The organism is Streptomyces sp. NPDC111656 (assembly GCF_055656965.1).
In genome coordinates, this window is the sequence record NZ_JBVKCA010000007.1 from 400,309 (window position 1) to 495,801 (window position 95,493).

General features: G+C 70.7%; 67 protein-coding genes, 1 other RNA gene and 1 pseudogene (1 of these 69 only partly in view). 34 read left to right on the forward strand and 35 right to left on the reverse strand.

Annotated features, from left to right (window positions below):
* The 4 genes from ACZ7M3_RS23360 to ACZ7M3_RS23375 form a co-directional block, all read right to left on the reverse strand.
* A protein-coding gene (locus ACZ7M3_RS23360) for an acyltransferase family protein (protein WP_472065605.1) crosses the window boundary here: on the reverse strand, positions 1–140 show its start. The gene continues 1,153 nt to the left of window position 1, outside the view; 140 of the gene's 1,293 nt are visible here — the first part of the coding sequence; it begins with the start codon at positions 138–140; its stop codon lies beyond the left edge, outside the window.
* A gap of 14 nt (positions 141–154) precedes the next feature.
* Positions 155–2,365, reverse strand: a complete 2,211-nt coding sequence (locus tag ACZ7M3_RS23365; RefSeq protein WP_472065544.1) for a glycosyltransferase — start codon at positions 2,363–2,365, stop codon at positions 155–157.
* Positions 2,365–3,192 (reverse strand): hypothetical protein, encoded by an 828-nt coding sequence (locus ACZ7M3_RS23370; protein WP_472065545.1) that lies wholly within the window; start codon positions 3,190–3,192, stop codon positions 2,365–2,367. The genes ACZ7M3_RS23365 and ACZ7M3_RS23370 overlap by 1 nt, the downstream gene beginning before the upstream one ends.
* Before the next feature lie 1,500 nt (positions 3,193–4,692).
* The gene (locus ACZ7M3_RS23375; RefSeq protein ID WP_472065546.1) at positions 4,693–5,721 is read right to left on the reverse strand and encodes a LysR family transcriptional regulator; all 1,029 of its coding nucleotides are present in this window, start codon (positions 5,719–5,721) and stop codon (positions 4,693–4,695) included.
* An 83-nt stretch (positions 5,722–5,804) separates the two neighbouring features.
* Here ACZ7M3_RS23375 and ACZ7M3_RS23380 point away from each other — a divergent pair, with 83 nt between their 5' ends.
* From ACZ7M3_RS23380 to ACZ7M3_RS23410, 7 genes are all read left to right on the forward strand, one after another.
* Positions 5,805–7,160: an MFS transporter gene (locus ACZ7M3_RS23380; protein WP_472065547.1), complete on the forward strand. Its 1,356-nt coding sequence runs from the start codon at positions 5,805–5,807 to the stop codon at positions 7,158–7,160.
* Between the two features lie 120 nt (positions 7,161–7,280).
* On the forward strand, positions 7,281–8,576 hold the full coding sequence (locus ACZ7M3_RS23385; protein WP_472065548.1) for an ABC transporter substrate-binding protein: 1,296 nt from the start codon (positions 7,281–7,283) through the stop codon (positions 8,574–8,576).
* Positions 8,573–9,541, forward strand: coding sequence for a carbohydrate ABC transporter permease (locus tag ACZ7M3_RS23390; protein WP_472065549.1), 969 nt, complete (start codon positions 8,573–8,575; stop codon positions 9,539–9,541). Before ACZ7M3_RS23385 ends, ACZ7M3_RS23390 begins: the two co-directional genes overlap by 4 nt.
* On the forward strand, positions 9,538–10,359 hold the full coding sequence (locus ACZ7M3_RS23395) for a carbohydrate ABC transporter permease (RefSeq protein WP_472065550.1): 822 nt from the start codon (positions 9,538–9,540) through the stop codon (positions 10,357–10,359). The genes ACZ7M3_RS23390 and ACZ7M3_RS23395 overlap by 4 nt, the downstream gene beginning before the upstream one ends.
* An 11-nt stretch (positions 10,360–10,370) precedes the next feature.
* Entirely contained in the window at positions 10,371–12,653 is a 2,283-nt protein-coding gene (yicI, locus tag ACZ7M3_RS23400) for an alpha-xylosidase (RefSeq protein ID WP_472065551.1), read from the forward strand.
* Positions 12,653–13,666, forward strand: a complete 1,014-nt coding sequence (locus tag ACZ7M3_RS23405) for a LacI family DNA-binding transcriptional regulator (protein WP_099941650.1) — start codon at positions 12,653–12,655, stop codon at positions 13,664–13,666. The genes yicI and ACZ7M3_RS23405 overlap by 1 nt, the downstream gene beginning before the upstream one ends.
* A gap of 11 nt (positions 13,667–13,677) precedes the next feature.
* Entirely contained in the window at positions 13,678–16,620 is a 2,943-nt protein-coding gene (locus ACZ7M3_RS23410) for a glycoside hydrolase family 3 protein (protein WP_472065552.1), read from the forward strand.
* 6 nt (positions 16,621–16,626) lie between these two features.
* Here the strand turns inward: ACZ7M3_RS23410 and ACZ7M3_RS23415 are convergent, their stop codons facing one another.
* The 7 genes from ACZ7M3_RS23415 to ftsE all read right to left on the reverse strand — a co-directional run bounded on the left by ACZ7M3_RS23415 (position 16,627) and on the right by ftsE (position 23,003).
* Positions 16,627–18,027 (reverse strand): hypothetical protein, encoded by a 1,401-nt coding sequence (locus tag ACZ7M3_RS23415; protein ID WP_472065553.1) that lies wholly within the window; start codon positions 18,025–18,027, stop codon positions 16,627–16,629.
* A 72-nt stretch (positions 18,028–18,099) separates the two neighbouring features.
* Positions 18,100–18,870 carry a hypothetical protein gene (locus ACZ7M3_RS23420; protein WP_472065554.1) on the reverse strand — a complete coding sequence of 257 codons (771 nt, stop codon included), beginning with the start codon at positions 18,868–18,870 and terminating at the stop codon, positions 18,100–18,102.
* 155 nt (positions 18,871–19,025) lie between these two features.
* Positions 19,026–19,413: a transfer-messenger RNA gene (ssrA, locus tag ACZ7M3_RS23425) on the reverse strand.
* 105 nt (positions 19,414–19,518) lie between these two features.
* On the reverse strand, positions 19,519–20,061 hold the full coding sequence (gene smpB, locus ACZ7M3_RS23430; protein WP_054229635.1) for an SsrA-binding protein SmpB: 543 nt from the start codon (positions 20,059–20,061) through the stop codon (positions 19,519–19,521).
* A 69-nt stretch (positions 20,062–20,130) separates the two neighbouring features.
* Entirely contained in the window at positions 20,131–21,297 is a 1,167-nt protein-coding gene (locus tag ACZ7M3_RS23435; RefSeq protein ID WP_472065555.1) for a S41 family peptidase, read from the reverse strand.
* A 67-nt stretch (positions 21,298–21,364) separates the two neighbouring features.
* Positions 21,365–22,282 (reverse strand): permease-like cell division protein FtsX, encoded by a 918-nt coding sequence (gene ftsX, locus ACZ7M3_RS23440; RefSeq protein WP_472065556.1) that lies wholly within the window; start codon positions 22,280–22,282, stop codon positions 21,365–21,367.
* Positions 22,283–22,313: 31 nt separating this feature from the next.
* Entirely contained in the window at positions 22,314–23,003 is a 690-nt protein-coding gene (ftsE, locus tag ACZ7M3_RS23445; RefSeq protein WP_075029043.1) for a cell division ATP-binding protein FtsE, read from the reverse strand.
* Positions 23,004–23,380: 377 nt separating this feature from the next.
* On the opposite strand from ftsE, the gene ACZ7M3_RS23450 reads away from it, so the two are divergent.
* Complete coding sequence (locus ACZ7M3_RS23450) at positions 23,381–23,572, forward strand: hypothetical protein (protein ID WP_095854342.1); 192 nt, start codon at positions 23,381–23,383, stop codon at positions 23,570–23,572.
* Positions 23,573–23,785: 213 nt separating this feature from the next.
* On the opposite strand, the gene ACZ7M3_RS23455 is transcribed toward ACZ7M3_RS23450, so the two are convergent.
* From ACZ7M3_RS23455 to ACZ7M3_RS23470, 4 genes are all read right to left on the reverse strand, one after another.
* A complete protein-coding gene (locus tag ACZ7M3_RS23455; RefSeq protein ID WP_472065557.1) occupies positions 23,786–24,400 on the reverse strand; it encodes a hypothetical protein in 615 nt (204 codons plus the stop codon).
* Positions 24,401–24,713: 313 nt separating this feature from the next.
* Positions 24,714–25,820, reverse strand: coding sequence for a peptide chain release factor 2 (gene prfB / locus ACZ7M3_RS23460; RefSeq protein ID WP_054229629.1), 1,107 nt, complete (start codon positions 25,818–25,820; stop codon positions 24,714–24,716).
* Between the two features lie 432 nt (positions 25,821–26,252).
* Entirely contained in the window at positions 26,253–27,494 is a 1,242-nt protein-coding gene (locus ACZ7M3_RS23465) for a serine/threonine-protein kinase (protein WP_472065558.1), read from the reverse strand.
* Positions 27,495–27,629: 135 nt separating this feature from the next.
* Positions 27,630–29,396: a serine/threonine-protein kinase gene (locus tag ACZ7M3_RS23470; protein WP_472065559.1), complete on the reverse strand. Its 1,767-nt coding sequence runs from the start codon at positions 29,394–29,396 to the stop codon at positions 27,630–27,632.
* A 477-nt stretch (positions 29,397–29,873) separates the two neighbouring features.
* On the opposite strand from ACZ7M3_RS23470, the gene ACZ7M3_RS23475 reads away from it, so the two are divergent.
* The 9 genes from ACZ7M3_RS23475 (at position 29,874) to ACZ7M3_RS23515 (ending at position 47,272) form a co-directional block, all read left to right on the forward strand.
* Positions 29,874–33,305 carry an FHA domain-containing protein gene (locus ACZ7M3_RS23475; RefSeq protein ID WP_472065560.1) on the forward strand — a complete coding sequence of 1,144 codons (3,432 nt, stop codon included), beginning with the start codon at positions 29,874–29,876 and terminating at the stop codon, positions 33,303–33,305.
* Between the two features lie 214 nt (positions 33,306–33,519).
* Positions 33,520–34,953 (forward strand): ABC transporter substrate-binding protein, encoded by a 1,434-nt coding sequence (locus ACZ7M3_RS23480; RefSeq protein ID WP_472065561.1) that lies wholly within the window; start codon positions 33,520–33,522, stop codon positions 34,951–34,953.
* 7 nt (positions 34,954–34,960) lie between these two features.
* On the forward strand, positions 34,961–36,301 hold the full coding sequence (locus tag ACZ7M3_RS23485; RefSeq protein ID WP_472065562.1) for a carbohydrate ABC transporter permease: 1,341 nt from the start codon (positions 34,961–34,963) through the stop codon (positions 36,299–36,301).
* On the forward strand, positions 36,298–37,206 hold the full coding sequence (locus tag ACZ7M3_RS23490; protein ID WP_355305341.1) for a carbohydrate ABC transporter permease: 909 nt from the start codon (positions 36,298–36,300) through the stop codon (positions 37,204–37,206). The genes ACZ7M3_RS23485 and ACZ7M3_RS23490 overlap by 4 nt, the downstream gene beginning before the upstream one ends.
* Positions 37,207–37,355: 149 nt before the next feature.
* On the forward strand, positions 37,356–39,623 hold the full coding sequence (locus ACZ7M3_RS23495; protein ID WP_472065563.1) for a bifunctional glycosyltransferase/CDP-glycerol:glycerophosphate glycerophosphotransferase: 2,268 nt from the start codon (positions 37,356–37,358) through the stop codon (positions 39,621–39,623).
* Positions 39,624–39,786: 163 nt separating this feature from the next.
* Positions 39,787–42,024, forward strand: a complete 2,238-nt coding sequence (locus ACZ7M3_RS23500; protein ID WP_472065564.1) for a bifunctional glycosyltransferase/CDP-glycerol:glycerophosphate glycerophosphotransferase — start codon at positions 39,787–39,789, stop codon at positions 42,022–42,024.
* Position 42,025: 1 nt separating this feature from the next.
* Complete coding sequence (locus tag ACZ7M3_RS23505; protein WP_472065565.1) at positions 42,026–44,236, forward strand: bifunctional glycosyltransferase/CDP-glycerol:glycerophosphate glycerophosphotransferase; 2,211 nt, start codon at positions 42,026–42,028, stop codon at positions 44,234–44,236.
* An 8-nt stretch (positions 44,237–44,244) separates the two neighbouring features.
* A complete protein-coding gene (locus ACZ7M3_RS23510) occupies positions 44,245–45,615 on the forward strand; it encodes a hypothetical protein (RefSeq protein ID WP_472065606.1) in 1,371 nt (456 codons plus the stop codon).
* A 46-nt stretch (positions 45,616–45,661) separates the two neighbouring features.
* Positions 45,662–47,272, forward strand: a complete 1,611-nt coding sequence (locus ACZ7M3_RS23515) for a hypothetical protein (protein WP_472065566.1) — start codon at positions 45,662–45,664, stop codon at positions 47,270–47,272.
* A 15-nt stretch (positions 47,273–47,287) separates the two neighbouring features.
* On the opposite strand, the gene ACZ7M3_RS23520 is transcribed toward ACZ7M3_RS23515, so the two are convergent.
* A complete protein-coding gene (locus ACZ7M3_RS23520) occupies positions 47,288–47,701 on the reverse strand; it encodes an organic hydroperoxide resistance protein (RefSeq protein WP_472065567.1) in 414 nt (137 codons plus the stop codon).
* A 124-nt stretch (positions 47,702–47,825) separates the two neighbouring features.
* Here ACZ7M3_RS23520 and ACZ7M3_RS23525 point away from each other — a divergent pair, with 124 nt between their 5' ends.
* A complete protein-coding gene (locus ACZ7M3_RS23525) occupies positions 47,826–48,341 on the forward strand; it encodes a MarR family winged helix-turn-helix transcriptional regulator (RefSeq protein ID WP_472065568.1) in 516 nt (171 codons plus the stop codon).
* Positions 48,342–48,425: 84 nt separating this feature from the next.
* Here the strand turns inward: ACZ7M3_RS23525 and ACZ7M3_RS23530 are convergent, their stop codons facing one another.
* Positions 48,426–49,955, reverse strand: a complete 1,530-nt coding sequence (locus ACZ7M3_RS23530; protein WP_472065569.1) for a glycosyltransferase family 39 protein — start codon at positions 49,953–49,955, stop codon at positions 48,426–48,428.
* Between the two features lie 108 nt (positions 49,956–50,063).
* Here ACZ7M3_RS23530 and ACZ7M3_RS23535 point away from each other — a divergent pair, with 108 nt between their 5' ends.
* The 3 genes from ACZ7M3_RS23535 to galE all read left to right on the forward strand — a co-directional run bounded on the left by ACZ7M3_RS23535 (position 50,064) and on the right by galE (position 54,043).
* Positions 50,064–51,344, forward strand: coding sequence for a glycosyltransferase 87 family protein (locus ACZ7M3_RS23535; RefSeq protein ID WP_472065570.1), 1,281 nt, complete (start codon positions 50,064–50,066; stop codon positions 51,342–51,344).
* Positions 51,345–51,399: 55 nt separating this feature from the next.
* A complete protein-coding gene (locus ACZ7M3_RS23540; RefSeq protein WP_472065571.1) occupies positions 51,400–52,995 on the forward strand; it encodes a glycosyltransferase family 2 protein in 1,596 nt (531 codons plus the stop codon).
* 67 nt (positions 52,996–53,062) lie between these two features.
* Entirely contained in the window at positions 53,063–54,043 is a 981-nt protein-coding gene (gene galE / locus ACZ7M3_RS23545) for a UDP-glucose 4-epimerase GalE (RefSeq protein WP_472065572.1), read from the forward strand.
* A gap of 81 nt (positions 54,044–54,124) precedes the next feature.
* On the opposite strand, the gene ACZ7M3_RS23550 is transcribed toward galE, so the two are convergent.
* The gene (locus ACZ7M3_RS23550; protein WP_472065573.1) at positions 54,125–55,081 is read right to left on the reverse strand and encodes an oxidoreductase; all 957 of its coding nucleotides are present in this window, start codon (positions 55,079–55,081) and stop codon (positions 54,125–54,127) included.
* Between the two features lie 117 nt (positions 55,082–55,198).
* On the opposite strand from ACZ7M3_RS23550, the gene ACZ7M3_RS23555 reads away from it, so the two are divergent.
* Positions 55,199–55,813 (forward strand): TetR/AcrR family transcriptional regulator, encoded by a 615-nt coding sequence (locus tag ACZ7M3_RS23555; protein ID WP_472065574.1) that lies wholly within the window; start codon positions 55,199–55,201, stop codon positions 55,811–55,813.
* Between the two features lie 4 nt (positions 55,814–55,817).
* Positions 55,818–56,750 (forward strand): ADP-ribosylglycohydrolase family protein, encoded by a 933-nt coding sequence (locus ACZ7M3_RS23560; protein ID WP_472065575.1) that lies wholly within the window; start codon positions 55,818–55,820, stop codon positions 56,748–56,750.
* A 49-nt stretch (positions 56,751–56,799) separates the two neighbouring features.
* On the opposite strand, the gene ACZ7M3_RS23565 is transcribed toward ACZ7M3_RS23560, so the two are convergent.
* The 3 genes from ACZ7M3_RS23565 to ACZ7M3_RS23575 form a co-directional block, all read right to left on the reverse strand.
* Entirely contained in the window at positions 56,800–57,447 is a 648-nt protein-coding gene (locus ACZ7M3_RS23565; protein ID WP_095854324.1) for a response regulator transcription factor, read from the reverse strand.
* A 25-nt stretch (positions 57,448–57,472) separates the two neighbouring features.
* Positions 57,473–58,666: a sensor histidine kinase gene (locus ACZ7M3_RS23570; RefSeq protein ID WP_472065576.1), complete on the reverse strand. Its 1,194-nt coding sequence runs from the start codon at positions 58,664–58,666 to the stop codon at positions 57,473–57,475.
* A 181-nt stretch (positions 58,667–58,847) separates the two neighbouring features.
* The gene (locus tag ACZ7M3_RS23575) at positions 58,848–59,504 is read right to left on the reverse strand and encodes a TetR/AcrR family transcriptional regulator (RefSeq protein WP_388398972.1); all 657 of its coding nucleotides are present in this window, start codon (positions 59,502–59,504) and stop codon (positions 58,848–58,850) included.
* Positions 59,505–59,674: 170 nt separating this feature from the next.
* Here ACZ7M3_RS23575 and ACZ7M3_RS23580 point away from each other — a divergent pair, with 170 nt between their 5' ends.
* Entirely contained in the window at positions 59,675–60,586 is a 912-nt protein-coding gene (locus ACZ7M3_RS23580; protein ID WP_095854321.1) for an ABC transporter permease, read from the forward strand.
* 1 nt (position 60,587) lies between these two features.
* Positions 60,588–61,412 carry an ABC transporter ATP-binding protein gene (locus ACZ7M3_RS23585; protein ID WP_472065607.1) on the forward strand — a complete coding sequence of 275 codons (825 nt, stop codon included), beginning with the start codon at positions 60,588–60,590 and terminating at the stop codon, positions 61,410–61,412.
* Between the two features lie 97 nt (positions 61,413–61,509).
* Here ACZ7M3_RS23585 and ACZ7M3_RS23590 read toward each other — a convergent pair whose 3' ends face one another.
* The 4 genes from ACZ7M3_RS23590 to ACZ7M3_RS23605 form a co-directional block, all read right to left on the reverse strand.
* Positions 61,510–62,661 carry a glycosyltransferase gene (locus ACZ7M3_RS23590; protein WP_472065577.1) on the reverse strand — a complete coding sequence of 384 codons (1,152 nt, stop codon included), beginning with the start codon at positions 62,659–62,661 and terminating at the stop codon, positions 61,510–61,512.
* Entirely contained in the window at positions 62,658–65,576 is a 2,919-nt protein-coding gene (locus ACZ7M3_RS23595) for a bifunctional glycosyltransferase/CDP-glycerol:glycerophosphate glycerophosphotransferase (RefSeq protein WP_472065578.1), read from the reverse strand. The genes ACZ7M3_RS23590 and ACZ7M3_RS23595 overlap by 4 nt, the downstream gene beginning before the upstream one ends.
* Positions 65,577–65,681: 105 nt before the next feature.
* Positions 65,682–66,071: a GtrA family protein gene (locus ACZ7M3_RS23600; protein WP_472065579.1), complete on the reverse strand. Its 390-nt coding sequence runs from the start codon at positions 66,069–66,071 to the stop codon at positions 65,682–65,684.
* A gap of 398 nt (positions 66,072–66,469) precedes the next feature.
* Entirely contained in the window at positions 66,470–71,410 is a 4,941-nt protein-coding gene (locus ACZ7M3_RS23605) for an NAD-glutamate dehydrogenase (RefSeq protein ID WP_472065580.1), read from the reverse strand.
* A 611-nt stretch (positions 71,411–72,021) separates the two neighbouring features.
* Here ACZ7M3_RS23605 and ACZ7M3_RS23610 point away from each other — a divergent pair.
* Complete coding sequence (locus ACZ7M3_RS23610; RefSeq protein ID WP_075029015.1) at positions 72,022–72,588, forward strand: DJ-1/PfpI family protein; 567 nt, start codon at positions 72,022–72,024, stop codon at positions 72,586–72,588.
* Positions 72,589–72,744: 156 nt separating this feature from the next.
* Here the strand turns inward: ACZ7M3_RS23610 and ACZ7M3_RS23615 are convergent, their stop codons facing one another.
* Both ACZ7M3_RS23615 and ACZ7M3_RS23620 read right to left on the reverse strand, forming a co-directional pair.
* Positions 72,745–73,416, reverse strand: a complete 672-nt coding sequence (locus ACZ7M3_RS23615) for an HAD family hydrolase (RefSeq protein ID WP_472065581.1) — start codon at positions 73,414–73,416, stop codon at positions 72,745–72,747.
* A 48-nt stretch (positions 73,417–73,464) separates the two neighbouring features.
* Positions 73,465–73,980 carry a DUF6912 family protein gene (locus ACZ7M3_RS23620; RefSeq protein WP_054229599.1) on the reverse strand — a complete coding sequence of 172 codons (516 nt, stop codon included), beginning with the start codon at positions 73,978–73,980 and terminating at the stop codon, positions 73,465–73,467.
* Between the two features lie 369 nt (positions 73,981–74,349).
* Between ACZ7M3_RS23620 and ACZ7M3_RS23625 the strand changes: the two are divergent.
* Positions 74,350–74,941, forward strand: a pseudogene (locus tag ACZ7M3_RS23625) (Rv3235 family protein).
* A gap of 134 nt (positions 74,942–75,075) precedes the next feature.
* Here ACZ7M3_RS23625 and secA read toward each other — a convergent pair.
* Complete coding sequence (gene secA / locus ACZ7M3_RS23630; protein ID WP_355305381.1) at positions 75,076–77,892, reverse strand: preprotein translocase subunit SecA; 2,817 nt, start codon at positions 77,890–77,892, stop codon at positions 75,076–75,078.
* Between the two features lie 244 nt (positions 77,893–78,136).
* On the opposite strand from secA, the gene ACZ7M3_RS23635 reads away from it, so the two are divergent.
* Together ACZ7M3_RS23635 and ACZ7M3_RS23640 are read left to right on the forward strand one after the other, a co-directional pair.
* A complete protein-coding gene (locus tag ACZ7M3_RS23635) occupies positions 78,137–78,715 on the forward strand; it encodes a GNAT family N-acetyltransferase (RefSeq protein WP_472065582.1) in 579 nt (192 codons plus the stop codon).
* 750 nt (positions 78,716–79,465) lie between these two features.
* A complete protein-coding gene (locus ACZ7M3_RS23640) occupies positions 79,466–80,641 on the forward strand; it encodes a winged helix-turn-helix domain-containing protein (RefSeq protein WP_472065583.1) in 1,176 nt (391 codons plus the stop codon).
* A 45-nt stretch (positions 80,642–80,686) separates the two neighbouring features.
* Here ACZ7M3_RS23640 and ACZ7M3_RS23645 read toward each other — a convergent pair whose 3' ends face one another.
* From ACZ7M3_RS23645 to mtnA, 7 genes are all read right to left on the reverse strand, one after another.
* Entirely contained in the window at positions 80,687–81,433 is a 747-nt protein-coding gene (locus tag ACZ7M3_RS23645) for a response regulator (protein WP_095854312.1), read from the reverse strand.
* A gap of 206 nt (positions 81,434–81,639) precedes the next feature.
* Positions 81,640–82,332, reverse strand: a complete 693-nt coding sequence (gene hpf / locus ACZ7M3_RS23650) for a ribosome hibernation-promoting factor, HPF/YfiA family (RefSeq protein ID WP_373306561.1) — start codon at positions 82,330–82,332, stop codon at positions 81,640–81,642.
* A 313-nt stretch (positions 82,333–82,645) separates the two neighbouring features.
* On the reverse strand, positions 82,646–83,596 hold the full coding sequence (locus ACZ7M3_RS23655) for a ComF family protein (RefSeq protein WP_472065584.1): 951 nt from the start codon (positions 83,594–83,596) through the stop codon (positions 82,646–82,648).
* Between the two features lie 231 nt (positions 83,597–83,827).
* Positions 83,828–85,663: an LpqB family beta-propeller domain-containing protein gene (locus ACZ7M3_RS23660; RefSeq protein WP_472065585.1), complete on the reverse strand. Its 1,836-nt coding sequence runs from the start codon at positions 85,661–85,663 to the stop codon at positions 83,828–83,830.
* Positions 85,653–87,761: an MtrAB system histidine kinase MtrB gene (gene mtrB / locus ACZ7M3_RS23665; protein ID WP_472065586.1), complete on the reverse strand. Its 2,109-nt coding sequence runs from the start codon at positions 87,759–87,761 to the stop codon at positions 85,653–85,655. Before mtrB ends, ACZ7M3_RS23660 begins: the two co-directional genes overlap by 11 nt.
* 1 nt (position 87,762) lies before the next feature.
* Positions 87,763–88,452, reverse strand: coding sequence for a two-component system response regulator MtrA (gene mtrA / locus ACZ7M3_RS23670; RefSeq protein WP_015659998.1), 690 nt, complete (start codon positions 88,450–88,452; stop codon positions 87,763–87,765).
* 8 nt (positions 88,453–88,460) lie between these two features.
* A complete protein-coding gene (mtnA, locus tag ACZ7M3_RS23675) occupies positions 88,461–89,606 on the reverse strand; it encodes an S-methyl-5-thioribose-1-phosphate isomerase (protein ID WP_097225685.1) in 1,146 nt (381 codons plus the stop codon).
* Positions 89,607–89,746: 140 nt separating this feature from the next.
* On the opposite strand from mtnA, the gene ACZ7M3_RS23680 reads away from it, so the two are divergent.
* From ACZ7M3_RS23680 to ACZ7M3_RS23700, 5 genes are read left to right on the forward strand one after another with little or no spacing between them, the layout of a single operon-like run.
* A complete protein-coding gene (locus tag ACZ7M3_RS23680) occupies positions 89,747–91,108 on the forward strand; it encodes a DUF7847 domain-containing protein (protein WP_472065587.1) in 1,362 nt (453 codons plus the stop codon).
* 4 nt (positions 91,109–91,112) lie between these two features.
* On the forward strand, positions 91,113–91,859 hold the full coding sequence (locus ACZ7M3_RS23685; protein WP_472065588.1) for a DUF4129 domain-containing protein: 747 nt from the start codon (positions 91,113–91,115) through the stop codon (positions 91,857–91,859).
* Positions 91,856–93,046: a DUF4350 domain-containing protein gene (locus tag ACZ7M3_RS23690; RefSeq protein WP_472065589.1), complete on the forward strand. Its 1,191-nt coding sequence runs from the start codon at positions 91,856–91,858 to the stop codon at positions 93,044–93,046. The genes ACZ7M3_RS23685 and ACZ7M3_RS23690 overlap by 4 nt, the downstream gene beginning before the upstream one ends.
* A complete protein-coding gene (locus tag ACZ7M3_RS23695) occupies positions 93,046–94,035 on the forward strand; it encodes an AAA family ATPase (protein ID WP_096240259.1) in 990 nt (329 codons plus the stop codon). The genes ACZ7M3_RS23690 and ACZ7M3_RS23695 overlap by 1 nt, the downstream gene beginning before the upstream one ends.
* The gene (locus ACZ7M3_RS23700; protein WP_472065590.1) at positions 94,035–95,345 is read left to right on the forward strand and encodes a DUF58 domain-containing protein; all 1,311 of its coding nucleotides are present in this window, start codon (positions 94,035–94,037) and stop codon (positions 95,343–95,345) included. Before ACZ7M3_RS23695 ends, ACZ7M3_RS23700 begins: the two co-directional genes overlap by 1 nt.
* Positions 95,346–95,493: the final 148 nt, after the last annotated feature.

The window sequence follows — 95,493 nt, forward strand, 5'->3', positions numbered from 1 at the left end:
TAGCGGTCACGGCCTGGCTTCTTGGGCGCGGGAGCGGACTGCGCGGTGGGTGTCGGGGAGGGGGTCGGCGCGGATGTCGGCGATGGTGCCGGTTCGGGGTGGACCCGGGCCGATCCCAGCGGCGGCGTCGCACCCGCCATGTACTCGTGCGTGGTCACGCGACCGGCCTCCGATCGTTCCCGCTCTGTGCCGTCCGCTGCCGCGGGATCGCTCCCGGAGCCTCCACGACGCCCGTGCGCCGCAGCTTCTGCCAGCGCAGCCGGCCTCCGGTGAGCGCGGTGATCCAGGACTGGAGGAGGACCATGTACATCAACTGCCTGTAGAGGATCTGCTGGAGCGGGAGCGAGATGAGGTACCTCATACGCTCACGGTCCAAGCGGAAGGCGTACGCCGCGCAGGCCGCCTGGACGGCGAGGACGCCCAGCCACGCGAGGACCGTCTTCTGCGTCGGGCCGAAGACGAGCCCGTACAGCAGGAAGACGTCGATCAGCGGGGCCAGCAGCGGGGCCAGGACCATGAACAGCGAGACCAGCGGCAGGCCCACCCGGCCGAAGCGGCCCGACGGGCCCCGTTCGACGAGCGCTCTGCGGTGCTTCCAGATCGCCTGCATCGTGCCGTACGACCAGCGGTAGCGCTGGGACCAGAGCTGCTGGACGGACTCCGGCGCCTCCGTCCACGCGCGTGCCTTCTCCGCGTAGACGACCCGCCAGCCGTCGCGGTGCAGGGCCATCGTGATGTCGGTGTCCTCGGCGAGCGTGTCGTCGCTCATGCCGCCGACCCGCTCCAGCGCGGAGCGGCGGAAGGCGCCGACCGCGCCGGGGATGGTCGGCATGCAGCCGAGGATGTCGTACATCCGGCGGTCGAGGTTGAAGCCCATCACGTACTCGATGTGCTGCCAGGCCCCGATGAGGGAGTCGCGGTTGCCGACCTTCGCGTTGCCCGCGACCGCGCCGACGCTCGGGTCGGCGAACGGCTGGACGAGTTCACGGACGGTGGACGGTTCGAAGACCGTGTCGCCGTCCATCATCACGACGATGTCGTGACGGGCGTTGGCCAGGCCCCGGTTGAGGGCCGCGGGCTTGCCCGCGTTGTGCTGGCGCACGACGCGGACGTTCGGCAGCAGCAGGTCCTCGACGATCCGCGCCGTGCCGTCGCTCGAACCGTCGTCGACGACGAGCACTTCGACGGGGTGTTCGCTCGCCATCAGGGAACGGACCGTGTTCTCTATGCACTTGGCCTCGTTGTACGCCGGCACGAGCACCGACACCGGTTCGGTGACCGGCGCCGGACCCCAGCGGAAGTCCTTGCGCCGCACCCGGCGGGCGTGCAGGGCGGAGAGCAGGAGCATCATGCCGAAGCGGGTGAAGACGAGTACGCCGATGATCGCGATGCCGACGACCAGGACGTCGGTGACGTTGTCGGAGGCGCGCACCAGGTAGACCCAGGACTTGCCCTTCCACAGTTCGAGGCCGGTGACCTGGGTGTGCGCGCTGGGTGCGTCGAGGGCCTCGGTGAGGTTCTGGAACCGGTACCCGCGCTCCTGGAGCTCCGGCACGAACCTGTCCAGCGCCTGCACGGTCTGGTGGCGGTCGCCGCCGGAGTCGTGCATCAGGACGATCGCGCCCTTGCCGCCCTTGGGCGTGGCGTTGCGGATGATCCGGTCGACGCCGGGCTTCTGCCAGTCCTCGCTGTCGGTGTTGTTGACGACGGTGATGTAACCGCGCGTACCGATGTACTGCGTCACCGGCCAGGACTTGTTGTCCATGGCGTCCGCGAAGGACGAGTACGGGGGCCGGAAGAGCGAGGTGCGGATGCCCGCCGCGCCGGCCAGCGCCAGCTGGTTCTGGGAGAGCTCCCAGTCGATGCGCTTCGTGGACTGGAAGGAGAGGTCGGGGTGGTTGAAGGTGTGCAGGCCGACCTCGTGGCCCTCCTCGACCATGCGCTTCACCAGCTCCGGATAGCGCGAGGTCATGGTGCCGGTGACGAAGAAGACGGCGTGGGCGTGGTGCTTCTTCAGGACGTCGAGGACCTTGGGTGTCCAGGTGGGGTCCGGGCCGTCGTCGAAGGTGAGGACGAGCCGGTGGTCGGGGACGGTCAGGCTGTTCGTGCGGCCGCCGCGGGTGTCGATGACCGGGCCGCCGTCGAGGATCTTGTCCGGCACCTTGTCGGTGGCGGCCTCGGGCTGGATGCGGTGGTCGGCGAGGATCTCGCTGTGCACATAGCCGCGCAGCATCAGCATCGCCAGCATGGCGACGAGGAGCAGCGAGGGCAGCAGCCAGCGCATGGGCAGCCGTCGGCGCCGGACATCGGGTGCCGGACGCCGCGCACGGGGAGCGGGCCCGTGCGCGTTGGTACGGGATGCCATCAGAGGATGTTCTCCAGGTTCTGCGGGGTCGCCGGGCTCACCGGGTTCTCCGGGGACGAGGAGCTGGTGATGCCGGGCTCGGAGGCGATGGGGCCCGGTTCTACGGGGCTGTCGGCGACCGTGCCGGTGCCGCCGGCGCCGACCGTGCTCTCCGAGGGGCTCGGCGAGGCGGCGCCGTCCTCGGAGGGGCTGGGGTCGGGCGAGCCGGACACCGGGAGGGACGGTGGGGTGACGGGGTCCTTGGTGGCGCTGGTGCTCGGTTTCGGCCTGGTGGTGGCGGACGTCGAGGGCTTCGGGTCCGCGGACGTGCCCGGGGCGGTGGCGCTCGCGGAGGCGCCCGGTGTCGGGCTGACGCCCGGTGCGGGGGCCGTACCGTCGCTCGCCGAGGCGCTCGCGCCGGGCGCGGCGCTGCTCGAACCGGACGGCGACACCGAGTCGGTGGGCAGCGGCGAGGTGTCGACCTTCCCGGCCGGCATGTCGTCCTGCTGGCCGGGCACCGGCAGCCAGGGCGCGTTGGAGTTGCCGGACAGGAGGGTGGCGACGATGACGACGGCGTACACCGCGCAGGCGATGCCGACGAGGATGCCGAGTCGGCGGAACCTGCGGCTGCGGCGGCCGGACTCGTCGACGAACACCGGGCCGTCCGAGCCGTCCTGGACGCCCGGGGCGTCCTTGGCCTGCTGAACCAGCCAGTCCTCCGTCTTCCGCCGTCCGACTCCGTCGAGTTGAACCGTCACCTCGTGCGGATCGTGGGTGTGTCCCGGCTCACCGGACTGCTCCCAGGACGCGGCAGCGGACCCGCCGGGCGCGTCGGCCCCACGACCCACGGTCGGCCGACCGTCCACATGGCCCCGACCGAGCGTGTCCGCCCTACGATCCACAACCGGCCAGCCTCCCCTCTCGGGCCGACTGGGCGTGTCGGATCGACCGACCGTGTCGGATCGGCTGGGGGTGTCGGGTCGACCGAGGGTGTCGGGTCGACCGGGGGTATCAGGTCGACCGAAGGTCTCGGGTCGACCGAAGGTCTCGGGTCGACCGAAGGTGTCGGATCGGCCGAGGGTGTCGGGACGCCTGCGCGCGTCCGGCCAGCCACCCGTGGCCGGCCGATCGTCCTTGCCGACGCGTCGATCGGCTCCGGCACGGTCGCGAGGCCCGGCGGGCTGGTCGGGCACCCCGGCGAGTTGATCCGGTGCGACGCGGTCCCGCGGACCCGCAGGCTCGTCGGGCGCCTCGGCGCGCCGATCCACCCCGGCCCGATCGTGGGGCCCGGCGGGCTTGTCGGGCACCCCGGCGCGCAGATCCGTTCCGGCACGGTCACGCGGTCCGGCGGGCTGGTTGGGCACCCCGGCGAGTTGATCCGGTGCAATGCGGTCACGCGGACCCGCAGGCTCGTCGGGCGCCTCAGCGCGCCGATCCACCCCGGCCCGATCGTGGGGCCCGGCGGGCTTGTCGGGCACCCCGGCGCGCAGATCCGTTCCGGCACGGTCACGCGGCCCGGCGGGCTGATCGGGCACACCTGCAAGGTCGTCCGGCCCGGCGGTCCGGTCGGGCACCCCGGCAACACCGTCCGACCCGACCGCCACATCGGTAACCCCGGCACGACGGTCCGACCCAGCACGGCGAACCGCCCCGGCCCGGCCGGCCAGCCCGGCCCCCAGGGCAACCTCTTCTCCATGGTTTGCCTCGTCATGGCGCTCCGCGCCGGGGCGGTCGGCGGGCGCGTCGTCGTCCGCGCTCACCCGACGGTCCACATCGAACCGTCGCGCAACGCCGGCCCGACCACCGACACCGGACGACCGGCCCGCACCCGGCAACCGGCCCGCGCCGAACGCACCCTCTGCGCCCGATCCACGTTCCGCACCCGATCCACGTTCCGCGCCGGTTCTCGTATCGGCGCCCGGTCGGTCTTCGCCGCCAGCTCCAGGCTCTCTTTCGACACCGCGTTCGACATCGGTGTCGGATTCCGCTTCCGCGGCGAGCCCCACGGCGGCGGCGCCCACGATCTGGGGCCACGTCGACGTCGCACGGGCGGCCTCGGGCCACACCACCGACTCTCCGGACCCCGCCGGGGCGGTCGGCGCGGCCGACTCCCCGGTTCCACGCCCGTCCACCTGATCGTCATCTCGATGATCAGGTTGGGCGTCTTTTCGCCACTTCTCCACGTGCACGCACATCCCCCCAGGGACAGGTTTCGGGTGCGCGCACGACTCCGGGCATTACGTATATGTCGTTCGGAACGAGCCCCCACCCGCCCCGAGCGCCCCCCTTTACCACACTGCACCCGGACCATGAATGTAGCGCATGTGGAAGACCCGTGTGTTTATGCGTCAATCCTGCCCCGCCATCACCAGCTCATCACTGGCCGGAATCCAACCGTCCACAGGGCGCCGCAGCCACCCCTCCTCAGCAGCCAGCTCCCCGGCGGCTCGCCGAAGGGCATCGATCCCGGGGTGCACCAGCCCCTTTCGCCACACCAGCGACACGGGTGACAACGGAACAGGTCCAACAAGCGGTTTCCGCACGGTTTCAGACATGGCCGGAAAATCCACCACAGCGAGGACAGGATTCCGCTTCTTGGCCATGACCCGCCGGAACTCATCGGCTCCGACAGCCACCGGCGCAGGGGGCGCCAGCGCGATACCGCGTCCCTCGAAAAGGTGAAGCGCCAAGTCGGTCCACTCCCGCGTCCGCGGATTCCCCGCCCCGGCGTACACCGTCTCGCCCGCGAGCGCGTCGAGCGGCACCGCGTCCAGGCCGGCGAGGTGATGGTCCTCGGGCAGCACGACGGCCATCGGCTCGTACCGTACGGGCTGCTGTTCGAGTCGCGCCCGGACCGCCGGATCGAGCCCCGCGAACCGTCCGAACGACACGTCCAGGCGCCCCGCGAGGATCTCCCCCGCCGCGCCGGTGAGCCCGCTCTCGAAGCGGGCCATCAGCTCGCACTCGGGCGCGAGCGCACGGGCCCGGTCCAGGACACGGCCGGAGACGAGGCCCGGGGAGTTGACGTCGACGAGCAGCGGCCGCTCCGGTCCGTCCCCCGCGAACGCGGCCAGCAGCGCGTCCTGCGCCTCCAGCACCCGCCGCGCGTACGGCACCAGTCGCTCACCGTCGGCGGTCGGCGTCACCTGCCGGGTCGTGCGCACGAACAGCTCCGCCCCGAGTTCGCGCTCAAGTCGCCGGATGTCACGGCTGAGGGCCTGTTGGGCGACGTACAGCCGGGCGGCGGCCCGCGTGAAGTGCAACTCCTCGGCGACGACGAGGAACCCGCGCAGGAGCCGGGGGTCGAGATGGCGGTGAGGGAGACCGGAAGAGAAGCCGGGAGAGCGGTCGGGAAAGCGGTCGACAGGGGCAGGCATCACGCGAACTTACAACGCAGGTGCGTCAATGGCCACGGAGTAGGTGTTGGACCGTCCACCCCACACCCGGCGACGGTTGCCCCATGCCGCAACAGCCCTCCGAGCACGCGTTCCCGCTCCTGCTCACCGCCACCGGCGACAGCCTGGTGATCGCCGACTTCCACCCCCGTCGCCGGCAGGCCCCACGCCGCCCGAAGGCCCCGCACCGCCGGACCACCCCGTACCACCGCCTCTTCACCATCCCCGGCACCCGCGCCTTCACCGTCGGGAACCTGCTCGCCCGGCTCCCCATGGGGATGTTCAGCGTCAGCGCGGTGATCATGATCGCCGGCTCGCGCGGCTCGTACGCCCTCGCCGGTGCCGTGACGGCGACCGGCCTCGCGGCGACCGCGCTGGTCGCACCCTGGACCGCACGGCTCGTCGACCGCCACGGTCAGGCCCGGATCGCGGTGCCGGCCACGGCCTTCGCCCTGCTGGGAAGCGTCGCGCTGCTGCTGTGCGTGCGCTTCGGGGCGCCGGACTGGACCCTGTTCGCCGCGTACGCCGCCACGGCCACCACCCCCAACACGGGCGGCATGTCACGCGCCCGCTGGGCCCACCTCCTGCGGGACGACCCGGCCGCCGCGCACACCGCGAACTCCTTCGAACAGGCCGCGGACGAGCTGTGTTTCATGCTGGGCCCGGTGTGCGCGGCCTTCCTGTGCGGGACGTTCTTCCCGGAGGCGGGCACGCTGGTGGGCGGCGTGCTGATGATGACCGGCGTGCTGATCTTCGCCGCCCAGCGTTCGACGGAGCCGCCGCCCCAGCCCCGTACGCCCTCCAAGTCCCCTCTCCTGGCCGCCGGAATGCCGCCCCTGCTCCTCTGTTTCCTCGCCACCGGTGCCGTCTTCGGTTCGATGGAGGTCGTCACGATCGCCTTCGCGGACGCGCAGGGCCATCGGTCGGCGGCGGGCGCGGTGCTCGCCTTCCAGGCGGCCGGGTCGTGCGTGGCGGGGCTGCTGTACGGGGCGCGGAAGCCTGCCGGTCCGGCCGAGCGGCGCCATCCGTCGTGCCTCGCCGTCATGACGGCCCTCATGACCCTCCCCCTGCTCGCGGCCTCCCTGACCGGCTCGCTCCCGGCCCTCGCGGGCGCACTGCTGCTCGCCGGGGCCGCGACCGCGCCGACCATGGTCACCGGCATGGCCCTCGTCCAGCGGCGCACTCCCGAAGGCCGGTTGAACGAGGGCATGACCCTCGCGGTGACGGGCCTGCTCGGCGGGATCGCCTGCGGCTCGGCGACCGGCGGCTGGCTGGTCGAACACCTCTCGGCGACGGCGGGGTACGGGGTGCCGGTCGCGGCGGCGGGAAGCGCGCTCGCGATCTCCCTCACGATCCCACCGGCGTCCGACCCGCCGAACCGCCGCCAATCCCTCGGCCCCAATTCCGACGCACCCCATTGACGCACCCGGGACCCCCACATACCTTCCCCCGTCGAAGCGCTTCGACGTCACGCATCGAAACGATTCGACGAACGCTGCGTGACGGTCCCGAAACCCATCCAACTCCCCCGGAGGCAATGGATGTCGACGACACGAAGGCGTGCGGTGGCGACGGCGGCGGTGGCCCTGGCGGGCTCCCTGCTGCTGGCGTCCTGCGGCGGCTCGGACAGCGGTTCCTCGGACGGCAGGACGCTGAAGCTGTGGCACTACGAAGGGCCGGACAGCGCGATGGCCGTGGCCTGGAACGAGGCCATCAAGGAGTTCGAGGCGAAGCATCCCGGCGTCAAGGTGAAGTTCGAGGAGAAGGGCTTCGAGCAGATCCAGAAGACGGCCCCGATGGTCCTCAACTCGAACGACGCGCCCGACATCATGGAGTACAACAAGGGCAACGCGACGGCCGGGCTGCTCTCCAAGCAGGGGCTGCTCACCGATCTGACCGCCGAGGCGACCCAGCGCGGCTGGGACAAGAAGCTCAGCGCGGGCGTGCGCACCACCAGCCAGTACGACGCAGGCGGGGTCATGGGCTCCGGCAAGTGGTACGGCGTGCCCAACTACGCCGAGTACACGATGGTGTTCTACAACAAGGACCTCTTCAAGCAGTACGGCATCGCGGAGCCCACCACCCTCGACCAGCTCACCGCCGCCATGGACACGTTCGTGTCGAAGGGCATCACCCCGCTGGCGAACGCGGGCGCCGAGTACATGGCCCAGCAGTACCTGTACCAGCTCGCGCTCTCCAAGGCCGACCGCTCGTGGGTCGACAAGTACGAGCTCTACAAGGGCAAGACGGACTTCCACGACGCCGCCTGGACCTACGCCGCCACGACCTTCGCCGACTGGGTGAAGAAGGGCTACATCAGCAAGAAGTCCACCTCGCTCAAGGCCGAGGACGCGGGCGTCTCCTTCATCCAGGGCAAGAGCCCGATCCTGTTCAGCGGCAGCTGGTGGTACGGGCGCTTCCAGACGGAGAACAAGTTCGGCTGGGGCACCTTCCTCTGGCCCGGCAGCAACCTCACCCTCGGCTCCGGCGGCAACCTCTGGGTCGTCCCCAAGGGCGCCAAGAACAAGGACCTCGCCTACGACTTCATCGACATCACCATGTCGCAGAAGATCCAGAACCTGCTGGGCAACAACGGCGGGGTCCCGGTGGGCGCCGACACCGCCGCCATCACCGACCCGAAGGCCAAGACCCTGATCGCCGACTTCAACACGCTCTCCGGCAAGGACGGTCTGGCCTTCTACCCGGACTGGCCGGTCGCCGGCTTCTACGACGTCCTCGTCTCCGAGACCCAGAAGCTGATCACGGGCAGCGAGAAGCCGGACGCCTACCTGAGCGCGCTGCAGGCGGCGTACGACAAGGGCGCGCCGAAGACATGACGGCCACCGTCGAACGGGGCGGCGAGGTGGTCCGGCGGCAGCACAGCCGCACGGACCGCCCGCGCCGCCCCCACTCCTCCTACGCCCTCTTCCTGCTCCCCGGCGTCCTCGCCTTCCTCGCCGTGATCGTCGTGCCGTTCCTGATGAACACCGGCGTGAGCTTCACCGACTGGCAGGGCGTCGGCTCGCCGAAGTGGTCGGGGCTCGCCAACTACCGCGAGCTGATGGACGACTCCGAGTTCTGGGCGTCCTTCCGGCACAGCCTGTTCATGGTCGTCGCCATGGCCGCCGTACCGACCGTCCTCGGGCTCGTGCTGGCCGCCGCCCTCTTCGACTTCGTCGGCAAGCACTTCGGCACGAAGATCGCCGCCGTCCTGCGCGCCTGTTTCTACCTCCCCCAGGTCCTGCCCATCGCCGTCGCCGGCATCGTATGGAGCTGGATCCTCGCCCCCGACAACGGCTCCCTGAACGCACTCCTGAAGGCGGTGGGCCTCGGCTCGCTCCAGCGGGACTGGCTCGGCGACCCCGACCTCGCCCTCTACAGCGTCATGGGCGTGATGGTGTGGGTGCAGATCGGCTTCCCGCTGGTCGTCTTCATGGCGGGGCTGCAACGCGTCGACCCGCAGCTGTACGAGGCGGCGGAGCTGGACGGCGCGGGCTGGTGGCGCCGCTTCTGGCACATCACGCTGCCGCAGATCCGCCCGGAGATCCACGTCGTCCTCCTCTGGTGCACGATCGCCGCGCTCAAGGTGTTCGGCGCGGTGTACGTCCTGACCAAGGGCGGTCCCGGCGGCGCGACCGACGTGCCGTCCTACTTCTCCTTCACCACCTTCTTCGAGAAGACCCAGGTCGGCTACGGCGCCGCGATCTCCACCGTGCTGACCGTGATCATCCTCGTACTCGCCCTGATCGGCCTGAAGCTCCAGACCCGTGCCGAGGACGCCGAGGAAGGACTCCGCGCATGACCGCCGTACGCCGCTTTCCCGTCCTCGTGGCCCTGATCATCGCGGCCCTGTTCATGGTGCTGCCCTTCGGCATCGTCGCCATCAACGCGGTCAAGTCCCCCACCGAGTACGCGTCGAACGGACCCCTCGGCCTTCCCCACGGCCTCTACCTCGACGGCATCGAGGACTTCTGGCAGCGCGTCGACTACGGCCAGAAGCTCGTCAACTCGATCCTGATCTCGGGCTCGGTGGCGATCGGCGCCGCCGTGCTGTCCGTCCTGAACGCGTACGCGATCGGTATCGGCCGCATCAAGGGCCGCACCTGGGTCCTCGCCTTCTTCGTGCTGGCGAACATGCTGCCGCAGGAGGCGCTGGTCTACCCGATCTACTACCTGAGCAAGCAGGCGGGCCTCTACGACACCCGGCTCAGCGTGATCATCGTGTTCACCGTCGTCCAGGCGGCCTTCGGCACGTACCTCCTGTCCTCCGTCCTCGGGCAGTTCCCGCGCGAGATCATCGAGGCCGCCCGGATCGACGGGGCGAACAAGTGGCAGGTGCTGTGGCGGATCGTGGTCCCCGTCAGCCGCCCCACCATCGGCGTCCTCCTGGTCTTCTTCTTCATCTGGACCTGGAACGAGTTCCTGCTGCCGCTGGTCATGCTGATCTCCAACGACAACCAGACGGTGTCGGTGGCGCTCGGCGTCCTCCAGGGCCAGCGCCTGATGGACGCGACCATGACCAACGCGGCGGCCCTCCTGGGCGTGCTCCCCGCGATCGTCTTCTTCCTCGTCTTCCAGCGGACCCTGACCCGCGGCATCGCCGTGGGCGCGGTCAAGTAAGGGGTGTGGGCGTGAAGTTCACCGACGGCTACTGGCTGCTGCGCGAGGGCGTCACCGCGGCCCACCCGGTCGAGGTCCTCGACGTCAGCGCGTCCGACGGAACCCTCGACATCCACGCGCCGACCCAGCCCATCCGCCACCGCGGCGACCTGCTGAAGGGACCCGTCGTGACGATCAGCGCGCACGCGCCGATGCCGGACGTCATCGGCGTCACGTTCACGCACTTCCAGGGCGAGGAACCGCGCGGCCCCCGCTTCGAGCTGCACAGGGGCGTCCGGGGGTCCGGTGGATGTCGCCCGGGAAAGCACGGCACCCCCACCGTGGAGCACGACGCCGAGCACGCGACCCTCACCGCGGGCGCCCTGTCCGTCCGGGTCGCCCGCACCACCCCCTGGCACGTCGACTTCCTCGCCCACGGCCGCGTCCTCACCACCAGCGGCCCCAAGGGCATGGGCATCATGCGGGACACGGCCGGCGCCCATTATCTGCGCGAGCAGCTGAACCTCGGGGTCGGCACCCAGGTCTACGGCCTCGGCGAGCGCTTCGGCCCGCTCGTCAAGAACGGCCAGGTCGTGGACATGTGGAACGCCGACGGCGGTACGGCGACGGAACAGGCGTACAAGAACGTCCCCTTCTATCTGACGGACGCGGGCTACGGGGTCTTCGTCGACCACCCGGGCCGTGTCTCCTTCGAGGTCGCCTCGGAAGCGGTCTCCCGGGTCCAGTTCAGCGCCGAGACACAGCAGTTGACGTACTACGTGATCTACGGGCCGACCCCGAAGGACATCCTGCGCAAGTACACGCGGCTCACCGGCCGCCCGGCCCTCCCGCCCGCCTGGTCCTTCGGCCTGTGGCTGTCGACGTCCTTCACCACGTCCTACGACGAGGCCACCGTCACCTCCTTCATCGACGGGATGCGGGAGCGCGAACTCCCCCTCTCCGTCTTCCACTTCGACTGCTTCTGGATGCGCGAGTTCAACTGGTGCGACTTCCAGTGGGACCCGCGTGTGTTCCCCGACCCGGAAGGCATGCTGACCCGGCTGAAGGACAAGGGCCTGCACATCTGCGTGTGGATCAACCCGTACATCGCACAGCGCTCCCCGCTCTTCGCGGAGGGCAAGGCCCTGGGCCATCTGCTCAGGAAGCCCGACGGCAGTGTGTGGCAGTGGGACCTGTGGCAGCCGGGCATGGCGCTGGTCGACTTCACCAGCCCGGCCGCCCGCGACTGGTACGCCTCGAAACTGGAGGCGCTGCTCGACCAGGGCGTCGACTGCTTCAAGACCGACTTCGGCGAGCGGGTCCCCGTCGACGTGGCGTACGCCGACGGCGCCGACCCGGAACGCATGCACAACTACTACACCTACCTCTACAACCGCACCGTCTTCGAAGTGCTGCGCAAGCACCGGGGCGAGGCGGAGGCCGTCGTCTTCGCGCGCTCGGCGACCGCCGGCAGCCAGCAGTTCCCGGTGCACTGGGGTGGCGACTGCGAGGCGACGTACGCGTCGATGGCCGAGTCGCTGCGCGGCGGGCTGAGCCTCGGCATGTCGGGGTTCGGGTTCTGGAGCCACGACATCGGCGGCTTCGAGGGAACACCGACACCCGCCCTCTTCAAACGGTGGATCGCCTTCGGGCTCCTCTCCTCCCACAGCCGGCTGCACGGCTCGTCCTCCTACCGGGTGCCGTGGCTGTTCGACGAGGAGGCCGTGGACGTGCTGCGGCTGTTCACCCGGCTGAAGCTCGGCCTCATGCCCTATCTGTACGAGGCCGCCCGCGCCGCCCACACGGAGGGCGTGCCGATGATGCGGGCGATGGTCCTCGAGTTCCCCGACGACCCGGGGTGCGCGCACCTGGAACGGCAGTACATGCTCGGCCCGGACCTGCTGGTCGCGCCCGTCTTCAGCGACGAGGGAGACGTCTCCTACTACGTCCCGGACGGCACCTGGACCCATTTCCTCACGGGGCGCACGGTGACCGGTCCGCGCTGGGTGCGCGAGCGGCACGGCTTCAGAAGCGTGCCGCTGCTGGTGCGGCCGGGCGCGGTGATCCCGGTGGGCGCGGTGGACGACCGGCCCGACTACGTCCACGCCGACGGGGTCACGCTCAGGGCGTACGGTCTGGAGCGGGGCGCCCAGGTGACCGTGCCGGTCGGCGACGTGACCTTCACCGTCGTACGGGAAGGAGACACGCTCCGGGCGTCCTGCAGTGATCCCTCGGCACCCTGGGGGCTGGCCTCCGGGGAGCGGACCGCGCGGGCACAGGCGGGGACCGGGTTCCTCACGGTGGAGCCGGCCTGATGGTGAAGATCACCGATGTGGCGCGGCACGCCGGGGTCTCCCCCAGTACCGTCTCCTACGCCCTCAGCGGCAAGCGGCCCATCTCCGAGGAGACCCGGCAGCGCATCGAGGCCAGCATCCGCGAACTGGGCTACCGCCCGCACGCCGGGGCGCGCGCCCTCGCGAGCAGCCGGTCCAACGTCCTGGCGCTGGTGGTGCCGCTGCGGGCGGGCATCCATGTGCCGGTGGTGATGCAGTTCGCGGTGTCGGTGGTGACGGCGGCGCGGCAACACGATCACGACGTCCTGCTGCTGACGCAGGAGGAGGGCGAGGAGGGGCTGCGGCGGGTCGCGGACACCGCGCTGGTGGACGCGCTGATCGTGATGGACGTCCAGTTGCACGACCCCAGGCTGCCGCTGCTGCGCGCCCTGGACCGCCCCTCGGTCCTCATCGGGTTCCCGGCCGGGCCCGCCGGGCTGACCTGCATCGACCTGGACTTCAAGGCGGCGGGCGAGCTGTGCGTCGAGCGGCTGGCGGGGTTCGGGCACCGGGTCGTGGCGCTCGTCGGGTCGCCGCCCGAGGTGTACGTACGGGGGACGGCGTTCGCCCAGCGCGTGGTGGAGGGCTTCACCGCCGCCGCCGACCGGAACGGACTGGCGTCCTCCGTCCACCCCTGCGAGGCCTCGCCGGCCGCCGCCCGCCGGGTCGCCGAACAGCTCCTGCGCGAACAGCCGGCGCTCACCGGCGTCGTCGTGCACAACGAACCCGTCCTGGAACCGCTGATCGACGCCTTCGAGCAGCTCGGTCTGCGCGTCCCCGTCGACCTCTCCGTCACCGCGATCTGCCCGGACGAGCTCGCCGAGAACGTCCGCGTCCCCGTCACCTCCGTCGCCATCCCGTCCACCGAGGTGGGCGCGCGGGCGGTGGAGCTGCTGATGAAGAAGCTGGGCGGCACCGACGTACCCGAGGCCACGCTCCTCGCACCCCGGCTGACGGAACGCGCGAGTACCGCACCGCGCACGCTCACCCCTTGAGGAGCCGTGACATGAGGAAAGGCAAGAGAAGCAAGAGAAGCCGAGGAAGCAGGAGAAGACAGCGGGCCTCCCTCGTCCTGGCGCTGGCGCTGACCGCCGGTCTGACAGCCATCGCTCCCGCGGGGGCGGTCGACCCCGCGTACGCCTTCCGCAACCCCCGCCTCCCCGTCGCCGAACGCGTGAACGACCTGCTCGGGAGGCTGACGCTCGACGAGAAGATCTCCCTCCTCCACCAGTACGAGCCCGCGATCCCCCGCCTCGGTATCCAGTCCTTCCGCACCGGCACCGAGGCCCTGCACGGCGTCGCCTGGCTCGGCAGGGCGACCGTCTTCCCGCAGGCGATCGGTCTCGCCTCCACCTGGGACCCGGCGCTGATCCAGCAGGTCGGCTCGGCGGTCGGCGACGAGGCGCGCGGCTTCCAGCAGGAACGCCCCGACGGCTGGGGCCTCAACCTGTGGGCGCCCGTGGTCAACCTGCTGCGCGACCCGCGCTGGGGACGCAACGAGGAGGGCTACTCCGAGGACCCGTACCTGACCGGTTCGATCTCCACGGCGTACGGCGAGGGCCTGACCGGCGGCGACCCCGACCATCTCAAGACGGCCCCCACCCTCAAGCACTACCTCGCCAACAACAACGAGGTGAACCGTACGACCACGTCCTCGGACCTGCGCCCGCGTGTCCAGCACGAGTACGACGAGGCGGCGTTCAGACCGGCGGTGGAAGCGGACGCGACGACGGGCGTGATGGCGTCGTACAACCTGGTCAACGGCCGCCCCGACACGGTGAACCCGGACCTGGACGACGTCGTACGGACGTGGACCTCCCGAGATCTCCTGAACGTCACCGACGCCTTCGCCCCGGGCAATCTCACCGGAGACCAGCACTACTACCCCACCCTCGCCGAGGGTGACGCGGCGGCGCTCAAGGCGGGCATCGACAGCTTCACGGACAACAACGGCGACTCGGCCCCGACGACCACGGCCGTCAAGTCCGCCTTGGCCACGGGCCTGTTGAAGGAGTCGGACGTCGACACGGCCGTCTCCCACCTCCTCGCCGTCCGCGTCCGGCTCGGCGAGTTCGACCCGAACGGCGGCACGTACGGCTCGATCGACCAGTCGGTCATCAACAGCCCGGCCCACCAGCAGCTGGCCCGCGAGGCGGCGGCGGAGAGCGCGGTCCTGCTCAAGAACAAGGACGGCGTACTGCCCCTGAAGACCTCGGCGAAGAACGTGGCCGTGGTCGGCCCGCTCGCCGACACCCTCTACACGGACTGGTACTCCGGCACACTGCCGTACGCGGTCACACCTGCCGACGGCATCGCCTCGAAGCTGGGCACCCCGGTGGGAAGCAGCGAGGGCGTCGACCGCATCGCGCTGAAGGACACGGCGACGGGGAAGTACGTGACGGCGGGCGCGTCTCAGGCCGGTGGGGCCCTGAAGGAGAGCACCGAGACAGGGGTGGCGGCCCAGTTCGACGCGTTCGACTGGGGCTCCGGCATCGTGACCCTGCGCTCGGCCGCCAACGGCAAGTACGTCGGCTACAACTGGTCGAACTTCGTCAACGACCAGGTCCAGCCCAACGGTTGGTACGTGCAGCAGCAGTTCGAGCTGGAGCAGCAGGACGACGGGACGTACCTGCTCCGGTACGCCGGATACGAGACCACCGAGTCCTGGTGGTCGAACCCGGTCTACCTCGGCCCGACGGGCCCCGACGGCACCCTGGGCCTGGTCGAGAAGTCGGGGGCGGCCCACTACGCCAAGGACGTCGTCCGCAGCGGCGTGGACGAGGCGGTGGCCGCGGTGCGGGGCAAGGACACGGCGGTGGTCGTGGTCGGCTCGATGCCCGCGATCAACGGCCGCGAGGCCCACGACCGTACGGACATGGGCCTGGCCCCGTCACAGGAGGCCCTGGTCAAAGCAGTGCGCGCGGCGAACCCGAAGACGGTCGTGATCGTGGAGAACAGCTACCCGACCACCCTCGGCACCCTCCAGAAGGAGGTCCCGGCCCTCCTGTGGACCACCCACGCGGGCCAGGAGACGGGCAACGCGCTCGCCGACGTCCTCTACGGCGACACGAACCCGGCGGGCCGCCTCACCCAGACCTGGTACCGGTCGGCATCGGACCTCCCCTCGATCCTCGACTACGACATCATCAAGTCCGACCGCACCTACCAGTACTTCAAGGGGCGGCCGCTCTATCCCTTCGGCTACGGCCTGTCGTACACGACGTTCCGCTACGGCGCGCCGAAGAGGGTGGACGGCGGCTACGAGGTGGCGGTCACGAACACGGGCGAGCGGGCGGGCGACGAGGTCGTCCAGCTCTACACCCACCAGCGGGCATCGAGGGACAAGCAGCCCCTGAAGCAGCTGAAGGCGTACGCGAGGGTGTCCTTGAAGCCGGGCGAGACGAAGACGGTCCGGCTGAAGGTACGGCCGTCGGACCTCGCGCACTGGGACGTCACCCGTTCGAAGTGGGTGGTGGAGAGCGGCACGTACGACGTCCTGGTCGGTGCCTCGTCCTCGGACATCCGCTCCCGGACGTCATGGGCGGTACGGGGCGAGACGATCCCGGCCCGGGATCTCACGAAGGTGACCCGGGCGGAGAACTTCGACGACTACTCACCCGGTTCCGTCCGTCTGGTCGACGAGTCGAAGGCGCGCGGGACGGCGGTGGGCGCGACGGCCGACGGGGCCTGGCTGAAGTTCGCGGACACCCGACTGGGTTCTGGTGCCTCCGAGTTCAGCGCGCGCGTCGCCGGTTCGTCCGGCACGGTCGAGGTCCGGCTGGGCTCGCCGACCGGCCCGCTCGTCGGCACCGCTCGTACGGGCGGCACGGCGTCCCCGTACGACTACACGACGGTGACCGCCGCCCTCACCGGCGCGGCGAAGGGCCGTACGGGCGTGTACCTGGTGCTGAGCGGGGGTGTGCGGCTGTCCACGTTCACCCTGCGCTGAGACGGGTCAGCCGGCCTCGATCAGGAAATCCACGTCGGAGACGTGATACTCGCCGTACCCGAAGCGCTCGCCGATCGCCTTGTAGCGGTCGTACCGCTCCTGTGTGAGGGGCACGGTCAGCGTGATCAGGACGCGGAGGAACAAGCGGAACCCGAGATCGGGATCGATCCGGGTGACCACGTGTTCCAGCGCGTCCATGACGTCCGCGGCGGGAACAGGATGCCAGTGGGGGCTGACGACCTTGTCCGCCACCGCGAGCGCCGTCTCCCGGACTTCCCGCAGCACCGTGTCGGCGAGTTCGGTGCGGGCGGGCGCCACCACGGGTGTGTACGCGGGGGCGGCCTCCCTCAGCCGCTCCCGGCACACGTCCGCGATCAGCCGAAGCCAGTCCCGGCCGTCGGTACTCCCCGGCCTGTCCGAGGTGGCCCCGGCCCACAGGGCGGTGACCGCGGCGTCGGACAGTGCGGACCGCAGCAGCCGGAGCGTGTCCTCCAGGAGGACGGCCGCCGCGGAGCCCGGGGTCTGCCCGATGTCGTCGCCCTCGGCTGTCTTCCGGATCTCCTCCCGGCTTTCACGCCAGTCCTGATGGGCCTGCCCGGCGAGGTGGGAGAACCCGAAGTCCCAGGTGGCATCGCGGCGGGCGGTGTCGATGGGCGGCCACGCGATGTCGAGACCGACGTCGATGAGCGCAGCGGGGTGGCCGAACCTCTCACCGAGCGCTTGGAGCCGGTCGTACCGCGCCTTTTCGATCCGCACGGAGTGCACCTTCAGTGCGCGAAGGAAGAGCCGGAAGCCGAGATCGGGATCCACGCGGGCGGCCACCTCTTCGAGGGCCGACAGGGTGTCGGGGGAAGGGAGGGGACCGGCCGACCGCTCGCGACAGGACCGTATCTCCGCGATCTCCGCGACGACGTCGTCACGCACCTCGTCGGCCGCCGGCCGCCAGGCGCCCCACCACGAGGAAGGTACCGGGCGCCGTCCGGGGATCTTCCGGGGCGGGCGTGCGGCGCAGGTCTCGTCGATGCGCCGCAGCCAGTCACGGGCGCTCATGCCGTGCGCCGCGGGATCCCACCCGCCCCCGGCGGCCGCTCGCCACACGGCCTGGATCGCCTCGTCCGCCAGCGGGGACTCGACGAGCCCGCGCACGTCCTCGCGCAGCTCCTCGGCGTACCCCCAGTCGTCGTGGCTGGTGTCATAGCCGAGGATGCTCCGCTCATCCGCGCTGAGATGGTCGACGCTGCCCGCGGGACACTCACGGTCATACGCGTCGAGCTTCGCCGTGACGAGCCCGAGTGCCGCGCCGGTGTCCTCCGGAGCGGGCGAGAGCGTGAACCCCTCGGTCAGCCCACTGAGTCCGAAGTCCGCGTCGTAGTCCACGTAGTACGGCTCCTGCCGTCCCGTCACCATCGTCCCCTCCAGCCCTTCAGGTCTCTCACGGCGCACACGAACCGCACTTCACCGGTCGTGTTCAGCGGACTTTCACACGGCCCGGTCCCCCTGCCAGGTGACCGACGTCATGGCGGCCGGACCGCCGTTCGCCAGGCCTTTGTAGGTCACCTTCCGGGCAGGGCCGAGCTCGTGCGCGACGCGTCTCGCCAGCTCCGTCCCTGCGTGGAACAGCCGCTCCCACTCGTCGTCGTACCTACCGTCCTCCCGGTCCCGCAGGTCCAGGTTCACCGTGGTGTCGATGCTCTTCGCCCACGCGTACAGATCGGCCACCAGTTCCTCGGACAGATGGAGACTGCCGACGGGACCGTCCGGCGCGAAGTCCCCGAACCCCTCCGCGCGGAGCGGGTACCACTTGAACTCGCCTTCGACCACGATGTGGAGCGGGTGCGGGGGCTCGCCGTGGTCCTCAAGGGCCCAGTCCAGGCGTCCGCATCCCCAGCACACGAACTTCGCCCTGTCCTGCCGCTCGTCCCAGTACCGCACCACCCATGCGGACCCCAGATGCCTCGCCACCACCTGGGCAAGCTCCAGTCCCCGTTCGACGTGCTTGCGCATGGGCCGACCGGACGGGAAACCGTCCGCCGGGCGGGACGACGACCAGGAACGCAGCGCATCCGCCAAGTCCGCCGGGAGGACCGGCCCGTCATCGTTCAGTGGGGTGTTACGGGTAAAGGCGCCGAGGTCCTCGTAGTCCCTGGGATCCTCCGGCTCGTACAAAGGAGACGGCTCGCCTCCGACGCGGACGAGTAGGTGCTGGGGTTCGTCGTGGATCAAAAAGCGTGCTTCCCGTTGTTCCGCCATGAGTTCCTCCCGAGGTGTTCGGGCGGATGAGACTTGCCCACGTACTTCAGCTGGATGATCGCGCATGGATGATCACGCATGACAAAGGCCCCGCCGCTCGAAAGCGACGAGGCCTTTGCCCACATGGGATGTGGAGGTCCGGCAGGACCTCCTGATCGTGGAGATGGCGGGAATCGAACCCGCGTCCACCGGTGCAGAATCAGGGCTTCTCCGTGTGCAGTTCGCTGCGATTTTCTCGGCCCCGGTGATCACGCGAACAAGTCGCCGACGGGCCCAGCCACTGTTTGATTTCCCATCGAACCCCGTGACCGGGCTCGATGGTTTAGTTCCCTAGATTATGCCAGGATCCGGGTCGGGAACACCCCCGGGCTGACACCCTTTTAGGGTCCTTCAGTCGCTGTTATTAGGCAGCGAGGGCGAAGGACTGGGAATCGCTCTTGGAATTGGCGATTATTGGTTGCGACATATGGTTAACGAGATCATTGTCGCTTCCTCGACACGCTTCCCCTGCTTCGACAGCCGCTGTCGAAACCGATCATCCCCATGTTGTGTTTTCAAGCCCCTCCGAAGAGGGTTGCGCACCCGCTGTGAGGTGCAGATCCCATCGTACGTGACCAACGCACGTCGATGCCACCGTATTCCCCGTGGCTACTCGCCCCGCTGCTTCCGCTTCGCCGCCGCGATCGCGCGGTCCGACTCCCGGCGGTCCTGCTTCTCACGCAGGGTCTGCCGCTTGTCGTACTCCTTCTTGCCGCGGGCGAGCGCGATCTCGGCCTTGGCGCGGCCGTCCTTGAAGTACAGGGCGAGGGGCACGATCGTGTGACCCGTCTCCTCCGACTTCGACGCCAGCTTGTCGATCTCCTCGCGGTGCAGGAGCAGCTTGCGCTTGCGGCGCACCGTGTGGTTGGTCCAGGTGCCCTGGCTGTACTCGGGAATGTGGGCGTTGTGCAGCCACGCCTCGTTCCCGTCGATCTGGACGAAGCCGTCGGTCAGCGAGGCGCGTCCCTGGCGCAGCGACTTCACCTCGGTGCCGGTCAGGACGAGCCCGGCCTCGTAGGTGTCGATGATCGCGTAGTCGTGCCGTGCCTTCTTGTTCTGCGCGACGATCTTGCGCTTGCCGTCCTTGGCCTTCGCGGCCCCTCCGCCCTGCTTGGGCTGGGACTCCTTCGGTACGTACATTCCCTTACTCATAGTGCTGACCATTTTCGCACTACAGGGGGGTCCGGGGGAAAGCCGATTACAAGAGCACCGAGCCGGTGACTACGAAGGGTCGCCGAGACCGCCGAGTACGGTCTCCGCCCGCTCCAGGGCCTCCGCGTCCACCTCCAGGTCGGGGGTGATGCCCCGCCCGTCGACGGCGTGCCCGGCGGGGGTGCGGTAGTGGCCGACGGTCAGCTCGGCGACGGAGCCGTCGGGCAGCCGACTCGGCATCTGGATCGAGCCCTTGCCGAAGGTCCTGGAGCCCACGACGACCGCACGGCCGCGGTCCTGGAGGGCCCCGGTGAGCAGTTCGGCCGCGCTCATCGTGCCGTCGTCGACGAGCGCGACCAGGGGTCTGGTGGTGTCGCCGCCGGGATCGGCGTGCAGGGAGCGCTGCGCGCCGTTGACGTCGTAGGTGGCGACGAGGCCGCCGTCGAGGAAGGCGGAGGCGGCGGTGACCGCCTCGGTGACCAGTCCGCCGGAGTTGCCGCGCAGGTCGAGGACGATCCCGGCATGCTCGGGAGTCTGCTCGACGGCGGTCCGTACGGCGTCACCGACGCCCTTGGTGAAGGCGGCGACCTTGATCACGGTGACGCCGCCGGGGAGCCTTCGGACGGTCACGGAGTCCGTGGACAGCCTCGCCCGGCGCACCGTCTCGCTCCACGCGCGTGTGCCGCGCTCCAGACCGAGGGAGACCTTCGTACCGGCCGCGGCGTCGTCCGCGTCCCCGCGCAGTAACGCGACGACCTCGGTGACCGGCCGGCCGTCCACCTTCTCGCCGTCGACGCTGCGCAGCCGGTCGCCCGTGCGGATCCCGGCGGCGGCCGCGGGCGAGCCGCTCTGCACCCGGGTCACCTCGATCCGGCCGTCACGCTCGCGCCGGGCCCACAGCCCCACGCCCGTGTACTGGCCGTCGAGGGCCTCCTCGAACTCCTCGTACTCGCCCTGGGAGTAGACGGCGCCCCAGCGGTCCCCGCTGCGGCTGACGGCCCGCTCGGCGGCCTCCATGGGGGACTTGCCGTCGGCCATCGCCTCGGCGGCGGCGTCGGTGACCGTCTCGCGGTCGGCCGCCGGCGTCGAACGCGCCGAGGGAGACGGGGATTTCCGGTCGGGATCACCGAAGGACCCGGTCGCGGCCCCCGCGACGAGGACACTCGCGAAAAGCAATGTCAGGGCGGCCCCGCGGCCTGCGCGGCGGGGCTGACAAAACAGGTCTCGGCCTGACATGGCGGTGAGTCTAGGACAACGCAAGGGGCCGTACCGCCGGTTGGCAGTACGGCCCCCTTGGCATGCGTCACACCTTCAGGTACTTGCGCAACGCGAAAAACGCCGCAAGCGCGGGCATCAGCAGACTCGTCGCGAGGATGAGCGGCAGCTTGGTGAGCACGGCGTCCCAGCCGATGAAGTTGATCAGATTCAGCTTCTGGGACAGCGCGAGGCCGTGATCGATGATGAAATACCGCGCGACCAAGAGGAATCCGCAGGCGACGCCTCCGCCGATCAGTCCGGCGACCGCGGCCTCCATGATGAACGGCGCCTGGATGTAGAACCCGGAGGCGCCCACGAGCCGCATGATGCCGGTTTCCCTGCGCCGGCTGAACGCCGAGACACGCACCGTGTTGACGATCAGCATCAGGGCGACGACGAGCATCATCGCCATCACCGCGCGCGCCGCCCAGTTCATGCCGTTGAGCAGCCCGAAGAGGTTGTCCAGGATGCCCTTCTGGTCCTGCACGGACTGCACGCCGGCACGGCCGTCGAAGGCGGTCGCGATGACCTGGTACTTCTGCGGGTCCTTCAGCTTGATGCGGTACGACTCCTGCATCTGGTCCGGCGTGAGGGAGCTGGCCAGCGGGGAGTCGCCGAACTGCTCCTTGTAGTGCTTGTACGCCTGGTCCGACGACTCGTACGAGACCTTCTCGACGACGTTCATCTTCTTGAGGTCGCCGAGGATCTGGTCCCTCTGCTCGGCGGTCACGGCCCCCTTGGCGCAGTGGGGGTCGGACTCCGCGTCACTCTTGTTGCAGAGGAAGATCGAGACGTTGACCTTGTCGTACCAGTAGCCCTTCATGGTGCTCACCTGGTCGCTCATCAGCAGCGAACCGCCGAACAGCGCGAGGGAGAGGGCGACCGAGACGACGACCGCGAAGGTCATCGTCAGATTGCGACGGAGACCGACACCGATCTCCGACAGAACGAACTGGGCGCGCATGGCGTCTGCTAAGCCTTTCCGTGGACCGTCGTCAGTGCTGGTAGCCGTAGACGCCGCGCGCCTGGTCGCGGACGAGGCGGCCCTGCTCCAGCTCGATGACGCGCTTGCGCATCTGGTCCACGATGTTCTGGTCGTGCGTCGCCATCAGCACAGTGGTGCCCGTCCGGTTGATGCGGTCGAGCAGCTTCATGATGCCGACGGAGGTCTGCGGGTCGAGGTTGCCGGTCGGCTCGTCCGCGATGAGGAGCTTGGGCCGGTTCACGAAGGCTCTCGCGATGGCCACGCGCTGCTGCTCACCACCGGACAGCTCGCCGGGCATCCGGTCCTCCTTGCCACCGAGCCCGACGAGGTCGAGCACCTGGGGCACGGACTTGCGGATCTCGCCGCGGGACTTGCCGATGACCTCCTGCGCGAAGGCGACGTTCTCGGAGACCGTCTTGTTCGGCAGCAGGCGGAAGTCCTGGAACACGGTCCCCAGCTGGCGGCGCATCTGCGGCACCTTCCAGTTGGAGAGGCGCGCGAGGTCCTTGCCCAGGACGTGCACCTGGCCGTGGCTGGTCCGCTCCTCGCGGAGGATCAGCCGCAGGAAGGTGGACTTTCCGGAGCCGGAGGACCCCACGAGGAACACGAACTCACCACGCTCGACCTCCAGGGAGACATCCCTGAGAGCGGGGCGGGTCTGCTTGGGGTAGACCTTGGAGACACTGTCGAATCGGATCACGGATGCACCACGGGTCGCCGGGGGTAGGTGAGCGTGACCATACGCGAACCGGGTGCACGAGCGCAGTCGCCGGTCAGGGTTGCGCGGGGGTTGTGCGGGGCTTGTGCGTTTTTGTACAGGTCTTTGGCGGGGCCCTTTTGTACGGGCCTTTGTACGGACCTTGTACGGGCCCGTACGGCCCCCACCGGCCGGCAGCCGCGAACCCGACGCCGTCCCCCCTCCGGAAGCGCCCGTTTCCCCGCCTAACCCGCGGAGCACAGGGCAGGATAAGGCGAGCCGCGCCGTTTCCCGCGGAACCTGGCACAGTGGAAGGGGAACGGTTGCGTTCCCCGCAGCGTTATGTGAATGGCGGAGGACGGCGCAAGGAGGGCAAGCGCATGACGTACGACCGATTGGTGTGCGCGAACTGCGCGGCGCCCGTCAGCGAGGGTCGCTGCCCGGTCTGCCGCGCGAACCGGGAGCGACTGCAGCAGGAGAGCCCCTTCGCGGGACTGAACCCGATGGCGCTGATCGCGCTGCTCGCCGTGCTGATCGCGGCGGTGGCGCTGCTGGCGCACCAGACGGTGTGAGTCTCGCGAGAGCGGCGGCGTGACCTCGGTCACCATGTCAGGTGGTCATCGTGGCGTTCATCATGACGTTCGTCATGATGGTCCACCATCCGAGATGGTCGGTCACCTTGTGAACCACCCCGCGCATCGCTGATGTGCTTGACGCGAGAGGGGCCCGGAGCAAGCTGCTCCGGGCCCCTCTCGTGCTGTGCTCCTGTACTGTGCGCAGCTGCGTCAGGCAGCGGCGCCGCGGCCGCTCGCGAGGCGCGGCAGCAGACGGAAGCCGATACCGCCCGCGATCATCGTGGCGGCACCGACCAGCAGGAACGTGGTCTCGGCGGCACCCGTCTCGGCCAGCTGCCCCTTCTTGCCCTGGGCGGAGGTGTCGGACGAGGTGTTCGCGCCGGTGTCGGTCAGGCCGGAAGAACCCTTGCCCTGCTCGACGGGCTTGGAGCCGCCGTCGGGGTTGCTGTCATTACCACCGGTGCCGGTGCCGGTGCCGGAACCGTCCGTCGGGGTGTCCGTCGGGTCGGTGGGCTCGGTGGGGTCCTCGGTGGGGTCGGTGGGCTCGTCCGTCGGCGGCGTGGTGGTGGGCGTGGCCGGGCCGGTCGGCGTGGCCGGGATGGTGGGCGTCTCCGGCGGCGTGGGCGTGCCCGGTGTCGTCGTCGGGGTGGCCGTGCCGGTGGGAATGCCCGTGACGGTCGGAGTGGCGCTCGGGTCTCCGTCGACCGTGACACCCACGTTGATGTCGAGAGCCGAGGCGGCACCCGCGGCAGTCAGCGAAGCACCGGCGGCGATCACCACACCGGCTGCTATGCGTGCCACGCGGATCCGCGTCTTCTTGGTCATTTGTTTGCTACCCCCAGTAGCTGATCGTCAATGGAGCAGCGCCCGGGGCCACGGCGTCACAGGTGGCTCGCTCAGCCCCCCGGTTCACATGCGCCCCGGAGATACGCATGCCACGCGTCACCATTCCCAGTTTTCACAGCAACGTCAAGGTCGTTGCGTACGCGATGTCCGGATCAGTGGCGTTTGCCTGCCGTGCGGACATGTGACTGTGACGTAAAACCCAGAAATCCCCCACACAAAAGGCAACTGCCGCCCGATGGGCGGCAGTTGCCTTGTCGACAAAGAGGCATCGAGGTGATGTTGATACCTCGAACTACTTCTCCTGCTGCTTGCGCCAGCGAATTCCGGCCTCGATGAATCCGTCGATCTCCCCGCCGAAAACGGCCTCGGGGTTACCGACTTCGAACTCGGTCCGCAGGTCCTTGACCATCTGGTACGGGTGCAGGACGTACGAACGCATCTGGTTTCCCCAGGAGTTGCCGCCGTCGCCCTTGAGCGCGTTCATCTTGGCCTGCTCCTCCTGGCGGCGCCGCTCGAGCAGCTTGGCCTGGAGCACGTTCATCGCGCTCGCCTTGTTCTGGATCTGCGACCGCTCGTTCTGGCAGGAGACGACGATGCCGGTGGGCAGGTGGGTGAGGCGCACCGCGGAGTCGGTGGTGTTCACGCCCTGGCCGCCGGGGCCGGACGACCGGTACACGTCGACGCGCAGCTCGGACTCGTCGATCTCGATGTGATCGGTCTGCTCGACGACGGGCAGGATCTCGACACCCGCGAAGGACGTCTGACGGCGCCCCTGGTTGTCGAACGGCGAGATGCGCACGAGGCGGTGGGTGCCCTGCTCCACGGAGAGCGTTCCGTACGCGTACGGGACGTGGACGGCGAAGGTGGTGGACTTGATGCCCGCCTCTTCCGCGTACGAGGTCTCGTAGAGCTCGGTCTTGTACCCGTGGCGCTCGGCCCAGCGCAGGTACATGCGCTGGAGCTTCTCGGCGAAGTCGGAGGCGTCGACGCCGCCGGCCTCGGCACGGATGGTGACGACGGCCTCACGGGAGTCGTACTCCCCGGAGAGCAGCGTCCGCACTTCCATCTCGTCCAGCGCCTTCTTGACGGCGACGAGCTCGGACTCGGCCTCGGCACGGGTGTCCGGGTCGTCCTCCTCCTCGGCCATCTCGAAGAGCACGCTCAGATCGTCGATACGCCCGCGCAGCGCCTCGGCCTTCCTGACCTCCGCCTGGAGGTGGCTCAGCTTGCTGGTGATCTTCTGCGCCTCGTCCGGGTCGTCCCACAGGGACGGCGCGGCCGCCTGCTCCTCGAGCACGGCGACATCTGCCCTCAGCTTGTCGAGGTCCAGGACGGCCTCGATCGACTCCATGGTCGAGGAGAGGGACTTGAGCTCTTCGGATACATCGACGACTGCCACGCCTCCAGCGTAACGGCTGCCGCAAGCGAGGCTTGCCCCTCGTCCGACGGGGGCGACGCAGGTCCCTCCGGGGGCCAGGAACGCGAGGAACTGCGCGACCGGCCCCCACCGGCCCGCAGCCGAAGACCCACCAGCCAGCGGGCCAGGGGCGAAGCCCCAGCCCCCAGGGGCGCGAGGAACTGCGCGCTCAACCCCCACCGGCCCGCAGCCGAACAACCACCGGCCCGGGGGCCAGGGGCGAAGCCCCAGCCCCCAGGGGCGCGAGGAACAGCGCGACCAGCCCCCACCGGCCCGCAGCCGAAGACCCACCAGCCAGCGGGCCAGGGGCGAAGCCCCGGCCCTTCAGGGGCGCGGGGAACTGCGCGCTCAACCCCCACCGGCCCGCAGCCGAGCACCCCGGGGTCCGGGGCGGAGCCCCGGGTCGGAGCGGGGTCAGGGGGACGCGGGGGCCGAGTTCTTCGTGTCGTGCGGCGTCGCCCCCGCGTCGTCACCCGACGTGGCCAGCCACGTACCGACCCCCACCGCGGCGACAAGAACCGCCCCCGCCACCCCCAACGTGATCCGACGCCGCCGCGCCGACGCCCGGTGCCGGGCCGACCCCGGCCGAGGCGCCCCCGCCGCCCGCGGCACCCGAGCCGTCCCGCGCGCCCCACCCGCCAGCTCGTCCGGCCCCGGCACCCTCATCGAGGTGTGCGTATCCCGGTTGGAGTCCGGCGCAGCCCCCGGTACCAACGGCACCGCCCCCCGCCGCACCCGCGAGGCCTGCGCCGTCGGCTCCGCCGTCTCGCCCCCTTCGGGGACGTCCTCCGCCGACTCCCCGTCCGGTTCGTCGACGTCCAGCGGCGGCATCCCCGCCAGCAGCGGCAGCTGCTCCCGCAACCGCGCTCCGAGCTCGGAGGCCCGCAACCGCGACGCCGGTGCCTTGGCCAGGCACTGCACGATCAGCTGCCACAGCTCCTCGGGGATACCGGGAAGGGGTACGACGGTCTCCGTCACGTGCCGCCGCAGCACCGCCCCGGGATGCCCGCCCCCGAAGGGCGTGAACCCGGCAAGGAGCTCATACAGGACCGTCGCCAGGGCGTAGATGTCGACGGCGGCCCGCGGCGGCAGCCCTTCGATGATCTCGGGCGCGAGATAGTCCGGCGTCCCGATGATCTTCGTGGCCCGCGTCCGCCGCGGCGAGTCGATGAGTTTGGCCACACCGAAGTCCGTGAGCAGCGCGGGGTGCGAGCCACCCGGGCCCAGCGGACCCTGCATGTCCAGCAGCACGTTCTCCGGCTTCACGTCCCGGTGCACGACCCCGGCCGCGTGCGCCGCCGCCAGCCCGTCCGCGACGTCGGCCACGATCGCGACCGCGGCCTCGGGCGCCAGCCGCCGTTCCCGGTCGAGCCGGGTGCGCAGATCCGTGCCCCGTACGAGGTCCATGACGAGCGCGAGGTCATTGCCGTCCACGACGAGGTCCCGTACCGCCACGACATGCGGGTGATCGAGCCCGAGCAGAGCCGTGCGCTCCTGTACGAAGCGGCCCACCAGCTCCTGGTCGGACGCGAGGTCCTCGCGCAGCAGCTTGATGGCGACGGGCCCCTCAGGTCCCTCGCCGAGCCACACCGTGCCGGCGCTGCCCCGCCCCAGAATCTGGTGGGCGGTGTACCGGCTGCCGATCTTCCGTGCCAAGGCTGCTCCTACTGACGCGTGTTGCCGCTAAAAGTACGCGTCCGAAGAGCCAACCTTCACTCCGGAGACGGAAATCACCCGTCAGATGTCGACAAATCCCCAGAGTCGCATGGGAGCTAACGGGAACTATGGGAACTAGTTGGTGGAAGAGTCGCCGGAAGAGCCTCCGCCGAGATCCCCGATCCAGTTCGTCACGGACTTGAACCCGTCGTGCAGCTCGTCCCAGAAGCTCTGGGTGGTCCCGATCCAGCCCTGCAGGGGACTGAACTCCCAGATCAGCCACGCGGCCACGAACAGGATGACGATCGTGAACAGGCAGCCCTTGAGGCAGCCGAGTCCCGGGATCTTCATCGGGTTGGCACTGCGCTGCCGCGGTTCGCGCGACTGCCGGGGCGCCGGTGCCTCGGGCTGCTGCGGCGGGGGCGCGTACCGCTGCGGCTGCTGCTGGGGCGCGGGGGCGTACCCCTGCGGCTGCTGCTGCCGCTGACGGCGCTGCGGCTGCTGCTGGGGCTGCTGCTGAGGCGCGTACTGCTGCGGCTGTTGCTGCTGCTGATACCCGTATCCGGGCGGCGGCTGCTGTCCCTGCGGCGGGCGCTGCTGTTGCTGGGGCCGCGCGACCTGCCGCTGCGGACGGCGGCGCAGCGGATCCTGGTCGGGGTCGAGGTACTGGACCTGGGTCTGCTCGTTGCGGTCCCGGGCCGCGCGCAGCTGGTTCTGCCAGGGGTGCGGGTCCTCGCCCTGTCCCGGCTGCCCGGGCTGTCCCGGCTGCCCGCCCGGCTGGTGCGGGGGCACCGGCGGCATGACGGCGGTCGGGTCGGCGGCGCCGCGGTGCGGCAGTACGGCGGTGGGGTCGGCGGCGCCGGGCATGCCGGGGACGCCGGTGTGCGGCAGGACGCTGGTCGCGCCGTTCGGGTCGTAGGCCCCCGGGGCGCTGTGACGCAGCACCTGCGTGGGGTCGGCCGCGCCGGGCACGCCCGGCACCGCGGCCGGCGCCGGGTCGGGGGCGAGCAGCGCGCCCACGCCCTCCGCGGCGGCGATCTGCGCGGAGTTGGCGTGCACACCGATGCCCTGGGCGACGGTGCGCAGCCCGCGGGCGAGGTTCTCGGCGCTGGGCCGCTCGTCCGGGTTCTTGCGCAGGCATCGCTCTATGACGGTCCACAGGGGGTCCGGGACCGTGGAGGGGCGGCGCGGCTCGGCGCTCAGGTGCTGGTGCAGCACTTCGAGGGCGGACTCGCCGGCGAACGGGGGACGCCCGGTGACCAGCTCGTACAGCAGGATGCCCGCGCCGTAGATGTCGACGGCGGACGTCTGCGGGCGTCCTTCGGCGGACTCCGGCGCGACATACGCGGGTGTACCGACGAACTCGTGGGTCCGGGTGAGGCCCGGGGAGTCGGCGAGCCGGGCGATGCCGAAGTCGGTGAGCATCGGGTGCATCTGGCCGCCGTCCTGCTTGAGCAGGACGTTCGCGGGCTTCAGGTCGCGGTGCACGACGCCGTCGGCGTGGCTGGCGGCGAGCGCGTCGGCGACCTGGGCGGTGAGGAGGGCGGCGGCGACGGGCGAGAACGGGCCGTTCTCGCGCAGATAGCGGTGCAGGTCGGGGCCGTCGACCAGGTCCATGACCAGGGCGAGCAGGTCGCCCTCGACGACGAGGTCCCTTACCCGCACGATGTTCGGGTGGGTCAGGCGCAGCAGGACGGAGCGCTCCCGGAGGAACCGCATCACGATGTCCGCGTCGTTGGCGAGCTCTTCCTTGAGGACCTTGATCGCCACGGTCTCGCCGGGCTGCCCGGCGACGGCCGCCTCGGCGCCCGCGGTCTCCCGCTGGCGGGCTCGCCAGACAGTGCCTGTGGCGCCGCGCCCAAGCGGCTCCTCAAGGAGGTACTTGCTCCCTACCGGCCGCACGTCATGCGCTCCCTGTTGCTTGCTTGCCCGGTCCGTCCGCCGTCGTCAACATGCTGAGGCGGTTTCCGCACCACTGTAGTGCCGAGACAGATGGCACCGGACTGTCGTCTTCCTGTGCTTCCCACTGCTTCCCATGAGCGCCTGTGCTTCGCATAAGCGCTTACGTACGCGTTCCTGCACATGTTCGATGGAAAGACGCTCGCATTCGGCGGTTGGTTGCCGATCGGCGCCCGCGGGGGCGACGTGACCGATCTCAAGCGGGCACCGGTCGGGCACTGGTCAGGCACTTTTGCGGGCAGAGCCGACCAATCAAGATCACTTGCCGGTGGGTGGCGGGCGTGTTGTCAGTGACAGGTGCGAGGATGCCTTCAGTACTGGCCGACGTGCCCGTGTGCGGTGGGGGAATCTGCGGTGGGGGACCGCGGCACAGCCTCGCCCTCCTCGCGGGCGCCTGCGCGGAAGGGACCGCTGGCGGCGATGCAGATCCGGCTGACCGTCGTAGACCCGCTGGGCTCGCCCTCGGAGCCGCGGGGGCGAGCCGCGGCCTGCGATGTGCTGGTCACCGCTCCCGCCGGGACGGCGTTGGCAGCGGTGGCGGCGGGTCTGGCCTCGGCGGTAGGCGGTGAGGGCGCGGGCCAGCACGACCGCGGCCGAGAGCTCGGCGGGGGTCCCGTCGTGCTGTATGCGGGCGCCGAGCGCCTCGACGGCCAGCGCTGCACGCTGGGCGAGCCGCCCCTGACGGACGGCGCCGTGCTGTCCCTGGGATGCCCCGCCGAGCCCGGTCCTGACGTGGACGGGGTCGCGGCCCGGCTCCATGTCGTCGCGGGCCCCGACGCGGGCGGCGTGCACCTGCTGCACGGTGGCCGGATCGACATCGGCCGCTCCGCCGACGCGGACGTCCCGCTGGACGATCCCGACGTCTCCCGCCTGCACTGCGCGGTCACCGTCACCCCCGAGGGCCGCGTCTCGGTCGCCGACCTGGGCTCGACGAACGGCACGACGCTGGACGGCACCCAGGTCGGCACCCGTCCGGTCCGCTTCGGGCAGGGCGCGCTGCTGCGCGTCGGCGAGTCCGCCCTGCGACTGGCTCCGCCCGGTGGCGCGGATCCGGTGAGCACGACGCCCGACGGGGAGGGCCACGTCAGGGTCACCACCCTCACCGGTACGGCCACCCGCCCGGAGCCGCCCACCGGCCCCGGCCCCTCGTCGTCCTCCGCCGCCCCCACCGGTCCCGCTGCCCCCGCCGGTCCTTCCGCTCCTGTCGTGCCCCACGCGCGCGTGGGGGGCGCCTCCGGTGCCGGCGCGCTGCCCGTGCCGCCCGTCGGTGACACACATCACGGCTTCGGATCGGCGGAGTGGGGAGCCGCGGGCGGCGTCCCCGGAGCACAGGAGCACGGCCCGGTCGTGCCCGAGCAGGGCCGGGCCCCCCGGATCGAGAGCAGGCCCGCGCGGCCGTCCGGCCCCGACGCGTCGGGGGGCGGAGCCACGTCCCGGGCCGCGGCCGGTCCGGAGCCGGGCACCCGCAAGGGCACGCCCACGCGGGGCACGGACGTACCCCCGGGGGTGCGCAAGCGGAGCGGGCTCGGCGCGTGGGCGCGTCGGCTGACCGGCGGCCGGGGCGAGCTGCCGGGCACCGGACCGGGAGATCCGTACGACACGGACGGGGATCACGAGGCGGCGGAGTTCCTGACGGCGGCCTCCCTGCCCACGCAGGCCCCGGAGAGCTGGCCCGATCCCGCGACACTGCTGCTCACCGCGCTGGGTCCGGGACCGCGACTGTGGGAGCGCGGCCCGGGCCACTCGGAGACGCTGACGGTGCGGCTGGGCACGGCGGACCGGGCGGCCCCCGACGGTTCGGGACTGGTGCCCGCGGTGCCGGTGACCGCGGGCCTGCGGGAGGTCGGCTCGCTGGGCCTGGCGGGACCGCGGGCGCGGCTGGCCGGGCTGGCCCGCTCGGTGGTCGCCCAGCTCGCCGCGCTGCACTCCCCCGACGCCCTCGACATCGTCCTGATCAGCGCGGACCGCTCCCGCCCTGTGGAGGTGCGCACCGCCGAGTGGTCCTGGCTCGGCTGGCTCCCGCATCTGCGCCCCACCCACGGCCAGGACTGCCGTCTCCTCCTCGCCTACGACCGTGAACAGGCGACGGCCCGCACGGACGAGCTCCTGCGCCGCCTGGAGGACCAGCTGACGGAAACGGGCGGCGCCCGGGGCGCGTACGACAAGGCCGATCGCGTCCCCGTGGACGCGCGGGGCGGCGCACGACGCCCGTCCTGGGCCCGCGACGAGGACCCGACGGGCGCCGACCGGGACTTCGAGGGGCCGTTCACCGTGCTCGTCGTGGACGGGGACCCCGGAGGCGCCGACGTACGGGAGGCGGTGCTGCGGCTGACGCACGAGGGCGCGCGGGCGGGCATACACGTGGTGTGTCTGGCCGAGACCGTGTCGGCGTCGCCCGCGTCCCCGGTGACGGAGACGTACGAGGCGGCCTGCGAGGCGTCACCGGCGTTCCGGGAGTGCGGGGCGGTCGCGCTGCTCAGCGGGGATGTGGCGACGGCGCTGCGGCTGATGCGGGTGGGATCCGACGGGCCCGTGGGGCACGGCACGGTCGCCGCGGTGGACGCGGTGTCACTGGCCTGGGCGGAGCGTTTCGCACGCGCACTCGCCCCCCTCCGTACGGACGGGGCGCACGCCGACCGCCACGCGCGCGTCTCCGCGCCGCTCCCGCAAGCGGCTCGCCTGCTGGACGAGTTGGGACTGGCCCGAGCCACCCCGGCGTCACTCATGGCGCGTTGGGCGGACGCGGCGGACGACACGGAGGCGCTCGGCGGCCGCGGCCGGGCCGTCCTCGGCGCCGGCCCGCGCGGCCCGGTCGCCGTGGACCTCCCCGCCGAGGGCCCGCACCTGCTGATCGAGGGCCCGCCCGGCAGCGGTCGTACGGAGCTGCTGCGCGCGATCGCCGCGTCCCTGGCCGCCGCGGAGCGCCCCGACCGGCTCGGGATCGTGCTGATGGACGGGCGGGACAGCACCGGGGGCCACGGCGCCGGCCAAGGAGCGGAGGGGCTGCGGGTCTGTACGGACCTGCCCCACGTCACCACCCACCTCACCGCCAACGACCCCGTACGGATGCGGGAGTTCGCCCAGGCACTCAGCGCCGAGCTGAAGCGGCGGGCCGAGCTCCTGGGCCGGCTCGGCTTCGCGGAGTGGCACACGCGCGGCGAGGTGTCGGGCCGGATGGTCGCCCAGCGCACCCCCAAACCCGCCCCGGGAGCGAAGCCCGGCTCCACCTCCCCCTCCGCCTCCCCCTCCACCTCCGGTGCCGCGGATCTCGACGCGCCCCCCAGTTCCACCCTGCGGCTGCGCCCGGCGGCTGCCCGCGAACGGACGGCTCCGGGCCCCCCGTTGGCCCGTCTCTTCGTCATCATCGACGATCTGGACGCGCTGCTCTCCCCCGCGCTGGGCTCCCCGGGACGACCGGCGGCCGGTTCGGTCGTACGGGCTCTGGAGGCCGTCGCCCGCGAGGGTGACCGCCTCGGTGTGCACCTTGTGGCGGCCGCCGCGGACGACGGCCGCACGGCGACCACCGAACTGGGTCGCGCCGCCTCGCTCCGTATCTCCCTCGACCCGGTGTCCCCCGGCGCGGACGAACCCGCCCCCGGCCGGGGCCGCCTGTCCACTCCCGACGGTCGCCTCACGCCCTTCCAGGCCGGCCGGGTCACGGGCCGCATCCCCCGCACGGCCACTCTCCGCCCCACGGTCGTCCCGCTCGAATGGCACCGCATGGGCGACCCCCCGGCCCGCCGCCCGGTCCGCGAACTCGGCAACGGCCCCACGGACCTGGCCCTGCTGGCCAGCGCGCTGGAGCGGGCGGCGAGGTCGGTGGCGGCGGTGGAGATACCGTCGTTGCTGTAGGTCTTCGGCTGTAGGTCTTCGACGGCCGTACGCGACACTCGGCCCTCATGCACACAGAGTCCGCACCGCCTTCGCACAGCCGCCGACGTCACGACCCAATCACGATCACCCACTTGACAGCGCAGGCGCTCTTGCCGCCCTCGATGCCCCGGGCGTAGACCAGAGCGCACGGGACAGCGCCGGACGTTCGACGAAGAACGAGAACGGGGCAGTGATGCACAGAGCTCTTCGTACACACAAGTCGCCCAACCACTCGACGCACAGGTCACGCAGAGCCGCACACCACCGCAGATCGCCCAGGGCCGCACAGGCCGCCGCAGCCGCCGTCGCCGTCGCGCTCGCCCTCACCGCGTGTGGCGGTGGCAGCAAGGACAAGAAGGAAAACGGCGGTACGAGCAGTGCCAGCGCGAGCGGCGACACCGTCACCCTCCCCAAGCTCGACGGCGAGAGCCTCGAAGTCGCCGCCGTCTGGACCGGCGAGGAGCAGAAGAACTTCAAGACGGTCCTCGCGGAGTTCGAGAAGCGCACCGGCGCGAAGGTGACCTTCGTGGCGGCCCAGGACCCGATCATCAACTTCCTCGGTTCGAAGATCGCGGGCGGCCAGCCGCCGGACGTCGCGCTGCTCCCGCAGCCCGGCGCCATCAAACAGGCCGTCGACAAGAAGTGGGCCAAGCCCCTCGGCCCCGAGGCCCTGGCCGAACTCGCCAAGAACTACTCACAGGGCTGGCAGGACATCGGCAAGGTGGGCGGCAAGCAGTACGGCGTGTATTACAAGGCCGCCAACAAGTCGCTGATCTGGTACAACGCCAAGGTCTTCGAGAACGCGGGCGCGAAGGAGCCGCAGACCTGGCAGGACCTGCTGACGACCGCGCAGACGGTCTACGACTCCGGTGTCACCCCGTTCTCCGTCGGCGGCGCCGACGGCTGGACCCTCACCGACTGGTTCGAGAACGTGTATCTCTCCCAGGCGGGCCCGGAGAAGTACGACCAGCTGAGCCAGCACAAGATCAAGTGGACGGATCCGTCCGTCAAGCAGGCCCTCACCACCCTCGCCGGGATCTGGGGCAAGAAGAACTACATCGCGGGCGGCGCGAACGGCGCCCTGCAGACGGAGTTCCCGAACTCCGTCACCCAGACCTTCACCGGCGGCGACCAGCCCAAGGCGGGCATGGTCTTCGAGGGCGACTTCGCACAGGTCAACATCGGCGAGACCAAGGCCAAGGTGGGCACGGACGCGAAGGTGTTCCCGTTCCCGGCCGTGGGCAGCGCGGCGCCCGTGGTCTCCGGCGGCGACGCGGCCGTCATCCTGAAGGACTCCAAGGCGGCGCAGGCGCTGGCCACCTTCCTGGCCTCCCCGGACGCGGCGACGATCCAGGCCAAGCTGGGCGGCTACCTCTCCCCCAACAAGAACGTGCCGAACGCGGCGTACCCGAACGCGGTGCAGCAGAAGATCGCCAAGTCCCTGATCGCGTCGGGCGACGACTTCCGCTTCGACATGTCCGACCAGGCCCCGCAGGCCTTCGGCGGCACCCCCGGCAAGGGTGAGTGGAAGGACCTCCAGGACTTCCTGAAGAACCCGACCGACGTCGCGGGCACCCAGGCGACGCTGGAGAAGGACGCGGCGGCGGCGTACGGCAGCGGAAGCTGATCCGGCGATGACGTCGGCAACGACCGGAGGAACCGCACCGGTTCCTCCGGTCCGCACACGCAAGAGCGTGACCGGCACCCGCAGGACCGTGGCGGTGCTGTTCCTGCTGCCCGCTCTCGTGCTGCTCGGCGCGCTCGTGGTCTACCCGATCGGGTACTCGCTGATCCGCAGCTTCCTCAACCAGTCCGGCGACGGTTTCGCCGGGGTCGACAACTACAAGGCGCTGTTCACCGACGACGGCATCCGTACCGCCCTCAAGAACAACGTCATCTGGGTCGTGTTCGCGCCCACCGTCGCGACCGCGCTCGGTCTCGTCTTCGCGGTCCTCACCGAACGGGTCCGCTGGGGCACGGCGTTCAAACTGGTCGTCTTCATGCCGATGGCGATCTCGATGCTCGCCGCGGGGATCATCTTCCGGCTGGTGTACGACCAGGACCCGCACAAGGGGGTCGCGAACGCGGTCTGGGTGGGGGTGCACGACACCTTCGCCGAGTCGTCGGCGTTCCCGAACGCCCACCCGGGACGGCAGTCGGCGCTCCGGCCGGAGAAGGGCGGCTTCCTCACCCAACAGGCCGTGCACGCCGGTCAGTCCGTCTCCCTTCCCCTCGTCGGCGTCGCCCCCGACAAGATGCCGGGCGGCGCGAAGAAGGCCGTGCAGGCACCGTCCGAGCCCGGCAAGGTCACCGGCACCGCCTGGCAGGACTTCACCCGGGGCAAGGGCGTCGGCAGGCTCGGCCAGGTCGACCCGGGCGAACTCGGCTACCCGGGCATGAAGATCGAGGCGGTGAAGGACGGCAAGGTCGTCGATTCGGCGAAGGTGCAGGGCGACGGCACCTTCACGCTCTCCGACAAGGCCGACGGGGCTCGACTCCGGCTCCCGGCGAGCAACTTCCGTGAGCCGTACAACGGCGTCGACTGGCTCGGCCCGTCGCTCGTCACCCCGGCCGTGATCGGGGCGTACGTCTGGATGTGGGCCGGCTTCGCCATGGTGCTCATCGCGGCGGGGCTCGCGGGCGTGCCGCGTGAACTCCTCGAAGCGGCACGGGTGGACGGGGCGAACGAGTGGCAGGTGTTCCGAAGAGTCACCGTGCCGCTGCTCGCGCCCGTCCTCGCCGTCGTCCTGGTCACGCTGATGATCAATGTGCTGAAGGTCTTCGACCTGGTCTTCATCATCCCGCCGGGCTCCTCCCAGGACGACGCGAACGTGCTGGCCCTGGAGCTGTACCGGAAGGGCTTCTCCGAGGACCAGCCGGGCATCGCGAGCGCGATCGCCGTGTTCCTGCTGCTGCTCGTGATCCCGGTGGTCTGGTTCAACGTGCGTCGTCTGCGGCGGGAGGTACGGCGATGACCACCCAAGCCGGCGGTCTCACGAAGACCGCGCCCGTCACCGGCGTCAAGGCCGGGCAGTCGCTCGGCTCACGGCTCGCGAGCGGTGTCAGCGGCGGGATCGTCCGGGTCTTCCTCCTCCTCGTCGGCCTGTTCTGGCTGGTACCGACGATCGGGCTGCTGCTGTCCTCGCTGCGCACACCGGAGGACATGAGCGCGTCCGGCTGGTGGAAGGTCTTCAGCGAGCCCTCCCAGCTCACCGTGGACAGTTACCAAAAGCTCCTGGAGAACGGTGACATCACCGGTTCACTGGGGAACACGGTGCTGATCACCGTCCCGGCGACCGTCCTCGTCGTCGTCATCGGCGCGCTCGCGGGCTATGCCTTCGCCTGGATGGAGTTCCCGGGCCGCGACTGGTGGTTCCTGGCGGTCGTCGGTCTGCTGGTCGTCCCCGTGCAGGTGGCGCTGATCCCGATCGCCGAACTCTTCGGCAAGATCGGCATCTTCGGCACGATCTTCGGGGTGATCCTCTTCCACGTGGGCTTCGGTCTGCCCTTCGCGGTGTTCCTGCTGCGGAACTTCTTCGCGGAGATCCCCCGGGAGCTGCTGGAGGCGGCCCGGCTCGACGGCGCGGGTGAACTGCGCCTGTTCCTCAGGGTCGTGATGCCGCTCGGCGGTCCCGCGATCGCCTCGCTCGGCATCTTCCAGTTCCTGTGGGTGTGGAACGACATGCTGGTCGCGCTGGTGTTCTCCGACGCGGGCAGCCAGCCGATCACGGTCGCCCTCCAGACCCAGGTACGCCAGTTCGGCAACAACATCGACGTGCTGGCGCCCGGCGCCTTCATCTCGATGGTCATCCCGCTGGCCGTGTTCTTCGCGTTCCAACGGCAGTTCGTGTCCGGAGTGATGGCGGGCGCGGTGAAGTAGGCGGACAAACAACCACATCAGGGGCGAGCCGGACACCGGCTCGCCCCTCGGCGTTCACCCAGAATCCCCCGTATGCCACATCTGGCGTAACCAAGTCACCCCTTCGGCCGTTGCCGGGCAGTATGCCCGCGCCGACCCATGGATGTCCCTTGCCCAGGTTCAGTGTCATCGTCCCCGCGTACAAGGTTCAGGCGTACCTGCACGAATGCCTCGAATCCGTGCTGGAGCAGTCCTATCCGGACCTCGAACTGATCGCCGTCGACGACTGCTCGCCCGACGCCTGCGGCGCGATCATCGACGAGTTCGCCGCCCGCGACTCCCGGGTCCGTCCCGTCCGCCTGCCGGGGAACGTGGGCCTCGGCCGCGCCCGCAACGCGGGTCTCGAACACGCCACCGGCGACTACCTGCTCTTCCTGGACGGCGACGACACCCTCACCCCGGACGCCCTGCACGCGATCGCCGACCGGCTGAAGGAGACCTCCGAACCGGATGTCCTGGTCTACGACTACGCGCGCACCTACTGGAACGGGGACATCGTCCGCAACCGCTTCGCGGAGCAGCTCAGCGAGCGGGGACCCGCGCCCTTCCGGCTCGACGACCGGCCGGAACTGCTCAGGGTCCTGATGGTGGTCTGGAACAAGGCGTACCGAAGGGAGTTCGTGCAGCGCGCGGGTCTCTCCTTCCCGCCCGGCTACTACGAGGACACCCCCTGGACCTACCCGGCGCTGATCTCCGCCGAGACGATCGCCACCCTCGACCGGGTCTGTGTGCACTACCGCCAGCGCCGGCAGGGCAACATCCTCGGCACCAGCAGCCGCAAGCACTTCGACATCTTCGAGCAGTACGACCGCGTCTTCGCGCATCTCGACGCGCACCCGGAGCTGGCACGCTGGCGTCCGGTCCTGTTCCGCCGCATGGTCGACCACCTCTCGACGGTGTTCTCCAAGCGGGGCCGGCTGCCGCGCGGCACCCGCGCCGAGTTCCTGCGCAAGGCCCGCACCCACTACCGCCGTTACCGCGCCCCGGGCGCCCCCGTCCGCCCCCGCACCCGTCTCCGGCACGCCCTGGTCCGGCTCGGCAACCACCGCACGTACCGCCTGCTCGGCCTGGCCACGAGTACCCACAAGAAGGCGCTGCGTGGCGTCAAGGGACTGCTGCGCAAGGTCCGCGGCGGCGCCCTCCAGTTCCACTACCGCGTCCAGCTCCGCCTGCCGCTGCGCGCCGACCGCGCCGTCTTCTCCAGCTACTGGGGGCGCGGCCACGGCTGCAACCCGGGCGCCCTGGAGTCCGCGTTCCGCGAACTCGCCCCGCACATCCGTACGGCGTGGATCGCGCACCCCGAGCACCACCACACGATCCCGGCCTCGACGCGCCGCCTGCGGCCCGGTACGACGGCGTACTGGACGGCGCTCGCCCGCTCCAAGTACCTCGTCAACAACGTCAACTTCGACCGCCGGCTGGTCAAGCGCCCCGGCCAGATCATGATCCAGACCCAGCACGGCACCCCGCTCAAGTACATGGGCCTCGACCTCCAGGACCGCCCGGCGGCCTCCCGTGACACCGACTTCGCCGAGCTGCTGCGCAACGCCGACAAGTGGGACTACTGCCTGTCGGGCAACCGCCACTCCACCCTGGTCTGGGAGCGCGTCTTCCCCGCCGCGTACACGACGCTGGAGTACGGCCTCCCCCGCAACGACGTGTTCCAGCGGGCGACCTCGACGGACGTCACCCGGCTGCGGCAGTCCCTCGGCATCCCCGAGGGCACGGTCGCCGTCCTGTACGCGCCGACCTACCGCGACTACCGCCGCACCCAGCGGCTCGCCCTCGACCTGGAGCGCGTCCTGCGCCGGCTCGGCCCCCGGTTCGTCGTCCTGACCCGCGCCCACCACTCGTACGCCGCCGCGCTGAGCAACCGCTCCGGAGCCCGGCTCATCGACGTCTCCGACCACCCGAGCATCGAGAAACTCTGCCTGGCCTCGGACGCGCTGGTCACCGACTACTCCTCCCTGATGTTCGACTACACGGTCCTGGACCGGCCGATCGTGATCCACGCGGACGACTGGGAGGCGTACCAGGCCTCCCGGGGCACCTACTTCGACCTGCGCGACTTCCCGCCGGGCGCGGTCGCGCGCAGCGAGGACGAGCTGATCGACATCTTCGCGACCGGCCACTGGCGCGGCTCCCGCTCGACCCAGCTGCGGACCGCGTTCCGCGAGCGGTTCTGCCCGTACGAGGACGGGCGCGCCGCCGAGCGGGTCGTACGCCATGTCGTGCTGGGCGAGAGCGCCGGGCGGCCGCGGGTGCTGCCGCCCGCGCAGCGCCACCCGGTCCCGTCGGCCGCCGCCGCCCGTCCCCGGACCCCCCTGGCCACCGTGCCCGCGCCCGGCGCCCCCGTCCCCGTCGCCGAGACCCTCTGAACCGGAGCAGGCATGCCCTCCAGCCCCTCCCGGCCCACACCGACGCGACCCGTCACCTGGCGCCCCGCCGGGCGGCCCGGACGCTGACGCCCAACGGCACCCCAGCAGTAGCCCGAGAAGCAACCAGAGAAGTAACCAGAGAAGTAAGCAGAGAAAGAGCAGAATGCCCCGCTTCAGCATCATCGTCCCCACCCATGGAGTCGCCGGGCGACTGGCCCTCGCACTGGACTCGGTCCTCGACCAGTCCTTCGGCGACTTCGAGCTGATCCCGGTCTGCGACGGGCCGGACTCCCCGGCGGGCGAGGTCGCCGCCGGGTACGCCGCGCGGGACTCCCGGGTCACCCCGGTCCACTCACCGCCCGCGGAGGGACTGAGCGGGGCGCGCAACACCGGGACCGGGGCGGCGAGCGGCACATATCTGCTCTTCCTCGACGGCGACGACGTCCTGGTGCCGGGCGCGCTGGCCGCCCTGGACCACGAACTCCGGAGGGAGCCCGAGGAGGCGGACGTCCTCTACTTCGGACACGAACGCGTCCACTGGTGGGACGTCGAGACCAGCACACCGCCCCTCCCGAAGGCCCCGGAGGGGGTGTTCACCCCGGACCGGGCGCCGCGGCTGACCGGGGCGGGCCTTCCGGCGTGGAGCGCGGCCTACCGCCGGGCGTTCCTGCGTGAGCGGCGCCTCGCCTTCCCCCCGGGGCACTTCACGGATCTCGGCTGGGGCGGCCTGGTGACGGTCGCCGCCGGGCGGCTGGCGGTGCTGCGGCAGGTCGTCGTACGGCATCGGCTGCGGCGGCAGGGCAGCCGCCTGAACACGCCGGGCGAGCACCAGTTCCAGCTCCTCGACCAGGTCGAGCTGGTGCTCACCCGGGCGGCCGAGGAGAAGCTGTCCGTGGAGCGGTCGCGGGCGCTGTTCGGTGACCTCTTCACGGCGGTGCTGAAGTCCGCCGCCCATCCGCAGCGGCTTCCGCTGCACCGGCGCCGGGCCTTCTTCCGGCGCGCGGGCCGGCTCTACCGGCGCCACCAACCCGCCGGGTTCCGGCCGCCGCCGGGCCGGATCGGGGTGCAGTACCGGCTCCTGGCGGCCGGGGCGTACAGCGCCTTCCGCGCGCTGCGCGGCGTCAGCCGGCGGATGGCGAGGGCGGGAATGGGGGTCCCCCCCGGTCGAGCGAAGTCGAGAGCTTGGGGGACGTTGCCGCGCCCCCGTCGGCTGAGCGCCCGCGGGCAGTACGCCGCGCAACTGCGCCTCCCCCTCGACGAGAACCTCGTCGTGTACTGCGCCTACTGGGGCCGCGGCTACGCCTGCAGCCCGGCCGCGATCCACGCCAAGGCCCTCGAACTCGCCCCGCATCTGCGCTCGGTGTTCCTGGTCGAGGCCGACGCGGCGGACCAGGTACCGGACGGTGTCGACCACGCGGTGATCGGCAGCCCGCGCGCCTGGGAAGTGCTGGCCCGCGCCAAGTACCTGGTCAACAACGCCAATTTCGCGGACGGTGTCGTCAAGCGGCCCGGCAGCGTGCATCTGCAGACCCAGCACGGCACGCCGCTGAAGACGATGGGCGTCGACCAGTCGACGTATCCGATCGTGGCCGCCGCAACCGGCAGCTTCGCCAAACTGCTGGCCCGGATGGACCGCTGGGACTACAACCTCTCCTCCAACCGGCACTCCACCCAGATGTGGGAGCGGGCCTTCCCGGGCACGTACGAGGTCCTGGAGTACGGCTATCCGCGCAACGACGTCTACTACACGGCGACCGCCGAGGACGTGGCCCGCGTCCGCGCCCGCCTGGGCGTCCCCGAGGGCAGGACCGCCCTCCTCTACGCGCCCACGCACCGCGACTACAGCACCGGCTTCGAGTCCCGGCTCGACCTGGAGGCCTTCTGCGAGGAGATCGGCGACGAGTTCGTCGTGCTGCTGCGCGCCCACTACTTCTACGACGAGGGCAGGGGCAGAAGCAGCGGCCGGATCATCGACGTGACCCGGCACCGGTCCTCGGAGGACGTCTGTCTGGCCGCCGACGCGCTGATCACGGACTACTCGTCGATCATGTTCGACTACGCCAACCTCGACCGCCCGATCGTCGTGTACGCGGACGACTGGGAGGTCTACCGGGAGACGCGGGGCGTCTACTTCGACCTGATGGAGGCACCGCCGGGCCCGGTGGTGCGCACCCCGGCGGAACTCGCGGGGGCCTTCCGTGACCGCTCCTACGCGGACGATTCCTCGCGAGCCCTGCGGACCGCGTTCCGTGAGCGCTTCTGCCAGTTCGACGACGGGCAGGCCGCCGAGCGGGTCGTGCGCAGAGTGCTGCTGGGCCGGCCGCCCGAGGCGATCCCCCCGGTGATCCCCCTCGCCGAGCGCCTTCCGGCCCCCGCCGCGTCCACCCTCGTAAGGAGCTGACGTGCCCCGCTTCAGCATCATCGTGCCCGTCTTCAAGGTGCAGGGCTTTCTGCGCGAGTGCCTCGACTCGGTCCTGGATCAGTCGTACACCGACATCGAGGTGATCGCGGTCGACGACTGCTCGCCGGACGGCTGCGGCGCGATCCTCGACGAGTACGCGGCCCGCGAACCGCGCCTGCGGGTGCTGCACCTGCCGCGGAACGTGGGCCTCGGCCGCGCCCGCAACGCGGGAATGCCGTACACGACGGGGGACTACCTCCTCTTCCTCGACAGCGACGACACCCTCACGCCGGGCGCCCTGCGCGCCATGGCCGACCGCCTCGACGAGACGGCCGACCCCGATGTGCTGGTCTTCGACTACGCGCGCACCTACTGGTGGGGCGGTACGCGCCGCAACGTCCTCGCGCAGGTGCTGGCCGAGGGCGGCGACGGCTGCTTCACGGCCGCCGAACACCCGGAGATCCTCGACCTGTTGATGGTCGTGTGGAACAAGGTCCACCGCCGCGCGTTCGTCGAGCGGGAGGGCTTCACCTTCCCGCCCGGCTACTACGAGGACACCCCCTGGACCTTCCCGGTCCTGCTCAGCGCGGAGCGGATCGCCACCCTGGACCGGATCTGCCTGAACTACCGGCAGCGCCGCCAGGGCAACATCCTGTCCACCACCAGCCGCAAGCACTTCGACATCCACGACCAGTACGAGCGGGTCTTCGCCTTCGTCGACTCCCGCCCGCGGCTGTCGAGCTGGCGCCCGTTCCTGCACCGCAAGATGGGCGAACACTGTCTGGACATCCTCGCCAAGCCGGACCGGCTGCCCGCGTCCGACAAGGGCGAGTTCTTCCGGCGTACGGCCGCCCTCTTCCGCAAGCACAAGGGCGGCGGCCCGGTGCCACGCGAACTGCGCGTCCTCCAGGGCGGTTACGTGACCTACCTCGCCCGGCGCCAGTCCGGCCGGCTCGGCGCGGAACTCGGCCGACGCGGGCTCCAGGTGCGCAAGGTGGCGGCCACCCGGGTCAAGAGCGGCTGGTCCGCGGCGCACGAGCACCGGCCGCTGGACCCGGACCTCGCGGTGTACTCGGCGTTCTCGCACCGCGGGGTGCTCGGCGACCCGGGCGCGATCTACCACGCGGCGCGCGAACTCGCCCCGCACGTCCGGGGGGTGTGGGTGGTGCGCGAGGACCAGGCGCCGCTGCTGCCGCCCGGCGTCGAGTACGTCCTGCCGGACTCGCTCGGCTACCGCCGGGTCACCGCCCGCGCCACGTACCTGGTCAACAACGTCAACTGGCCCGGCGCCCTGGTCAAGCGCGCGGGCAGCGTCCATGTGCACACCCACCAGGGCACCCCGCTGAAGTACATGGGAGCCGACCTGCGCGACAAGCCCGGCGCCCGGCACGGCTTCGACGTGCCGCAGATGCTGCGCCGCGCCGACCGCTGGGACTACAGCCTGGTCGCCAACCGCCACTCCGAACTGGTCTGGGACCGCGCCTACCCCTGCCACTTCACCTCGCTGCGCACCGGCAGCCCCCGCAACGACGTCCTCGTACGGGCCCGGCCCGAGGACGGTGCGGCGGTCCGCGCCCGCCTCGGCATCCCGGCCGGCCACCGGGTGGTGCTGTACGCGCCGACACGCCGCGACTACGTCCGCGGCGGACTCGTCGACCGGATCGACCTCGCCCGGTTCGCCGACGACCTCGGCGAGGGCCACACCCTCCTCGTACGGCTGCACCCCTCGCTCACGGACGGCCCCTCGCGCGGGATGGGCCTGTCCGAGCTGCACCGGCGCGGGGTCGTGCTCGACGCGACCGACGAGCCGCACGTCGAGGACCTGATGCTCGCCTCCGACGTGCTGGTCACGGACTACTCGGCCCTGATGTTCGACTACGCCAACCTGGACCGGCCGATCGTGATCCACGCGGACGACTGGGGCGCGTACGCCGCGAGCCGGGGCGCGTACTTCGACATCACGGCCGACGCGCCGGGCCATGTGACCCGCTCCTACCGGGAGCTGGCGTGGCTGTTCGCGTCCGGGGCCTGGCGGGACGAGGAGTCGGCACGGCTGCGGTCCGGGTTCCGGACGAGGTTCTGCGCGTTCGACGACGGGCGGGCGGCCGAGCGGGTGGTACGGACGCTGATGCTCGGCGAGCGCGTCGAGCACCCGGTGTCGGTGGCGGTGGTGCCCGCGCAGGCGGGACACGACGTCCTCACGTCGTCGTGAGCGCCCTCATGACCGTCGTGGGCCCGTTCGTGAAGCCGCGCCCGCCTCGGTTCTGGGTGGTCGTCCTGGCCGCCGTCTTCGCCGTGCTCCAGCTCGCGAACGTCACCGGCCGCGACACTCCCGACACCAAGAACTACCTCTCGTACGCCCTGAGTCTGCGTGGCGCGAGCAAGCACGAGGCGGCCGCTGCCACCATCGACTACGCCTGCTCCGGCCGGGCGTCCCTCGCACGCCGCGACCAGAGCGTCAACGTCGTCCACTTCCGCGAGCCGAGCCCCGCCGGGCGGGTCGTCGAGGAGTGCCGGCGCGACCAGTGGGGGTGGGTGTCGAAGCGGCTGAGCGCCGGGCAGACGGTGGGCCACACCGTGCCGTTCATGCCGCCGCGCTTCATACGGATCTTCGAGGCGCGCCCCGGCTACCCGGTCTTCCTGGTCCCCTTCATCACCGTCCTCGGCGTGAAGTGGGGCCTGTGGACGTCGAGTGTCCTCATCACGGTCACCGGGGGCGTACTCGCCTTCCTGGTACTGCGGACCCTGCGCGCCCCCACCGTCGCCGCGCTGACCGGACAGGCCCTCTTCTACGTCCTGCCGTGCGGCACGACCGCCATGCGGCCCATGACCGAGGGCCTGCTGCTGGCCCTGACACTGGCCGCGCTGTGGGGCTGCGCACTCGCTCTGGAGGGCCGGACGCGGGCCGCGACCGCGCTGGTCGGCGGATCCCTGGCCGCGCTCTTCGCCGTCAAGCACTCGCAGGCCCTCTTCCTCGGGCTGTGCTTGGCGGGCGCCTGCGCGGTGCTCGGCGTCCGGCGCGGCGGACTACGGCAACCGCTGCGGAGGCTGGCACGGCCGTTGCGGGAGGTGGGAATGGTGGCGGCCTGCGGGGTCGCCGTCACCCTGCTCGCGGCGAAGGTGCTGGGCTACCCGTCCGAGGCGGAGTCCCTCCAGGACCTGCTGACGGCCCACTTCTCCCGGCCCGACCGCAGCCGCCCGTGGCCGGAGTTCCTGGACCTGGAGGTCAACTTCTGGGTGGAGTGGCTGCGTCGCGAGCTCTGGCAGCCGTTCTTCCCGACGGCCCTGCTGGCCGGGGCCTGGGGTGCGCTGCGGCAGCGTCCGGCCTTCGGGGTGTTCCTGGTCGCGGGCGCGCTCACCGGCGTCCTCAACCAGGCCGGACACCCCGACATCAACATCTACGGCGACCGGCTGATCGTGCTGGCGTGGGTGCTGCCGGTGGTGGGACTTCCGCTGCTGCTGGAACAGGTCGTACGGCCGCGGGTGCGGGGGCTCGACACGGTGCCGGGCCCGCTTCGGACGGACGCGGGGCCGAACACCGCCATGGACGCCGGGGCGGGCGCCGGGCTGGACGCCGGAGTCGCTCGATGAGGTGAAGTTCGGCAAAGCCGTTGGCTTCGGTGGGCATATACGACAAATGACCCGAACAGCTCAGGCCGAGGTCGGCCTCCCCGTCCGGCGGACCGCCCGCGGCGCGACCGCGCTGCACGACGGCACCCCCTGGCGTCCCACGCCCTATCAGGTCTTCGGCGGACTGTTCTGGCTGGTGCTGTGCCTCGCCTCCTGGCGGGTGCCGATGTGCTGCGACTTCGGCCAGCACGCGGCGGTCGTCGAGCGCCTCAAGGCGAACCTCCTGCATCCGGCCCATCCGACGGCGGACCTGCCGGGCGAGGGCAGCCTCTTCTACTCGCCGTACACCGTGGCCCAGGGCGCCTTCGCCCGACTGACGGGCCTCGCGGGCTGGGAGGTGATCCGGCTCTCGGCGCCGCTGAACCTGCTGGTGCTGCTCACCGGGATCGGCCGCTTCGCGCGCGTCCTGGCGCCCCGCCGCCCCTGGGCACCGGTGTGCGCGCTGCTCGCGATGGTGCTGCTGTGGGGCACCGAGCGGGCCTGGTCGAGCGGCTACCTCGGGCTGATGTCGATGACGGGCAACCTCGGCTATCCGTCGACGTTCGCCATCGGACTCACCTTCTGGGCCTGGGCGTTCACGGGCACGCTCGCGGGAGGGATCGGCGGCCCGGTCCGGTACGTCGGCCCGAGCGGGCTGCGGAGCCTGTCCGGGTACAAGGGGCTCGGCGTCCTCTACGGCCTGATCGTGCTCGTCCATCCGATCACCGCGTCGGCGGCGGCGCTCGGGGCGGTGGCGTTCGTGGCCGGGTGGCAGCGGGGATGGCGGCCGGCCGTGGCGGCCCGGTGGGCGATCACGGGGGCGGCGGCGCTGATGGTCGCCCACCTCTGGCCGTACTTCGACGTCCTCGCACTGCCCGGGGACCACAGCATGGACGCGATGCACCGGCGGCTGTACGAGGGGGTGCCCGGGCACTTCTGGCTGGCGCTGATCGGGGTACCGGCACTGTGGCTGCGCGCGCGACGCTCCTGGCGGGACCCACTGGTGCTGATGTTCGCGCTGGACTGCCTGGTGGTGGCGTACGGCTGGGTCAGCGGGCACTACACCTACGGGAGGATCCTGGGACTCGCGCTCGTGGCGCCGCAGTTCGCGCTCGCGATCGAGCTCGCGGCGGCGCGGCCGTGGCCGGTGTGGCGGCGGGCGCTGGGGGTGGTGGCGGCCGTCGGCGCCTGCGTCGGCTTCCTCACGGTGCAGGCCGGTGCCGTCGTACCGCGTTCACTCGATCCGGTGAGTTTCGACCAGCCTCCGCGCTGGCCCTCGTACGACTGGGCGGCGCGGCACATCAAGCCCGGCGAGGTGGTGATCGCCGACGGGTACTACGCCGCCCGTCTGATCCCGGGCTACGGCCCGAACCTGGCCGCGCCCGTGTGGCCGGACGCGGGACTGGACGAACGGGAGCGGGTGCGGCGGCTCGCGGCCGTCCGGGGGTACCTCGACCCCGCGTCGACGCGGGCGCGGCGCTCCGCGGTGGTGCGCCGGTATCACGTGCGATGGCTGTTGCTGACGCGGTGGAGTCGGGTGCCGCAGGAGGCGACGGTGGTGGACTGGAGCCGGAGTACGGGCGAGGTCCTCGCGCGCGTGACCCCCGCGCCCCTGAAGGGGCACGGGGGTCACGCGTGATCACAAGATCCCGTACTACTCGATGACGAGCTCGACCGGGATGTTGCCGCGGGTGGCGTTGGAGTAGGGGCAGACCTGGTGGGCCTGCTCGACCAGCTTGCGGCCGATGGCCTCGTCCACGGAGTCGGGGAGCTCGACGCGGAGCGTGACGGCCAGGCCGAAGCCCTCACCCTGCTTGCCGATGCCGACCTCGCCGGTCACCGCGGCCTCGCTGACGTCGACCTTCGCGGCGCGGCCGACGAGACCGAGGGCGCTGGCGAAACAGGCGGCGTAGCCGGCGGCGAACAGCTGCTCGGGGTTGGTGCCCTGGCCGTTGCCGCCCATCTCCACCGGGATGGCCAGCTGCAGGTCGAGCTTGCCGTCGGAGCTGACGGCGCGGCCCTCGCGGCCGTGGGTGGCGGTGGCGACAGCGGTGTAGAGCGCGTCCATGGGGACCATCCCTCTCAAGTCAAGGTCTTGCCGGGGCGGCCGGTCCGACCGCCTCACGGCCTCAATTAGAGCACGCAATTCAATTGCGCACAACTTAATGATGGGCAAGAGCTATCCTGGAGTCATGACCGCCATGCCGACCCCGAGCACCCAGGCCCCGTCCGACGGGGACTACCTCCGTCTCGACCAGCAGATCTGCTTCTCCCTGAACGCCGCCTCGCGCGCCTTCGGGGGCGTGTACCGGGTGATCCTCAAGGACCTCGGGCTCACCTACCCCCAGTACCTGGTGATGCTGGTGCTGTGGGAGCACGGCGAGCTGCCCGTGAAGAAGGTCGGCGAGCATCTGCGGCTCGACTCCGGGACGCTGTCCCCGCTGCTCAAGCGGCTGGAGACGGCCGGTCTGGTGCGGCGCGAGCGCAGTGCGGTGGACGAGCGCTCCGTGCACGTCCATCTCACGGACGAGGGCGCGGCCCTGCGCGAGCGTGCGCTGCGTGTGCCACGCCGGATCGCCGCGGCGACGGGCGCGAACCTCGAGGAGATCCGGAAGCTGCAGGCGCGCCTCGACCGGCTCACGGCGGCGCTGGACGCGGCGGCGCTCGACCCCGCGGCCCTGGACGCGGACGGCGCGGACGTCTCCTAGGTTCCGATCCGCCGGACAGGTCCTGGCGGTGGCGTACGTACACCGGACGGGTTCCAGCGGTGGCGTACGTACACCCGACGGGCCCTAACGGTGGCGTACGTACAGGCGAAGGGTGACACCCCTGCGGACGATCTGCTCGCGCAGGGTGAATTCCCTGGCGAGTACGGCGCGTTTGGCCTCCTCGGTCGCGACCGAGGTGTCCGGATGCCAGTTCGGCCGGAACACGAACGGTTCGCAGACCAGCCACACCCGGTCGAGCCGCTCGAGCCGACTGCGCAGTTCGCGCGGGCCCACTTCCGTCCCGTACAGCGTCCCGGACGCCATGGCGGACGTCTTCAGGGCGACGTCGCGCACCCCGCGGAAGCCCGCCGGATAGGCCAGCGCCGAGCGACGTGTGAGCGACGGCATGTACAACACCGGATCACCGGGCCGTAGTTCGGAACCGGCGGCGGCGGAGACGGCGGCGAGGTTGTCGGGACGGTGCGCGGGATCGCGGTCCTTGCGGAGCAGGGGGAACTGGACGGCGAGGACGAGGGAGATGGCGAGGACACCTGCGAGGGCGACGAGGCGGGGAGCCGCGGCGCTCGGCAGCCGCGACACCCACCCGGTCAGCCGCTCCGCCCCCGCCGCGGCCAGCAGCGGAGCCCCGGCCAGCGCGTAGAGCACATACCGCTCGTCGTACAGCGGCCGGAAGCGGGAGACCGCGATCAGGACCGCCGGCGGGACCAGCAGCAGCGGCAGGGCGACCGACACGAGGTTCACCGCGCCACGCCGCGGGAACGGGCGCCACAGGGCGAGTGCGATCAGGAACACGTAGGGCACGAACACCAGTTGGGCCTGGCCGAGGAACTCGTGCGTCAGGTGGTCCACGCTCTTGCGGTTCGGCACCGCGAGCCATGCCACCTGCGCCGACTGCCGGTGGGAGACGAGCGCGAGCGGCGCCAGCACGAGCAACGTGCCCCCCGCCGCGACGCCCCATCGCCACCACACCCGCCACGGCATCCGCGTCAGCGCCAGGGTCGTCCCGTGCGCGAGCAGGAGGAACACGGCGAACTCGTGCAACAGGCAGGTGACCGCGACGGTCACGCCGTACGCCCACCAGCCCCTGCCCCCGCGCAGGGCCCGCACGAACAGCAGGGTCGCCGCCGTCGCCCCGGCCGCGACCAGGGCGTACGAGCGACCCTCCTGGGCGAAGTGCCCGGTCAGGGGGGTGACCGCGTACAGCAGCCCCGCCCAGAGGCCGACACGGGGGTTGCACAGACGGACCCCGAGGGCGCCGACGAGACCCGCGGTCGCGGCGGCGCCGACGACCGAGGGCAGGCGCAGGGCGACCTCACCCGGGGCGGGGGCGAGGACGAGATGCATGAAGAGGTAGTACAGGCCGTGCACCGCGTCGACATGGTGCAACAGATGCCAGATCTGCGGAACCGAGCGCCGCGCGACCTGGTAGGTGGCCGCCTCGTCGCGCCACATGCCCCCGCGGTCGAGTCTCCAGAGCCCGAGCGTGAGCATGACGAGCACGGGCAGCACCACGGCGACGACCCGCGCCACGGGCTCGGCCGAGACCCCCGAGGCCTCCGGAGCCTCCTGGCGGCCGGCGTCGGACCGTTTCATTAACACGCTTACCCCCATGTCCAATTTCTTACTATTAACTAATCTTCATTAACCTTTGATGTCGTATCGGCTCTCATGAGGCATCCGAGAGCTTACGATCCGGGCTTGATGAGCGCTTACCTGAGCCCCCGAGGCCGATCCCGTCTGCTCCCCCTCGCCGCCGCCTGGACGGCGACCCGCGCCCTGATGCTGTGGCTGCTCGCGCACGACAACCTCTCCGTGCTGGGCAGCGGCGGGGTCACCCGCGAAGCGAGTCACCTCTATTTCCGCTGGTACGAGACCCTGTCGCACGGCGCCTATCCGGCGGGCGACCGGCTGTGGCAGTACCCGCCGGGCGCGGGCCCCGTACTGCTCTCGCCCGGGCTGCTGCCGGGCCTGACGTACCTGCAGGCCTTCGTGGCCCTGACGCTCCTCGCGGACGCCGTGATCGCGCTGGCCCTGGCACGCGCGGGCAGCAGACCCGGCCGCAGCCTGCGCGGCGCGGCACTGTGGACGCTGAGCCTGCCGTTGCTGCTGCACATCCCGCTCGCCCGCTACGACGTACAGGTCACGGCGTTCGCCGTCGTCTCCCTGCTGGCGCTGAAGCGCTCCCCGCGCGCGGGCGGCGTGTTCGCCGCGATCGGCGCCCTGGTGAAGGTCTGGCCCGCGCTCGTCCTCATCGGCACACCCCGGGGCCGCACGACCCGGGAGGCCTGGACGTCGGCGGTGCTCACGGCGGTCACCCTGCTCGCCGTCCTCGCGACGGCCTTCAGCGACCCCTTCGACTTCCTGCGCCAGCAGGGCGGCCGGGGCGTGCAGATCGAGTCGCTCGGCGGCACCGTGCTCGGCTTCGCGCGCCACGCGGGCTGGCCGGGCAGCGTGCGCTACCAGTACGGCGCGATGGAGTTCGTGGGCCCCTACGTCCACACCGTCGCGACCCTCTCGCTCGCCCTGACGGCCGTGTCCTTCGCGCTGCTGCTGCTGTGGCGGGTGCGCGCACGGCACTGGACGGCGGCGACCCCCTGCGACGCCGCACTCGCCGCCGTGCTGATGTTCACGGTGACGAGCCGGGTGATCAGCCCCCAGTACATGGTGTGGCTGCTCGGTCTGGCCGCCGTGTGCCTGACCTCGCGGCACACCACACAGCGCCCGGTGGCGGCGCTCGTCGTCGCGGCGACGGCCGTCAGCTCCGTCGCCTACCCCGCCCTGTACGGGGAGGTCATCGACAGCACCTGGACAGGCTGTTTGCTCATGCTCATCCGCAACGGCCTGCTGGCGGCCGCGGCGGTGCTGTCCTTCACCCGACTCTGGCACTCCGGACTTCCCGTGCTCGTGGTGGATCGGCCGAAAAACGACGCGCAGAAAAGGAACCCCCACCCGATTCCTGTCGTCTTCCGGACCGGACACTAAGTACCTCTTAACGGATAATTACTGTCAAGTCCTACGATTTCGTCCCGTGGATCCTATGAAACCTCACCACTCGCAGGTCTGTGTCGTCGTCATCGGTTACAACGACGCCGACCACGTGACGGACGCGGTGCGTTCGGCACTCGCTCAGGGCCCGGCCGTCCTGGAGGTGCTCGCCGTCGACGACCGCTCGACCGACGGCAGCGCCGACCTCCTCGACCGCCTCGCCGCCGATGAGCCGCGCGTGAAGGTCATACGCCGCTCGGAGAACAGCGGCGGCTGCGGGAGCCCCCGCAACGACGGGATCGACGCGGCGACCGCTCCGTACGTGATGTTCCTGGACAGCGACGACGTGCTGCCGCCGGGCGCCGTGGACGCGCTGCTCGAAGCGGCGCGGGAACAGCGCACGGAGGTCGCGGCGGGTCTGTGCGTACGCCGCGAACTGCCCTCGGGCCGCGAGGTCCCCTGGGAGCGCGACCTCTACGCGAAGCCCGCGCTGATCCCCCACCCGACGCAGCGGCCCCGTCTGGTCCACGACACGCTGTGCGTCAACAAGCTGTACCGAACCGACTTCCTTCGTGAACACGCGATCCGCTTCCCCGAGGGCCGTCACCCCTACGAGGACTTCGTGTTCACCGCGCGCGTGCTGGCCGCCGGGCCGCGCATCGCGCTGATCCCCGACACGGTGTACGTGTGGCATGTGCGGCGCGGCGCCCAGCAGTTGTCGATCTCGCTGGACCGCGCGGACATCGAGAACTGGCGCTCCCGCACCGAGGCGCATCGCACGGCCTACGAGATCCTGTTCGGCGCCGGTGAGAAGCAGCTCGCCCGGGCCGCCAACGCGAAGTTCCTCGACCATGAACTGCGCATGTACGTCCGCGAGTTGGAGCTGCGCGACGCCGACTACCGGCGGGCCTGGTGGGAGCACACGCGCACGTACCTGTCGACGTTCGACGCAAGCGACCTCACCGTCAACCCGACCGCCCCCGGCCGGCTGATCGCCCGTGTCGTGCTCGCCTCCGAAGAGCCCCGCGACCTGCCGCGCCTCAAGGAACTCGCCGCCCGACCGGCCCGGTTGCGGCCGCCGTACGCCCGCGCCGCCGACGGCACGCCCGTCTGGTCGGACGACCTCCCGCAGGTCACGCTGGACCACTACCTGCAGCGCCCCGCGCAGGTGCTGCCCGCCGCGGTCGACGCGGAACTGCGTCCCCACGCGCGTGCGGCACGGCTGCGGCTGCGCCTGCACGACCTGTACGGACGGCTCGCGGAGGCCGGTCCGGCCTCGGCGGACGTGGAGTTCACGCACCGGGACGAGGGCCGGATCGGGCTGAGCCTGCCGGTCGAGCTGGCACCGGACGCGGACGGGGCCACCTGGTCGGGCGAGCTGCCGGTGGACCTGTCGGCGCTGGGCTCGGGCACCTGGGACCTGCGGCTGCGGGTCCACTACCGTGACGGTTCGAGCCGGGACGTCACCGCGCACGCGGTCGGCGGCGGGGGCCTGCTGCGCCGCCGCGCGATCCCCGACCTGCGGTACGGCGTCCTGCTGGTGCAGCCGTACCGCACCCACGCGGGGGCGCTGGCGCTGCGTCTGGCGCCCGGACTACGAGGCATGACCGACGTGGTACGCCGCCGGCTCAAGCGCCTGCTTCACTGACGTCACACCGACCCATCGATCTCACACCGACCTCACACCGATCACACTCCCGAGGGGACGACCGTTCATGACCTGGCTGATCACCGGCGGCGCCGGCTACATCGGGGCGCACGTCGTGCGGGCGATGCGGGACGCGGGCGAGCAGGCCGTGGTCTACGACGACCTGTCCACGGGCATCGCCGAGCGGGTCCCCTCCGACGTACCGCTCGTGGTCGGCTCGACGCTGGACGCCGAGCTGCTGGCCCGCACGATCGAGGAGCACGCGATCACCGGCGTGGTCCACCTCGCGGCGAAGAAGCAGGTCGGTGAGTCCGTCGAGCTCCCGCTGCACTACTACCGCGAGAACGTCGAGGGCCTGCGGGTTCTCCTGGAGGCGGTGACGGCGACGTCCGTCGGCTCCTTCGTGTTCTCGTCCTCCGCCGCGGTCTACGGCATGCCGGACGTCAACCTGGTGACGGAGGAGACCCCCTGCGCACCCATGAGCCCGTACGGCGAGACGAAGCTGGCGGGCGAGTGGCTGGTCCGTGCGACGGGCCGCGCCACGGGCCTGTCCACGGCGTCGCTGCGCTACTTCAACGTGGCGGGGGCGGCGACCCCCGAACTCGCCGACGTCGGTGTCTTCAACCTCGTCCCCATGGTCTTCGAGAAGCTCACGGAGGACGCGCCGCCGCGCATCTTCGGTGACGACTACCCGACGCCCGACGGAACGTGCGTTCGGGACTACATCCACGTGGTGGACCTGGCGGAGGCCCACGTGGCCGCGGCCCGCGCCCTCGATGCCTCGCCCGGCCGGGACCTGACCCTCAACATCGGCCGCGGGGAAGGCGTTTCCGTCCGCGAGATGATCGACCGGATCAACGCGATCACCGGCTACGACCGTCCCGCGGTCACCACACCCCGCCGCCCCGGCGACCCGGCGCGCGTCGTCGCCTCCGCCGACCGCATCTCGGTGGAACTGGGCTGGAAGGCGAAGTACGACGTGCAGGACATGATCACGTCGGCATGGGCGGGGTGGGTGCGGCTGCACCCCGGCGCGGCGCGCTCGTAGCGCCTGTCGGCCCAGGCCCCGCCGACCCAGGTCCTGCCGGCCCAGGCCTCGTCCGCCCAGGCCTTGTCCGGCGGACCGGACCTAGACGGAGACGGCCTGCGGGGTCCGGCTCTGGCTCTGTTCGGATTCCAGCCGGGGAAAGGTGACGCCGGTCAGTTCCTCGGAGGCCGCCCACAGGCGGACCGCGGACACCGGGTCGCTGGCCGCGGCCGAGCGGCCGACCAGTGCCGGCGCGCCGCGCATCTCGCCGAGCCCGTCGGGTCCCACATAGCTGGCGCCGGGCAGATCCTGCGTCGCGGCGTACAGCGTGGGCAGGGCGCCGGCCTTGTTGTCCTGGGCGATGAACCGGTTGCCCACCGCCATCAGCGTGCGCCGCAGCACACTGGCGTCCCGGCCCTGGAGACCGGTGGCGGCCCAGCCGGGGTGCGCGGCGAGGGCCCGTACGGACGAACCCGCGGCGGCCAGCCGGCTCTGGAGCTCCAGGGTGAACAGCAGATTGGCGAGCTTGGACTGGTTGTAGGCGGCGACGGGCGAATACTCGCCGGTCAGGTTCAGGTTCTCGAAGTGGATGCGGGTGCCGGGCATCTTGTGCACCCCCGAGGACACGGTGACCACCCGGTCGGTGAGATGCGGCAGCAGCAGGTTCGTCAGGGCGAAGTGCCCCAGGTGGTTGGTCCCGAACTGCATCTCGAAGCCGTCCTTCGTGCCGGCCTCGGGGATGTTCATGACGCCCGCGTTGTTGATCAGCAGATCGAGGTCTCCCCGCCAGGACGCGGCGAACTCGCGCACGGACGCGAGGTCCGCGAGGTCCAGTCGGCGCACCTCGACGCTTCCGTTGACGGTGCGGGCGGCGGCCTCGCCGCGCTCCGGATCCCGTACGGCGAGGACGACATGGGCGCCGCCCCGGGCGAGGGCGTCGACGGTGGCGATGCCGAGCCCGCTGTTGGCGCCGGTGACCACGGCCGTGCGGCCGCGCTGGTCACCGATGTCGCCCGCGTTCCACTTGCTGTTCCGGTCAGCCGAGTGCTTGGTAGCCATGCCCTGAATGTAGACGCCGACAACAATGATGTCAACGACAACAATGATGACGTTGCCAACAAAGCTGACAGCGCCAACAATGTAGTCGCCGGTTACATACCGGATAGACTGTCGGGCATGCAGACCCGCCCTCACCGCTACCACCATGGAGACCTGCGCGCCGCACTGCTGACCCGCGCCGAGGAAACTCTCGAGGAGAAGGGCCCCGGCGCCCTGTCCCTGCGCGAACTGGCCCGCGACCTGGGCGTCAGCCACGCGGCCCCGAGCCGGCACTTCAAGGACAAGCAGGCCCTGCTGGACGCGCTGGCCCTGGCCGGCTTCGAACGGCTCCTGGCCACGCTGACCGCGTCGCAGGAGACCGCGGGCGAGTCCTTCGCCGACCGGCTCGGCGCCCTGGCCCGCACCTACGTGGGCTTCGCCACCGCCAACGCGGAACTCCTCGACCTCATGTTCGCCGTCAAGCACGACCCGGAGGCGTCCGAGGCCCTGGTCAAGGCCGCCCAGAGCATGGGGGGCCTGGCCGCGGAACTCATCACGGAGGCCCAGCGCCGGGGCGAGGTCCGCGAAGGGCCCCTGGAAACCATCGCCATCCCGATCTTCAGCACCCTCAACGGCTTCGCGCGGCTCGCGGTCAGCGTCACCCTGCCCAGCGCAACCCTGGACAGGGACCTGGAACACGTCATCGCCCACACCCTCCGCGGCTGCGCCCCGGACTCCCCCGCACCACGCTGACCCCGTGCCCCGCCCTCAAGAACGCGCCGTCGGCACCGTTCTCGGCTCCGCCGTGGGAGACGCCCTAGGCGCGCCCTTCGAGTTCGGGCCCGAGGGAGCGTTCTCGGCCCGCTTCCCTGTCGCCGGGCAGGGCGGGGAAATGTGCGGAGGGGGTGGCTGGGACCCGGGCGAGGCGACCGACGACACCCAGATGGCGGTGCTCGTCGGCGAGTCCCTGACGGACCACGACGCCCTCGAACTCCCCGACATCTTCCGCAGATTCCGGCGCTGGGCCGCCGCCGACCCCAAGGACATCGGCCTGCAGACCGAGGCCGTGCTCACCGGCGAAGACCCCTGGGACCTCGCCGCGGCACTGCACTTCCAGGTCAGCCAACGGGCGGCCGGGAACGGGGCGTTGATGCGGGCGGCCACGTCCGCCGTGTACTTCGCGCGGCAGGGACGGGACGCCACCATGGAGGCCGGCCGCCGCATCGCCGCGCTCACCCACGGCGACCGCGCGGCATGGGAAGGCACCGCGATCTTCCACGAGTTGGTCCGGGTCGCGCTCGACGGCGGCGATCCGGCCACCGCCGTACCGGACGTCCTGGAGGCCGTGCATCCCGACCATCGGGCTCGGTACGCCGTCGTCCTCGCCGACGCCTGGCACCCCGATCAGGCGACGGAGTTCAACGGGGCGGTGTGGCCCTGTCTCGGGTCCGCCCTGTGGGCGGTGCGGAGCACGGGCTCGTACGAGGACGCCGTGCGGGCCGCCGTCGATCTCGGCGGCGACACGGACACCGTCGCCGCCGTCACGGGTGGACTGGCCGGAGCCGTCTACGGGGTGGACGGGATTCCGGGACCGTGGGTGGCGGCGCTGCACGTGCCGTTGCCGGGGTTCGACGGGCGGGTGCTGAGGGCGGCCGAACTCGTCGGACTGGCCCGGCGACTGGCGGGGTGAGTGCCGGCCGCCGGGAGCCGACGCGTACCCGGTGTGTACCGGGTACGGCTTACGCGTCCCTGTTGAGGTACGCCAGTACCGCGAGCACCCGGCGGTGGCCGCTGTCGCTCGGCGGCAGGCCCAGCTTCAGGAAGACGTTGCCGATGTGCTTGCTGACGGCGCGTTCCGTGACGACCAGCGTCTTGGCGATGGTCGTGTTGTCGCGGCCTTCGGCCATCAGCTTCAGGACCTCGCGCTCGCGGGGCGTGAGCGTGTCGAGCGGGTCGTCACGGCGCCGGGTCAGGAGCTCGGTGACGACCTCGGGGTCGAGAGCCGTACCGCCCGTCGCGACCCGGTCGAGCGCGTCGAGGAACTCGTCCACCCGGCCCACCCGGTCCTTGAGCAGATAGCCGACCCCGCTCGCACCACCGCCGAGCAGCTCGGCGGCGTACGACTCCTCGACGTACTGGGAGAGCACGAGCACCGGCAGGCCGGGCATCTCCTTGCGTGCCTCCAGGGCCGCGCGCAGGCCCTCGTCGCGGAAGCCCGGTGGCATCCGGACGTCCAGCACGGCGACGTCCGGCCGGTGCTCGAGAAGCGCCGGCAGCACCTCGGGGCCGCTGCCCGCGACGGCCACGACCTCGTGCCCGGCGGAGGTCAGCAGCAGCACCATCCCCTCCCGCAGGAGGGCGTTGTCCTCGGCGATCACCACACGCACGGCGGCCTCGTCTCCACTGTCCCGGTCACCACACGCACGGCAGCTCCACCTCGATCACGGTCGGCCCCCCGACGGGGCTGGTCATCAGCAGGGTCCCGTCGAGCGCGGCCACGCGTCGCCGCATCCCGAGCAGCCCGGAGCCACCCCCTTCTCCCCCAGAGCCGAAAGCCGGGGAGGTGCCCCCGGCTCCACCCCGTCCCTCGTCGGCGACCCGGACGCTCAGCCCGCCCCGGTTGCGCACCAGCCGCACCTCGGCGCGCTCGGATCCGCTGTGCTTGGCCGCGTTCGTCAGCGACTCGGCGACCACGAAGTACGCCGCCGCCTCGACCGCCGCCGGAGCCCGGGACCCGCTCTGCGCCCCGTCCTCCAGGCCGTCCACGACGACGGTGACGTCCAGCCCGCTGCTCGCGGCCAGCGCCCGTACGGCGCCGGCCAGTCCCCGGTCGGTGAGGATCGGCGGGTGGATGCCGCGGACGACGTGGCGCAGCTCGGTCAGCGCCTCCTCGGCCTGGCTCTGCGCGTCCTCGAGAAGTTTGAGTGCGGTCTCCGGGTCGCGTTCGTAGGCCCGTTTGGCGATACCGATGCGCATCGACAGGGAGACCAGCCGGGCCTGTGTGCCGTCGTGCAGGTCGCGCTCGATGCGGCGCAGTTCGGCTCCGTGCGCGGCGATCGCTCCGGCCCGGGTCTCGGTCAGCTCCTCGATCCGGACGGCGAGCAGCGCCTCCGGGGAGGGCTTGAGCAAGGCGGTGGACCAGGCGGCGTCGAGGTCCGCGAGGCGGCCGATCAGCGGCAGGACGAGCGGGGAACGGCCGAGCAGCCCCTGTCGTACGCCGTCGACGGGCAGGCCCAGCAGCCACAGCGGGGCGGTGAGCAGTCCGAGGAAGCCGTAGACGTAGTGGGAGATCATCCAGCGGAAGTCGCCGAGCGTGCCGGGGCCGCGGACCGCCGTGCGCAGTCGTTGCCGCAGCGGGCCCTCGATGGGCTGGTAGGCCTCGGGGATCACCGTGCCCGTCCACTGGGCCACCAGGTTCCGCTTGGCCCCGGCGATCCGCCGGATCAGCAGCACCGTCTCGGGCAGCAGCCCGGCGCCGACGACCGCGAGCGTCAGCGTGGCCGTGATCAGCAGCACGGTGATGAAGAGGATCGTGCCGAAGGCCAGCGCGGCGGACATGACGAGGCCGGCCGTGGCCCGCGACGCCCGCCGCACCGTCTCTCGCATGGCCACAGGTTAGGCGAACGGCAGTCCCCGTGGGCGAACAGGTGACCTGGTGAGGTGCAGCACCCTTCTCAAAGGCCGCAAGGAGGGACGGCACGCCGCCTGAGCAGCCTTCGAAAGGCGCCCGAACCCGCCGCCCGTCGGACAGGCGCCCGCACCATGCCCGCCCGTCGGACAGGCGCCCTCACAACGCCCGCAGCGCCGCCGCCGTGGCCCGGGCCAGGCTCGCCAGGTACCCCTTCGGCAGCTTGGGCCCGCGGACCACCACCGCCCGCCAGTACAGCGGACCCGACATGAGGTCGAGCGCGAGTTCCTGGTCGATCCCCTCGCGCACCTCGCCCCGCGCGGCCGCCGCCGCGACGATCCCGCTCGCCACTCCCTGCTGGCCTTCCCGCAGCGCCTTCTGCATGGCGTCCGCGATGTCGGGGTTGCGGGCCGCCTCCGCCTGGAGGTCCGGGATGATCTGGCCTGCCACGGGGTGGCGCAGCGCACGGGAGGTGACCTCGTACAGCAGGCGCAGGTCGCCCTCCAGGGAGCCCGTGTCGGGGACGGGCAGCCCCTGGACCGCTATGGCGGAGACCACGTCGAGCACCAGGTGCAGTTTCGAACGCCATCGCCGGTACACCGCCGTCTTGCCGACGCCCGCGCGGCGCGCGATGCCCTCGATGGACATCCGGGCGTAGCCCACGGCCGCGAGCTCCTCGAAGACGGCGGCCCGGATCGCCTCGGTCACGTCCTCACGCAGCACGGCCGCCCCCGCCGGAGCCCTACGACGCGGGGCCTTCCCGGCAGCACTCCCCGCCTTCGCGGCGGCACTCGTGGTGTCGGCGTTCGTCGTCATGCCTTCCAGCATAGGGCGTTACGACGAAACGGTTGCGTTCCGACGTCAAGAAGCCATAGTCTCGCGTTGCGACGATACGGTCCCGTCCCGACGTAAGAAGCTGGCAAAGCGGCAGTTAAGAAACGTCAAGGACGGCCCGCGCATCCCACCCCCGAGCGAAAGCAGCGGATGTGAGCCAGGTCCTCCACACACCGCCGACGTCGGTTCCCCCCACCGACGATCCCGCGGCGCTCGCCGCCCGGTACGGCCTCGCCGTCAGTGGCGCCCGCCCGACCCTGCCGGAGTACGTCCGCCAGCTCTGGGCACGGCGTCACTTCATCACCGCCTTCGCCACCGCCAAGCTCACCGCCCAGTACAGCCAGGCGAAGCTCGGCCAGGTCTGGCAGGTGGCGAACCCGCTGCTGAACGCGGCGGTCTACTACTTCATCTTCGGTGTGCTGCTCGGCACCAAGCACGGCGTGCCCGACTTCGTGCCGTTCCTGGTCACCGGCGTCTTCATCTGGACCTTCACACAGAGCTCGATCATGGCGGGCACCCGGGCGATCTCCGGCAGCCTCGGCCTGGTCCGAGCCCTGCACTTCCCGCGGGCCGCGCTGCCGGTGTCGTACGCCATCCAGCAGCTCCAGCAGCTGCTGTTCTCGATGGCCGCGCTGGTCGTCATCCTGCTCTGCTTCGGCATTCCCGTGAGCGCGTCGTGGCTGCTCGTCGTGCCGATCCTGACGCTGCAGTTCGTCTTCAACGCGGGCGTGGCGATGATCATGGCGCGGATGGGGGCCAAGACGCCGGACATCGCACAGCTCATGCCGTTCGTGCTGCGCACCTGGATGTACGTCTCCGGTGTCATGTGGAGCATCGCCTCGACGCTCAAGCACAGCCACATGCCGCACTGGGCGATGGTCGCGCTGGAGAGCAACCCGGCCGCCGTCTACATCGACCTGACGCGCTACGCGCTGATCGACAGCTTCCACGCCCACCAGCTGCCGCACCACGTGTGGGCGCTGGCGACCGGCTGGGCACTGCTCGCCGGAGTCGGCGGTTTCATCTACTTCTGGAAGGCCGAGGAGACGTACGGACGTGGCTGACATGGCTGACACCCTCACGCAGGACGCCCGGCCCCAGGATGCGGCCGGCAGCGCCGGCGCGCTCGTCCCCACCGTCGTCGCCGACCACGTGGACATCGTCTACCGGGTCAACGGCACCGGTGCGGGACGGGGCAGCGCCACCGCCGCGCTCCACCGCATGCTGCGGCGGGGGCAGACCGAGAAGGCCGCGGGCGTACGCAAGGTGCACGCCGTCAAGGACGTGTCCTTCACCGCCTACCGCGGTGAGGCCATCGGTCTGATCGGCACCAACGGCTCGGGCAAGTCGACCCTGCTCAAGGCGGTCGCCGGCCTCCTTCCCGTGGAGAACGGCAAGATCTACACCGACGGTCAGCCCTCGCTGCTCGGCGTCAACGCGGCCCTGATGGGCGACCTCACCGGTGAGCGGAACGTCTACCTCGGCGGGCTCGCCATGGGCATGTCCCGCGAGCAGGTCAAGGAGCGCTACCAGGAGATCGTCGACTTCTCCGGCATCAACGAGAAGGGCGACTTCATCACCCTCCCGATGCGGACGTACTCCTCCGGGATGGCGGCGCGGCTGCGGTTCTCCATCGCGGCGGCCAAGGACCACGACGTGCTGATGATCGACGAGGCCCTCGCCACGGGGGATCGCTCCTTCCAGAAGCGCTCCGAGGAGCGGATCCGGGAGTTGCGCAAGCACGCGGGCACCGTGTTCCTGGTGAGCCACAACAACAAGTCGATCCGGGACACCTGCGACCGCGTGCTCTGGCTGGAGCGGGGGGAGCTTCGCCTGGACGGGCCCACGGAGGATGTGCTCAAGGAGTACGAGAAGTTCACAGGGAAGTAGGGGCGACTCAGGGGGTGCGGGGAACTGCGCGCTGTCGGCTGCGGGTTGTGTGTGGCTGAGCGCGCAGTTCCCCGCGCCCCTTTTGGGGCGCCTCCGCTCACCTCTCCAAGAAGGTGAACAGGTCTTCCCACCGGCGGACGATCTCGTCCGTCGTGTAGCGCTGGATGTTGACGCGGGCCGCCTCGCCCATGCGGTCGCGGAGGTCCTTGTCGGACATCAGGGTGTCGAGGCGGCGGGCCAGTTCCCCGGTGTTGCCCAGGGCCGCCAGGAGACCGTCCTCGCCGTCCTGGACGATCTCGCGGACGCCGGGAGCGCAGTCGAAGGCGGCACACGGCAGCGCGGTCGCCATGGCCTCCATGAGGGCGAGGGGGAAGCCCTCGCCGCGGGAGGACAGGACGAAGACGGAACCGCCGCGCAGGGCGCCGGGTACGTCGCTGGTGCGGCCCATCCACTCGACGGAGTCGTCGAGGCCCAGGGCGGTGCACTGCTTCTTGAGGATCTCCTCGTCCTCGCCGGAGCCGAAGATCCGCAAGGTCCAGTCGGGATGGCGGGGCGCCACCTCGGCCCAGGTGTCGAGGAGCATGTCGATGCCCTTCTGGTCCGAGAGCCGGCCGACGCTGACGACGACGTTCTCGGTGCGCGAGGAGGGCACCTCGGGCATGAAGGGGATCGGGTTCGGCATGAAGGACGCGTTGTCGAGGCCCTGACGAATCCACAGGTCGGCGTCCTCGCGGGTGAGCGCGAGCATCCGGTCGACGTCCTTGTAGTGCTTCTGCACCCGTCCGAAGCGCGAGGTCGCCTTCGAATACGCGAAGGACTCGTGGCTCATGCCGATGACGGTCAGGCCGGTGGTGTCGGCGAGCTCCACCCACTCCATCGCCCACACCTGCGTGACGATCACGACGGCGCCGGGGCGCGCGGCCCGGAACAGCCGGGTCAGCTTGGCGGCCTGCTCGCGCATGCCCGCCGACCGGTCGGCGCGCAGCCTGCGCTCGGCGACGTTGAGCCGCCCCTTGATGCCGCGCGCGGAGCCCACACGCGGCGGATGGACGTCGTACAACGTCGTGGTGGGGTACGGGAGTTCACCGAGCTCCTGGACGACCGCGGGCTCGGTGATGCCGATGACGTGGACGCGGTGGCCGCGCTCGGTGAACAACCGGGCCATCTGGTGCGACCAGCTGGTCACGCCGCCGAGCTCGTCGACGCTGTTGGAGACGAGGAAGACGTCCCGCTCGCTGTACGCGGTCACGCGCGCCTCCACTGGGAGAAGAACTGGTCGACGATGCTCTGCGCGGCGTTGCCCTGGTCGAACTCGCCGAAGTCGGCGACGAACCGCTCGCGCGGGGCCGCGTACTTCACCTTCTGCTCCTCCAGCGAGTCCAGGACCGCGTGCAGCTCGTCCTCTGTGCGGACGACCGGGCCGGGGGCCCTCTCCAGCAGGTCGAAGTAGGTCCCGCGGCCCTCGTGCACGTACTCGTCGTAGTCGTACGTGAAGAAGAACATCGGGCGGTCGAGGAGGGAGTAGTCGAACATCACGGACGAGTAGTCGGTGATCAGACCGTCGGCGAGCGCCAGCAGGGGGGTCATGTCGTGGTAGTTCGTCACGTCGATGACCCGGCCGCGCACGGAGGGCGGCAGCACGACGTGGTTGAGGTAGTGCGAGCGGACCAGGAGGACATAGCGGTCGCCGAAGGTGTCGGCGAAGCGCTCCACGTCGAAGGGCAGCTCGAACCGGCGCTTGCCGCCGCGCTGACGGAAGGTCGGCGCGTACAGCAGGATCTGCTTGTCCTCCGGGATGCCGAACTCGGCCGCCAGTGCGCCGCGTTCCCGCTGCCCGGTGGCGTCCTCGTGCTCCTTGGCCTGGACGAGCGCGTCGTTGCGCGGGTAGCCCACCCGCAGCAGCGTCCGCTCCTGGAGCCGGAACGCCCGCGCGAGGGTGCGCACGTCGTGCTCGGAGCGGATCAGGAAGCGGTCGAAGCGGTCGAGGGTGCGCTGCTGCTCGGCCTGCTCCTCACGGGACTTGAGCTTCCACTCCGGCTCGTCGAAGCCCATCCGCTTGAGCGCCGAACCGTGCCAGGTCTGGATGTACGTCGTCTCGGGCCGCTTGGTGACCTTCAGCGGGTAGCTCTGGTTGTCGACCCAGTACTCGGCCTGCGCGAGCGCCTTGAGGTACGGCAGCGACCAGCGGCGTACGAGGGTGGCGTCGTCCGGGAAGCCCTGGGGACTGCCCGCGTAGGCCCACACGGCCTCGAACTGGAGGCCCTGGCGGCGCATCTCCTCGTAGATGGCCTTGGGGCTGTCGCTGTACTGCCGGCCCAGGTGGCTCTCGAAGACGACGAGGCCCTTCTTGACGGGCAGGCGGCTGAACACGTCGTGGTAGACGCGGAGCTTGGTGTCGCCGGAGGCGAGTTCCTTGCGCAGCGCCTTGACCTTGCGGTAGCCGGTCTTGGCGAGCCGCCCGGTCGGGCCCTGCACACCGCGCTGGACGAGTTCGTTGGCCTTCTTGTCCGGGACGAGCCGGAAGGAGAGGTGGCCGCGGGAGGAGACCTCGGGCTCGATGCGGTCGGCGACCAGCCGGGTCAGGCGGGGCCGGACGGGCAGGTGCCCCTGGGCCAGCTCGGGCTCGGAGGCCGTGAGCCGGGTCGTGGTGCGGACCGTCCCCGCGCCTTCGCCCTCACCGGCGACGACGAGGTGGAGGCGTACGTCCCAGACCGCGTCCACGATGCCGAGCGGGCGCAGGCCCTTGGCGAGGTCGGCCGAAGCCTCCCAGGCGATGGCGTCGCCCTCGTGCCGCACGGTGGCCACGGGGAAGCGGAAGGTCTGGAAGCGCACGCCCGGGCGGCGGGCGTAGAACTCCAGCTGCGCGGAGAGCCGGGCGTCGGACGGGATCACGCCGAGCGGGTTGGTGATGCGCCCGGCCAGCCGGACGGTGCCGTCGGTCTCCGCGTATCCGGTCAGCGCGTTGCGCAGGAACATCTTCTCGACCGGCCTGGTGTGGTAGCCGAGCTCGGTGACGTCCAGGACGTGCCGGGCGAAGGCGTCGTGCTCGATGTGCTCGGCGCACCAGTACACGCGCCCCTCGTGCTCGACGAGCGGCGAGGAGATCTTGTCGCGGTTGCTGAGCGTGTCCACGGCGGGCAGCAGGTTGTCCCAGTCGGCCTCGTGGAGGAGGTACGCGCAGATGGCGTGGATCGGCTCGATCTCGTCGAAGGCGATGCGGTCGATCGACTCCAGGTAGGTGCGCGCGATCTGCGCGAACTCCTGGCGGTAGGGCTCGTCGCGGAAAGGCAGCTCACGCAGGTGCAGCACCAGGTCGTGCTTGAGCCACTTGACGTCCTTGGCGAACTTCAGCTCCAGCAGGCCATGGTCGGCGAGGAGCTGGTCGACCCGGCGGTGGATCTCCATGCGGTGCGTGAAGTTGGCGATCTCGTCACGCCGGTTGCTGATGGACTTGGCGGCCGACTTCGCCGGTTTGTCTACGATCCGCCACTCATACACCCGGTTGGGGATGAGCGTGATGCGCTGCGCGGCCACGTAGGCCTGCGCGGAGAACAGCAGGTCCTCGTAGTGGATCCCGACCGGGAACTCGAGGCCCTCATCGAGCAGGAACTGCCTGCGGTAGCACTTGTTCGTCGACAGCGTGTCGAAGACCAGCAGGTCGGGCAGCTCGGAGATGGACTCCAGGGTGCGGGTGCGGTCGTACAGCCAGGGGTACCACTTGACCTCCTTGCCGGTGCGCGAGTCGACGTGCACACGCACGCACAGGCCGGAGACGAGGTCCGCGCCGGTGGACTCGGCGGCCTCCAGCATGTTGCGGCAGGCGTTGCGCTCCAGGACGTCGTCACTGTCGAGGAAGAGGACGTAGTCGCCGCGGGCCTGCTGGATGCCGTGGTTGCGGGGGGCGCCGCAGCCGCCGCTGTTCTCGGGCAGCCTGAAGGCCCGGACGCGGTCCGGGTGCGCGGCGGCCAGTCGCTGTGCCACGTCGTACGAGCCGTCCGTACTGCGGTCGTCGACGATGACGACCTCGACACCGCGCAGGGTCTGGTCGAGAACGGAGCGCACGGCCGTCGTCAGCCGGGACGCGTCGTTGTAGACGATCACGACCACGGACACGGCGGGCACGGCTGCTGTTTCTGCTGGCGGGCAGGGGTGATCCACACTCATCCTATTAATGCTAGACATTCCTGATGGTTCAACCTAGGCGATCTAGTCCATTTGCGTATCACCTAGGCAGATGCCGATCGCCCGCAAAGGGGTGCGAGCGGCTGTCTAGCGGCTGTGTTTCACCTGTTCGAACACCCAGGTGCGGTACACGAGGAAACGGAACGCCGACGCCAGCACGATCGACAGCGCCTTGGCCAGGTTGGAGCCGAGCGGGGTGTCCATGCCCAGACCGTGGTAGCCGATGTAGAACAGCGCGCTCTCCATGACGACGCCGATGCCGCTGAAGGCGAAGAACAGGGCGATCTGACGTCGGGTGCGCGAGGCCCGGTCACGGTAGGCGAAGAAGCGGAAGCCGAGGTAGTTGCTGCCCATGGCGACACAGCTGGCGATGACCGTGGCGGCCATCGGGGCCCACTTCAGACCGTGCAGGAGAAGGTTGAAGACCAGGAAGTTGACTGCGATACCGCTACCGCCGACGGCTCCGAACTTCACCACTTCGAGGACGATCCGCCGGGTCCTTTCGATCGCCCCGGGAGGAGTGGCGGCTGGTGCGGGCTGGGGAGGTGCGGGGGCCTGTCGGCCTACACGGGCCCGCCCCTCGGAGAGGTTCACAGTCACAATTGTCCCTTTTATCAGCAATAGGTAAATTCCAGTTCCGGTTTCCCCGAGAGATCCGCAAGAGCGAGGCAAGAGGGCGGCCAAGGCGCTTGCACCTACCTGCACAAACAGGGGCAGCCCCGGCCGTCCCGGCCGGGGCTGCCCCATCGACGTACATCCGATCGAGTGAAACAAGTGCACTCACGAGTGGGTCGAGCGCACTCAGAGGTGCCCTACGCGTGGGCCACAGCGACCCACGCGTGCGTCACCGCGACCCACGCGTGCGTCACCGCGATCTACGCGTGCGTCCGCAGAAGCGTCCGCATCGTGCGCATCGCCACCGACAGGTTCGCCAGGTCGAACGAGTCCGAGGTCTGGATCTCCTCCAGGGTGGTGCGGGCGCGGCCCAGGATCGCGGCGTTCTTCTCCTCCCAGGCCTTGAAGCGCTGCTCCGGGGTCGAGGTGCCGTTGCCGACGGCGAGCACGTCCGCGGTGAGCGCCGCGTGCGCCGCGTACAGGTCCTCGCGGATCGAGGCGCGGGCCATGGACTGCCAGCGGTCGGCACGCGGGAGCTCGATGATGCGGTCCATGAGCTGGGTGATGTTCAGGCGGTCGGCGAGGTCGTAGTACACCTCGGCGACAGCCATCGGGTTCTTGTCCATGCGGTCGGCCACCGCGACGATGTCCAGCGTCGGGAAGGCCGAGGAGAACCCGGCCACGTGCGTGGCCAGCTCCTCGGGGACGCCGGCGCCCGTCAGCTCCTCGAAGATCTGCTGGTACCACTCCAGGTCCGCACCGCGCAGCAGCTTGGGCAGCTCGCCCCAGACCTGCGCGACCCCCTCGCGGAAGAAGGAGATGTTCTCGGCGAGCTGGAGCGGCTGCGGCCGGTTGTTGAGCAGCCAGCGCGTGCCCCGCTCGACGAGACGGCGCGAGTGCAGCCGGATCCTGGTCTGGACGTCGGCGGCGACGACATTGTCGAGCGCCTCCACCGCGTCCCACACCTTGCTCGACTCGAAGATCGCGCGGGCCGCGGTCTGCGCCCGGACGATCTCCTCCAGGGACGCGCCCGTCTCCTCACGGAGGCGGTGCAGGAAGCTCGTACCGCCCGTGTTGACCGTGTCGTTGACCAGGACGGTCGTCACGATCTCGCGACGCAGCGCGTGCGCCTCGATCTGCTCGCGGAACTTCTCACGCAGCGCGGTGGGGAAGTACGCGAACAGCAGGCTCTGCAGGTACGGGTCGTCCGGCAGCGAGGTGGCGAGCAGCTCGTCGGAGACCGTGATCTTCGTGTACGCGAGGAGCACGGCCGTCTCCGGACCGGTCAGGCCCTGCCCGGAGTTGAGCCGCTCACGGATCTGCCGCTCGTTGGGCAGGAACTCCAGCGCCCGGTCGAGGTGACCCTCCCTGACCAGGAAGCGCAGGAAGCGCTGCTGGGCATGGAGCATGCTCGGCGACTGGGCCAGCGCGTTGGCGATCGCCACGTTCTGCGCGTAGTTGTTGCGCAGGACCAGGGCGCCGACCTCGTCGGTCATCTCGGCGAGCAGCTTGTTGCGCTGCTTGACCGTCTGATCGCCGTTGGTCACGACCGCGTTGAGCAGGATCTTGATGTTCACCTCGTGGTCGGAGGTGTCCACGCCCGCGCTGTTGTCGATGGCGTCGGTGTTGATCTTGCCGCCGTGCTGCGCGAACTCGATCCGGCCCAGCTGGGTCAGACCGAGGTTGCCGCCCTCGCCGACGACCTTGACGCGCAGGTCGGCGCCGTCGACGCGGATGGCGTCGTTGGCCTTGTCGCCGACGTCCGCGTGCGACTCGACGGACGCCTTGACGTACGTACCGATGCCGCCGTTCCACAGCAGGTCGACCGGCGCCTGGAGGATCGCCTTCATCAGGTCGGCCGGGGTCATCTTGGTGACCCCGTGCTCGATGCCGAGGGCCTCGCGGACGTGCGCGTTGACCGGGATCGCCTTGGCGGTCCGCGGGAAGACTCCGCCGCCGGCCGAGATCAGCTCGGTGTTGTAGTCGGCCCAGGACGAGCGCGGCAGCTCGAAGAGGCGACGCCGCTCGGCGTACGAGGTCTCCGCGTCCGGGGTCGGGTCGAGGAAGATGTGCCGGTGGTCGAAGGCGGCGACCACGCGGATGTGCTCGGAGAGCAGCATGCCGTTGCCGAACACGTCACCGGACATGTCACCGACGCCGACGACGGTGAAGTCCTCGGTCTGGGTGTTGACGCCCAGCTCCCGGAAGTGCCGCTTCACGGACTCCCAGGCACCGCGCGCGGTGATGCCCATCTTCTTGTGGTCGTAACCGGCGGAGCCGCCGGAGGCGAAGGCGTCCCCGAGCCAGAAGTTGTAGCTCTCGGCGACCTCGTTGGCGATGTCGGAGAAGGTCGCGGTGCCCTTGTCGGCGGCGACGACGAGATAGGTGTCCTCCCCGTCGTGCCGGACCACGTCCACCGGGGGCACGACCGCACCGGCGACCAGGTTGTCGGTGATGTCGAGCAGCGCCGAGATGAAGGTCCGGTAGCTGCGGATGCCCTCCGCGAGCCAGGCGTCGCGGTCCACGGACGGGTCGGGCAGCTGCTTGGCGACGAAGCCGCCCTTGGCGCCGACGGGCACGATGACGGTGTTCTTCACCATCTGCGCCTTGACCAGGCCCAGGATCTCCGTCCGGAAGTCCTCGCGCCGGTCGGACCAGCGCAGACCACCGCGCGCGACCTTGCCGAAGCGCAGGTGCACGCCCTCCACCTTCGGCGAGTACACCCAGATCTCGTACGCCGGTCGCGGCGCCGGCAGGTCCGGGATGGCCTGCGGGTCGAACTTCATGGAGACGTACTCGTGCGGCTTGCCGCCCAGCGCCTCCTGGAAGAAGTTGGTGCGCAGGGTCGCCTTGATGAGGGTGAGGAAGGAGCGCAGGATCCGGTCCTCGTCCAGGCTGGCCACCTGGTCGAGAGCGGCGTCCAGCTCCTCCATGAGCGCGTCGGTCAGCTCGACACCGGCGTGCTGGCGCTCCGGCGACATCCGCGCCTCGAAGAGGGAGACCAGCAGCCGGGTGGTGTGGACATTGTTTCGGAGGGTGTCCTCCATGTAGTCCTGGCTGAAGGTGGAGCCCGCCTGGCGCAGGTACTTGGCGTACGCGCGCAGCACCATCGCCTGCCGCCAGGACAGCCCGGCGCTCAGTACGAGGGCGTTGAAGCCGTCGTTCTCGGCCTCGCCGGTCCAGGTGGCGGCGAAGGCCTCCTGGAAGCGCTCACGGCCGTCGTCGCCGAGGTAGTCGCCGTTGCCGTTCAGCGACTTGGGCAGGCGCAGCCCGAAGTCGTAGATCCAGGCCGTCGTACGGTCCGAGCAGCGCAGCTCGTACGGGCGCTCGTCGGTGACCTCGACGCCCATGCGGTTGAGCGCCGGCAGGACCGCCGAGAGGGAGACCTGCTCGCCGGTGCGGTAGATCTTGAAGCGGCGCTCGCCGGGACCGGCACCGACCGGCTCGTACAGGCTGAGCGCGAAGTCCTTGCTCCGGTCGCGGGTGAGCTTCTCCAGGTGGACCAGGTCGGCGACCGCGGCACGCGGGGTGTGGTCGGCCTTGTAGCCCTCGGGGAAGGCGCTGCCGTAGCGGCGCAGCAGCTCGGCCGCGCGCTCCTCGCCGCACTCGGCGTTCAGCGCCTCGGCGAAACCGTCGGCCCAGGAGCGGGCGGCCTCGACGAGCCGCACCTCGAGCCTGTCCTTGTCGGCGTCGCTGAGCTGCGTCAGCTCGGTGCCCTGCGGGACCCGGACCACGAAGTGCAGCCGGGAGAGGATCGACTCGGTGTTCCAGGCGGTGAAGTCGACGCTGGTGCCGTTCAGCTCCTCCTTCAGGATGTCGATGATCCTGAGGCGCACCCCGGTGGTGTAGCGGTCGCGCGGGAGGTAGACGAGGGCCGAGTAGTAGCGGCCGTACTCGTCCTGGCGCAGGTAGAGGCGCAGCCGGCGCCGCTCCTGGAGGTAGAGGACGCTGGTGACGATGGAACGCAGCTCGTCGGCGGGCGTCTGGAAGAGCTCGTCGCGGGGGTAGGTCTCCAGGATCTGGAGCAGGTCGCGGCCGTCGTGGCTGTTGGGCGAGAAGCCCGCGCCCTTGAGGACCTCCTCGACCTTGCGGCGGACCACGGGGACGCGGCGCACGGACTCGGTGTACGCGGCCGAGGAGAACAGGCCCAGGAAGCGCCGCTCACCGACGACGTTGCCCTCGGCGTCGAACTTCTTCACGCCGATGTAGTCGAGGTAGGACGGCCGGTGCACGGTGGCGCGGCTGTTGGCCTTGGTGAGGACGAGCAGCTTGTGCTCACGGGCCTTGGCGCGGGCGTCGGCGGGCAGCCGCTCGAAGGACGGGCTGACCGGGTGGCTGTCGTCACCGCCGTGCTGCGGGTCGGAGCGCAGGATGCCGAGTCCGGTGCCGGGGACGGCGGCCAGCGAGTCGTCGTCGCGCAGCTCGTACTCGCGGAACCCCAGGAAGGTGAAGTGGTCGTCCGAGAGCCAGCGCAGCAGCTCACGGGCCTCCTCGACCTCCTGGTCGCGCAGGTCGTCGGCGGTCGGCTCGGTGGGCAGTTCCTCGGCGATGCGCAGCGCGGCGTCGCGCATCTTCTCCCAGTCCTCGACGGCCTCGCGGACGTCGGACAGGACGCGCAGCAGATCGGCGGTGATCTGCTTCAGGTCGGCACGGTCGGTCTCGCGGTCGATCTCGACGTGGATCCAGGACTCGACGTGCGCGTCGTGCGGCAGATCCTCGAGGGTGGGCCGGCCGGGCAGCACCTCGATGAGCTCGCCGGTCAGATCGCGCCGTACGACGAACTGCGGGTGGATGACGAGGTGGATGCCGCGGCCCTGTCGGGACAGCTCGTTGGTGACCGAGTCGACGAGGAAGGGCATGTCGTCGGTCACGACCTCGACGACGGAGTGGCTGCAGGTCCAGCCGTTCTCCTCGACGGTGGGCGTGTGCACTCGGACGTTGGCCGTGCCCTGGGGGCGGTTCTCGGCCAGTCGGTAGTGGGAGAAGGCGGCTCCGAAGACATCGACCGGGTCGCGGTCGGTCAGGTCCTCCGGGGCTGTGTGCAGGTAGTAGCGCTGGAGGAACGCGAGCACGGTGTCCTTGTCCGGAGTGCCCTCGCTCGTCGTCCCAGTCGGTAGGTGCCCCCCGACCGGGCTGTTCTCAGCTACCCGGGCAGCCCTCTCGAGCAGCTCGGCCTTGGCTTCGTCCAGCTTGGTCTGCATTGTCCTCTGGCTCCTGTCGCGCGCCGTTGCGTGACGTAGAAGGAAGTACGGTCTCTTCTCCGACGTAACGCCGTGACGCGGGGTGTCCGGTCTGGTCCGACGCTATGCCGCATGGAGAGATGAGCGGGGGGGTATCGGCCATTCTCGGCACCCTCGGCGACTGTGACGCTGATCTCTGCGTCGTCCGTCCCCGGGGTGTCCGCGGCCTACGGAGATCGCCGGCGATTCCGCTTGCGCCCGCGTTTTTGCTGGTGCTTGCCGCGGTCGCCGCTCCGTCCCGCCCATGAAGATCAGCGATCGCCGCCCGGTCACGGATGTCGTCCGTGCGCTCCGGGCGCGAGGCAGGGGCAACTGGGCCCCCGCGAGATATCGCGCTGATCACGCCACCAGGCTATCGCTCCCTACCCGGGGCCCGTCATGAGCCGTATGTGTACAAAACCGGGGGTGGAACTTTGACAGTATGCACAGGGACGAAAGGGACGGGAACGTGCAGTCCTCCGGTAACCCTCTCCTGGGGCACCCCGTTGACGAGGACGGTGGGGCAGAGGCGGAATAGAGCTGGGGCCCCGCTGAAGCTCCATCCAAGCTCCACCGAAGGGAGCGGCACCGACATGACACCGAAGATCCTGATGGTCACCGGCGACGCGGCGGAATCACTGGAGGTCCTGTATCCCTACCAGCGCCTGCGCGAGGAGGGCTACGAGGTCCATATCGCGGCCCCCACCCGCAAGCAGCTCCGCTTCGTGGTCCACGACTTCGAGCCCGGCTTCGACACGTACACGGAGAAGCCCGGCTACACCTGGCCCGCCGACCTCGCGTTCTCGGAGGTCGACCCCGGTCAGTACGCCGCCGTGGTGATCCCGGGCGGCCGCGCGCCCGAGTACCTCCGCAACGACCCCGAACTCCGCAAGATCCTCAAGTCCTTCTTCGACGCCGACAAGCCGGTGGCCCAGATCTGCCACGGCCCGCTCCTCACGGCCGCCGCCGACGCCCTGAGCGGCCGCCGCGTCACCGCGTACCCGGCACTGGAACTGGACATGCAGGCCGCCGGAGCGACCTTCCAGGACGCGGAGGCGGTGGTCGACGGCACCCTCGTGTCCGCCCGCGCCTGGCCGGACCACCCGGCCTGGATGCGCGAGTTCCTCAGGGTGCTGAGGGCGAAGGCACCAGTGGGCTGAACGACTCGGGGCGGCGGTGACGTGGGAGGTGTGAGCCGGGTACGCGACTCAGCACCGGCGAGATCTGAGCCGGGTACGCGGCTGCCCCGCCGACGAGGGGCGCCGCACCCCCCGGGCGCCGCCGCACACCCCGGGCAGTGAGCTCGGACGACAGGCCTACGCCGCCATCAGTCGCTCGGCCTCCTCGACCGCCTCCTCCAGGCTGTCCACCACGGGCACGCCGACCCCTTCGAGGCTGGCGCGACTGTGCGAGCCGCCGGTGTAGAGGACGGCCCGCGCCCCCACGTGCAGCGCGGCCACCGCGTCGTCGGCGGCGTCCCCGATCACCACCGTGCGCTCCGGGTCCACGCCCACGAGCGAGCCTATGTGCCGGACCATGTGCTCGGCCTTGCTGCCGCCGGACGGTCCGACCCGCCCCTCCACCCGTACGAAGTGCGGCTCGATCCCGAACCCCCTGACCAGCGGCACCAGTTCCTCGTGCACGTACATGCTCAACAGCGACTGGCTGCGCCCCGCCGACCGCCAGTCCGCGAGCAACGTCGAAGCCCCCTCGGTGAGCTCGCACGTCACGCGGTGCTCCGCGTAGTACCGGTGGAAGGTGTCGTCCATGACCTCCCACTCGGCATCGGTCGGCAGTCGCCCCATCAGCCGCTCGTAGAACTTCGGCACCGGCACGCAGTACAACTCCCGGTACCGCTCGAGCGTGAGCGGCTCCAACCCCAACTCGGCGAACGCCGCGTTCGTCGCCCCGATGATCGCGGCGTTGTCGTGGAACAGCGTCCCGTTCCAGTCCCACACGATGTGCGCTGCTGCGCCCTGCTTCCCCATACCAAGAAACTACCCGCCCGCACTGACAACGCCCCGCGGGGCGCGGGCTCAGTCCTCCAGCCCCACCAGGTTGGGGATCTCCTGCGTCGCGAACCACAACAACTCGTGGTCCTCGGCCCCGTCCACGATGAACTGCGCGTCGTCGTCCCCGTGATCGGCCGCCCCGAGCGCGTCCACGGCGGCCGAGACGTCCTCCCCGGCGTCATCGGCGTCGACGTGCACCGCGGCCGCCTTGGACAGGGCCACGGGCCCCGACACCCGCACCTCACCGAGCGCCACCGGATCGAGCCCCCGGTCGGGATCGGCGACCGCGGCCCGGTCGGGAACGTCGACCGCGACGACCACCCTCCGCCGCACGGCCCCCGGCTCCCCCGCGAGCAGCCGCAGCGAGGCCAGCGCGGCCCGGTTCAGCGCCGCGTACTCGAGCTCCTCGATGTCGTCGGAGAGGTACCACTCGCGCAACGCGGGCGTGACGGCGTACGCGACGACCGGTCCCGCCGCCAGCTCCCCCGTCTTGTACGCCTCGGCGAGACCGGAGAGGGTCAGGGGGACGTAGACGCGCATGACTGGCCGCTTTCGTAGTCGGGAGGGTTCCCGGGTCGGAGGGCTCCCGGAAGGGCGGTCCCGCGCCTCCCGGGAAGGCCTTCAGGATACGTGCGGGCGTCCCCTTTCGGGTCCCGGCCCCTCCCCCGTACGGCGTCCACCCCCGGCCCGCGATTCACCCGGAACATCCCTTCCCCGCCAGGCCGCCCACCCCTCCCGCTCACTCTGATAGGTGAACCTTCCCGCCTCCGCGGCGCGCGCCCGGCGTCCTTGCGGGGACCCGCTCCTCCCTCGTAGAAGATCCCCAACACGAAGTTACCGCCCGGTATCAACCGGTCGCGGCGAGCGGGACCGACGCTGAACGGGACGACGCATGAACGGGGACGACGCATGAACAAGGTGATGACCAGGACGAAGCGCAGCCCGGGCACCCGCCCACCCGGCCGCCACGACACCCGCCGCCCCGGCACCACCCCACCGCGCACCCCGGGCGCGGGCGCACCCCGCCCGGCCCCGGGAGACAGCCCACCGCAGGCGCCCGCACCGCAGGCACCCCCGGCGGAGGCCGCATCCCGCACCCTCCTCGTGCCCCCACCGGCCGACCACCCACGGCCGTCGCCGCCGTCCTCACCACCGCCGCAGCCCCGCCCCACCCGACCTCTTCGCCGACCGCCTCCTCGCCGTGCTCAGCGGCCAACGCCCCGTCCACTGCATGCTGCGCCACACCGCGGGCCGGGCCTACGACGAGCTGGCCTGGCTCGCCGAACGCGGCCCCCTGCGCACCCGCGGCACCCGCCCGGTCGTCCGCGACATCGGCTACTACGTGCCACGGCCCGGCGCGATCGAGGCCTTCGCCCGCATCGGCGCGGGCGACCGGCTCCGCGCGATGGCCTTCCGCCTGGAACAGGGCCCCGACCTCCGCTGGCGCTGCACGGCGGTGGAACTGGGCGGCCCCCGCATGCCCCGCCCGGCCGACGACTGAGCAGCCCCTGAACCCTCACTGTCAACTCCCGCGGACCCCTGACCCCCCACTGAGCAACGCAAAGGGCCGGACACCCACAGGTGCCCGGCCCTTCACCGCTTCTCAGCTCTCATCGGCTCTCGCGAGCCGATCGGTCACTTCTTGCGGCGCCGCCCGTTGCTCTTCTGCTGCTTGCGGCGCTCCGCGCGGGTGAGGCCGTCCGCCTCGGAACGCACGGGCTCGTCGTCGTCGTTGGCGAAGTCGCCCTCGACGATGCCACCCTCACCGTCCACGGTCGGCGCGGAGAAGTGCAGCCGGTCGGGACGCTGCGGGGCGTCGAGCCCCTTGGCGCGGATCTCGGGACGCGCACCCGCGGGCACGACGTCCTCCTTCTTCTCCAGCGACGGCGCGGCGTCCTCGACCGGGACCTCCTCGACCTGCTGCTCGACCTGAACCTCCAGGTTGAACAGATAGCCGACGGACTCCTCCTTGATGCCGTCCATCATGGCGGAGAACATGTCGAAGCCCTCGCGCTGGTACTCGACCAGCGGGTCCTTCTGCGCCATGGCGCGCAGGCCGATGCCCTCCTGGAGGTAGTCCATCTCGTAGAGGTGCTCGCGCCACTTGCGGTCGAGGACCGACAGGACGACCCGCCGCTCCAGCTCCCGCATGATCTCGGAGCCGAGCTGCTCCTCACGGGCCGCGTACTGCTCGCGGATGTCGTCCTTGATGGACTCGGAGATGAACTCGGCGGTCAGACCGGCACGGTCACCGGCCGCCTCCTCCAGCTCGTCGACGGTGACCTTCACCGGGTAGAGCTGCCTGAAGGCGCCCCACAGCCGGTCAAGGTCCCACTCCTCGGCGAAGCCCTCGGCGGTCTCGGCCGCGATGTAGGCGTCGATCGTGTCGTCCGTGAAGTGCTGGATCTGCTCCTGGAGGTCCTCGCCCTCCAGGACGCGGCGGCGCTCGCCGTAGATGACCTCGCGCTGCCGGTTGAGCACCTCGTCGTACTTCAGAACGTTCTTGCGCGTCTCGAAGTTCTGCTGCTCGACCTGCGACTGGGCGGAGGCGATCGCGCGCGTGACCATCTTGTTCTCGATCGGCACGTCGTCCGGCACGTTGGCCATCGACATCACGCGCTCGACCATCTGGGCCTTGAACAGCCGCATCAGGTCGTCACCGAGCGACAGATAGAAGCGGGACTCGCCCGGGTCGCCCTGACGGCCGGAACGACCGCGCAGCTGGTTGTCGATACGACGCGACTCGTGGCGCTCGGTGCCCAGCACGTAGAGTCCGCCGAGCTCCTTGACCTCTTCGAACTCCGCCTTGACGGCCTGCTCGGCCTTCTCCAGGGCGGCGGGGAGGGCTGCGGCCCACTCCTCGATGTGCTCCTCGGGGTCGAGGCCACGCTGACGCAGCTCCGCCTCGGCGAGGTCATCGGGGTTGCCGCCGAGCTTGATGTCCGTGCCTCGACCGGCCATGTTCGTGGCGACGGTCACAGCGCCCCGGCGGCCGGCCTGGGCGATGATCGGGGCCTCACGGTCGTGCTGCTTCGCGTTCAGCACCTCGTGCTGGATGCCCCGCTTCGAGAGCTGCTGCGAAAGGTACTCGGACTTCTCGACCGACGTCGTACCGACGAGGATCGGCTGGCCCTTCTCGTGCTTCTCGGCGATGTCGTCGACCACCGCGTCGAACTTGGCGACCTCGGTGCGGTAGATCAGGTCCGACTGGTCCTTGCGGACCATCGGCTTGTTGGTCGGGATCGGGACGACGCCGAGCTTGTAGATCTGGTGGAACTCGGCGGCCTCGGTCATCGCCGTACCGGTCATGCCGGAGAGCTTGCTGTAGAGGCGGAAGAAGTTCTGCAGGGTGATCGTGGCGAGCGTCTGGTTCTCGTCCTTGATGTCCACCCCTTCCTTCGCCTCGATCGCCTGGTGCATGCCCTCGTTGTAGCGGCGGCCGGCGAGGATACGGCCGGTGTGCTCGTCGACGATCATGACTTCGCCGTCGATGACGACGTAGTCCTTGTCCTTCTTGAAGAGCTCCTTGGCCTTGATGGCGTTGTTCAGGTAGCCCACCAGCGGCGTGTTCACCGACTCGTACAGGTTGTCGATGCCCAGCCAGTCCTCGACCTTGGAGACGCCGGGCTCGTGGATGGCGACGGTGCGCTTCTTCTCGTCGACCTCGTAGTCCCCGGTCTCCTCGAGGCCCTTGAGGGGGTTGCCGGCCTCGCCCTTCTTCAGCCGGGTGACCAGCTTGGCGAAGTCGCCGTACCACTTGGTGGCCTGGTCGGCCGGGCCGGAGATGATGAGCGGCGTACGGGCCTCGTCGACGAGGATGGAGTCGACCTCGTCGACGATCGCGAAGTTGTGGCCCCGCTGGACGAGTTCGTCCTGCGACCAGGCCATGTTGTCGCGCAGGTAGTCGAAGCCGAACTCGTTGTTCGTGCCGTACGTGATGTCGCACGCGTACTGCTCGCGGCGCTGGGCCGGCGTCATGTTGGCGAGGATGCAGCCGACGGTCAGACCCAGGAACTTGTGGACGCGACCCATCATCTCGGAGTCGCGCTCGGCCAGATAGTCGTTGACCGTGATCAGGTGAACGCCGTCTCCGGAGAGGGCGTTCAGATACGCGGGCAGCGTGCCGACGAGGGTCTTGCCCTCGCCGGTCTTCATCTCCGCGACGTAGCCGAGGTGGAGCGCGGCGCCACCCATCATCTGTACGTCGTAGTGACGCTGTCCGAGGGCGCGCTTGGCGGCCTCACGCACGGTGGCGAAGGCCTCGGGGAGCAGGTCGTCCAGGCTCTCCCCATCCGCATACCGCTGCTTGTACTCATCAGTGAGGGCGCGCAGCTCGGCGTCGGAGAGGTCGACGAAGTCCTCTTCGATGGAGTTGACCTGGTCCGCGATGCGGTGCAGCTTGCGCAGGATCTTGCCTTCGCCTGCACGCATGATCTTCGAGAGGACGGACACGGGGGTTTGTCTCCTTGCCGGTCGGGCCTGGGACGGTCGGGTTCAATGTCAGATTCAAATCACAGCTTGAGCAACGGCCATCGTAAGCGAGGACCCCACCGCGCCGGGAGGTCTGCCAGTGACAGCCACTACGACAACGGACAGGGGTGGCGGAAGGTGCCGTACCAGCGCTGCGAAAAGTAACCGAACCGTCACTCGCCGCAAAGGAATGGCGCCCTTTCGGTGGCCCTAGCAGAATCGGCCGATGGACCCCGTCACGCTGAACACCGACCGGCTGCTCCTGCGCGCCGTGGACTCGCACGACACCGACTCGGTGTACGAAGCCGTCCAGGACCCCGACATCCAGCGCTGGACCACGATCCCCTCGCCCTATCTCCGCGAGCACGCGACGGGCTTCACGGACCAGATGGTGCCGGACGGCTGGGCGGACGGCTCCATGTTCACCTTCGGTGCCTTCCTCCTGTCGGGGGACCTGGCGGGCATGCTCTCCATCAGCATGCGTTCCCTGGGCGTCGGCGAGGTCGGCTTCTGGGCTGCCAAGGAGCACCGCGGCAACGGCTACATCACCGAGGCCACCCTCACCGCCGCCCGCTGGGCCTTCACGAGCCTCGCCGTGGACCGCCTGGAATGGCGCGCCGAGGTCGGCAACAAGGGCTCCCGCGCGGTCGCCGAACGCGCCGGCTTCACCCTGGAAGGCACCCTCCGCTCCGCCCTCAACAACAAGGGCGTACGCCGAGACTGCTGGATCGGCTCCCTACTCCCCTCAGACCTGGGCCTGGCCTCGACGGCCCCGTACTTGCCCGCCCCACCCGTCACCCCGTAAAGCCAATCCCCCTCCCCGGGCGGGTGCACCGCCCTGGCGGGACGGTGGGCGAGGCAAAACCCCGCGGTGCCCCGGGACGGCAGCCCCGGTTCAGTGCGAGGGCGCCAGCTCCGCAGAGGTCGGGGAGGCAGCCCCGGCGGGATGCATGGGCGCGGCCCCTGGCAGGGCCCGCCGCGAAGCCCTGCGGTGACCTGCGACAACAGCCCCACCCCAGCCCACGAAGCACAGCCCCTGCCGGATTCCGGAGGCACCGCCCCACGGGCGGTTCTTCGAGGGGTACAGGGGCGGAGCCCTGCCGGGGTCCGGGGCCGGAGCCCTGCCGGGGTGCAGGGGCGCAGCCCCGCCGGGATCCGGGCACGAAGCCCTGCCGGGGCGCAGGGGTGGAGCCCTGCCGGGGGTCCGGGCACGAAGCCCGACCCGGGTGCGAGGGCGGAGCCCCGCCGAGGCCCAGGGCCGGAGCCCCTGGCGGGGTGCAGGGGCGGAGCCCCGCCGGGGTCCAGAGGCGAGCCCTGCCGGGGTCCGGGCACGAAGCCCTGCCGGGGCGGCAGGGGCGGAGCCCTGCCGAGGTCCGGGGTCGCAGCCCCGGCCGAGGTCCGGGGCCGGAGCCCCTGGCGGGGTGCAGGGGCGGAGCCCCGCCGGGGGTCCGGGGGCGGAGCCCCTGGCGGGGGCTGGGGCGGAGCCCCTGGGATGGGACGGGTAGGGGCGGCGGGGGCGAGTCCACTGTCAGTGGCACCGCCTACGGTGTGGAACATGACGAGCCTCCCGCGTCCCACCACCGACCTCTCCGCCGAAGAAGCCCGCCGCATCGCCCTACGGGCCCAGGGCTTCCTGGGCGCCCCCGACCGCAGGGCCGGCGTCCGCGGAATCCTGCGACACCTCGGCGCGGTCCAGCTCGACACGATCTCAGTCCTGGCCCGCTCCCACGAACTCATCCCGTACGCCCGCCTGGGCGCGGTAGGCCGCAAAACCGTCGACCAGGCCTACTGGACCGACACCCACGCCTTCGAGTACTGGTCCCACGCCGCCTGCATCCTCCCCGTGGAGGAATGGCCCCACTTCGCCTTCCGCCGCCGCGCCTACCTCTCCCGCCCGCACTGGAACCACGACCTGCCGGACGGCACCTACGACCAGGTCATCAAGCAGCTCCGCACGGAAGGCCCCCTCACGGCCACGGAGTTGGGCGGCGCGAAGAAGACCAGCGAGTGGTGGGACTGGTCGGGCACCAAGGTGGCCGTGGAGCGCGCGCTGATGTACGGCGAGGTGGTGTGCACGGAGCGCCGCGGCTGGAAGCGCGTGTACGACCTCGCCGAGCGCGCCGTCCCCGAGGCCCTGCTCCATGACGAGCTGGACGACACGGAGTGCCTACGCCGCCTGGTCGGCCTGGCCGGCAAGTCCCTGGGCGTCGGCACGCGCGCGGACATCGCCGACTATCACCGTCTCAAGGGCGAGCAGGTCGACGCGGTGATCGCGGACTCGGGCCTGGTCCCGGTGACGGTGGAGGGCTGGGGCAAGCCCGCGTGGGCGGACCCGGCCGCCCTGGAGACACCGCCGCGCGGCCGCCACCGTACGACGCTGCTGTCCCCGTTCGACTCACTCATCTGGGAGCGGGCCCGCACGGAGCGGATCTTCGGCTTCACCCACCGTCTGGAGGCGTACACGCCCAAGCCGAAGCGGGTGTACGGCTACTTCGCGATGCCGGTCCTCGCCGGGGGCCGGCTCGTCGGCCGCGTGGACCCCGCCCGCGAGGGCCGCACCCTGGTCGCCAAACAGGTCACGCTGGACGGCGCCAAGGCGGTCCCTGCCGTGGCCCAGGCCCTCCTGGAGGCAGCGAGCTGGGTGGACTGCACAAACGTACGCGTGGAACGAGTGGACGCCCCGCACCTCCGCGAGCCCCTCGCGAAGGAACTCGCCCGCGCACTGGCCTGACCTGACCGGCCGACCCGAGGCCGACCCGACCAGCCTTACGCAGACTCACCGGATCTCAAGGATCTTCTCCCGCATCGCGTAGACCACCGCTTCCATCCTGGAGTGCAGTTGCAGCTTCTCCAGGATGTTGCGTACATGGTTCTTCACGGTGTTCTCGGAGATGAACAACTCCTTGGCGATATCCCGGTTGTTCATCCCGGTCGCGACGAGCTTGAGAACCTCCAGCTCGCGATCCGTGAGCCGCGGCGCGGGCACGAGTCGGCGCTCGTCCGTTCGCTGAATCATGGACTTGAACTCGGTGAGAAGTTTCGACGCCATCGACGGGCTGATCTGCGACTGTCCGTCCGCGACCGCGCGAATGGCCGTGGCCACCTCGTCCGTGGAGATCTCCTTGAGGAGATAACCGGTGGCGCCCGCCTTGATCGCGTCGTAGAGATCGGCTTCCTCGTCGCTGATCGTCAGCATGATGATCTTCGCGCTCGGAGCCACCTCCTTGATGGAGGTGCACGCCTCAATGCCGCCCCGCTTCGGCATACGTACGTCCATCAGCACGATGTCGGGAAGCAGGTCCGCCGCCTTGTCGACCGCCTCGGCCCCGTCACCCGCCTCGCCGACGACCTGGATGTCCTCCTCGGCCGCGAGCACGATCTCCAGGCCGCGGCGGAAGAGGGCATGGTCGTCCACGACGAGGACCCGAATGGGCTCCTTGCGTGAAGAGCCCGCGTCCGGGCCTATGCCGACGACGCCGCCGTCGGCATCCCCGTCACGCATCGGTCCGAAGCTGTCCGCCATCGTTCCTCCCCCTGAAGGCCGTGGCCTGCGTTCCTGTGCCATCGCCGATCCGAGGCAACGACCCACCAATTGGGGCCGGTTCGGCCATGATTCCATGCCCGGACGACAGTGGGGTGACAGAGCGGGTCGCGAAGTGGTCGCACACCGGTGCCCCTGGGGGCGCACGCGCGCTCCAGGGGCACCGGCTCAGCCGTCATCGGGGCGGGTCAGCCGCCGAGCGCACCGCCCGGCGCGTCCGGTCCGGCCTGGGTGACCATGGGGTCCGTGCTGAGGTGGATGACGCCGTAGTCGTACGCGTGCCGCCGGTAGACGACACTGGGTTCCTTCGTCTCGGAGTCGACGAAGAGATAGAAGTCGTGCCCGACCAGCTCCATCTCGTAGAGCGCCTGGTCGAGCGTCATCGGGGCGGCCACGTGGGTCTTCTCGCGAACGATGAGGGGGCCTTCGCCCATGACCTCGAGCGAGCCGATCTTCTTCGTCGGCACGCTGTCCGTGTCGTCCTCGTGGACGACGGTCCCGTTCCCGTTGAGCGTCGCGGCGCCGGGGACGTGGTCGGCGACCTCCGCGGCCGAGAGCCGGCCGTTGCCGCGGCGGGTGTAGCGCTTGTCGTGCTGCTTGCGCAGACGGGCCTCGAGTTTGTCCGCCGCCAGGTCGAGTGCCGCGTACGGGTCACTTGCCGCCGCCTCCGCCCGGATCACCGGACCGCGGGAGTGGAGCGTGATCTCCACTCGGTCGCAACGGTCGGCCTGCCGAGGGTTGGGCTCCTTGGACACCTCCACGTCGAGGCTGATCACCTTGCCATCGAGCTTCTGGATCTTCTCCAGCTTCAGCTTCTCGGCCACGTGCTTGCGGAACCGCTCGGGCACCTCGGTCTTGCGGCCCTTGACGACGATGTCCACGCAGAACTCCGTTCCCGGATTGCTCCGCTGCACTGGCGGAGCGTCTCCCTTTTGCACCAGGCCCCGGTGAGTGCCGGAACCTCGGACTTGGTGACTTTCACCTCCTCCTCCCCCATGGGCAAGATCTACACCCCATCGCTACGGGTGATTCAGAAACCCGCAGCACGACATTCGGATGGGCGAGGTACGGCCTGCGCCATTGCCTCACAACCGAACATATCTCGCCTGGACGGATGTCGTCACCCTCTACTGCGGCGTACCTCCGTTCAGGTGAATTGACCTGCTCATTACCTGCAACGATGGAAGTTCCCGGTCAGTTCCGGTTTATTTCGAAGGAGTCCGGCGAGGCCGCGACCACAGCCGCGCAGATCATGTCGTCGACTCCGCTCACACCCACCATTCCCCGGGCTCCTTGTGTCCGATCGGTATCCGCTGTCGTTGCCTCGGTCATCCGTGCCCCCGTTGCTTCCCCCGCTTCCGCGACGCATGCATCGATGTCCAGGTATGGATCGATCTCCGCCACCGCCGCCCGTACGGCACGGGCCGCCTCCGTCATCGAGGCGCCCGTCGTCATCAGGTCGTCCACGAGCACGACCCGGCCCCCGCCCGCCAACAGCCGGGCACCTCCGGCTGCCACCTCCAGGGCGCCCGCGAGATTGTCCAGTCGCTGCCGCGAGTTGAGCCCCGCCTGGTCGGCCACGGCGCGCCGCTGCCGCAGCACGGCCAGCACCCGGGCCGGTGTCCCCGTGCGCCGCAGCTCCCCCGCCGCCGCGAGCGCGATCCGCCGCGCCGGATCATGGCCGCGCGCCCGCACCGCCTGCCGCGAGGACGGCAGGGGAACAAGAAGCAGAGAACCTGTGCCGGAGAGCGGCGCGCGCGCCTGACCACCCCCGGGCCTCAGTTGTCCGTTGCCGCCCCTCAGGCGCCCGTCCCAGGCCGTGGGCAGCCCCTCCGGGACCGGGAGGCGCAGGTGCCCCAGTCCTGCCCGTACAGCCCCCGCCAGGGCCGTCCCCAAAGGTCTCGCAAGTGTCAGTGCCCCCCGTTCCTTGTGGGCGAGGAGCGTCGCGCGCACCTCGTCCTCGTATGGGGCCGCCGCGTGCACGACCGGCAGCCCGGGCGGCTCCGGATCCGGTCGCACCCGGCGCGGTGCGGCCCCGCTCAGGGCGGCACGGCACTCCGGGCAGAGCACCGTGCGAGGCCTTCCGCAGCCTCCGCACTCGGCCGGCAGCACCAGATCGGTGAGGTCCTGCCACCACCCCCGCATGCCCACCACTGTGCCAACCCGCGGGCCGACCGGCCACCCCTGTGGACAACCGCCTGTGGACAACTCCACGGCCATCACCCGTCCGGTGGACCCGACGCGCAATGGCGGCCAGGTCCACCCCATAAGACGGCGAGGTCCACCCCGTACGACGGCCAGATCCACCCCCGTACGGCAGCCGGGCCTGCCCGAAAAGGGAGGCCCGGCAAGTCCGTACCCAGAAGAAAGAAGCCGCTACCCGGGATACACCGGCGCCGTGCCGTCCTTGACGATCTTCTGCCACTGCTCCCCGGACGACAGCCGCACGATCCCGTCCTCCTCCGAGTGCGCCACCAGCGGCAGCCGTTCGTCCTCGGACGCGGCGACCTCCTTCACCCCCGTCAGCGCGGAGGGTGCGGTGCCCACCGGAGTGGAGCCGTCGACCTGGACGTAGCGCATCTGCTGCACCCCGCCGGACTCGCGCCCGACGACGACGAGGCGGCTGTCCCCGGCCCACGACATGGCGGTGACCTCCTCCAGCTGCGGCGCCGCGGAGCGCAGCTCGAGGATCGAGACGAGAGGCCGTCCGCCGGTCTCGGTGTCACGCTGGATGCGCCCGATCTGCAGCGAGCTCTTGCCGTCCTTCTGCACGATCAGCGCGATCCGCACCCCGTCGGCGGCCACCCGCACCGCCTGGACACGGCCGTCGATGCCCGGCGCGGTGACCGCCAGCGGAGTACCCGCGCCCTTCTCCAGCAGGAGCAGTCGCGGGTTCTTCGGATCGCGGTCGGCCACCCACAGGTCGCCCTGTCCGTCCCAACTGGGCGTCGTCAGCCGGTCGTCCGCCTTCGCCCCCTGGCTGTGCAGCACCGCGTCCCCCAGCGAGGCGCCCGACACCAGCGATCCGACGTACAGCGAACTCCCGTCGGCCGACACGCCGGCCGCGCTCTCCTCGCTCCGCGACACCGCGGCCGACCGCAGCTTCTTGTCGCCCACTCCCAGCGCACCGGGTACCGGCTCGGGCTGCTTGTCACTGTTGCCGCTGGGCAGCCGTACGAGCCGCTGCTTGGCATCGATGAAGTACTCGTACTCAGGGTGCCTGGCCGTGCCGTGCGAAGCGACGGTCTCCGCCCGGCTCTCGGTGACCACGCACAACTGCGAACCGTTCGACCGCTGCAGCTCCACCTCGTCGACGCCCGTGGGCGTCAGATCCTGGAGCGTGAAGAGGAGTTGGGTCGCCATCTTGTTGCACTGGGTCTCGCCGACCCGGTCGGCCCTCTTGTTCAGCGGGACCGTCACCCTGTTGCGGTCGTCGGGCGACAGCGACGTGACGCCCTTCTTCAGCTCCGTGTCGGAGGGGAAGCTCGACGTCACCACCGGATCCAGCCAGCGCGTGGGCCCCTTCAGGAGCGACCGGACCATCTCCGTCATCGGGTCCACCTTGTTCCGCACATAGACGGGATCGGCGACGGTCCCCAGCGGTCCGCCCGACCCGGAGGTCACATTCGAGGCGAAGTAGTACTTGTTGACGGACACGTAGTTGCGCTGGAAGTCGGAGTTGCCCATCACCACGCCCTGCGGCAGCGCGTCGATGCGCCACTGCTTGGTGTCCTTCTGCAGCGTGAGGTGCACCGTCGTCCGGTACGAACCGGCGTCCGGCGCATACGCGTGCTGCTCGTCCACCGTGGCGACCTTGCTGCCGGAGAGCGTGTACGAGCCGTCGCCCTCCCTGGTGCCCGAGTGCTCCGACTCGGGGTTGGGCCCGTCCGCGAGGACGGTCGTCGAGCGGTACGGATCCCACGTTTTGCGGGCGCTCGCCGTCAGATACTTGCGCGCCGTCTCGTACTGCGCGTCGTCACTGGTCAGTGCCTCCAGGAAGCCCTGCACGATCTCCGCCGGCGGGGCGTCCTCGCGGGGCGGCAGCGCGAAGACGCGGACCTGCGAGTCCTGCCTCGGCGTGGACTCGACCCCGCGCAGATCCCCGCTGTCCGGCATCGAGGCGCACCCGGTCAGCAGCAGTGCGCCGCAGCCGATGTACACCCCCACGCGCGCGGGACGCCGACGGCCGCTCCCCTCGCGGTCAGCGACCACGAAATGCCTCCCCTTGCCCGAGTTCCTCGGGCTCTGTTTGTCCGAGTTCTTCAGGCCCGCCGCCGTCCCGGCCACGCTCCTGAACGCTCCGTTCCCCACCCGCGGCGGGCATGTCGTCCGGCCGCCGCACGGCCCCGGCGGGCCTCGGCACCACACGCGCGCCGTTGCCCGGCAGCGCCGTCGGATCGGCCGTGGGCGACGCCCCGGCCAGTCGCGGCACCACGGACGTCCGCTGCATGGGCGGCGCCGCCTTCCCACCCGCGGCCTGCATCGGCACCGTGGCGAGCTTGTCGCCGCCGCCGGAGGGCAGTCCCGCGTCATTAAGTCCACGATTACGCCGCGAGTCCATGGGCTCCAGGGGTATCGGAGACCCCCGCAGCGGCTCGTCCGCGGTACGCGGCAGCGTCAGCCGGAACTGCGAACCGCCGCCCGGCTCACCCCACGCCTGCAGCCAGCCGCCGTGCAGCCGGGCGTCCTCCAGGGCGATGGACAGCCCGAGGCCCGTGCCGCCGGTGGTACGCGCGCGTGCCGGATCGGCACGCCAGAAGCGGCTGAAGACCCGGGTCGCCTCTCCGGGCTTGAGGCCGACGCCGTAGTCACGCACCGCGATGGCGACCGCCCCGCCCGCCGTGGCGAGCTTGACCACCACTTCCTTGCCGTCGCCGTGCTCCACGGCGTTGACGACGAGATTGCGCAGCACCCGCTCCACCCGCCGGGCATCCGCCTCGGCGACCACCGGCTGCTGGTCGCCGACGACACGTATCTGCGAGCCCTTGCGCTCGGCGAGCGGCTCAGCACCGCTGACGACACGCCGTACGACTTCCCGGAGGTCTATCGCCTCGGCCTCCAGCGCCGCCGCACCCGCGTCGAACCGGCTGATCTCCAGCAGGTCCGCGAGCAGCGTCTCGAACCGGTCCAGCTGATCGGCGAGCAGCTCGGCCGACCGAGCAGTCACCGGATCGAAGTCCACGCGCGCGTCGTGGATGACGTCGGCCGCCATCCGGACGGTCGTGAGCGGCGTACGCAGCTCGTGCGACACGTCGGACACGAACCGTCGCTGCATCCGCGACAGGTCCTCCAGCTGCTGGATCTTCAGCTGAAGGTTCTGCGCCATCTTGTTGAAGGCCTCGCCGAGCCGCGCGATGTCGTCCTCGCCGGTGACCTTCATCCGTTCCTGCAGGCGCCCGGCGGAGAGCCGCTCGGCGATCCCGGCCGCCATCCGCACCGGAGTGACGACCTGGCGCACCACGAGCCAGGCGATGGCTCCCAGAAGCACCACGACGAACAGTCCGGCCGTCGCGAGCGTCCCCTTGACCAGGCTCAGCGACTTCTCCTCCTGCGTCAGCGGGAAGAGGTAGTAGAGCTGGTACGCGTCTCCGTTGGGGTCGAGTACCTGCTTGCCGATGACCAGCGCGGCCTGCGACTCCTTGCCATCCTTGTAGACGACCCTGGTGTAGCTCTGGGCCGCCATCGTGTTGCTGTCGACGCGGGCGCGCAGGTCCTCCGGGATGCTCACGGTCGGATCGACGTCACCCGAGGAACGCGGACCCCGCCCGGCCCCGCCGTTGCCGGCCACGGTGGAGCTGAGCGTCACCACGTCGAAGGCGCCCTGGCCGCCGCTGGAAAGGGAGACGACGAGGTCGTTCATCCACTGGCTGACGTTCTTGGACGGACGGCCGTCCGCACTCGAACCGTCGTCGCCATTGGCCGTGGCGGCCGCGTCCGCCTTCTGCTTGGCCACCGAGAAGCCACCCGTGGCCTGGCTCTGCGAGGCCTTGACCTTGGCGTCCAGCAGACCGTTGCGCACCTGCCCGATGACCACGAAGCCGAGCAGCAGCACGACACCCAGCGACATCAGCAGCGTCGTGACGACGATCTTGAGCTGGATGTTGCGCCGCCACAGCCGCATCACGGGCAGCAACGGACGGCGCACCCAGCGCATGAACAACCGAAGGACCGGGCTGCCCTGGACTCCGCCCTGCAGCAGCCCGCCCTCCAATACACGTCCCCAACGGGAGCCCGTCACCTTCCGGCCGACAGGCCGCCCCGAACGGACCCCCGACTCACCGGGCGCCGAAGCGGCACTGTCCCGGGACATGTCAGCTCGGTCCGGCCTTGTAACCGACACCACGGACGGTCACCACGATCTCCGGCCGCTCCGGGTCCTTCTCGACCTTGGAGCGCAGCCGCTGGACATGGACGTTGACCAGTCGGGTGTCCGCCGCATGCCGGTAGCCCCACACCTGCTCGAGGAGAACCTCCCGCGTGAACACCTGCCACGGCTTGCGGGCCAGTGCTACGAGCAGATCGAACTCCAGCGGCGTCAGGGCGATCGACTGCCCGTCCCGCTTCACAGAGTGACCGGCCACATCGATCACAAGATCGCCGATGGCCAGCTGCTCGGGCGCCGGTTCCTCGGAACGACGCAGCCGCGCCCTGATCCGCGCCACCAGTTCCTTTGGCTTGAACGGCTTCACGATGTAGTCGTCGGCGCCGGACTCGAGGCCGACCACGACATCGACGGTGTCGCTCTTCGCGGTGAGCATCACGATCGGCACCCCGGACTCCGCCCTGATCAGGCGGCACACCTCGATACCGTCCCGGCCGGGAAGCATCAGGTCCAGGAGCACCAGATCAGGCTTGGTCTCACGGAAAGCGGCCAGCGCCTTGTCGCCGTCGGCTACGAAAGACGGCTCAAAACCTTCACCACGCAACACAATGCCGAGCATCTCGGCCAGTGCGGTGTCGTCATCGACGACAAGGACTCGTCCCTTCATAAACGACATCATCCCATTAACTAAATCGTTACCTGGCGTGACCTGTCACACAGCTCAGCGAGTGCCTCTGCTGTCACGGGCGACACAGCGCCCTCTTCGGTCACGATCGCCGTCACCAACTCGGGGGGCGTCACATCGAACGCCGGGTTGTACGCCTGGGTCCCCAGGGGTGCCACCGGTATCCCGCCTCCCGCTTCCACTCCCGCCACCGGCACCTGAGGTGCTGTGACCTCGGTCACTTCATGACCGGGACGCTGCTCGACCTCGATGGATGCTCCATCCGGGGTGTCCGGGTCCACCGTCGTCACCGGCGCCACCACGATGAAAGGCACATGGTGATACCGGGCCAGCACCGCGAGCGGATAGCTCCCCACCTTGTTCGCCACCGAACCGTCGGCAGCGATCCGATCGGCCCCGATGAGCACCGCGTCCACCTCCCCCGCCGCGAACAGTGATCCCGCCGCGTTGTCCGTGAGCAAGGTGTACGCCATTCCGTTGCGCGCCGCCTCGTAAGCCGTCAGGCGAGCACCTTGCAGCAACGGACGCGTTTCGTCCACCCACAGCCTCCGCAGCTGCCCCGCCCGATGCGCCGCGAGGGCCACGGCGAAGGCCGTCCCCTCCCCGCCGGACACCAGCGCCCCGGTGTTGCAATGCGTCAGAATCCGGTGCCCGCCACCCGGCAGCAGCTCGTCGAGCAGCGCCAACCCGTGCTCGGCCATCCGAGCACTGGCCGCGGCATCCTCCCGGTGCAGCGCCCGCGCCGCCTCCAGCGCCGCCCCGGCGGCCCGCCGCTGATCACCGCCGCCGGAGAGCGCGGCACGATACGCCGTCTGCGCCCGGCGCACACCGACAGCGAGGTTCACCGCGGTGGGCCGCGCGCCCGCCAGCGCCCGGGCGGCATCGTCCACGTCGAAGCCGCGCACGGCGGCGAGCGCGACTCCGTATGCCCCGGCGATACCCAGCAACGGCGCCCCTCGCACGGCCAGCGTGCGGATCGCCTCCACCAGCGCGGGAGCGTCCGTGCACACCAGCTCGACTTCCTCGGCCGGCAACCGTGTCTGGTCGAGAAGGACCAGCACCGGCCCTTCGGGCGGCTCGTCCCAGCGGATCGCCGGTATCTCCAGTAGCCCGTCGCCCTCGCGGAATTGCGCGTACTGATCAGCCATCCGCCCAGTCTGCCCCGTAGCAGGCGGACAATTGAAGGTGTCCACCCCATACGGGGGCCGGTCCCATGCCGGGCACACCGTGGCACGATGGCTGCCAACCTGCCGCCGCGACCGCGGACGGGCACCGTGAAGGAGCGACGATGAAAGACACTCCGGGCTGGGCCTCGCCCGGATCTGCCCCCTCCGACGGGCAGGAGCCGGACAACTCCGGCGCCGCCGAGCCCCCGGAGCAGCCCGCGGACCAAGGTGGCACGAACCAGCCTGAGCCGCCCTCGAAGTGGTCCAAGGAGCAGCCCCCGCCCGGCCAGTGGTCCGCTCCCAGCCCAGAGGGCCCCGGCCAGGCCCCGCCGCCACCGCCCCCCGGCCCCGGCTGGGGTGGCCAGCAGCCCCCGGGCGCGGGCGGCTACGGAGGCCAGGGCGGCGGCTACGGCGGCTGGGGAGGCCCCGGCCGTGGCTACGGAGGCCCAGGAGGCCCCGGTGGCTGGGGCGGCAACTGGGGCGGGCCACCGCCCGCCGCCAAGCCCGGCGTGATCCCCCTGCGCCCGCTCGGCGTCGGCGAGATCCTCGACGGCGCGGTCTCCACGATGCGGACCTACTGGCGCACCGTCCTGGGCATCTCGCTCACCGTCGCCGTCGTCACACAGATCGCGGTCATCCTGCTCCAGGGCCTGGTCCTGGACGACAGCGCGAGCACGGACGTCCTCAACGACCCGAGCGCCACAGCCGGCGAGCTGAGCCGCGCCCTGGGCGACACCCTGCTGAGCTCCGGCGTCGTCGTGCTCATCGGCCTGCTCGGCACCATCGTCGCCACGGCCCTGCTCACCTCCGTGACCAGCCGCGCGGTGCTCGGCAAGTCGGTGACCACCGCCGAGGCCTGGCGCGACGCCAGACCCCGGCTGCCGAAACTGTTCGCCCTGACCTTCCTGCTGCCGCTCATCGCCGTCGCGATCATCACCGTCGGCACTCTTCCCGGCCTGCTCATCGCCGTCGCCGGCTCGAGCAGCGCGGGCGCCGCACTCGCGGTCCTCGGCGGGCTCGGCGCGGGCGTCGTCGCCCTCTGGCTGATGATCCGCTTCTCGCTCGCCTCGCCCGCCCTGATGCTGGAGAAGCAGGGCGTCCTGAAGTCGATGAGCCGCTCCGCGAAGCTCGTCCGCGGTTCCTGGTGGCGAGTCTTCGGCATCCAGCTGCTCGCCACGATCATCGCCAACATCGTGGCGTCGATCATCGTGATCCCCTTCGCGCTCATCGCCTCCGCCCTGAGCGGCGACGGCGTCGCCGGTTTCCTTGGCAGCGGCGGCAGCCCCGGCTGGACGTTCCTCATCGTCAGCGGAATCGGTTCGGTGATCGGCTCCATGATCACCTTCCCGATCTCCGCGGGCGTCACCGTGCTCCTCTACATCGACCAGCGCATCCGCCGCGAGGCCCTCGACCTCGACCTGGCACGCGCCGCCGGTGTCCAGGACTACGGCTCCAGCACCCCCGGCACCACTCCGGGGAGCTGATGCGGTGAGTCCGGCGGGGGGAGTTCTCACAGCGGTACTGGCACTGACACGCACCGGCGCCACGGCCGTACTCGCGCTGCCGCGCGACGACGAACCACCGGTGACGATCCCGCGCGACCCCGCGCGGGAGGCGGCCAAGCGCGAACTGTCCAAACGGATGTACCACGAGAACGACCCCAGCCCGGTGCAACGCGCTCTGAACGCCTTCTGGGACTGGGTCGACAAACTGTTCAGCGCCGCCTCCACGGCGACTCCCGGCGGCACGCTCGGACTTGTCGTCATCGTGGTGGCGGTGCTGGCGGTCGTGGCCGCCCTCTGGTGGCGCCTCGGCACCCCGCACCGCACCCCCACCTCCTCCGCCGCACTCTTCGACGATCGCCCCCGCAGCGCCGCCGAACACCGCGCGGCCGCCGAAGCGCACGCCGCCCAGGGCCACTGGAACCAAGCCGTGCAGGAACGCATGCGCGCCGTCGTGCGCTCCCTCGAGGAACGCGCCCTGCTCGACCCACGCCCCGGCCGCACCGCGGACGAGGCCGCCGCCGAAGCGGGCCGCACACTGCCCTCCCACTCGGACCGACTGCGCGCCGCCGCCCGGGACTTCGACGAGGTCACATACGGGGGCCGGTCCGCGGGCTCCGACACATACCACCGCCTCACCGAACTCGACCGCGACCTCGAGCGCACCAAACCCGTACTCACCAGCAGCGCCCAGAGCACGGACCACAACAGCCGCCAGGGGGCCGCCTCATGACCGAGGCCACCCTCACGTCCACCTCGGCCTCGCCCACCGTCCGCCAGGTGTGGACCCGCACTCGAGGCATCGTCCTCGCCGTCGTGATCCTGCTCGCGGCCGCCGTCGCGATCGCCGCGATCCGCTCCGGCGCCCAGCACGGCCGCCTCGACCCACGCTCCGCCGACCCCTACGGCAGCCGCGCCACCGCCGAACTCCTCGGCGACCGCGGGGTCTCCACGCGCGTGGTCACCACCCTGGACGAGGCCCGCGCCGCGGCCGGCGCCGACACCACTCTCCTCGTCGCCGCCCCGGACCTGCTGACCGACCATCAGCAGGCCGGCTTCCGCGCGGCGACCAAGAACTCCGGCGGCCGCACGATCCTGATCGCCCCCGACTCGCCCTCCCTCGGCACCCTCGCCCCCGGAGTCACCGCCGATCCCGCGATCAGCTTCCACTCGACGCTCGCCCCCGACTGCGACCTGCCCGCCGCCCGCCGCGCGGGCGGCGCCGACACCGGCGGCATCCGCTACAGCACCGCCGACCCCGGCGCCGACGTCTGCTACCCCAGCGACGGCCTGCCCACCCTGCTCCGCATCCCGGCGGCCACCGGGAACGGCGACACCGTCGTCATCGGCGCCCCCGACATCCTCTACAACAACCGTCTCGACAAGCAGGGCAACGCCTCGCTCGCCCTCCAACTGCTCGGTTCCCGCCCCCACTTGGTCTGGTACCTCCCCTCCCTCTCCGACACCTCGGCCACCGACGCGGGCCAAAAGACCTTCCTCGACCTGCTCCCCTCGGGCTGGCTCTGGGGCACTCTTCAGCTCTTCATCGCGGCAGGCCTGGCCGCCCTGTGGCGGGCACGCCGACTCGGCCCCCTCGTACCCGAACGCCTCCCCGTCGCGATCCGCGCCTCCGAAACCGTCGAAGGCCGCGCACGCCTCTACCGCAAGGCCAACGCCCGCGACCGCGCGGCCGCCGCTCTGCGCTCCACCACACGCACCCGACTCGCCCCCCTCGTCGGCGTATCCCCCGCTCAGGCGCACGCGCCCGAGGCACTGCTCCCCGCCCTGTCCGCCCGTCTCGACAGCGATGGACAGGCCCTGCACACCCTCCTCTTCGGCCCGCCGCCCAGCGACGACGCGGCCCTCATCTCCCTCGCCGACCAACTCGACGCCCTCGAAAGAGAGGTACGCCGTTCATGATGGCCCCGACCACTGACAACGCCGGGTACGCCGGGGATCCGGGCACCGCCCGCTCCTCCCTGGAAGCCCTGCGCGCCGAGATCGCCAAAGCCGTGGTCGGCCAGGACCCCGCCGTGACCGGCCTCGTCGTCGCCCTCCTCTGCCGCGGACACGTTCTACTAGAAGGAGTCCCCGGAGTCGCCAAAACGTTGCTCGTCCGCGCGCTCGCATCTGCGCTCGAACTCGACACCAAGCGCGTCCAGTTCACTCCCGACCTGATGCCGAGCGACATCACCGGCTCACTCGTCTACGACGCCCGCACCGCCGAGTTCTCGTTCCAGCCCGGCCCGGTCTTCACGAACCTCCTGCTGGCCGACGAGATCAACCGCACCCCGCCCAAGACCCAGTCGTCCCTCCTCGAAGCGATGGAGGAGCGTCAAGTCACGGTCGACGGCACACCCCGCCCGCTCCCGGAACCCTTCCTGGTCGCCGCGACCCAGAACCCGGTCGAGTACGAGGGAACGTATCCTCTGCCCGAAGCCCAACTGGACCGCTTCCTCCTGAAACTGACGATCCCTCTGCCGTCCCGTCAGGACGAGATCGACGTCCTCACCCGCCACGCCGAGGGCTTCAACCCGCGCGACCTGCGCGCCGCCGGCGTACGCCCCGTGGCGGGCCCGGCCGACCTGGAAGCCGCCCGCGCCGCCGTGGCCAAGACATCGGTGTCCCCCGAAATCACCGGCTACGTCGTCGACATCTGCCGCGCCACCCGCGAATCGCCGTCCCTCACCCTCGGCGTCTCCCCGCGCGGTGCGACCGCCCTCCTCGCCACCGCCCGTGCCTGGGCCTGGCTGACCGGCCGCGACTACGTCATCCCCGACGACGTGAAGGCCCTGGCCCTGCCCACCCTCCGCCACCGCATCCAGCTCCGCCCCGAGGCCGAGATGGAGGGCGTGACAGCCGACTCGGTCATCAACGCGATCCTCGCCCACGTCCCCGTCCCCCGCTGATGGCACTCACCGGACGCGCCGCCCTGCTGGCGGCCCTCGGCACACTCCCCGTCGGCATCTGGGAGCCCAGTTGGACGGGCATCCTCGCCGTGAACGCTCCTCTGGCCTTGGCCTGCGCCTGCGACGCCGCCCTGGCCGCACCCGTGCGCCGCCTCGGCCTGGCTCGCTCCGGCGACACTTCTGTACGCCTCGGCCAGACCGCCGATGTCACCCTGACCGTCACCAATCCCTCCGGCCGCCTCCTGCGCGCCCGCCTCCGTGACGCCTGGCCTCCCAGCAGCTGGGAGCCGGGCACCGAGGTGGCCGCCTCCCGCCACCGCCTGACGGTCCCCGCCGGCGAACGTCGACGCCTCACCACCCGCCTGCGCCCCACCCGCCGAGGCGACCGCCAGGCGGACCGCGTCACCATCCGCTCGTACGGCCCCCTCGGTCTCTTCTCCCGCCAAGGCAGCCACCAGGTGCCCTGGACGGTACGAGTCCTGCCACCCTTCACCAGCCGCAAGCACCTCCCCTCCAAACTGGCCCGCCTACGCGAACTCGACGGCCGCACCAGCGTCCTGACCCGCGGCGAGGGCACGGAATTCGACAGCCTGCGCGAGTACGTCCCCGGTGACGACACCCGCTCCATCGACTGGCGCGCCACGGCCCGCCAGACCAAGGTCGCCGTACGCACCTGGCGTCCCGAGCGCGACCGCCACATCCTTCTGGTCCTCGACACGGGCCGAACCTCGGCCGGTCGCGTGGGCGACGCCCCGCGTCTGGACGCCTCCATGGACGCGGCACTCCTCCTGGCCGCCCTGGCCTCCCGGGCCGGCGACCGCGTGGACCTCCTCGCGTACGACCGCCGAGTACGCGCCCTGGTCCAGGGCCGCTCAGCCGGCGACGTCCTCCCTTCCCTGGTCAACGCGATGGCGACTCTGGATCCGGAGCTCGTCGAAACGGACGCCCGCGGCCTCACCGCCACGGCCCTCCGTACGGCCCCTCGCCGCTCCCTGATCGTGCTGCTGACCAGCCTCGACGCGGCCCCCATCGAAGAGGGCCTGCTCCCCGTACTCTCCGGTCTCACCCACCGCCACACAGTCCTCGTGGCCTCAGTGGCCGACCCACACATCGCGCACATGGCTACGGCTCGGGGAAGCGTCGAGGCGGTGTACGAGGCGGCAGCCGCGGCCCAGGCCCAGACGGAACGTCATCGCACGGCCGAACAACTCCAGCGCCACGGAGTAACCGTCGTCGACGCGGTTCCGGACAACCTGGCGCCTGCCCTCGCGGATGCGTATCTGGCACTCAAGGCGGCGGGACGGCTGTAAGCGGGCACAAAAAAAGGGGCCTCTCGATTCGAGAGGCCCCAAGAAAAGATCCTGAACGCAGAAAACCCCCGTACCGATTTCCCGGTACGGGGGTTCTCCCTACAATTAGTTCGGCGGCGTCCTACTCTCCCACAGGGTCCCCCCTGCA

Excerpts from the sequence above, each read along its gene's own strand:
- ACZ7M3_RS23365 (WP_472065544.1), bottom strand. The coding sequence starts at position 2,365 with ATGGCATCCCGTACCAACGCGCACGGGCCCGCTCCCCGTGCGCGGCGT.
- ACZ7M3_RS23375 (WP_472065546.1), bottom strand. The coding sequence starts at position 5,721 with ATGCCTGCCCCTGTCGACCGCTTTCCCGACCGCTCTCCCGGCTTCTCT.
- ACZ7M3_RS23380 (WP_472065547.1), top strand. The coding sequence starts at position 5,805 with ATGCCGCAACAGCCCTCCGAGCACGCGTTCCCGCTCCTGCTCACCGCC.
- ACZ7M3_RS23385 (WP_472065548.1), top strand. The coding sequence starts at position 7,281 with ATGTCGACGACACGAAGGCGTGCGGTGGCGACGGCGGCGGTGGCCCTG.
- ACZ7M3_RS23390 (WP_472065549.1), top strand. The coding sequence starts at position 8,573 with ATGACGGCCACCGTCGAACGGGGCGGCGAGGTGGTCCGGCGGCAGCAC.
- ACZ7M3_RS23395 (WP_472065550.1), top strand. The coding sequence starts at position 9,538 with ATGACCGCCGTACGCCGCTTTCCCGTCCTCGTGGCCCTGATCATCGCG.
- ACZ7M3_RS23405 (WP_099941650.1), top strand. The coding sequence starts at position 12,653 with ATGGTGAAGATCACCGATGTGGCGCGGCACGCCGGGGTCTCCCCCAGT.
- ACZ7M3_RS23410 (WP_472065552.1), top strand. The coding sequence starts at position 13,678 with ATGAGGAAAGGCAAGAGAAGCAAGAGAAGCCGAGGAAGCAGGAGAAGA.
- ACZ7M3_RS23415 (WP_472065553.1), bottom strand. The coding sequence starts at position 18,027 with ATGGTGACGGGACGGCAGGAGCCGTACTACGTGGACTACGACGCGGAC.
- ACZ7M3_RS23420 (WP_472065554.1), bottom strand. The coding sequence starts at position 18,870 with ATGGCGGAACAACGGGAAGCACGCTTTTTGATCCACGACGAACCCCAG.
- smpB (WP_054229635.1), bottom strand. The coding sequence starts at position 20,061 with ATGAGTAAGGGAATGTACGTACCGAAGGAGTCCCAGCCCAAGCAGGGC.
- ACZ7M3_RS23435 (WP_472065555.1), bottom strand. The coding sequence starts at position 21,297 with ATGTCAGGCCGAGACCTGTTTTGTCAGCCCCGCCGCGCAGGCCGCGGG.
- ftsX (WP_472065556.1), bottom strand. The coding sequence starts at position 22,282 with ATGCGCGCCCAGTTCGTTCTGTCGGAGATCGGTGTCGGTCTCCGTCGC.
- ACZ7M3_RS23450 (WP_095854342.1), top strand. The coding sequence starts at position 23,381 with ATGACGTACGACCGATTGGTGTGCGCGAACTGCGCGGCGCCCGTCAGC.
- ACZ7M3_RS23455 (WP_472065557.1), bottom strand. The coding sequence starts at position 24,400 with ATGACCAAGAAGACGCGGATCCGCGTGGCACGCATAGCAGCCGGTGTG.
- ACZ7M3_RS23475 (WP_472065560.1), top strand. The coding sequence starts at position 29,874 with ATGCAGATCCGGCTGACCGTCGTAGACCCGCTGGGCTCGCCCTCGGAG.
- ACZ7M3_RS23480 (WP_472065561.1), top strand. The coding sequence starts at position 33,520 with ATGCACAGAGCTCTTCGTACACACAAGTCGCCCAACCACTCGACGCAC.
- ACZ7M3_RS23485 (WP_472065562.1), top strand. The coding sequence starts at position 34,961 with ATGACGTCGGCAACGACCGGAGGAACCGCACCGGTTCCTCCGGTCCGC.
- ACZ7M3_RS23490 (WP_355305341.1), top strand. The coding sequence starts at position 36,298 with ATGACCACCCAAGCCGGCGGTCTCACGAAGACCGCGCCCGTCACCGGC.
- ACZ7M3_RS23500 (WP_472065564.1), top strand. The coding sequence starts at position 39,787 with ATGCCCCGCTTCAGCATCATCGTCCCCACCCATGGAGTCGCCGGGCGA.
- ACZ7M3_RS23510 (WP_472065606.1), top strand. The coding sequence starts at position 44,245 with ATGACCGTCGTGGGCCCGTTCGTGAAGCCGCGCCCGCCTCGGTTCTGG.
- ACZ7M3_RS23515 (WP_472065566.1), top strand. The coding sequence starts at position 45,662 with ATGACCCGAACAGCTCAGGCCGAGGTCGGCCTCCCCGTCCGGCGGACC.
- ACZ7M3_RS23520 (WP_472065567.1), bottom strand. The coding sequence starts at position 47,701 with ATGGACGCGCTCTACACCGCTGTCGCCACCGCCACCCACGGCCGCGAG.
- ACZ7M3_RS23525 (WP_472065568.1), top strand. The coding sequence starts at position 47,826 with ATGACCGCCATGCCGACCCCGAGCACCCAGGCCCCGTCCGACGGGGAC.
- ACZ7M3_RS23530 (WP_472065569.1), bottom strand. The coding sequence starts at position 49,955 with ATGAAACGGTCCGACGCCGGCCGCCAGGAGGCTCCGGAGGCCTCGGGG.
- ACZ7M3_RS23535 (WP_472065570.1), top strand. The coding sequence starts at position 50,064 with ATGAGCGCTTACCTGAGCCCCCGAGGCCGATCCCGTCTGCTCCCCCTC.
- ACZ7M3_RS23540 (WP_472065571.1), top strand. The coding sequence starts at position 51,400 with ATGAAACCTCACCACTCGCAGGTCTGTGTCGTCGTCATCGGTTACAAC.
- galE (WP_472065572.1), top strand. The coding sequence starts at position 53,063 with ATGACCTGGCTGATCACCGGCGGCGCCGGCTACATCGGGGCGCACGTC.
- ACZ7M3_RS23550 (WP_472065573.1), bottom strand. The coding sequence starts at position 55,081 with ATGGCTACCAAGCACTCGGCTGACCGGAACAGCAAGTGGAACGCGGGC.
- ACZ7M3_RS23555 (WP_472065574.1), top strand. The coding sequence starts at position 55,199 with ATGCAGACCCGCCCTCACCGCTACCACCATGGAGACCTGCGCGCCGCA.
- ACZ7M3_RS23570 (WP_472065576.1), bottom strand. The coding sequence starts at position 58,666 with ATGCGAGAGACGGTGCGGCGGGCGTCGCGGGCCACGGCCGGCCTCGTC.
- ACZ7M3_RS23575 (WP_388398972.1), bottom strand. The coding sequence starts at position 59,504 with ATGACGACGAACGCCGACACCACGAGTGCCGCCGCGAAGGCGGGGAGT.
- ACZ7M3_RS23585 (WP_472065607.1), top strand. The coding sequence starts at position 60,588 with ATGGCTGACACCCTCACGCAGGACGCCCGGCCCCAGGATGCGGCCGGC.
- ACZ7M3_RS23595 (WP_472065578.1), bottom strand. The coding sequence starts at position 65,576 with ATGAGTGTGGATCACCCCTGCCCGCCAGCAGAAACAGCAGCCGTGCCC.
- ACZ7M3_RS23605 (WP_472065580.1), bottom strand. The coding sequence starts at position 71,410 with ATGCAGACCAAGCTGGACGAAGCCAAGGCCGAGCTGCTCGAGAGGGCT.
- ACZ7M3_RS23610 (WP_075029015.1), top strand. The coding sequence starts at position 72,022 with ATGACACCGAAGATCCTGATGGTCACCGGCGACGCGGCGGAATCACTG.
- ACZ7M3_RS23615 (WP_472065581.1), bottom strand. The coding sequence starts at position 73,416 with ATGGGGAAGCAGGGCGCAGCAGCGCACATCGTGTGGGACTGGAACGGG.
- ACZ7M3_RS23620 (WP_054229599.1), bottom strand. The coding sequence starts at position 73,980 with ATGCGCGTCTACGTCCCCCTGACCCTCTCCGGTCTCGCCGAGGCGTAC.
- ACZ7M3_RS23635 (WP_472065582.1), top strand. The coding sequence starts at position 78,137 with ATGGACCCCGTCACGCTGAACACCGACCGGCTGCTCCTGCGCGCCGTG.
- ACZ7M3_RS23640 (WP_472065583.1), top strand. The coding sequence starts at position 79,466 with ATGACGAGCCTCCCGCGTCCCACCACCGACCTCTCCGCCGAAGAAGCC.
- ACZ7M3_RS23645 (WP_095854312.1), bottom strand. The coding sequence starts at position 81,433 with ATGGCGGACAGCTTCGGACCGATGCGTGACGGGGATGCCGACGGCGGC.
- ACZ7M3_RS23655 (WP_472065584.1), bottom strand. The coding sequence starts at position 83,596 with ATGCGGGGGTGGTGGCAGGACCTCACCGATCTGGTGCTGCCGGCCGAG.
- mtrB (WP_472065586.1), bottom strand. The coding sequence starts at position 87,761 with ATGTCCCGGGACAGTGCCGCTTCGGCGCCCGGTGAGTCGGGGGTCCGT.
- mtrA (WP_015659998.1), bottom strand. The coding sequence starts at position 88,452 with ATGATGTCGTTTATGAAGGGACGAGTCCTTGTCGTCGATGACGACACC.
- mtnA (WP_097225685.1), bottom strand. The coding sequence starts at position 89,606 with ATGGCTGATCAGTACGCGCAATTCCGCGAGGGCGACGGGCTACTGGAG.
- ACZ7M3_RS23680 (WP_472065587.1), top strand. The coding sequence starts at position 89,747 with ATGAAAGACACTCCGGGCTGGGCCTCGCCCGGATCTGCCCCCTCCGAC.
- ACZ7M3_RS23690 (WP_472065589.1), top strand. The coding sequence starts at position 91,856 with ATGACCGAGGCCACCCTCACGTCCACCTCGGCCTCGCCCACCGTCCGC.
- ACZ7M3_RS23695 (WP_096240259.1), top strand. The coding sequence starts at position 93,046 with ATGGCCCCGACCACTGACAACGCCGGGTACGCCGGGGATCCGGGCACC.
- ACZ7M3_RS23700 (WP_472065590.1), top strand. The coding sequence starts at position 94,035 with ATGGCACTCACCGGACGCGCCGCCCTGCTGGCGGCCCTCGGCACACTC.